The sequence below is a fragment of the Pseudoalteromonas sp. MMG005 genome (assembly GCF_018101015.1).
Classification (GTDB): Bacteria; Pseudomonadota; Gammaproteobacteria; order Enterobacterales; family Alteromonadaceae; genus Pseudoalteromonas; species Pseudoalteromonas aurantia.
The window spans coordinates 346029-435120 of sequence record NZ_JAGJEK010000001.1 but is presented as its reverse complement, the minus strand read 5'-3'; the positions used below and the strand labels follow the sequence as shown (position 1 = coordinate 435120).

The following is an 89092-nucleotide window of genomic DNA, read 5'->3' as shown; positions in this document are numbered from 1 at the left end:
AAGAAACCCGTTGCAGAGATGCGACGGGTTTTTTGCGTTTGGGGTTTGGGAAAAAGGGGCTTAGGAAGAAGAGATTTAAGAAAAAGGAATTAGCAAGCTTGCGTCAGGCCGTTATGAAAGGACAGTGAAAACCATGGACCCTGAAACCAGTTCAGGGAGACGGTAGTTTTATATTTAGAGACGGAGGTTTCTATTTAGAGGTGGGGTTTTGATGACGCCCACCTCGTTGTCTTCCTGACGTAGATCAGGATCCATTAAAGGTATAACGGCTTTATAATTACAGCAGAAGTCAGCAAGTTTTTATGACTGTGGCGTCAGTCCTGAATATTACGTTCTTTCAACTTTCTAGTGAGAGTATTTCGGCCCCAGCCAATTTTTAAAGCTGCATCTTGCTTGTGCCCGTTACATACAGCTAAGGCTGTTTTGATCAAACGGGTTTCTAGTTGTGCTTGCACATTTGGCCAGATATTTTCTTTTCCTTGGGTAAGCTCCTGATTTAACCAGCTTTGAAACGCATCTAGCCAGTCTCCATCTGATTCACTATGTGCTGAAGTGTGGGATAGTTCGTCGGGCAATTCTTGAGGATTAACCGTTTGACTGGGTGCCATAACGGTTAGCCAACGGCAAGTATTTTGTAATTGACGAACGTTTCCTGGCCAATGGTAAAGTTGCATAGCTTTTATTGAGTCTGCTGTTAGTGTCTTTGTTTCAACTTGTAACTCTTCAGCGCTGGCAGATAAAAAGTGATGTGCTAGGGCTTCAATATCTTCAGGCCTTTCTTTGAGTGCAGGTAGTCGCAGTCGAACTACATTAAGGCGATGGAATAAATCTTCACGAAACTGACCTTGTTTTACTAATTCTTCTAAGTTTTGGTGAGTTGCGGCAATAATTCGAACATCTACACTGACACTTTGGTGTCCGCCAACCCGATAAAACTCCCCATCGGCCAATACTCGCAGTAACCGAGTTTGCACATCTAATGGCATATCACCAATTTCATCTAAAAAAAGAGTTCCTTTGTTAGCTTGTTCAAATCGGCCTCGACGCATGCTGTCAGCACCTGTGAATGCTCCCTTTTCATGCCCGAATAGCTCGGACTCAACAAGATCTTGTGGGATAGCTGCCATATTCAGAGCTATGAAGGTATTATCTTTGCGCGGGCTATGGTTATGTAACGCGCCTGCGACAAGCTCTTTCCCTGTACCAGATTCACCATTTATTAATACACTCATACTTGACATAGAAAGCTTACCAATGGCTCTGAAGACTTCTTGCATGGCGGGGGCTTCGCCAATAATATCGGGGCTATCTTTCTCAGTTGGCGTACGTTTGGTTTTTTTTGCTTGTGAATTCGCTTGATAAGCCCGTTCAACAAGATCTGCGGCTTCATTTAAATCAAAAGGTTTGGCTAAATATTCAAAAGCCCCTTTTTGAAATGCATTGACAGCTGAGTCTAAGTCGGAGTGGGCTGTCATAATGATGACAGGTAAATTAGGATGACTTAAGCTTATCTCTTCTAGCAAAGCCATACCATCGAGACCGGGCATACGAACATCTGAGATTAAAACAGCAGGTTGGCTATATGATAAAGCGGTTAGAACATCTTGGCCATTGGAAAAGCATTCAGTCGTAAACCCTGCTCGTGATAATGCTTTATCGAGTACAAATCGAATGGATGCATCATCATCAACTAACCATACTGTTTTCATTTCTTGCTCCGTATACCGTTGGCGTCAGAACGGTAGATAAATATTAAATTCTGTGTGTCCAGTCCAGCTGTCATAATCAATCATGCCATTGTGCTGCTCTATCAAAGTTTGCGCGATGGATAATCCCAGTCCAGAACCTCCATCTTTATTTGTGGTCATGGGGAAAAATAATGTATCTTTTAGTTCAGGCGCAATGCCAGGGCCGTTATCCATGATTTTAATCAAAAGAGCTTTTTTAATTAGCTTTTCGCCACGTCGTAATCGATGCTTAATCCGTGTCGTTAGCGTTATGTTTCCACCTTGAGTTAGTGCTTGTAATGCGTTACGTACAATATTCAGCACAACCTGCTGAATTTTTGCTTGATCGATGTTTATGTCAGGAATACTTGGATCATAATCTTTAATTAACTTTATATTATGCTCGTTATCTAATGTGCTGAGTTTAATCACTGATTCTAAAGTTTGGTGAATATTACACGGCGCTTTATGCAGTAATTGATTAGGTCCGAGTAAACGGTCGACTAAATCGGTTAAACGGTCTGTTTGCTCGATAATTAATTCGGCACATTGGTCCCGCTCACTCTGACAACCTTCATACTGCAATAATTGCGCCGCTCCACGAATTCCACCGAGCGGGTTTTTAATTTCATGTGCTAACCCTCTTATTAATGTGCGCGCAGCGTGATATTGATGCATTTGGTTTGATGCTTGATCAAATCGCACTTCATCATCAATACGTCGGAATTCCATTAAAATATAAGTGGTATTTAATAGGTGTACTCGGCGAGCATGAAGATTTAAAGTCGCGGCTCTATTGTCGATAAACACCACGTCAACTCTATGCTGTTGGCAATCGACACCGTCTTTTAGTACATATTGATTGATTCTGGTTATATCTATGTGGTGATGGCTGAAGGTCGCGTGGAGTGATTGACCTATTAGCCTTTTAATACCTAATCCGAATAGTTCACTACTGCTTGTATTGGCATAGTGAACGATAAAGTTCTTATCGAGTAAAATAACGGACGTTGCTAAATTATGCCACAAGTCAGGGAGCAGTTGCTCATGGAGTTGTTCCATATTGGTTCACCTTAATTAGATATTGCACCAATGTAGTGCGATAGTAGCATAGCATTATTAGTGATTTTATTTCTAGGCAATACTCAAGGCGCTTAAATAGGTAACACTTTAATTATTTTATACTTTTTCTGTGTAGATAAAACGTGGTTGGATCACTTTGCGCGAGTGCTTTTCCCTGTTCATTGTAGAGCCTTAACAGTAGAGAGTGCTCCCCTCGAGGTACGTTATGTAAGACAAACGTTGTGCTTGTTTGCATAGGTCCTGTTGCTTTTCCATCTAACGTTAATTGCACTTTTAAACCATTGGAGAAGCTAGGCTGAATTTGCCCTGTAACATAGATGGTGCCAGTATTTTCTCTGAGTGTTTGCTCGTGGTTTGGTGAGGTAATACTTGCTGTATATTCAATCGCTTTTTGACTTGCTTGCGTATTGAGTATACTTGTATCAACAGCGGGCATTGTCATTGATTTATTTAACTGTATTTCTTGTGCGCCTTGCCGGGGTACATCAGAAAAGACCCAATTACCCTGCTCATCTTTCCAACGGTACACCTTTGAATCCGCTAAAACTGATGAACTAAACAATACAAAACACCCTAAAAATAAAAGCCGCATTTAGATCTTGCCTGATATCAAAAATATACTCTAATACTCTAGACTGTTGTGAATTACTTTTCCATAAAAAAGCCCGCTTTGCGGGCTTGAGAACACATATGATCTGAATACGTAATTACACGCTGTAGTACATTTCAAACTCAACAGGGTGAGTTGTCATGTTCAGTTTTTCCACTTCCTGTGACTTAAGTGCAATATAAGCATCAATTAAGTCATGAGTGAATACACCACCTTGTACTAAAAATTCACGATCAGCATCAAGACACGCTAGCGCTTCATCAAATGAGGCTGCCACGGTTGGAATTTCAGCAGCTTCCTCAGCTGGTAGGTCGTATAGATCTTTATCCATCGCATCACCAGGGTGGATTTTATTTTTAATCCCGTCAAGGCCTGCCATAAGCATTGCTGAGAATGCAAGATATGGATTAGCTGTTGGGTCTGGGAAACGAACTTCTATGCGTCGAGCGCGCTCTGAAGGGACGACTGGAATACGAATCGAAGCAGAACGGTTACGTGCTGAATATGCAAGCATGACCGGTGCTTCAAACCCAGGTACTAAACGTTTGTATGAGTTAGTTGACGCATTGGCAAATGCATTAATTGCTTTAGCATGCTTGATGATGCCGCCAATGTAATAAAGAGCATCTTCAGATAAACCGCCATATTTATCACCAGCAAATAAGTTTTTGCCGTCTTTAGCAAGTGATTGGTGACAGTGCATACCTGAACCATTATCACCAACAACAGGCTTAGGCATGAATGTTGCTGTTTTACCATATAAATGAGCCATGTTATGAATAACATACTTCATTTCTTGAATCTCATCAGCCTTTAACACCATGGTATTAAAGCGCGTCGCAATTTCATTTTGACCAGCGGTAGCTACTTCATGGTGGTGGGCTTCTACTACTTGACCCATTTCTTCCAGTACCAAACATGTCGCACTACGCCAATCTTGGAAATCATCAACTGGGGCAACAGGGAAGTAACCCCCTTTAACGCCTGGGCGGTGACCAGTATTACCATCTTCATATGCTTTATCTGAGTTCCAAGCTGCTTGTTTAGAATCAATCTTGTACATTGAGCCAGACATATCAGTTTTATACTTAACATCGTCAAAAACAAAGAACTCAGGCTCAGGCCCAAATAAAACCGTATCTGCAATGCCGGTTGAGCGCATATATTCTTCTGCTCGTTTTGCAACAGAGCGAGGATCACGTTCGTATCCTTGTAATGTTGCTGGCTCAACAACATCACAACGAACAATCATCGTTGTTTCTTCAGCAAATGGGTCAAGTTTAACAGAAGCTGCGTCAGGCATTAAAACCATGTCAGATTCGTTAATGCCTTTCCAGCCAGCTATAGACGAGCCATCAAACATTTTGCCATCTTCGAAGAAGTCTTCATCGGCTTGGTGATGAGGAATTGAAACGTGTTGCTCTTTACCTTTGGTATCTGTAAAACGTAAATCTACAAACTTAACGTCATTTTCTTTAATAAAATCTAAAACCGATTGTGACATGTGTCCTCCGACTCGATGGGTTATTATTTTGTGTAGCATTATATTGATGCGACTTGTCTTACCTTAAGCGTATTTCATGCCAAATATTTAAGGTGTTGATTTATCTTAATATAAATTAAATTTAAATTAGGCTTTATGTATTTTTGCACCATTTTGGTGCGGTGTTGTTTCGTAATGGTGCGTGCCAGCATGTAACGCGCTAGTATGGTGCGTAGTAAAATAAGCTTAGTATTATTTATTAGTAGTGCAATTTATAGACCTGAAAACCCTCTAAAAAATACAATGACTTGATAAAGTCATAAAATTTATGTTGGATAAACTTTCATCCATCGCCGTAATAAGGGATAATGTGCGCCGTTTAAATCCTATATTGGGACATCTCTGGCGCGCCAACATTTAGTGAAATCGCGTAGATCGACTAGGATCACTGAGATTCAACTTTCTCTGAGTAATTATATGAGCATCGAAAAGTTAAGAAATATTGCGATTATCGCACACGTTGACCACGGTAAAACAACCCTAGTTGATAAGTTGCTAGAGCAATCAGGCACACTAGAAACACGCGGCGGCAACGAAGAGCGTGTAATGGATTCAAATGATATCGAAAAAGAGCGCGGTATCACCATCCTTGCAAAAAATACTGCGATTGAGTGGAATGATTACCACATCAACATCGTAGATACTCCAGGACACGCCGATTTTGGTGGTGAAGTAGAACGTGTACTTTCAATGGTTGATTCAGTTCTTCTATTAGTAGATGCGCAAGAAGGTCCAATGCCGCAAACGCGTTTTGTAACGCAAAAAGCATTCGCATTAGGTCTTAAGCCAATCGTGGTAATTAACAAGATTGATAAGCCAGGTGCACGTCCTGATTGGGTTATGGATCAGGTATTTGATTTATTCGACAACCTTGGTGCAACGGACGAGCAGCTAGATTTCCAAGTTATTTATGCATCAGCAATCAATGGTTGGGCGACATTAGATCTTGATAATGAATCAGATAACATGCAACCAATGTTTGAAGCGATTGTAGAGCAAGTTGAAGCGCCAGATGCTGATCCAGCAGGTGACTTCCAAATGCAGATCTCTCAACTTGATTACAACTCATATATCGGTGTTATCGGTGTAGGCCGTATTAAACGCGGTTCTGTTAAGCCTAACCAGCAGGTTACAATTGTGGGTGCTGATGGTGCAACGCGTAATGGTAAAGTTGGCCAAGTAATGAGTTACTTAGGTCTTGACCGCCACGAAGCTGCTGAAGCACAAGCCGGCGACATCATTGCAATCACAGGTCTTGGTGAACTGAAAATTTCAGACACTATCTGTGACGTAAATGCAGTAGAAGCATTGACTCCGTTATCAGTTGATGAGCCGACAGTAACAATGACGTTCTCTGTAAACACTTCGCCGTTTGCTGGACAAGAAGGTAAGTTTGTTACTTCACGTAATATCCTTGAGCGTCTTGAAAATGAATTAGTTCACAACGTAGCACTACGTGTTGAAGAGACTGAAAACCCTGATAGCTTCCGCGTGTCTGGTCGTGGTGAATTACACCTAGGTATCTTGATTGAAAACATGCGTCGTGAAGGTTACGAGCTAGCTGTTTCTCGTCCAGAAGTAATTCTTCGTGAAGTGGATGGTCAGTTAGAAGAACCGTTTGAAACAGTAACAATTGATGTTCAAGATGAGCACCAAGGTTCAATTATGGAACAACTTGGTCTTCGTAAAGCAGAAATGACGGATATGGCTCCAGATGGTAAAGGCCGTGTGCGTATGGATTTCATGATGCCTTCACGTGGTTTAATCGGTTTCCAAACTGACTTTATGACGCTGACATCAGGTTCAGGCTTAATGTACCATACGTTTGACCACTATGGCCCATACAAAGGCGGTACTATTGGTAAGCGTAAGAATGGTGTATTAATTGCGAATGCAACAGGTAAAGCGCTAACTAACGCATTATTCAACCTTCAAGAACGTGGTAAGTTGTTTATTGGACACGGTGTAGAAGTCTACGAAGGTATGGTTATCGGTATTCATAGCCGTGATAACGACCTGACAGTTAACGCGCTTAAAGGTAAGCAGTTAACGAACGTTCGTGCATCAGGTACTGATGAAGCACAAACACTTGTACCACCTATCAGAATGTCTCTTGAGCAGGCGCTTGAGTTTATCGATGATGATGAGCTGGTAGAAGTTACACCTGAAAATATCCGTATTCGTAAAAAGTTATTGACTGAAAGTGAGCGTAAGCGTGCTGGTCGTCAACTTAAAGACTAATATCGAATAGAGATTTAAAAAATGCCGCTCTTATGAGCGGCATTTTTGTAGCAAATTATTTTCTAAAAAATAATATTTACATTTACCTTGGTAATTGGTGATATTCAGGAGCTAAGGTTGTATGGGTTAGAATAACCCATATGTCTCCGTTTCTTCTGGTTCATAGTCTTTGAGGTGTTCAGGTCTGAATATTGCGCTCGGGTCAATGACAACACTGTGTGTTTCTCCTCGTTTAATCAGTCCCCGCATCATTTTTTTCGTCTGTGCATCAATTTCAAAACCAATATTCGTTAGTTCACTCAATGATTTAATTTCATTTTCATTGCAATGAATATTATCCTCTACTTGGTCGACTAATAGACCTATGTGAGGTTTCTGGCCATCTTCGGTGGTAAACACAATGATAGGCTTATGATCTAGGGTTATTTGCTCTCTGGCCGACTCAAATAAGCGTATCAGCTTTGTGTAAGTTGTTGATTTCTCTTTTGATAGTAGTCGTTTTGCTTCTTCCTGTTGGCTGTTGTTTACTAGCGAAAATAGTTGCTCTGGAAGTGAATATAGTTGTGAATGTGGCTGTTCAAAACGCGATAAGATAGCTTTTAGATCATCGTTATCTGTTTGGAAGTGATAAAACCATTTACCAAACTCACTGTGCTTGGCATCGCGTGCGCCTTCAAAAGCTGCCCCATTAATAATACTGTGTTCAAGTGCTTGAAACCAAGATTTATGTTCTTGTTCATACTGTATAAGTAAATCAATTAGTGCACGATTAATATCTTGTGAAGATTGATTGTTAAGGATCAGGCCCAAGTCAAAAATAGGAGTGGGAGTCCCCATGTAATCTTTTACCCCTAAAAAGCTAGGGTTTCCATTCGGTAAAGAGGTTAGGTTCCCTTCATAACGTTCTGTGAGCAAAATATCCAATATTTTAAGAGATATGGTTTTTTGTCCAACTCGAAAGTTTATTAAATCCATGTTCGCCTCTAAAAAATTATAATTATGTTTTAAGAATAGAACATTATGATGAATATGAGCGGAAAACCGGTAATTTCTTTTCAGCAGATGTTAGGTTAAATAGTTCTTGTAAATCAGCATCATGTTCAAGCATTAAGGAGAGCTTATCTAATATGCATTGGTCGCTAAACGTAAGAGGGCATTGCGTTGCAGCTTTACTAAATAATAGTGCATTTAAATAGCCTTCAAAAAGCACATGATCAATCTTAACGTTAGGGTATGCTGCTGCGTGGGTACGGAATGTGTTACATAATCGTGCTGAACAATTATATGGATTGGGCACAACTTCAGTGATCATAAGCAGTTGAGATGACTTTATTCTGCTAAGTAGCTCTTTACTAGAAGCAAACGACACACTGGTGTAATCTGCTTTAACACCGCGTAATTGTGCCCTATTTATAAATTTTGCCAATGGCTTGTACGTTCCTATCAGCGCTACTGCGGTTGCTCTAGATGCTTTAATTTTACTGAGTGCTTTATCTACATTACTAGAGTTACGGCGAAAGCGAGTGATCACGGAAGGGGTTAAGCCTCTATCTGCGAGTACTTTTGTGAGGCTTTTCTCTAATGTAATACCAAATTCATCAGCTTGAATAAACAAAGCAATATTTTTGTGCTTTCTTTCATTCACTAAGTAGTTTATTTGCTCTTCGGCTTCATCAAAATAGCTAGGTCGTAAGTTGAATATTTTAAGCGTACGGTTGTTGCGTAAAAAGTCAGCGCCAGAGAAAGGCATCAATAGAGAAATTTTGCTGTGCTCTAGTAGTGGACGGATCGCTGAAATCGTCGGTGTGCCCATGAAGCTGAACAAAGCATCAACCTTTTTCTCATATATAAAATAGCGGGTGTTATTAACGGTGCGACTGGGCTCATAGCCATCATCTAATACAAGTAAGTCGACTTTGGCACCATTGATCCCTCCGTTTTTATTTAGCTGTTCAAAATAAATATTTGCGCCTACCTTGAGTTGACTACCAATAGCTTGAGCTGGACCGCTGAGTGCCGTAGACATGCCTAATTTTATATCTTTAGGCGGAGCTGCAAAACCATGAGGCTGTAATAACAAGTAGCAGAGTATTATTACACTAATTTTTAACAGAGATCCGTGCATAAAGTTCTTTCACCAAAGCTTGCAATGCAATATTAAATTGCTTTTTTGAGCGCAGCGATAGAGTATGCTGAACCCATTCCTTAGTATTATTTTGTAATAATAGACTAATCGCTAACTGTTGGGAAATGCGCGGTATGTCTGATAGTAGAGAGGGGCGTAATATGATCACTTGCCAAATAAGGGCAGTATATTGTTCGAGGTTTGAATTCTTATTCGCTATAAAATGTAATTGCGCTTTAAGTTCAGTTGGTAGGGGTTTGTTTGGCCATTCTGTAATTATACTGAGCACTAACGGTGAGGGTAACTCACAGTAGTGATTCATAAGCTGGTAAGACAGCATATTCTGAAAGTGGGCTTGTAATCGAATTTGTTCATGGCGTAACTGTGTTTGGCTCTTAATGACCATCGCAGAATACAGACCACTGGCTTTATCTTTTTTATAGCCTAGCTTGACGAGTGTATAGCCCCTATTCTGCCAAAACCTTAACAAAGGTTGATCACAACCAAAACTGCTACCAAAGTAATCAACTGTATGTTCGAGAGTTTGTTCGACAAACTGTAAAAGCTGACTCCCTAATTTTTTATTCTGTAAATGAGGGGCAATAGCGATACGTACGATCCGAGCACATTTAGCGCTTAAAAAAGGTGTCTGCCCCTGCACGTGAAATAACTGTTGAGCCAATAAATGCCCTTGTGGACGGCGGTGACCACAGCTAATTTGTTGTTGAATCGTATCATCTAAACCACCTTCTAAATTAACTAAGCATACACCAACAATGTGTTCATCATGTGCAATAGCAAACAGACGTTGGCTAGGGCTATCTAGCAATTGTCTAAAGTCGTTTACACTGGTTTGATAATGTGCGATGACTAAAAGGGCGAAAGTCTGTGCTAATAATTGCTCATTATGACTGAGCTGATGGGGGCTTAATTCAATAAACTGCACTGCATTGTGAAAAAAATGCGGGGATTCTATATATTGACTATCTAAAGCAAGTAATCGATTAATTGAGTGTTCTAAAGGGTCTCCTGAGTTGTAACGAATGGGTTGTGTGAGTGAAAGTTGTTGGTATTTTGGGTGCTTGCTAGCGAGGTATTGTGCAAATTTGAGGGTATAGCCTCTTCCATTGCCTTCATAGCCAGCTAAGGTGCTTGCGAAAATACAGCTTTCAGCCTGTTGCTCTATCTTCATTAAAGTAGGAACAGGTAAGGTAGCAGCTTCATCAATCAGTATGATGGTGTCATGTAAAGGCATGTTTTGGAGCAGTTGATCTGGCGGCATATAATGTAAGTTTGCAAGTTGTTTTTCATGACCAAAGTATTCGATCTTCTGCGCAATGGCTAAATGTTTAAAGCAGCTTTTTACCGCACGATATTGCACAGCACAAATGACAAACTGATGTTCTGGCATGTTGGCAACCAATAAGCCCAATGCAGAAGACTTCCCTCGTCCTCTGTCAGCACTGATCAAATAAGGCGTTGTATTTTTTTGTTGTAAGTGTTTATGCAGAGCAGACACTACCTGACTTTGTTGTAATGTATTTTGTGCAGAGGGAGTTTGCGCTGCAGGTATATTTAAGGTTGCGCCGTTGGTTTGTGATAATACGCTAATGGGGAGTGCGGGGATGAGTTGTTGCCAACGCTGTAAAAATAGACTGTTACTTGTGTCAGTACCGTACGATGACCATGTTTTTTGTGCTGGATCAGACCACGCATTTAGCTGCGTTAATTCAGGTAGAAGTAATACCAATACTCCACCAGCTTTAACTGTACCACTGACAGCAGCTAATTTGTTTGGAATGATGCCAGCATATCCATCATATAGGGCAACTGTAAACTCTTGACCTAAGATTTCGTGTAAATGCTCAGGCCAGCGTGCTGAGTGTAAATCCGAGTGCTTAGAAAGTAATAATTGGCTACCAGAAAAATGCGTGAACATGGCTTGGTATTGGGCAACGGCCCAATTGTGATCCCCACATAACAGTAACAACTGGCGATGCTTATTATACGCCAGTTGAGTAAGTAGTGGGGTTATATCACATGGCTTGAAGACGTGCATAAGCCGTCACTAACCATTTGCTGCCCACATCATCAAAATTGACCTGAATGCGTGATTGAGCGCCACTTCCTTCGTAATTTAATACTGTTCCAGCACCAAACTTGGCGTGTAAAACACGTTGACCTAGCGTATAACCACTGTCTTCAAAAACGGCATGTGTTACTGACGGGCTAAAGCGACCACTCGCCGCAGGACGCGAAACTTGAGTTTTTATACGAATTTCTTCGACACAATCATCGGGTAATTCACGTAAAAAACGAGACGGACTATGATGCTTTTCCTGTCCATACAATCTACGGCTCTCTGCGTGACTAATGTATAGTTTCTCCATTGCCCGTGTCATACCAACATAACAAAGCCGACGTTCTTCCTCTAATCTGCCTGATTCCTCATGACTTTGTTGGGACGGGAACATGCCTTCTTCTACCCCCACCATAAAAACCAGAGGGAACTCTAAACCTTTGGCTGAGTGTAATGTCATCATTTGCACTGCATCTTCATGTTCATCAGCTTGTCCTTCTCCTGACTCTAGTGATGTATAAGCTAAGAAGCCTTGCAAAGGTGAACTAAAGTCTTCATCGATAGGTAAATCATATTGACCACATGCACTGATTAATTCTTCCAAGTTTTCAACACGAGCTCGGCCTTTTTCGCCTTTTTCAGCTTGATACATCGCCAGTAAACCTGATTGTTCAATGGTTAATTGTGCCTGCTCAGCCAACTCTAATTCCGTAATACTATCGTCCAACTTCTCAACCACTTCTACAAAGCGACTAATTGCTGTTGCAGCTCTACCAGAAAGGTGTTTTTCTTCTAGGATTGCTTTCGCCGCGTACCATAAAGGCATTGACTCATTTCGAGCACAATCGCGGATGTGACTGAGTGTTTTATCGCCAATGCCTCGTGCTGGGGTATTAATAACCCGCTCAAATGCGGCATCATCCTGTCGATTGCTGATCAAGCGTAAATATGCAAGAGCATCTTTAATTTCTTGTCGTTCGAAAAAGCGCATGCCACCATAAATTCGGTATTTTAACCCTTCTTGTAATAATGCTTCTTCAAGTACCCGTGATTGAGCATTATTTCGATATAAAATGGCGCTGTGATCGAGTTTGTTACCTGCGTTTAGCCAGCTGCGGATTTTGCTTGCGACAAAGCGAGATTCATCGAGTTCATTAAAAGCGGCATAGACAGAAATAGGCTCACCTTCTGAGCCCTCAGTCCATAAACTTTTACCCATACGTTCAGCGTTATTCTCAATAAGTGCATTAGATGCTTTTAAAATAGTGGCAGTTGAGCGATAGTTCTGCTCTAGTCGAATCGTTTCGGCATTAAAGTCACCCACAAAGCAGGTAATATTCTCAATCTTAGCCCCTCGCCAGCCATAAATACTTTGATCGTCATCTCCTACTATCATCATCGTGTTTTCAGTCCCAGCAAGTAACTTAAGCCATTGGTACTGAATGCTATTGGTATCTTGGAATTCGTCAACTAGCATATAGCGAAAACGTTGCTGATAGTGGCGTAAGAGGGTGGGATGCTGTTGTAGCAATTCAAAACATCGTAATAGAATTTCGGCAAAATCGACTAAGCCAGCACGATCACATGCTTCTTGATACGCAGTATATACTTTAAGTAATAGCTGCTCATTGATATCGTAAGCCTGAATATCTTTAGGTCGAGTGCCTTCATCTTTACGTGCACTGATATACCATGCGATTTGCTTTGCAGGCCACTTTTTTTCGTCGATATTCATTGCTTTGAGCAGTCGACGGATCATACGAACTTGATCATCGGTGTCTAGTATTTGAAATGCTTCGGGCAAATTAGCATCACGGTAATGCGCTCGTAGGATGCGGTGTGATAATCCGTGAAAGGTTCCAATCCACATCCCGCCAACAGAAGACTTGATAGTTTCCTCTACACGGGAGCGCATTTCTTTGGCCGCTTTATTAGTAAATGTTACGGCAAATATACTGTAGGGAGATGCATGTTCGACTTGCATTAACCAAGCGATACGATGTACTAGTACTCGAGTCTTACCAGACCCCGCACCCGCCAACACCAGCATATTCTGTAGTGGTGCGGCAACAGCTTCTCGCTGTTTATCGTTTAAACCATCGATTAATTCAGAAACGTCCATCATCACGCCTGTTATAGAAAATGAAGGCAAAGTATACCTTTGTGTACTTCGCTTTCCCAGTTTTGTGGTGATGTTCCTTACGTCTTAATATTTAACAATTTGAAATTCAAAAGAAAATAAAAGTATAAATACTGTATAAGTAGCCAGTTACTTGGTGGGCAGAATCGCTTTTAAGCGATTTTGTACTTCTTGTACAAGTAAGTCGGGCTGGAATTTTGAAAGAAAAGCATTACATCCTACTTTTTCAACCATAGCTTGATTAAAGCTGCCGCTAAGAGATGTGTTAAGCACTACGTACAGATCTTTGAGGCGTGGGTCATTCCGAATCTCGTACGTTAATCTATATCCATCCATAACAGGCATTTCAGCATCAGTGATCACAGCGAGGAGCTCTTCATTTACATTAACACCGTCATCGGCCCATTTCGTCAATACGTCAAGTGCTTGTTGACCGTCAGTCGCAGGGATGATTTCGATGCCAAGTTGGGCAAGCGTATCTGCAACTTGTCTACGGGCTGTTGGGGAGTCGTCAGCATGAAGTATTTTACGGCCTTTAAAATCTTCAATAATCGTCTGATCTAACACATTATCGGAAATGCCAATGTCGTATTCTATGATTTCGGCCAATACTTTTTCAACGTCAATGATCTCTACAATATGCTCGATATCTTCTCGGACTACTTTTGTTAAAGCGGTTAAATAATGGTTTTTACCTACAGAACTGGGGGTTGGCATAATATCAGACCATGTAGTATTAACGATTTGATCTACCTTACCAACTAAAAACGCTTGTATAGAGCGGTTATATTCGGTGATAACAAGATTACAGTCTGCGCCTCGTTCACACTCAGGCATGCAAATCGCTAAGCGTAAATCTATGACGGGGATTGATTCGCCACGTATTGTTGTCACTCCACATACTTTAGGGTGCGCATTGGGAATAATGTTGAGGTGTGGTAATTTCACGACCTCTTTCACCTTAAATACATTCAGTGCAAACAAATGTCGACTGTGTAAGTGGAATAACAACAGCTCAAGCCGGTTTTCGCCAACTAATTGTGTTCTTTGATCCACCGAAGCCAATACACCTGCCATTCTTCAACCTATTATCTCGTGTTATTTCATATTTTAGTATACCCAAGTTATTGCAAATTACGAGTTTGTCTGTAAGTTTCTAAAGCTGAATTTAACGTTATTTTATTGTGTATAGTGATGGTAAGGTTTTCAAGAAAGTTGAAATAAAGTAGGGTAGATCTATATTTTCACGACACGCCTAATTATGATTATTTTTAAACGCTTAGTAGTATTATTACGCGCTCATGTTGACCGAGCTAGTTGGCGGTTATTGTGTTTAATTACCGCGCTGCATATGGGGTTAGTATGGGGGTTGTTACTGTTTGCAAATGAGCACACATTACTGCCAGCAAATGTATTTTTTTATTATTATATTGTAACAACTTCAACCGTTGGATATGGCGATTTTAGTGCCACAACTGATTTTGGCCGTTGGGTTGTGGCGTTGGTGCAAATTCCGTTTGGTTTAGGTTTATTTGGTGTTCTGCTTGGAAAAGCAGGGCAAATGGCAACATTTTGGATAAAACGAGCAATGACAGGCGATAAAGATTACTACCATTTGCGCAATCACATTATTATATTTGGTTGGCACCCAGTCAGAACAAAGAAAATCATTGACTATATTCTTGCAGATACAAAACGAGATAATCGGCGTATCGTTTTGGCTGTTACTGACAATATAGAGCATCCTTTATTGGGCTATCCAGAAGTTAATTTTGCGCGTTTGACTAGTTTCACAGAAAATGAGCAGTTGGCCAGAATTGCTATCAGCGATGCAGATAAAGTGATTATAGATGGGCAAGATGATGACCAAACTTTCACTACCTCTTTGAAATTAAGTCCTATAATCAAACCTGAAGCTCATATTAGCGCGCATTTTCAGGATGAAAGTAAAGTTGCTTTATTACGTTCTCACTGTCAGAACGTGGAGTGTTCGTCGGCTAAATCGGCTGAAATATTAGTGCGTGCCATGCAGGACCCCGGCTCTAGTCGTGTTCAAGAAGAGCTACTTTCGAGTCTACACGGTGATACACAATTTAGTTTACAGTTACCAGAAGGTGTTAATAGCTATCAGTTTGGCGCACTATTTCCCTATTTTAAGACACATCACAATGCAATTTTATTAGGCGTAGCACATGACCGAAACGGGCAAAATTTGGATTTAAATCCACCATTGGAATATAGGATTAATGCGGGTGATATTTTGCATTATATAGCCCCCAGTAGAGTACTTGTGAATGAGGTACAGTGGAATGACATATGACAGTGAGGAGTAGGAAATATTTGATTGTCTAGTACCGTTCGGTTTGATAGTAACCCGTCAGCGAAGTCTAAAGTATGAAGAAAGTGGTAGGTTCATCGGTTCATTGCTTTTTTCTTGGCTGGTCTTATTACTGTATTTTTCGATTGCACCCAATTTGGGGGGCGAGAGCGGAACGCAACACGTACCGGAATCTAGCGCGACGCTATTAATAATTGCCACTCACTGTCAGTGACGGGCATGATTGATAGTCGATTAGCCTTTTTGAGCGCGAGATCAGTAATGGCGTTGTTGGCTTTTATTTCGGCCAATGTAATGGGGGTTAAGTGTTGCTGATATTGAATGGTTACGCCTACCCACCGAGGCGCTTCGTGGGTGGCTTTCGCATCGTAATAATCGCTATTTATGTCGAATTGATGCGGGTCGGCTTCCGCAGCTTTGACGACGACGGCAATGCCCACAATGGCAGGTATTTTACAGCTAGAGTGATAAATGAATACTTGATCTCCGATTTGCACTCTATCTCGTAAAAAATTGCGCGCTTGATAATTTCTGATGCCCTCCCAAAATGTACGTTGTTGTGATGCACTTTTTAAGTCATCGATGGAGAATGTCTCCGGTTCAGTTTTAAATAACCAATATGCCATGACGAGGATCTCTTTCGTGTGTGAAGTCTTATTGTCGTAGATAAATGTGTCGTCATGCAATCATTAATCAATATGGTGTTCGTTAAATGCGCTTTGATAAGTAATTAGGGTAGGTATCGTTGTTATTTATAGTATTATTAGATCACGATAACTAAGCGGGCACGTACCATGAGTCAGATACTTGATAATTTATTGTCATTACTAAAATTAGAAGAAATTGAATTGGGTATTTATCGAGGTCAAAGTCAAGATTTAGGCTTTCCACAAGTTTTTGGTGGGCAAGTTATGGGACAGGCTTTGTCAGCGGCAAAATATACCTTGCCGGAAGCGCGATATGTAAACTCACTGCATTCATATTTTTTGCGACCTGGAGACCCAGCGAAACCTATTGTCTATGACGTTGAGACTATTCGGGATGGTAAAAGCTTTAGTACTCGTCGTGTAAGTGCGATTCAATATGGTAAACCGATATTTTATATGACAGCCTCATTTCAGGGAGATGAACCTGGGCTTTCTCATCAAAGTAATATGCCAAAGGTGCCAGCACCTGAAACATTAAAATCGTCATTAGAGTTTTATCAAGAAAATGCGCATTTGATACCGGAGCCGTTAAGACATAAATTTACTCGCGAAATGCCTCTAGAAATGAGGCCCGTAGATTTTCAAAACCCCTTTAAGCCACAAAAAACAACCCCAGAGCGTCATGTATGGTTTAAAGCCAATGGACCTATGCCAGATGATAGGCGGATCCATAATTACCTTTTAGCATACGCGTCTGATTTTGAATTTTTACCAACGGCACTTCAGCCTCATGGGTTATCATTTATGCACCCGAGTATGCAGGTTGCCACAGTTGATCATGCGATGTGGTTCCATCGACCATTTAGGTTAGATGACTGGATTTTATATAGTGTGGACAGCCCAAGTGCCAGCAACGGCCGAGGTTTAGTTAGAGGCCAGTTTTTTAACCGCAATGGAGAGCTGATTGCTTCTACGATGCAAGAAGGTGTTATGCGACAGCGGGGTTAATATCAAAAGAGGATTACTATGCGGTAACGAAGTAACCCCCTTTTGGTTATAAGGGCTAAAGGGTGTCGTTAATTGATTGCCAAATACTTGCTGGCAACAATGCGCGTAAATGAGATTTTAGCTCAGCGAGTTGCTGAGTAGCCTCAATACATTGCTGTTCAGAGACAGTAATATAGCCCTGAGTTTTAAGGCTTGAAATAAACGATACCAGCACTTTTTTATCAAAGAACTCAGGGCTTTTAATGCCGTGGAGCGTCCCTAAGCGTTTTGCAAGTACATCATTTTCAGATTCTAAAGTCGTACGTGTGATCCCTTGATTGGAATCGATTAAACTGACTGTGATTGCATAACGCTCGAGTGTTAAATGTATGACTTTCCCCAGCATCTCTAACTGTGCTATGGCATTACTTTGAGAGGCGACTTTGACAGAGTTACCGTCAAATTCAATGAGTCCACTGTTAGCAAAGGCGTTCAATATTTCAGCAATATACCCTGCACGCAATGGCGTTAAAAACCACTCTTTCGCAAAAAACGGATATAGCAATGCTAATTGCTGCTCACATTCTTGTATAGTGACTGTGCGGCAGTTAACTAATTGCTGAGCAATAATACTGGGCACGGCAAATACATGAATAATGTTATTGCGATAGTAATTAAAAAGAGTCCGTTCCTGCTCTTTAATTGTTACAATGTCCCCAAGCTCATCTTGTAATACGTCAAACTTGTTGAGTTGCAGGGCATGTTGAAGCAGCTGCTCAGCATTGCCTTCAGGTAAAGTAACTTGTGTGTTGTACTTAGCATCTCGATGTAAGTTTAGATAAAACTCTAGCTGAGAAAGTAACTTACGTTTACTTAATGCAAATTGGCTGTTGCTGAGTAAAATGGTGGCCAATAAATTAACTGCATTTAAAGCAGCGGCGCTATTGATATTAGTCATAATGTTGTCGGCCAAGCCGGCGACACGAGCATTTAACCATGTCGGCTTTTGCACATTGGTTGGGTGTATTGCGTTATGCCACCCTTGCTGATGCTCATTTAAATATTGATTTACATTAATTGGTTCACCAAAATTTAAATAACCACGACCATAGTTTTTCAGGTTTTTCATGGCTTTGAAGACAGCAAATACCGATTCGTTCTTTTTGTTACTCCCTGCTAATTCTTTAAGGTAGGTATTAATCTCCATGACATGCTCATAGCCAATATAAACAGGAACTATTGAAATCGGCCTGTCTATTCCTCGTAACATGGATTGAATTGTCATTGCTAACATACCTGTTTTGGGCGGAAGTAAGCGACCAGTGCGACTGCGACCTCCTTCAGTATAAAACTTAACAGAATAACCTTTAATGAAGAGTTGGCTTAAATATTCTTTGAATACGGCAGAGTAAAGTTTGTTACCAGCAAATGAGCGGCGTATAAAAAATGCCCCACAACGTCTAAATATGCCGCCTGCTGGAAAGAAATTTAAGTTAACGCCTGCTGCAATATGTGGAGGAACGAGTCCTTGATGATAGATCACGTATGTGAGTAATAGGTAATCCATGTGGCTGCGGTGGCAAGGTACATAAATAATCTCATGGCCTTTATCGGCTAAGTTATGGACGCGTTCTGCATATTTTATTTCAATTCCATTATAAAGTTTATTCCATAACCAGGTGAGAAGCCGTTCGCCAACTTTGACCATTGCATCTGAATAATTTGCTGCAATTTCTTCTAATAGGTTTTGAGCGTTTAAACGCGCTTCATCATGGGTTAACCCTTTACTTTTAGCTTCTTCTTCAATGGCCTTTTTGATACTGGGTGACGCGAGTAAAGAATTAAATAGCTGTTCCCGAGAGGGAAGTTTTGGACCTGTGGCTGCTAATTTTTGACGGCGAAAGTGTACTCGTGCTACACGAACAAGTTTATGTGGTAATTCATCGACATCGGCTTTGTCGTTGATAAGTTGGTTGAGCTCGATAGGTTGACTGAAGCGAACTAAGTTATCTCGGCCTGAAAATAGTAAAACAAAGCATTTTCGCAACCAGCTAGGCGTTAAAGAATGTGAAAATAACGTGCCTATACCCGGTTTCTCTTTTCCTGGGTTACGGCCCCACAGTATTGTGATTGGAATGATTTGGGCCTGACAATCAGGTGTAAGTTGTAAAGCTTCAAAAATATCTTTACCAATATCCAACGCATTACTGGGTTTCGCTTTTTTAGAAAACAGTGGCGTTGGATTTTGTAGCCCAATAAAACGAGGAATGGACTTTTCACCAATAGACTGTGTTTGTGTTGGGCGAGGCAGTGCTAGCTTTTTACAGACACGATCGAGTGCCGCAATGTCAGAACGAGCATTGAGTCGAGCAACATAAAATGTTGGAAGTTCAGGGTTTAATTCAAATTGTGCTACGGGGTTTTCGGGAAGTAGTTTAGTCCTCACTAATAATGCGTTAGCCCACTGTGAAAGTTGATTTAAACCTTGCGAGATAAGTCTCATAAAACACCACATTTAAAAATTTGTGATAGCATAGCAAGCTTTCACTGGACTGACCATTTCAGCTTGAATTGGAGATAATGCACTATATTAGATTAGTGTAAAAGTGCACATATAACAGGTGTAGTTAGTTTAAGCTTACTTTGAATGATTAAACAGAACATGAAATAAAACTTAGTATTGCTTGTTGCATTTATCGCCAATATCATTATAATGTGCGGACTTTCTACTGTTGCAGACAGTTAGAAAGCAAATAGAGCTTGGATTTCAAGCTAAAACAGGAACTCCGATTTGGAGTTCAATGGTAGAAATAAAGATCCCAACCGGCAAATAATTTATTATTTTGTTCTGGTGGTATTTTTATGCTCTTTTTAAATGCTCTTTTAATTGAGGTTGTTAAAGAATGTCAAATCAACGCATTCGTATTCGCCTAAAAGCTTTTGACCACCGTTTGATTGACCAATCAACGGCGGAAATCGTGGAAACAGCGAAACGCACTGGCGCTCAGGTACGTGGTCCAATCCCACTTCCAACTCGCTTTGAACGTTTTACAATATTGACTTCTCCGCACGTGAACAAAGATGCGCGAGATCAATATGAGATCCGCACCCATAAACGTCTGATCGACATCGTAGAACCAACTGACAAGACTGTAGACGCTCTAATGCGCCTAGACCTTGCTGCTGGTGTTGATGTTCAAATCAGCCTGGGTTAATCGGAAGATTAGAGAGGTTTTAGGAAAATGGCATTAGGTCTAGTCGGTCGTAAAGTGGGTATGACACGCATCTTCACTGAAGATGGTGTATCTATCCCTGTGACAGTTATTGAAGCAACGCCTAACCGTGTTACTCAGATCAAATCTGACGCAACAGATGGTTACAATGCGCTTCAAGTTACTGCAGGCGAGAAAAAAGCAAGCCGTGTAAACAAAGCAGATGCGGGTCATTTCGCAAAAGCTGGTGTTGAAGCGGGTCGTGGCCTGTGGGAATTCCGCCTAAATGGTGGTGAAGGCGATTTTGAAGTAGGTAATGAACTTACTGTTGAATTATTTACTGATATCAACAAAGTAGACGTTACCGGTTCTTCGAAAGGTAAAGGTTTCCAAGGTGGTGTTAAGCGCTGGAACTTCAGCATGCAAGACGCTACACACGGTAACTCTTTGTCTCACCGTGCTCCTGGTTCAATCGGTCAAAACCAATCACCTGGTAAGGTGTTTAAAGGTAAGAAAATGGCCGGTCATATGGGTGCTGAGCGTGTAACGACTCAGAATCTTGAACTAGTACGTGTTGACGCTGAACGTAATCTGCTTCTAGTTAAAGGTGCTGTACCTGGCGCTATTGGCGGCGACGTTATCGTTAAACCTGCTGTTAAAGCATAAGTCCTGGAGATTTAGTGATGGAATTAGCAATTAAAGGCGCTGGCGCGCTTGAAGTTTCCGAAGCTACTTTTGGACGTGAGTTTAACGAAGCATTGGTACACCAAGTAGTTGTTGCATATGCAGCAGGTGCTCGCCAAGGTACTCGTGCTCAGAAGACACGTTCTGAAGTTAGAGGCGGTGGTAAAAAACCATTCGCTCAAAAAGGTACTGGCCGTGCACGTGCTGGTACAATCCGCAGCCCAATCTGGCGCAGCGGTGGTGTAAGTTTTGCAGCTAAGCCGCAAGACCACAGCCAAAAAGTTAACCGTAAGATGTATCGCGGTGCAATCAAAAGCATTTTGTCTGAGCTTGTTCGTCAAGAGCGTTTAATCGTTGTTGAAAGTTTTGGTCTTGAAGCACCAAAAACAAAAGAATTAGTTTCTAAGCTTAAAGAACTTGAGCTTAAAGACGTGCTTATCGTGACTGAAGAAGTAGATGAGAATCTATTCCTATCTTCACGTAACCTTTATAAGGTTGACACTCGTGATGTAGCTGGCATCGACCCAGTAAGCCTAATCGCATTCGATAAGGTACTTATTACTGCAGGTGCTATTAAGCAACTTGAGGAGGCGCTAGCATGATCCGTGAAGAACGTCTTTTAAAAGTAATTCTTGCTCCACACATCTCTGAGAAAAGCACGATCGCTGCTGAAGAAAACAACACGATTGTTTTCAAAGTAGTAAACGATGCAACTAAAGCTGAAGTTAAAGCGGCAGTTGAGAAGCTTTTTGAAGTAGAAGTAACTGGTGTTCGCACTCTAAACGTTAAGGGTAAAACAAAACGTACAGGTCAACGTTTCGGTCGTCGTAGCGACTGGAAAAAAGCCTACGTTACTCTTAAAGAAGGTAGCGAGCTAGACTTTGTCGGCGGCGCCGAGTAATAAGGGGAGTTAGAATTATGGCACTTCAAAAGTGTAAACCAACTTCTGCGGGTCGTCGTCACGTCGTTAAAGTGGTTAACTCTGAGCTACACAAGGGTAAGCCATACGCACCGCTTTTAGAGAAAAACTCTAAATCAGGTGGTCGTAACAACAACGGTCGTATCACGGTTCGTCATATCGGTGGTGGTCATAAGCAACACTATCGTTTAATCGACTTCAAACGCACTAAAGATGGCATTCCAGCCACTGTTGAGCGTTTAGAGTATGATCCTAACCGTAGCGCAAACATCGCTCTTGTATTATATGCAGACGGTGAGCGTCGTTACATCATTGCACCTAAAGGCCTTAAAGCCGGTGATCAGATCCAGTCAGGTGTTGATGCACCTATCAAAGCTGGTAACACATTACCGATGCGTAACATGCCTGTAGGTTCGACTGTACACAACGTAGAGTTAAAACCTGGTAAGGGTGCGCAAATTGCACGCTCTGCTGGTGCATACGTTCAAATCCTAGCACGTGAAGGTCAATACGTGACTCTACGTCTTCGTTCAGGCGAAGTACGTAAAGTTGAGTCTGACTGTCGCGCTACCTTAGGTGAAGTAGGCAATGCTGAGCATATGCTTCGTTCACTAGGTAAAGCAGGTGCTAACCGCTGGCGTGGTATTCGTCCGACAGTTCGTGGTGTTGCCATGAACCCGGTTGATCACCCACACGGTGGTGGTGAAGGTCGTACTTCTGGTGGTCGTCACCCTGTGTCTCCATGGGGTAAGCCTACTAAAGGTGCTAAAACGCGCAAGAACAAGCGTACGGATAAACTAATAGTACGTCGTCGTACTAAGTAATAGTTGAGGAATTGCCATGCCACGTTCTCTCAAGAAGGGTCCATTTATAGACCTACACTTGCTGAAGAAGGTAGAGAAGGCGTTGGAAAGCGGTGACAAGAAGCCTATAAAGACTTGGAGCCGTCGTTCAATGATCATCCCTAACATGATCGGATTGACCATCGCTGTCCATAATGGTCGTCAGCACGTACCTGTATTCGTTACAGACGAAATGATCGGTCACAAACTAGGTGAGTTTGCACCTACTCGTACTTACCGCGGCCATGCTGCGGATAAGAAAGCGAAGAAGCGTTAATAGGGGAATATGATGGAAGCATTAGCTAAACACAAATTCGCCTCTGGTTCGGCGCAAAAAGCACGTCTAGTTGCAGATCAGATCCGCGGACTTCCGGTAGATCGCGCACTAGAAATCCTGGCATACAGCCCTAAAAAAGCGGCTGTATTGGTTAAGAAAGTACTTGAGTCTGCTATTGCTAACGCAGAGCATAACGAAGGTGCTGACATTGATGAGCTACGTGTAGCTACGGTTTTTGTGGACGATGGTCCTACAATGAAACGTATTATGCCACGTGCTAAAGGACGCGCAGACCGCATCCTTAAGCGTACAAGCCACATCACTGTTGTGGTTTCAGATAGCTAGGAGATATAAGTAATGGGACAAAAAGTTCATCCTACTGGTATTCGCCTAGGTATCTCTAAACCTTGGGTTTCTACCTGGTACGCGAGTACAAAAGATTTCTCTGCACAGCTTTTTGGCGATCACAAAGTACGTACATTCCTTACTAAGGAATTGAAAGCGGCTTCTGTGTCTAAAATCGTTATTGAGCGTCCAGCTAAATCTATCCGTGTAACAATTCACACAGCTCGTCCTGGTGTTGTTATCGGTAAGAAAGGCGAAGATGTTGAAAAACTTCGTCAAGCTGTAACTAAGATCGCTGGTGTTCCTGCTCAGATCAACATTTCTGAAGTACGTAAGCCAGAACTTGACGCACAATTAGTTGCTGACGGTATTGCATCTCAGTTAGAGCGTCGTGTTATGTTCCGTCGTGCTATGAAGCGCTCGGTACAAAACGCAATGCGCATTGGTGCTAAAGGTATCAAAGTTGAAGTAAGTGGTCGTCTAGGCGGCGCTGAAATCGCACGTTCTGAATGGTATCGTGAAGGTCGTGTACCTCTACATACTCTACGTGCTGATATCGACTACGCAACTTCTGAAGCTTTAACCACTTACGGCATCATCGGTGTTAAAGTTTGGATCTTCAAAGGCGAAGTAATTGGTGGTTTACCACTAGTTCAAGAGCAAGAGAAGCCAGCTAAACGTGCACCGAAGAAAGCCAAAAAAAGTGCTAAGTAAGGGGTAGCGATTAATGTTACAGCCAAAACGTACAAAATTCCGTAAAATGCATAAAGGTCGCAACCGCGGTCTTGCTACAAGCGGAAACAAAGTAAGCTTCGGTTCTTTCGGTTTGAAAGCAACTGGCCGTGGTCGTATGACTGCACGTCAAATTGAAGCAGCTCGTCGTGCTATGACACGTCACGTAAAGCGTCAAGGTAAAATCTGGATCCGTGTGTTCCCAGACAAGCCAATCACAAACAAACCGCTTGAAGTTCGTATGGGTAAAGGTAAAGGCTCTGTTGAGTACTGGGTTGCAGAAATCCAGCCAGGCAAAGTACTTTATGAGATGGAAGGTGTGCCAGAAGAGCTTGCTCGTGAAGCATTCAACCTTGCAGCTCGTAAATTACCTTTCAAAACAACATTTGTAACTCGGACGGTAATGTGATGAAAGCTAGCGAACTTAAAGACAAAAGCGTTGAAGAGCTTAATGCTGAACTTCTTGAGCTTCTTCGTGAGCAGTTTAACCTGCGCATGCAAACAAGCACTGGTCAGCTAGCTCAGACTCACGAGTTAAGAAAAGTACGTCGCAGTATTGCGCGTGTTAAAACGGTTATCAACCAGAAGGCAGGTGCATAATGACTGATAAAATCCGTACTCTTCAAGGTCGTGTGATCAGCGATAAGATGGAAAAGTCTATTGTTGTAGGTATCGAACGTCAGGTTAAGCACCCGATCTACGGTAAATACATCAAGCGTACAACTAAGTTGCACGTACATGACGAGAGCAATACAGCTAAAGCAGGCGACACAGTTACTATTCGTGAATGTGCTCCTATCTCTAAGAATAAATCTTGGACTTTAGTAGACGTTATTGCACGTCCTAAGCAAGCTTAATTTTAGTTTTAAACTAATTTAAGATTTGTCTTTGAAAGCCCCGGCCTTTGGCTGGGGCTTTTGTTTTTGTAGGCCCGTATAAATTCATCTATATTTTTACTAACCTCAGCATGCTGATATTGCTTAGCAATAGCCATTTCATTGTACTATTTCACGATACCCGCACAGTCGTTTATATCACTTCTATTTTACTCTGCTATGTATAGACTTGCGCTGTTATACGAATTACAGAGCGCGTTTTAGGCAACGTGCTTTTGCCATATGTGGTCGATGAAGATAGGTTTTCTGATGTAAAGTGATGTGTAATAACAAGTGTATTGAATTAATAAGCGTATATTGTAATTAAGAATGAGGTTAATGGGTTTAATTACTGCGGCGATACGGTTATTTCGGGTAGTAAGTTAAAGGATATCATCGGGTATAAAAACAAGAATAGGAAGCCCACGACGGGGCTTCATATTGACTATTCTTCATCAATGATAGGCACTTCTAACCCCATAGACTCCATAATTTGACGCACTTCTTCAGGTACTTTTTCTGGATTATCTTTTCGTAAATCTTCATCGTTTGGCAAAGGTTGCCCAGTAAATGCATGTAAAAATGCTTCACACAGTAGCTCGCTATTGGTTGCATGACGTAAATTATTAACTTGTCGGCGAGTACGCTCGTCAGTTAACACTTTCAATACATTCAACGGGATTGATACAGTGATCTTTTTTACTTGTTCAGACTTTTTACCGTGTTCTGCATACGGGTGAACATATTCACCATTCCATTTAGCCATAATGTTGTTGTTGCCTTTATTGTGTAGTGCCTATCCGACGGAACTATGTACTTACTGGTTGTCATTATATGACATTGTTTGTGATGGTCTAGGCAAAAGCCCCTTTACTTGCCATAGTAAGTGCTTCGTTCGATCGTATTCGCGATCATTTTTTTGAAGTGGCGAAATTTTATCGGTTTAAATAAGATAGTCAAATACTAAGTAAATAGCCATTTAGCAGTATAAATGTTTTGACTTCTAGTATTTATTAATCTAACCTTTTAGACGTCTAAACATCCAACTATCTAGGTGATGATATGAGTGAACGTAATAAATCAACCATCGCAGTACGCCATGGCATAGAAGCAGACAAGCACCATGGTGCGGTCGTACCGCCGTTATACCTATCAACTACGTACTCATTTGCAGATTTTGATACCAAACGAGATTATGATTATGGTCGCAGTGGTAACCCTAATCGAGATATTTTAGCTGAAACATTAGCTCAGCTAGAAGGCGGAGAAAGAGGCATTATTACCGCAACGGGTATGTCTGCTGTTCACTTAGTGACGCAACTATTAAATAGCGATGATACGTTGGTGATCCCCCATGACTGTTATGGCGGCAGTTATCGTTTATTCACATCATTGCAAAAGCGTGGCTTATTAAACCTTGTAGTACTTGATTTAACACAGTCTGAAAGCTATCAGCAAATTTTAGATATAAAGCCAAAAGTGGTATGGATTGAGACACCGAGCAACCCTATTCTTCGCCTGACAGACATAGAAGCTGTGGTGAAAACCGCTAAGCAAGCAGGTGCACTAGTTGCTGCAGATAACACTTTTTTGTCACCGGCATTACAAAACCCCATTAAGTTTGGTGTAGACATTGTGGTTCACTCAACCACTAAATATATTAATGGTCATTCAGACGTGGTCGGTGGTGCCGTGATCGCACGTACTGCGGAACTGGGTGAGGAGCTAGCATGGTGGGCAAATAACATTGGCATTACGGGCGCGCCCTTTGATAGCTATTTAACGCTTCGTGGCTTACGAACGCTGAATGTACGTTTAAAGCAGCATCAAGAAAATGCCTTGGCGATTGCCAAATACTTAGAGCAATCGGACTATGTGAGTCAAGTGTATTACCCTGGTTTAGAATCTCATCCACAACATGAATTGGCCAAAAAGCAGCAAGCTGGCTTCGGTGGCATGGTGAGCTTTGACATAAAAGGCGGGTTAAATGACTCTGCTGCATTCTTGACCTCTTTAAAAGAGTTTTCATTGGCGGAATCACTGGGTGGTGTAGAGAGCTTAATTTGTCATCCTGCGACCATGACGCATGCGGGTATGGATGCGACAGCTCGTCTTGAAGCGGGCGTAGGAGATACGCTGATTCGAATTTCTGTGGGTATTGAAGAACTAGATGACTTGGTGGCTGATCTAGAGCAAGCGTTTAAACGCACTACACCAGGTCAAAGCACAGGATCTGATGAGGCAAAAACTTTTAAATTAACACCGGCTCATACGGTTTTGTGGTAGAAAAATGACAAGAGTAGTACATAAATTCGGTGGCTCAAGCTTAAGCTCTGCGTCACGCTATCAAGCCGTTGCGCAAATAATACTTGGGCATTGTAAAAGTGGTGATTGTGTGGTGGTTTCTGCGGCGGGTAAAACCACAAACACGTTAGTGAAGCTTTGGCAAAGTTATCAACAGCAAGATCAACAAGCGTTTTCAGACGTATTGATTCAGTTGGAAAAGCACCAGAGTGAGCTGGTTGACGAGTTGTTCTCTGGCGATGTACACCGAGCACTCAAAGCGCAGCTAGACGCTGAGTTAGTTGCCATTACTCAATTAGCGCAACAATCAGAATTACAAGAATCTCCCTTACTAGCCCATGGTGAGCTATGGTCGGCTCGGTTATTAGCGCATTATCTAAATGAGCTTAAAGTAGCTGCACGCAGCATTGATGCCCGCCAATTGTTTACGTTGCATGATGCGCAATTGCTACACCAACAGAATAAAGCAACATGTTATGCCCAGTTGCAAGATGCAGTGGTCTATGTGGTTACCGGGTTTATTGCACAAGATTGTGATAAAAATACCGTCACATTAGGTCGTAATGGCAGTGACTATAGTGCTACGCTACTCGCCAGTTATATTGATGCCAGTGCCGTCTCAATCTGGACCGATACGCAGGGGGTGTATAGCACCGATCCACGCAAAGTGAGCAGTGCGCTTAAATACCCAAAGGTGTGCCGTGCTCAAGCAAATTTATTGGCAAGACTAGGTAATCCAGTGCTGCATGCTAAGACGCTCTCTCCTTTAAAGGGAAGTAACATCAAGCTACAAGTGCGCAGCAGTTATGAGCCTGAAGCGTCACCTACAGAAATAGTAAAAGAAGGGTATAGCAAAGCAAAACGCTTTATTACCACCTTTGAGAACCTTGATTTAGTACGCGTCGAAAACTTAGCGAAGGGTGAAGTACGTACGTTAAGTCAGCTTATTCAGCACAGTATTCATCATTTTATTGTTAATGGTGATGCGTATTTACTGTTGCCTGCAACATTCACGCATATTGTTGCACAGCAGCTCGCTGGGCGCATTAATATTGTAGAAAGCAACTTGCAAGGGTGTGCACTGGTTGCGTCTTCCTCAGAGCTCTCAGGGCTCAAGCAGCAAGCCGAGCAATTATTCCATGATCGTGAAGTGGTCGTTCGCTTTGCTCATCAAGACAGTGATTACGCTTTGTTCTTGACCGATCAGGCATTAGACAGTGATCTTTTGGCTGTATTGCACGATAAGCTTATCAATAAAGGTCGGGAGATTGCGGTAATTATTGCCGGCATTGGTAATGTCGGAGATGTATTTTTACAACAATGCGAGCAGCAAATTACCCGTTTGCAATCACAGTTTGATTTAAAGGTTGTTGGTTTACTGCGCTCAAAAGAGATGGTGTTTTCACCGAGCGGTATCGAGTTATCGGCATGGCAGACACAATGGAAAAATGAAGCGCAGAGTTACAACAGTAAGTCGCTTGTTGAACACATTTCAGAGTTAGATTATGAACATAAAGTGGTGATTGATATCACCGCAAGTGAAGCATTTAGTTTGCTGTATCCAGACTTTGTGGCAAGTGATTGTCACTTGATCAGCGCCAATAAATACGCAGGCACTGCCGACAGAGGTTGGTATCAGTTATTACGAGAGCAGCAACGTGAGCGTAATTTACATTGGCGTTATAACACCAGTGTTGGTGCGGGTTTGCCTATCAATTTTGCCTTGGCTGACTTACAAAATAGCGGTGATGTGATCACGTCAATTGAAGGGGTATTTTCAGGCACGCTTTCTTGGTTATGTAGCAGTTTTACTGTTGATCAAAAGTTTTCTGACTTGGTGCTTGCTGCACAAGAAATGGGGTATACCGAACCAGATCCCAGAGAAGACTTATCAGGTAGAGATATGCAACGAAAGTTGCTCATATTGGCGCGAGATTTAGGCTTAGAACTCGATGTTGATGACATTGCATTAGAACCTCTAATGCCGGTGCATTTAGCTGAAGGTAGTTGGGATGATTTTTTAGCGAAACGTGATGAATTAGACACATTTTATGCTGTGAAATACCAACAAGCAGATGATGAAGGTAAATCGCTCCGTTACACAGGGCAATTAATTATTAGCGACAGTGGTAAAGTGACTGCAAAAGTTGGAATTGCTTTTGCTGAGGCAGGCTCGGCGATTGCGAATTTAACACCGGGTGACAACATTTTCGTGATCAAAAGCGTGTGGTATGAACAAAACCCGCTTGTTATCCAAGGGCCTGGTGCAGGTAAAGAAGTCACCGCCGCAGGTATTCACTCAGATTTGTATTGGCTCACTCAGCAACTCAAATAATATTTGATGGTCTCAATAAATTCAAAGGTGATGCACTAAAGTTCATCGCCTTTAGCATAGCAGGATACTGCGCGCACGCGTTGTTCATAATTTGCATGTTAAGAACAGGATAGCGTGTATCCTTAAATAGCACATCGATTTAAAAATAAAACTTAAATACTATTTTTTTCGTGTTATTACCTACTAAATAATTGCTTAATATCAGCTCTTGGTCTAGCTTGTAAATTGTCAGTTAATGGATAACTGCAATTACCTATAAGGACATAGAAAATGAAACATAGCAAACTTCTCATTATTACATTTTGTTTTTTACTTTTATTATTTACTCACGATAGCAAAGCTGCGATTAATGTGACTTGTAATCCGTGCTCTTCGGCAGTGCAAATGCACACCAAAGCGGTGAGTAAAGTGAAAGAGATGACTGAGTATGACAGTGTTAGCTCTGAGTATAATGTGCATGTTATTAGTATTAAAAATGGCTTAGTTAAGTCGTTTAGAGTGACGTCTAGACCAGAGTTAGATCGTCGTGGTGAATTAGTCACTGTGGTGACCGGTCGATATACCGCAACTTCTTCAGATTTGCAGAACAGAGTGAATCAAGCGCATACGTATTTCAACAGTATAGAGGCGTCAACTACGGTGCCAGTCCCATCCTCTTCAGGGTTAGGGAGTGCATGGAGTTTGTCGCAAAATTTCAGTAACCACGATAAGTTAGATAGCTGGTATAAATCTGCTTATCCACTTACGTATTGGTCAGCACAATTAACATCAATCTTTGGTGGTGCAGTTGTTGGTCCGCTAAGTGGTCTTGAACTGAGGTTTAAGTTTGAAGATGGGTCTGTACTGATCATGACCACTGCGACAGCAGGTAGTGCCGTTTTGCAGTTAAATTATAAAGCCAACAGCGCTCGGGACATCAATGGTAACAAAATCCCCGATACTGGTTCGTCAATTCAGGGCCAATACTCGTTTAGCAGTAGTGCAGGATTACAGCGGTTTTTAGATAAGGCTGCTGAATACGGTATTGCAGTTACGGTGGTGTACAGCGAAGGTTGGATGGGGGGTAGTGGCGGAGGAAGTGTGACCATAGTGCCCATTTCCCCAGAATAATATACAAAGGTGTCACATGGAATTTTTAGAACTATTTAGAACAGGTGAATTGCACCCAATATTTTTAGTGGTGGTCGGCTCTGTAATTATTGCTTTGCCGTTTAATTTATTGATTGCGAAGTTAAAGGGTTTCAGGAAAAAGCCTGCAATAATTTCATCCTGTATTCCTATACTGAACATGTATGTATGTGTTGGTTATTTACTTGCGGCAATATTTTATCAAAGGCGAGATAAAAAAAGCCTATCTGAAGACGAGTAATGACAATAAGAAGCGCCATAAATAGGGCGCTTTTTTATATCGTGGGTCTATTTTCAGGGTAGAGCGTGGTATTTATAAAATATCGGTAAGCAGTATACCCACCCCAAATCGTTGAATGTCTGCGTTATAGTCAATCAAGCTTTCACCGTAGCCATTAAAGTATTGTGCGTAGCCTCGTAATTTTCCCCAGATAGGGAATGACCAGTCAATTTGTAGAGCGCCCCGATTGTCGCTGTTAAGGTTATTTCGCGCAGTAAAGCCAAATTCATGCTCTTTATATCTATACACCCCACTGAGCTCGAAGTAACCCATATATTTATGAATATCTGGATTGTCGTCTCCTTTGGCCGTTAGTACATCAGTTTTACGCTCTTCTGGCAGTCGATACCAAGGTTTGAAACTGAAGACAAAACCATTATTTTCCCATATGAAATTTGCATAAATACGGTTCCAAGAACGTGAGTTAGGTTGACTTCTACCATTAGATTGGTGAGAGATACCTAACACTATCGCCATTTCATCACCCCAAAGGACATTTTCATCATCTAGGAAGTTAACCCAGAATAGTTCTGGCTCATAATTGGTTTCACGAAACGGTGAAGAGATATCTTTGTTATAAAGCTGCCAGTAAGATTGTAAAGTGAAGCCCATATAAATGGCTTGGTCACTATCAGAAAAATCGCTATAAAGTGGTATTTTAAGAGACAGTTGATATTTCGCTTCAAAGTTATCAAGCGGCTCACCCGCTTCCGCATCAATATTCTTAAGACCATCGAAAGGGCGATTATTAGGGTTGCTTATGTAGGATACAGGCAAAATATAGTTACGGTGATGTGGTGTAAGTACATTACGGTTTTTTTCACCGACTCGCTCTCGCGCTACGCGCTTATCTAAAGAACTGAGCTGTCTTGCGGCATCCAGCTTAGCGCATCGAGTCCTCAGTTGCTCAATTGTTTGCTTTTTATCGCCACCAATAATTTCATTCAGAATGCATTGCTTAACTAGATCAATCTCATCGTTGTTTGCAGGTGTCTCAGCGAGAGTTGTAAATGAAAGCCCTGAAAGTAAAGTACCAAAAACAAGTGAACGCAGTTCCATAGTGTATTGTTTCATAGAATATTATTGAAGTGACAATTATACACCGCTTTATATTAAATGAGGATGAATAACTGCTGTTTAGGTTTGGGGTCAAATATGCTAGTTAGCGGATCTGAATGAAAAAAGGTTGGCGGCATCGCCGCCATTCCTTAGTAAGCAGGTTGATACCAGCTTACTCTCACGCAATATTGTGATTGAGCTATAGCTCAAAGTAATTAGTAAAGAACTTATACAACTCAGTTCCTTGGTTGACGCTTGCTGACGCAAAATGCAAGATAGCAATGGCATCTTTATCTAAAGTGATGCTGTGCAAAGGTTGCTCCGACAGGTAACGCTCCATGCGCAAAATATGAGCGATTGTGTCACCTGCTTTTATATGGCTGCCCAGTGCCGCTGTGTATTCAACCATGCCACCCATTGGTGCATAGTAGGCTAGGTAATCTTGCAGCATACAACCGTAGCGGACCATTGCTTGTGGTTTAAATGGCGAGTTTAGCAACGCTTCTTTATAGCTTAAGTAGCTGAGTAGACTTGCTGCATCTGCTTTGGCTTCGGTTAAGTCAATTTTTTCTTGAGAGCCAAGTTCAACAGTGAATGCTTCAACTAAAACAGGTATATCTCGCCCCTGTTTTTTATAGGCTTCACTCAATGCCCACCACGGACAAAAACTGGCTTCATCAAGTGCACCATCAAAGTCGTTGGGAATGAGCAGCACATGGGGAATATTAAAGTAACTGGCACTCGCCTTGGCATATTCTGGGCAATATAGATGTTTAGATGAAATAGGCCCAGTGTGTAAGTCCAGTACAATGTCGGCTTCATGGGCTAAGCGTTGTAGGTTTAAAGCTATGCGTTTACCGGTATTTATACTGTATGCTGGCCCATCAAGCATAGCTTGTGTCGCTTGTACTAAAGCTGCTGAGAACTGGTGTTTAATTTCGCTTAAGGAGCTGTCGAGATGTTCAGCAACAAAGGTATCCACTAATGGTAGATGACTTTGATACATGCGATTCCAATTGGTGCCTGTAATTGGGTCAAAGCGGCCTAGCGTAAATTCCCCAGACTTTTGGTTACATCCAATAGGATTGGCGTAAGGGACTAACGTAATATCACCAGCCAATGTCTGTTGTTGCAACTGTTCTAGTAATTGATAAATAACGGCATTGCCTTGCACTTCTGCACCATGCATATTGGCCTGAATATAGACGCGTGGGCCGGTGCCATTGCCTTTTAAACGATACACAGGAATCGTTAATGGTAGCCCGTTTGCTATTTCACCCACTTGAATATTTTCTTGCTTAATTGGGGTCATATTGGCTCCTTACCTTAAATAATCACTGGCATGCTGCATAGCTCTGACGTGGCATATTTTGCCGTGCTCAATCACATACTCAGCTGGTAATTCATGACATAAAAAGTAGGGCATACTTTCTGTAAAGCCATACGCGCCGCATTGGCTGAATACCAACCAGTCTTGCTCGTGTATATCTTTAGGTAACGTGTGATAGCCTAAATTATCTAAGGCTGTGCATAACGGGCCATGGAGCACATAGCTGCGAGATGCCGCGCTTGAATTACGTAGTAGTTCACAAGGGAATGCTTGGTTGGTCACTGCTGGACGCAACAGGTGATTAATACCACCCGACATAATAAGTTGATGCTCATCATAGTTTTGTTTTTGTTCAACGACAGGGTTGGCATAATGACCAAACTCTCCCACAGCATATCGACCAAGCTCCATCCACAGCTCTGTTACGCCAGCTGATGCCTTAATTTGTGCGAGTGCGTCAATCAAAGTTGGCCAAGTTAACTGAGCGTCATTTTCAGAGTAAGGGATCCCTAAGCCACCGCCTAAGTCTAATATGTCTAATTTGAAGCCCAAGTTATCGGCCAGAGCTTTTAGTGGCGGCACCATTTGCGTCCAAAGTTGCGCGAGCTTCTCAGTACTTAACATGTTGCCCCATTGGAAAATGTGCAGGCCAACAAAATTCAGGGCTTGGTATTTACTTATTTGCAACGAGTGCCATTGTTCAACGCCTAATCCAAAAGGTGTTAGGCTATCACCACCAAGTGGGTTTTTCTCACCTTCAGGCCAGCGCAGCTGTACTCTAAGTAAAATACGCAGTTGAATATCTAATTCTTCAGCAGCATCATTAAGCCACTTAACTTGATTATGGCTTTCTGCCACAAAGGTACGTACACCTTGTGACAGAAAGTGCTGGATCTGCCTTTTTGATTTGGCAGGTCCAGTATTGAGCACTCGGCTGGCATCGATACCTTGACGTAAAACTTGGTCAAGTTCACCGTTACTGGCCACATCAAAATCAAACCCCGCTTTATCTAAGGTTTGGATCACGTTAGATAAAGGATTAGCTTTAACTGCGTACCATAGCTTCACAACAGATTGCGCTGTGAGTGGTTTTAGGTGTGACAGTAAGCCATCTAAGTCATAAACAAAAAACGGAGTATGTTCTTGTTTAGTCAACTCAGTAATAGTTTGACGTAATGGTGTGCTCAAAAAAGTCATTATCGTAATACCTCTTCTAATTCTAAAGAAGCATCGCTTTGTTCATCACGATATTTGACGATAAGTGCACACGACATATTCAAGCCTTGCTCACGGCCCCACTTACTTGACGATGGTCGAGAGCCTGGAATAACAATGGCATTTTCTGGAATAGCTTCGCCTTTGTCTAGTTGACGCTCGTTGATACAGTCATAGACAGGGATCGTCGCTGATAAACGTACGCCGGGTGCCAAAACGGCCCCTTTTTTTACCACAACACCTTCAACAATCACACAGCCTGCACCGATAAATGCGTCGTCTTCAATAACGACAGGGCTTGCACCGATAGGCTCAAGTACACCACCAAGTTGGACTGCGGCACTTAAATGTACATTTTTACCTACTTGAGCACATGATCCTACTAATGCGTGGCTATCGACCATAGTACCTTCACCTATGTAGGCACCGATATTCACATATGCTGGTGGCATGATAATGGTACCCGATGCAACATGCGCACCACGGCGAACACTACTGCCACCAGGGACCATACGAACGCCTGCTTCAGCTGCAAACCCTTGTGGCGCTAAATTATGTTTATCAACAAAACCACCCGGGAATTCAATATTATTGCCATTTTTAAAAGCTTCTAAAATACCTTGCTTTACTTCGATATTAGCGTGCCAGTTGCCTTGTTCGTCTTGTGTCGCAGCACGTACACTGCCATTTTCTAAATTGTTTAATAGTTCTAACCAGCTCATAATAACTGCCTTAATTCCAAGATAAAATTGTGGTGTTTGCACGGTCAATTGCCTGAGTACACGGCAACTCTAGGTGCGTTAATGGAGGACGTAAATTAGGGGTACTAAGTTTGCCCTGTACATGCATTAATACTTTGACTGGAATGGGATTAGCCACTGAAAATAGGCTATTAACAGCATCAGTCCAAGTTGTAAACAAGTTAGGAAAAGTCCCCGCTAACGAGCGACGAACAAACTCAGCGGTTTGCTTTGGCCAGGCATTTGCGGCCACGGATACGAGTCCAGCAGCTCCGGCTTGAGCAAAATATGGCATGAGGCCGTCATCGCCACTAAAAATAGCGAGAGTTGGATTGGCTTTTCTGAAAGCTTCAAACACTCCAATATCACCGCTGGCCTCTTTGAGTGCCCATAAATTTTTATGGTGGGCTAGATTTTTGAGCACTTGGGGTTTGATGGATACCCCACTGCGTCCAGGTACGTTGTATAACATACAAGGTAAGTCAGTGGCGCTCAGCAGGGTGTCAAACCATTGTGTTTGGCCGACTACCCCAGGTTTTGTGTATAACGGAGAGCCAAGCAACAGTGCATGAATCGGCTGGGTATTACAAAACGCCACCCATTCGGACTGATCTTGCAAGTTCATACCGCCCACAGCCACCATAATAGGGACGTCTAATTGCATGTTGCAAACAGTCTCGACAATGCACTTATGCTCAGCAGAGCTTAAGGCCAGCCCTTCACCAGTACTGCCAAGCAGGAGAATACCGTTATTTGCTTGCGCTTGTTCATTCACAAGCGAATGTAAAGTGTCATAGTCAACTTGGTTATTCGCATCAAAAGGCGTAACTAAGGCTGTCCACAACGGATAGTTGGATAAATCGTATTGTGATTTCATCTCTACCGAACTTATATCTTGTTCGGGGTCTGGAGTGAGTCCAAACTTCGAACAGTTAAAATTCGAAGAGCAATGGACTTAAAAATGACAAGGCAAGTGGCCTTATTATTTTAAGACCAGAAGCTCTCCACCAAACATATGTGCGTTGTTAATATGATTAACGCTGCAATTGGTGACAGTCGCTGGGATTCAACCCAGTCGCCCGAAATGTATACTGAGCAAATAGTATATATTTCTCGGCGTTAGTTCCCCTCCTTGTGTGTCATGGGAGTTTGCTCTCCTCAACACAAGTACCTGAATAACGCACCTCTTCCAGCCCTAGGCCAACATATTACTCGGTGAGTTTACATTGACCCTCAAATAGGGTGAGCACGCATTGAAACACTTTAGCCATCTAGGTGTCAAGTGAGGTTATGTTAGTTTTCAATTTTTACACTACACTTTATGGGCAAATAGGGTGGATAAGTTAATATGCGTAATATCATTAAGTCTATGCGCAGCCGTTATTTTATCGCAGTGTTGGTAATGGGGGTGTTAGTCACATTGGCGGCTGCGGCGATGCAATATCTTTTACAGCAAAAACAAGAGGATGCGGAGCTTATTAATCGTGCTGGTATGCAACGTATGTTGGCACAGAAAATAGCGTTACACGTCAATCAAATTGTTTTTTATAAAAAAGAGCAAAGGCTCACCCAGACACTTTTTACAGAGTTGGATAAAAGTGTGCGCGTATTTTCGGCCAATCATCAGATGATCCTAGGTGAAAAAGAGGGGAAATATGTATTTTTGTCTGAAGCGTTAATGACATTATATTTTGATGCGCCGGCTAATTTGAATAAACGGAGCCTAGACTTTTTAGCGTTATATGACTCTAAAACCTTCAATGCAGAGGTGGCTATTAAGATGGCCAATGAAGCACAGGTATTACTATTTTATCAACAACAAGCTGTGCAACTTTTTGAGCAAGGTGCTAATCGTAAAGTGGCATTAACACGTTTGTTTGAATTTGTATTCTGGGTCAGTGCAATCGTTGTGCTTTGGTTAGAAGTGGTATTTATCTTTAAACCAATGGAGAAAAAGGTAAGGGATACAATCGATTCTCTTGAACTTCAAAAACAAGAAACGCAGCATGCCTTAACCATGAAAACGCACTTTCTTGCTCGTGCAAGTCATGAGTTAAGAACGCCTTTACAAGCTATTTTGGGTTTTTTAAACCTATACCGCCAAGATGGGGCGCAATCACAGCTGACACAAGTAGAGGTGTCGGCGAAGCAATTAGTTAACCAATTGAATGCAATTCAAGAGTTTAGTCGTTGGGAGCAAGGAGATATTCTGGTGTCGGTGGTGCCTGATGATCTTACTCAAACGCTGATGCAGGCGATTTCACCCCATGAATATGAAGCACAGCGGAAAAAGATAGCATTAGAGACCGAGTTTTCATTTTCTACATCATTGGTTATTGCTTGTGATCATGAACACCTGGCGTGGATCATTGGCCAATTAGTTGATAATGCGATTAAGTTCACCGAGCAAGGCAGTGTATTAATCGAGGTGTATTTAGATGAAACTCAGACTTACTTGCAGATCGCCGTAAAAGATACCGGGTGTGGTTTTTCTGGTGTTTCGCCGCTTTCAAGCAATGTGACAGAGACACACTTTCAAGGTTTGCAGCTAGGCTTGGTACGGTGTAAATGGTTGTTAGATGCCATGGGCGGAGACATAGAATTTGAAAAGGGGCTACCTAGCGGTACCGTGGTACGGGTAAAAACTCCTATTTATCTCGTGCACAGCCGACGAGAACAACATTGTCAACTAAGGCCTTTAACTGGTTTATTAGTGGAAGATAACCCATTAAATGCAAAGATAATTAAAAAAGTACTAGAGACATTTTCAATTACCGTGAAGCATGTTGAGCATGGATTGGCAGCTGTCGATGATTTGAGTACTCATCATTATGATGTGATTTTTATGGATTTAAATATGCCGGTGATGGATGGCTTTCAGGCCATTGAATATATTCGACAAACACTGGGATTATCTGAACCCATCATTGTTGTGACCGCAAATAATGAACCAGTAGAATTAAATCGAGCAAAAGCGTTGGGTGCTGACGTGACCATTCTGAAACCATTAAGGAAAGAGTCAGTACGCACAGCGCTTGAACATGTTGGGCTAATTCAATGACGTACTTTAATATTTCCAACCCCAACTTCAACCTCTAGGTTATATGCGCCTTTACCGTGATATATGGTCTCAGAGTGAATCACTTTTTTGTGATGCTGAGCTTTGTTGACTAACCCAATTAAGCTGGTGTTGCCTACAGCAGACTCTAAAGATACAGAGTTAAAATCAGATACGTAGGTATCAATGCGTACCTTGCCCACGCCAACCTCAACCTCTGCGGAATTGTCAAGGTCTGCAATATCAACATTGCCTACGCCTATTTCGATATCTAAGCGAAAGGCAGTTGGTACTTTTACGTGCCAATGTTGTTGCAAGTTTTCCTCATCAATTGACAGTGACAATTTATTTTGGTTGCGTTGGCTTTTTAATTTTATATCAGATAGGTTGTTGGTGTGTGGGTACCAATTGCCGTGTTGTTGCGATTTTAAAACAACTGATACTTCAATCTGTTCACCATCATAGGCGATCATTTCTAAGTTACCGACCGGTACGTCAATTTCCAGCACTTGGCTGTCTTCAATTGCAAAATGCTGTTTAATGATATGATTGTCAGCGGCGTTTGCCGTGTTGATGGCTGCTAAAAGCACTAAAAGTACAATCGTCTTCATGTTCTAAACCCCAATTTATGTATTTATAGGGTGTGACGTGAAATAAGCTGAAAAGGTTTAAATCAAAAGTTGGAGGCAGGCGCTTCACTATGCCAAATGTGGGAGCGTTCAGTACATTTGGCATAATAAAGGCGTGAGTCTTATTTTACTGAAATATTGGTAATGGCAAAACCGTGCTGTTGTAATTGCGCTATTAGGCCGTGTTTTTCTGGCAGGTGTAGGGCACCGACTGCGATAAATAAAGATTGTTTTGTCAGTTGCTTAGTTAACATATTTACCCAATTATTATTACGTTCAATGAGCATGACTTGCTCACTAAACCTTCCATAAGTACTGTCGTCAAAGCTTAAATTGTAGTATTTACTGAGTGTGGTCATATCACCTTGCTTCCAAGCGCGGATCAAATCTAAAAAGTAGTGCTCTATATCACCCATTTGTTTGAATGTTTCGGTTAACATACTGTCACCTTGTGCACTTAAGCGCTTAAACATGGCTAATTGTTGTTCCAGTGTTTCTAATTCAATGATGGGTTTTTGTTTCATGTTTGCATAGTTAAGCACCTGCTTATCAATGCCAAAATCATCTTTGAACCCTAATTTCTGGTATTCCATTTGTAATACTGTAACCATAACTGCCCAAGGTGCATATTGATTAAATACTGCAATATCGATTTCTTTTTCGGCTAGATACGTTTTTAATTGGGCGTAATTTTTTTTACTTAGTTGATTCTTTAAGGTGTTAGGTGGGGTGAGTAACATAAATGGTGCTGAGCGACGTTGTATTTCAAGGGGTGATAAGTTGTTAATATTGACTTCAACAATGACAGCACTGCTGGCATCAATCGCTGTAGTGACCATTTGATTAAGCCCCTTCATTGATTCATCACCTACATGTACAGTGCCCAATAAATAGGATGTGATCCCTGACTTTTCGATTTTGTATAACGCAGGTGTTGTATGCCCGTTGTGGCTAAATAGAAATAAAAAGCCGATGATGAAAATGACGATAAGGCGAGAAGTGTAGGTTGCCATGGTATTCCCTAGAATAGATTGTGATGTATCATCATAATCAAAATACCGAGTAGATCATAAAAGTTTCATATGATTTTTTTACAGGATGAAATGTGTTGTAAATAAAATATGAACACGTCAAAACAAAAAGAAATTGTAAAATTCAGGTTTTTTTATTCGAAACATTGCTTTGTGTGGATTGAAAAACCTTTGCAAAGTGTTTTTCATTGATATTAAGCATTGTTTTTATGGTTGACTTGGGTTGGGCTTCGGGTTACTAATAGAAAAAGAACAAGGCAAGTCGAGAAACAGCGATTTGTCGTTACGTAAATAATTTAATTTGGTGATATTCAGTATGCTAACAAAAGTACTAACTCTAGTCGTGATTATAAACGTGGTAATTATTATTACCGCGGGGGCGAGTTAGTGCTTTAAAAAGCATCAACGAGAAGCCCCCCGCACTGAAAAGTTCGGGGGGCTTCTTGGTTTTAGGGCTAAATTTCTTAGTGATAATTTGAACGATTGGGAATGGGGAAAATAATGACAGGCGCACAATTACTTATCGACTTACTTGCCAAACACGGCGTTCAAGAAGTCTTTGGTTATCCCGGAGGGGCAATTATGCCCATCTACGACGCCCTTTATGGTGCGCCTGTGAAGCATTATTTGACGCGTCATGAGCAAGGTGCAGGTTTTGCGGCGGTTGGTTATGCACGTAGTACAGGGAAGCTGGGAGTGTGTTTTGCGACATCAGGGCCTGGTGCCACCAATTTGATCACTGCATTGGCAGATGCAATGATGGATTCTGTACCTTTGCTTGCAATCACAGGCCAAGTGCCGACCGCAGCTATTGGCTCTGATGCTTTTCAAGAGATTGATGTTTTAGGTATGTCTTTATCATGCACGAAGCACAGTTATATGGTTGAGCGAGCTGAAGATTTAGCTGAAGTGCTACAAGAGGCTATGCATTTAGCCATGTCTGGTCGTCCGGGCCCAGTACTGGTGGATATTCCCAAAGATATCCAGCTAGCCTCGGCCCCTTTTCAGCCTTGGCTTGCGATGGAGGAGAAGTTACCAGAATTACTCAATAGTGAAGTACAAAAAGCGGAATTATTACTGTCTGAAGCTAAGCGTCCTATCGCCTATGTGGGTGGGGGTGTGCAAAGTGCTGGCGCGCAAGCCGAGTTGATGCAGTTTTTGAATAAAACTCAGATGCCAGCCGTCTCGACATTAAAGGCATTAGGAAGCGTTTTGCCTGAATATGAATACGATTTAGGTATGTTGGGTATGCATGGTGGTCAAGCTGCTAATATTGCGGTGCAAGAATGTGATTTGCTTGTATGTATCGGCGCGCGCTTTGACGATAGAGTGACCGGAAATCTAGCAAAATTTGCCGCTAAGGCAAAAGTTATTCATTTGGATATAGACCCTGCGGAAGTGGGTAAACGTAAGCCGGTAGCCGCTTCTTTGATAGCGGATCTTAAAGCCTCGATACCGGCACTTGGGTGCTTTGTCACTGATGAAGCATGGTTGAGGACAATAATACAGCTAAAGCAGCAACATGCTTGGCGTTATGACTACCCAGGTGAAAAAGTGTTTGCGCCGTATTTACTGAAAGAGCTCAGTAAGAAAATGCCAACTGATGGGGTGGTATGTTGTGACGTGGGTCAGCATCAAATGTGGGTTGCACAACATATGACGTTCAGTCACCCAAGCAATCACCTTAGCAGTGGTGGTGCCGGCACTATGGGCTTTGGCTTACCTGCGGCAATAGGTGCACAAATAGCGCGTCCACAGAATATGGTTGTGACCGTATCGGGTGATGGTTCTATCATGATGAACATTCAGGAACTTGCGACCATAAGACGCAATAATTTACCAGTGAAAATCGTTATTTTAGATAACCAACGTTTGGGTATGGTACGTCAGTGGCAGCAACTCTTTTTTGAAGGACGTTACAGTGAGACTAATTTATCTGATAACCCTGATTTTGTGCAATTAGCGGCTGTATTTGGTATTCCAGGTCAAACTATTACTCATGCAGATGAAGTGGATAGTGCGATAGATGCGTTAGTTAATTCAACAGGGCCCTATATTGTACATGCATGTATAGACGATAAAGAAAATGTTTGGCCTTTGGTACCACCAGGGGCTGCTAATGATGAAATGATGACGGAGAAAGCGCAATGAAACATCAACTAACAATCTCAGTTAAAAATCAAGGCATTGCTGTCGAGCGTTTTCTCCGAGTTGCACGTCACAGAGGGTTTCGTTTGACTCAGTTAGAGATGGAGGGCCATGACGAATTATTTCACGTCAAAATGACAGTCGACAGTGATAAGCCGATCTATCTATTAACATCACAACTGAGTAAGCTGGTTGAAGTGCATACGGTTGATTTGCACTCATTACAGCAACAGGCAATTTAAAATTAATTATTAAGAAAAGAACAAGGTATTACAAATGACTAAAACTTCGGAATTGATTTGGCATAACGGCGAAATGATCCCTTACGAGCAAGCAACAACTCACGTACTTAGCCATGCATTACATTATGGTAGCTCGGTGTTTGAGGGAATACGTGCCTATGATACGCCGAATGGCCCGGCGATTTTTCGTTTAACGGATCATATTCAACGGTTATACGATTCAGCAAAAATTTATCGTATGGAAATTCCATTTACTGCTGAGCAGATCATTCAGGCGTGTAAAGATGCAGTGCGCGAGAATGGTTTTAAAGATGCTTATATCCGACCTTTTGCTTTTTTAGGGAATGTTGGTTTAGGGTTAAATCCGAAATCGCATTTAGCTGATGTCACTGTTGCCGCGATGCAGTGGGGCGCATATTTAGGTGATGACAGTTTAGCTGATGGCGTTGATGTGTGTATTTCATCTTGGAATCGTTTAGCACCAAATACTATGCCGACAGCGGCAAAGGCTGGTGGTAATTATTTGTCTTCACAATTGATTTCAGGTGAAGCCAAGCGCAATGGCTATGTTGAAGGTATTGCCCTCGATGTCAATGGTTGTTTAAGTGAAGGCGCGGGTGAGAATCTATTTGTTATTAAAAAAGGGATACTTTACACACCACCAACAACGGCGTGTATTTTACCAGGCTTAACGCGAGATACACTCATGGAACTAGCCCGAGCTAGGGGCTATGAAGTACGTGAAGAGTCTATAGCACGTGAAGCATTGTATTTAGCTGATGAGTTCTTTATGACGGGCACAGCAGCTGAAGTTGTGCCAGTTCGCAGCGTTGACCAGATCCAGGTGGGTAATGGTAAACGTGGTCCAATTACTGAAGAGTTGCAAAAAGCGTATTTCGATTTAGTAAAAGGACAAAGTGACGACACAAATGGTTGGTTAGAGTACGTCAATCAATAGTGAGAATAGCGCTCAGCCACAGTAATGTGGCTGCATTGGGAATGAGGAAACGTCGTCGTTGTACATATAGTAACGGCGCACAACATTAAAGGGTTAAGCATGGCCAAGTTAAGAAGTAAAACCACCACCGAAGGCAGAAAACGCGCAGGCGCAAGGGCGCTTTGGCGTGCAACAGGCATGACAGACAGTGATTTTGAGAAGCCAATTGTTGCTGTCGTAAATTCTTACACGCAATTTGTTCCGGGCCATGTTCATCTCAATCAGCTCAGCGAATTGATGGCGGATACCATCCGTGATGCTGGGGGCGTCCCTCGCGAGTTTAATACCATAGCAATTGATGATGGTATCGCAATGGGCCATGGTGGCATGCTGTATTCTTTACCTTCGCGTGATTTAATTGCTGACTCAGTAGAATATATGGTGAATGCACATTGTGCTGATGCCATGGTGTGTATTTCAAATTGCGACAAAATTACACCAGGAATGCTGTTGGCTGCACTGCGTTTGAATATACCTGTGATTTTTGTGTCGGGTGGGCCAATGGAAGCCGGAAAAACCCGCTTGGCCGATATTGATATCAAATTGGATTTGGTTGATGCCATGGTTAAAGGCGCAGATCCAACCGTGAGTGATGAAGACTCAGAGCAAGTTGAACGCTCAGCGTGTCCAACGTGTGGATCATGTTCGGGCATGTTTACGGCAAATTCAATGAATTGTTTACTAGAAGCGCTTGGACTGGCATTGCCGGGCAATGGTACAACGTTAGCGACACATAAAGATCGTCAACAATTATATGAAGCGGCAGGTAAGCGTATAGTTGCTCTGTGCAATGATTATTATCAAAAAGATAATGAAGCCGTATTACCTCGAAATATCGCGAATAGAGCGGCCTTTATGAATGCGATGACCTTAGATATAGCAATGGGCGGGTCATCAAATACGGTATTACATTTATTGGCAGCGGCGCAAGAAGGTGGGGTTGATTTTGATATGAGCCATATCGATGAGCTCTCTCGCAAAACGCCATTTTTATGTAAAGTTGCGCCGGCAACTCAAGAATATCATATTGAAGATGTACACCGTGCTGGTGGCATGATGGGTATGTTGAATGAATTAGCCAAAGGTGATCGTTTAGATTTAACGGTAGGACATGTTGCAGGTGGCACTTTAGGTGATGTGATCACGCGCTGGGATGCAATGGATAGTAACAATGAAAAAGCACAACTATTTTTTCGAGCAGGCCCTGCCGGTATTCGAACCACGAAGGGGATGAGTCAAGCATATCGCTGGGATACGTTAGACACTGACCGTGAAAATGGTTGTATTCGTAGCATTGAACATGCGTTTCGACTCGATGGTGGTTTAGCGGTACTTTCTGGTAATTTAACACCTGATGGCTGTATTGTAAAAAGTGCCGGTGTTGTTGACGAGATGCTTGATTTTACAGGTCCAGCCGTTGTGTTTGAATCTCAAGACGATGCGGTTGATAGCATTTTGGCTGGTGAGATTAAAAAAGGGGATGTGATAGTCATTCGTTATGAAGGACCTAAGGGGGGGCCTGGGATGCAAGAAATGTTGTATCCGACAAGCTATTTAAAATCAATGGGTTTAGATAGAGACTGTGCATTATTAACCGATGGTCGCTTTTCAGGTGGCACGTCTGGTTTATCTATTGGCCATGCTTCCCCTGAAGCGGCCAGTGGCGGCGCGTTAGCTCTGGTTGAAAATGGTGATTTGATCCATATTGATATCCATAATCGAGGTATTCATTTATTACTTGACGAAACGCAAATGCAGGCTCGACGAGATAAGCAATTGGCACGTGGAAAAGATGCCTATAAACCATTGGATCGTCAACGAGTTGTGAGTCCTGCATTAAAAGCCTATGCGTTGTTAGCAACAAGTGCAGACAAAGGCGCTGTACGTGATTTAGCGAAGTTAGAGGAGTTAAGTTAACGATGGTTTCACAAGAGCTAGATTATTTTCGCGCTATTATTCAAGCTGATATGTCTCCACTAGTCAAGGTGACTGAATTAAGTGAAATGAGTGCACTCTCAGAACGTTTGGGGCAAAAAATCTGGCTCAAGCGTGAAGACCAACAACCGGTATACTCTTTTAAATTACGTGGTGCATATCACAAATTACAGCAATTACCTCTAGGTAGTCAGGTGGTTACAGCATCTGCTGGGAATCATGCCCAAGGTGTTGCATTAAGTGCCGCACACCTTGGACATCAAGCGTGTATTGTGATGCCAGTGACGACTCCTGAGATTAAGGTCAATGCAGTACGTAATTTAGGTGCGAAAGTGGTGTTACATGGTCATAATTTTGATGAAGCTCAAACGCATGCGCACATGCTAACAGAACAAGAACAAGCGGTATTTGTTCCCCCTTTTGATGATAAAGATGTGATTGTAGGGCAAGGCACTGTTGCGCGAGAGTTAATGCAGCAATTAAATGAATTAGATGCGGTATTTATTCCGGTTGGCGGCGGCGGCCTGTTGGCAGGTATGGCGGTATACATCAAGTCGTTACGCCCTGATATTAAAGTCATTGGAGTTGAAGCGCAGGAAAGTGCATGCTTAAAAGCCGCTTTGGAGGCAGGTAAGCCAGTGACTTTATCGGAGGTGGGGAGTTTTGCCGATGGTGTGGCGGTGAAACTGATCGGCACCGAAACATTTCGATTGGCACAACAGTTTTGTGATGAAGTTATCACTGTGAGTGCTGATGAGATTTGTGCCGCGGTACAAGATATCTTTATTGCGACACGCGCAATAGCTGAGCCTTCGGGTGCATTGTCCGTCGCCGGCATAAAAAAATGGAGCGAGCAAAGTAATCGTGCAGGGCTAACCTTAGCAGCTGTTTTATCTGGCGCGAATTTGAATTTTGACAGATTACGATATATTGCAGAAAGAACCGCATTAGGCGCTAAAAATGAAGCGTTATTTGGGGTGACTATTGCTGAAGAAAAAGGCAGCTTCAAACAGTTTTGTCATGATCTAGAGGGTCGTGCTATCACTGAGTTTAACTATCGGTATGCCGGTGAAGGAGAAGCGCAAATTTTTGTTGGTGTTGGATTACGCGGTGGACAAATTGAATTAGACGATCTTAAAGGGCGGCTTGAAAAGAAAGGTTATGCATTAGAAGATTTGTCAGATAATGAACTTGCTAAGCTGCATATACGTTACATGGTTGGTGGCAAGCCGCCTGTGTTATTGCAAGAGCGTTTATTGCGTTTCGAATTTCCTGAGTACCCTGGTGCATTGGCTCGTTTTTTAGATACATTGGGAGCGAATTGGAATATCACCTTGTTTCATTATAGAAACCATGGTGCCGCGGAGGGTAATGTACTGGCTGCTTTTGATATTGCACCGAATGCATATGAGCAGTTTGATAAACACCTCTCTCAACTTGGCTACTTGTATCAAGATGAGACGAATAACCCGTGTTTTAGCCAATATCTTCAAGCTTCGGTGGAAGAAGCACGTAAGGTCGGGTAATTTGCAAAAAAGCTTTGCTTTTCTATAGTTAAACTTCGAGTTTATTGGGAAGAGTAAAAGATGTATGGCGAAAGTTTGGTTTACTTTGTCGTTTATTATTTTTTTTTGGACATCAGGTGCTAACGGACTTGAGCCTGTTGTTCTGCAGCTGAAGTGGACCCATCAATTTCAGTTTGCTGGGTATTATATGGCAGCGGAGCAGGGGTTTTATAAAGAGGCGGGGTTGAAAGTGACCATTTTACCAGCCAACCCTAGTAACCCAGATACACATTTTAAAGTGCTTTCAGGTCAGGCTCAGTTTGGCGTTACTCATTCAGGCGTGTTAAAGGCCAAAATGGATGGTAAACCATTGGTTGCGTTAGCTGCTATATTTCAGTCATCACCTTACTGCTGGATGGTAAAAGAGAGTAGTAATATATATAAACCGGAAGACTTCTTAGGGAAAAAGGTCAGTCACCTAGGAAAAGAGGAAAGTGCAGAGCTTACTGTAATGCTCGAGCGTGTCGGTATTAACATTTCAGATTTGCCATTATACGCAGGATTAAATCCATTAGAGGATTTCAAGCGGGGAATGTTTGATGCAATTCAGGTTTACGTTACGAACGAGCCGTATAAAATGCTGCAGGAAGGCGTTAAGACACGACAAATTTGTCCTAAGCAATATGGGCTGAATGTGTATGGCGATATTCTTTTTACCAGTGAAAATATGCTGGCCCATAAGCCCGAGACGGTTGAGAAGTTTAAGCAGGCGAGTTTAAAAGGGTGGCGCTATGCATTACTGAATATGCAGCACAGCATAGAGGTGATCCATGAGAAGTATGCGCGGCATAAAACCAAAGAGCAGCTGAGCTTTGAAGCGGATGAGCTTGCGACTTATATTACTCATTCCGGAGGCGCTATTGGCAGCATGTCTGAAACACGTTGGCAATGGATCGCACAATTATACAACTTGGATTTGTCTCAGTGGCGGAAGATTAAATCCACTTTTTTATATCAACATAAGCATGATACTACCGACTCATCATGGTCTTGGATGTTAGTGTTAGCTTGTGTCTTGACCTTACTATCAATACCCATGTACGGTTATTTGATGTTATTTCATAAACGAAAATATCGCATACAACAATTATCCTATCATGATAAAAACACGCTAGAATAGCGTTTTATTTTGAAATGTATGTATTCATGTCTTTGCTTAATCAATTTCAACAACTCGATACGTGCTTATCCAACACACGAGATTACTGGCAACGTGTCGCATTTGATTATTTAACACTACCATTTACAGATGAGCTAAATCATTTTTTATTAAGCTTGGATGATAGTGAAGTGGCGGTATTAGATGCTGATCAAAATCGTTTATATGATGTGTTTTCTGAGTATATTCCACACCTGAGTGAGCTTGCTTCATTAACAGCATTACCGTACACGGAAAGGCCCCGAGAAAGCGTGCCTTTTTGGTTAAGCAATGGGATAAAAGGTCGTAAATTAATTCAGTTACAAGATTTCGTGAGCCATGTGCCTGAACAGCAATTACCTGTATTGGAGTGGTGTGCGGGCAAAGGGCACTTGGGAAGACTCATGGCACATTTAGGTGCGCCCGAAGTACATGCTATTGAGTTACAAGCTGGGCTATGTGAACAAGGTATCCACAGTGCCAAGCAACAAGCACTTAATGTCACCTTTAGCTGCGCAAATGTCTTAACCGACAATACGGTGCCGTATTTTAAAGCGCAGCAGCATGCAATAGCATTACATGCATGTGGTGCACTGCATCAGACCTTCATACGTCGTGCAGCAGCTGGGCACTGTCAAAAAATTAGCTTATCACCGTGTTGTTACCATTTATTTACTGAGCCAACATATCAACCAATGAGTGAGGAAGTAAAACACAGTAAATTAACTTTAAGCCACAGTGATATGAAATTAGCATTACAAGAAACGGTCACCGCACCAGATCGGATAGCCGTCGTTAGACGTAAAGAAGTGACGTGGCGTTTGGGGTTTGATGCATTACGCCGAGAATGTACTGATTCAGAGGTATATATAAGTGTTCCCTCGGTAAATAAAAGCATATTCTCAGGAGAGTTTTCCGATTTTTGCCAATGGGCTGCAATGCAAAAAAATATTAACTTACCAGCCGAAGTTAATTATGATGAATATTTACTTCAAGGCCAAAAACGCAAACGTATAACAGATAGAATTGAGCTGGTACGACATGTTTTTCGACGGGCATTGGAGATCTGGTTGGTCCTCGATAGGGGTTTATATTTACAATCAGCTGGGTATGATGTCACTCTTAGTGAGTTTTGTGAAAAGCAGCTCACACCAAGGAACATATTAATACACGCTACCCGAAAATAGAGGACTCCTGCGATGTGTACGCTCGAACACTTATTAGATAATAACCAACAATGGGCAGAGCGCGAACAAGCGCGAGATCCTGATTTTTTCAAAAAGTTACTTGGTCAACAAGAACCTGAATATTTATGGATCGGGTGTTCCGATTCTCGTGTACCGGCGAATGAAATTGTTGATTTAATGCCAGGTGAGCTTTTTGTGCACCGTAACGTTGCAAATGTGGTGGTACATACTGATCACAATTGCTTGTCGGTCATGCAGTATGCAGTTGAAGTACTAAAAGTAAAACACATTATGGTAGTCGGCCATTATGGCTGTGGTGGTGTACAAGCGGTATTGGATGAAGCGCGTTTTGGACTTATTGATAACTGGCTGCGTCATGTCTCAGATATAAAAGAAAAGCATCAACATATTATTGATAATATTGCGCAAGATAAGCAGTGTGACGCATTATGCGAGCTTAATGTTATTGATCAAGTTCGTAATGTTTGTCAAACCAACATTGTTCAAGATGCTTGGCGCAGAGGGCAAAGTTTAACGATTCATGGTTGGGTGTATGGACTAGCAGATGGATTATTGCATGAATTAAATGCCAGAGCTGGGAAACCAGAGCAAATAAATAGCCAATATGCTCTGGCTGTTACACAAGTAAAGGAACGTTACGCAAATTAATTTATTCTGCGTGTTTGTCGCTGTCTAGTTGTGCTTCTATTTCAGCGACTTTAGCTTCTAATTCGGCGAGCTTTTCACGTGTTCTGATGAGTACTTTACTCTGAATATCAAACTCTTCTCTACTGACAAAGTCCATCTCAGCAAGTTTATTTTGGATAGCTTGCTTCGTTTTTGATTCGAACGTATCTGCCAGATTTTTAACGCCTTGAGGCATGTTACTCGATATTTGTTTGGCAATTTCTTCAATTTTTGTTGGATTGATCATCTTTTTGGCCTATAAAAAGTTGCTTGTACGCATATTAGCAAATGTTCGTAAAACAACATAGCAAAGAGAAGTGTAGGGTGTACTTTACGATAAAGAAAAGAAACACCAAGAATAATATCGCTTGCCTCGTTAAGTAAGCGGCTCTTTTGTTGATTGGTTTAATTAACCTCAGCTCAGGCCAAGCGAATTTGCCCAATAAAGCTATTTTTCTCACTCTCGGCGTTGCTTTCATTTGTAATAGCCCGCTATTACTGCATAAAAGCGCCTTGATATTGAACAAAATATCATCATTGGATTGTACGTAAATTTGTTTTCAAAACATTTTCTATGCTAAAACCCTTATCCAAACCTGAGGTTAATTATAGAAAGGGCACATAGCTCATTTTATCACCTTCGTGAATTAATTGGTGGCTAGGCGCATGAGACGCTTTACGTTAAAATATGACTATTAATCGTATTTAAATAAGCACAGTAATGAAACTGAACCCAAAACAAGATGAAGCAGTAAAGTATATTAGTGGACCATGCTTGGTCTTGGCGGGGGCAGGCTCTGGGAAAACACGTGTTATTACGAATAAAATAGCCTATTTAGTACAAGAGTGTGAGTATCAGGCAAAAAATATAGCCGCTGTGACATTTACGAATAAAGCCGCTAAGGAAATGCGTGAGCGGGTACTGCAAACATTGGGTAAAAAAGAATCAAAAGGATTATGGGTCTCTACGTTCCACACACTTGGCTTAGAAGTGATAAAAAAAGAGCTTAAAACGTTAGGCTATAAGCCGGGCTTCTCATTATTGGATGATCAAGACACGAACCAACTATTGAGTGAGCTAACAGAGAAAGAGTTAGAAAAAGATAAAGATTTATTGAATTTGCTTAAAATGCAGATTGGTAATTGGAAGAACGAACTCATCTTACCACAACGGGCAATACAAGAAGCCCGGGAACCGCAAAAAGCGCTCTTTGCTCAGCTATATGCGCGATATCAAATTCAATTACGTGCCTATAATGCGCTAGATTTCGATGATTTAATCATGATCCCAACATTATTATTGGGGCAAAACTCGACGGTAAGAGAGCGATGGCAGAGTCGTTTTCGCTACTTACTGGTTGATGAATATCAAGATACCAATACTAGTCAATATCAATTAGTAAAGTTGTTAGTAGGTGAACGAGCTCGGTTTACTGTGGTAGGCGATGATGATCAATCTATTTATTCATGGCGAGGTGCTAAACCCCAAAATCTAGTGTTGTTATCGAAAGACTATCCTGGATTACGATTGATCAAGCTTGAGCAAAATTACCGTAGTGTGAAACGTGTTTTAAAAGCAGCAAATATTTTGATTGCGAATAACCCCCATGAGTTTGATAAAAAATTATTCAGCGAACTTGATATGGGAGAACCCATTCGTGTGATTGCGACCAGAGATGAGGAGCATGAAGCAGAAAGGGTTGTTGCTGAAATTATTTCTCATAAGTTTATGAAGCGAACAAGTTATCGTGACTATGCAATATTGTATCGTGGAAATCATCAAGCGCGGGTGTTTGAAAAATCACTGATGAGTAACAGGATCCCTTATAAAATAAGTGGTGGTATGTCATTTTTCTCACGTAGTGAGATAAAAGATATTATGGCGTATCTTAGGTTATTGGTTAATCAGGATGACGATAATGCATTTTTACGTGTGGTCAATACACCACGCAGAGAAATAGGGCCGGTGACCTTAGAGAAATTAGGCAGTCTAGCGAATGAACGCCATATTGGACTCTTTGCAGCGTGTTTTGAACAAGAGCTTACACATCGCTTGGCGGGACGCGGATACAATGCATTAATGGGGTTTGCGCGTTGGGTTGTGGAATTGTCAGATAGGGCTGTCCGTGGTGATACCTTAGAGGCGGTTAAAGACATGGTACGTGAGATCAACTATGAAGCCTATTTGTATGAGTCTTCACCGAGTGCCAAAGCCGCCGAGATGCGTATGAAAAATGTCTCTGAACTCTATAAATGGATCACTGACATGCTGACAGGGGATGCTGATAATCCACCTATGACTTTACCTGAAGTTGTGAGCAAATTGACATTACGAGATATGTTGGAACGTAATGAAGAAGAAGATGACAGTGATGCTGTGCAGTTATTAACTTTACACGCATCAAAGGGTCTCGAATACCCCCATGTGTTTATGGTGGGTATGGAAGAAGGGTTTCTACCGCATCAGACCAGTATCGATGAAGAAAATGTTGAAGAAGAAAGACGTTTGGCCTACGTGGGGATCACGCGTGCGCAAGAAACATTAACGCTCACTTATGCAAAGAATCGTCGGCAATTTGGGGATGTTTCAACACCGGAATTAAGTCGCTTCGTACTCGAGCTGCCACAAGATGATTTACACTATGAAGGTAAGAAAAAAACCGTGGCTTCGCAAAACGAGCGGATGGAACAAGGTCAAGCTAAGGTTGCTAATTTACGTGCGATGCTAAAACGTTAGTGTCTCTGATTCAGTCGGTATTGGTGGTGTTTGTCGCACATCAATAGCGGCTTTTTCAATATGATGTTGCTTACCAAAAAAGCGAGTTAAACCATGACTTTCAAGTAAACTTCTGAAGTTTAGTATGGCGGGTCCTTTTGCAATTACCTGCATATTTTGCAATTGTGTCACGGCAAGGATCCCCTTTAATTGTGCTTCATAACTGGTTTGCTGGAGAACCCTTTTACTAAAGGTCGAGCTAAGTAAAACATAGGTGAAATTGATTTGGCTTAATAAAGTGAGATCACACCGATCTTTGGCAAAATCATTGATCCCGATGATGTAACCTAAATGAGTTAACTCGCAGAGGTTGTCTTGTTGCTGATTGGAGGCATAACGAATTTCAGTTTCATCAAATATGAGGCATAAAGAATGGGTATGTTGTGCCAGTCGTTGGCATAGCTGAGCAAAGACTTGTTGATCCAATAAAATAGTAGAGCACGCAAAAAGTACATCTTGTTTGGTATCACGAGCAAGCTCTAATGCTTGAGTAAGCAGCAATAGTTCAATATCCACATGCTCTGCTTTTTCCGCTGCAAACTTTTTTAATATATCAAAACTGGTACTGCCTAATACAGGGTGTTCACCAAAAGCTTCAAGCATAGAAATATCATTATTTGAGAGACTTAAGTCAATTATATCAGTCCCTCTAAAATGGCTCGGTAATGCACTCAAATGGTGATACTCTGCCGTTTTATGGTTGCCAGTCGCAGCGGTTAATAATGGATGATAAAATTCATACCGACCACGACCTGCATTTTTAGCATAGTACATAGCGGCGTCAGCATCGCGAATAATTTCGTCAGTATTTTGGTAATGTTTATTACTGTATGTAATACCAATGCTTGCCCCACTCTGCATACATACACCTTTCATACAGAAAGGTTGTTGCATAACCTTAATGATACGCTTTGCAACGTCTTCCGCTTGCTGGCGATCACTTAAGTGATCTAATAAAATAACAAATTCATCACCCGCTAACCTTGCCAATAAGTCGTGTTCTCGAATGCACTCTAAAAATGCTTGTGCGACCCAAATCAAAAACTGATCACCGGCTTGGTGACCAAGTTCGTCATTGATCAATTTAAATTTATCAAGATCGATAAATAATACAGCGAAATTATGCTCAGGGTGACGCTGGAACTTTTGCAAGGTTTTTTCTAGTTGTGTTAAGAATAAACTGCGATTGGGTAAGCTGGTTAATGCATCGTGGTGCGCGTCGTGGTATAGCTGTTGCTCTATTTTTTTTCGCTCATCAATTTGCATTTGTAAATGTAAATTACTTTGCTGTAAGGCTTTGGTTTTTTCTGCAACACGGTGCTCTAATTGCAAGTGACTTGCTTTGAGCGCTTGATTAGCCAAATGAGTTTGTAGTACGGATGCAATTTGATTGGAAACAAATGAAATAAGTTCAATATCATCGTGGTTAAATTCATACTTATGATCATATGCCTGACAAGCAATTAAACCAATCACGCCATGTGCTGTTTTTAATGGGGCTCCCATCCAACTGGTAGCGAGTCTTTGCTGGTGATAATGACGAGTTCTAACCACAATACTACTATCAATTAAGGTTTTGGCTCTTTCAATATCAATTAGTTGGCTTTGCTCGGTACTTATTACCAGTTCACTGTAGCCTTTTGCAAATGGTCGAGGTTTGTAATGTGATACTTCGTCAACACAATATGGGAAGCTTAACCATCCGGTATTTTTGTCATAAAGGGCGATGAATAAGTTATCAGCAAAGGTAATAGAACGAATAATGTCATGAACTTGCTGATATACGTCGTCTATATCATTAAACTGTGTTGCAAGCTCAGATATTTTAAAGAGGATTTGTTGGCGTTCTAAAGCGCGTTTTCTTTGCTCGATTTCTTTATTCAATGCGTCATTACTTTGCATTAAAGCACGCGTACGAATTTTTACTTCGGACTCTAATAGCTCTCGCTTTTTCACTCGTTCAATAGCGGTTGCTAAATAAAGAGACATAACTTCAAGTAGTTCAATTTGTTGTTCGGTGTAGTGCTGGTCTTTTTGATAACTTTGCGAGACCATGACGCCGATAATCGTCTTGTCACGATAAATTGGCACACCAACCCAATGTTCTGCTGGACTGCCTAGTGCTCTGAATACCCCATCACGAGCTTGCTCTGTCATTTGAGACTGCGTCAGGTAGAGGGTTTTTCCTGTACGGAAAACATGGCCTGTGATCCCATCAGAAAAATGATGTGCTTCATGGAGAGGGACTGCGATGCCATCTTTTTCATCTACGAAATAAGATAATTCAAGCTCTTGGGAAAACTGATTTTGTAAAACAACATAAAAACTTTTACAGGGAAGGTGTTGGACTAAAATGTCATGAATTGCGGGGTACAACAATGTCAGCTCTGCAACCGTACTTGCTTGCTCAGATAATAAAATAAGAGCGTGCTGTAAGTGATTGTTTTGTTTGTGTTTTTTTAACAGGACCTCGAGTTTTTTATTTCTTCGAATGGTCTTGCGCAGTAGAGCTGCGGGATCTTCCAATGATTTAACCCAAAATTATTATTATTTGAACAATTATTAATCGTATATTTTCATTTTTATCAACAGGGGTCAAGCCAATCTTTATGATAAATACGAAAGGGGGTCGCTTATTCAGAGTTTTGCCGAAGATCTGACGTTCTTCGGCAAATGGGCGTTACTTTGCTGTCATAAAGTCGATCGCTGCTGTAATTTCATCATCAGAGCAATCCATGCAAGTCCCGCGTGGTGGCATAGCATTGAAGCCATTAATTGCATGATCAATTAATACCTCACGACCTTTGGCTAAACGGGTAGTCCAGTCGTCTGGCGTTTTAGGCGCACCTAGTGCACCAGTGCCATGACAAGCAAAACATGATGCTTGATATACTTGCTCACCAGAGCGAGGGCCGCTAGGGATTACTTCAGCAGGCGCCGCACCAGCTAAATAAACAGAGCCTACAGGTGCTAAACGTTTTTTAATTGCCTCTTCAGTCAAAGCATTGTCGTAAGGTTGCGCTATTGCCGCTGTAGATAGCAATAAAAGAGCCGCTGAAAGTTTTTTCATTTGTCTTGCCCACTTCGGTTGTGACGTGATCAATCACGATAGATGACGGAATTTTTAGCAATTATAACGTCACCTACTCATTTATAAAACGTAAACTTACTTATATCATCACAAAAAGGTTATTTTCTTGCGTTGTCGCAAAGAAGCAGGTGATTCATGCTATTGAATTTACGCAATGCGTTATGCCATATCAATAAGTTGCGTTATGGCTTTTGCAATCCCCTCTGAGGCTTCGGAGATTGAATTAGCCAACATGTAAGCGGGTGTGCATATGACTTTTTGTTGTAGGTCAATAACAATATCGTTGGCTGCACAGTCAACGTGCTTGGCTCCAAGTTGCTCTGTTGCGAGTGCAGTGTCAGGATCGTTACCGATGGTTGTGAGCGTCCCTTGTGGATGAATATGACCAATTAGTGCTGGGGCAATACATAAATAGGCAATGGGCTTATTTTGTTGACTAAATTCTTGGCAGGCTGCTTTAAAAATATCTAATATTGTAGAGTTCGCGCCCGAGAAAGCAAAGTCACTGAGGTTTTTAGCAACACCAAAACCTCCAGGTACTACGAGCGCATCAAAGTGTGAGGCATTTAATGTCGCGAGATCATGAATATTGCCACGTGCTATGCGCGCTGCTTCAATTAGGATGTTACGTGAGCCCTGTTGTGTTTCCCCATTGAGGTGATTGATGACGTGGTGCTGGTTTAAATTAGGTGCAAAACATTCATACTCGGCACCTAGTTGTTCTATATGTAGCATTGTCAGTACAGTTTCGTGGATTTCAGCACCATCGAAGACGCCACAACCACTTAAGATGATCGCAATTTTTTTCATGAAATGTTCTCGTTTAGTCAAGTATTAAAGGCTATATACTTGGAGTAGTGTAGCGACTAGCAAAAATATTATAAAGGATCTTCTGTGATCTTAGATCGTTTATGGTAGTATACCCTCCCGCTCGAAAATAGTAGCTTGATTTTTGAACGGAGTGTTCTAATATTTTTGCAGCGTAAAAATGTTTTTCCACATTTCTTAATTTTAATATATTAAAAAATAACATAGATTTTTTTATAAATATCAGACATTTAAACTATTCCGAGGGCATTTATCTTTATGTCAGCTGCGATTTTCTGTGTTTATCTACAAACTTATCCACAGATTGTTCCCCTAATTAGAGTACATTTACCTGTGTAATACTCCTCGTCTTATGGTTAGTCGTATGGCATGCTTACGATGTTTTTATTGAAGCTCATTTAGGATCCCCCTTATTATGTCTCAGATCCCAGAAAATCCTTTGATCTTGGTTGATGGTTCTTCTTATCTTTTCCGTGCGTATCATTCGCCTCCACATTTAACAAACTCAAAAGGGGAGGCCACAGGTGCTATTTACGGTGTTATCAATATGCTTAAGAGCTTATTGAAACAATACAAACCAAGCCATATGGTGGTGGTATTCGATGCGAAAGGGCCGACATTTAGAAATGAAATGTACAGCGAATATAAAGCGAATCGTCCACCAATGCCCGATGACTTACGCACACAAATAGAGCCTATTCACGAGATTATTAAGGCAATGGGTTTGCCGCTCGTTTGTATTAGTGGTGTTGAAGCTGACGATGTTATTGGTACATTTGCGAAGATCGCATCAGAGCAAGAGCGTGCAGTGCTAATTAGCACTGGCGATAAAGATATGGCTCAACTTGTTGATAAACATGTCACGTTAATTAATACCATGACGGATACGATCTTAGATCCTCAAGGTGTGGTTGATAAGTTTGGTGTTGCACCTGAACTCATTATCGATTATTTGGCGCTCATGGGAGATAAAGTAGACAATATTCCAGGGGTCCCTGGTGTTGGAGAAAAAACGGCATTAGCCATGTTGCAGGGCTTAGGGGCCATTGACAACTTATACGCTAATTTAGACAAGATTGCCGGCTTAGGTTTTCGCGGTTCGAAGACAATGGCGAAAAAATTGGAAGAGCACAAATCTCAACTAGAGTTGTCTTATGAGTTGGCTACAATCAAGTTAGACGTTGAAGTCGAGCAAGACTTAGATACGTTTGCTGTTACTGAAACAAATAAAGATAGGCTTATTGAGCTCTTTGCGGAGTGTGAGTTTAAACGCTGGCTTGCTGATTTATTAGATGGCAATGAAGCGGCAAAAGTAAATCAAGCAGTATCAGAACCGACAGTACCGACTGTAGAAGCAAACTATGAAACTATTTTGACCCAAGCGCAGTTAGATACGTGGTTAAAAAAGTTAGAAAATGCTGATTTAATTGCTTTTGATACAGAAACAACCAGTTTAGATTACATGCAAGCTGATTTAGTTGGGATGAGTTTTGCGGTAGAACCTGGTGAAGCTGCTTACTTGCCTATTGCGCATGATTATATGGGGGCTCCAGAGCAGTTAGACAAATCTCTCGTGTTTGAAAAAATGGGGAAAGTTCTTGCTGATCACTCAATCAAAAAAGTAGGTCAGAATCTCAAATACGATAAAAGCGTGCTAGCACGTGCTGGCTTAGTATTAAATGGGATTGCATTTGATACTATGCTTGAGTCTTATGTACTTAATAGTGTTGGCACGCGCCATGATATGGATTCTCTGGCATTAAAGTATCTAGGCCACAAAAATATTAGTTTTGAAGAGATTGCGGGCAAAGGCAAATCACAACTCACGTTTAACCAAATTGAGTTGGAAAAAGCCGCACCTTATGCTGCGGAAGATGCTGATATTACTTTACGCTTACACTTACATTTATGGCCATTACTGGAAGAACACGCATCGTTGCTATCTGTGTTTAATGACATTGAGTTACCTTTGCTGAAGGTACTATCAGAGGTTGAGCGCACAGGTGTTAGTATTAATAGTGATATGTTGGCACGCCAGAGTGTTGAAATTGCAGAGCGATTAACCGATATTGAAAAATCGGCTTTTGAACTCGCAGGTGAAGAGTTCAATTTAAGTTCTCCTAAGCAACTGCAAGCAATTCTCTTTGAAAAGCAAGGGTTACCAATAATTAAGAAAACTCCCAAAGGGGCACCTTCGACGGCTGAAGAAGTATTACAAGAATTAGCACATGATTACCCGCTTCCAAAGTTAATTATTGAACATCGAGGGCTAGCGAAGTTAAAGTCAACTTATACAGATAAATTGCCTAAATTGGTGAACTCGGATACTGGCCGTGTTCATACATCTTATCACCAAGCGGTAACTGCAACGGGGCGTCTCAGCTCAAGTGATCCAAATTTGCAGAATATTCCTATTAGAACCGAGTCTGGTCGTCGTATTAGGCAAGCATTTATTACCGACTCTAATAAGGTTATTTTAGCAGCCGATTACAGCCAAATTGAATTACGAATTATGGCTCACTTGTCACAAGACAAGGGGTTATTGAGCGCTTTTGAGCAAGGAAAAGATGTGCACAGTGCCACAGCATCAGAAGTGTTTTCAGTTGAGTTGGAAGACGTCACAGCTGATATGCGCCGGAAAGCTAAAGCAGTGAATTTCGGTTTAATTTATGGAATGAGTGCATTTGGCTTGGCTCGCCAGCTTGATATTCCACGCCATGAAGCACAGCATTATATGGATAAGTATTTTGAACGATTCCCTGGTGTGCTTGAATATATGGAACGTACACGTGAGGAAGCCGCAGATAAAGGGTATGTAGAAACCCTATTTGGCCGCCGCTTGCACTTGCCTGATATTAATGCGCGCAATGGAGCACGTCGAAAAGCCGCGGAGCGTGCTGCGATAAATGCACCCATGCAAGGTACTGCAGCAGACATCATTAAAAAAGCAATGCTAGATGTACATAATTGGCTACAAACACAATCAACAGATGATGTTCAATTATTAATGCAAGTACACGATGAACTGGTGTTTGAAGTTGCCACAGATAAGGTTGATGAGTTTAGTGCCGTGATCTGCTCCTTGATGTCTGAGGCGGTATCGTTAGACGTTCCACTTATTGTTGAAGCCGATTATGGTGAAAACTGGGAACAAGCACATTAAATCAAGCACGTTATAAAAAAACCCGATAGTAACTAAGTTACTTATCGGGTTTTTTATAAGGCTATATCCAGTTTCGCTTATTGGAAAACAACATTCTCACTATTTGGTAACGCTTGGAATTCCGTCGCAAGCTTTTCACAATCTATGATAATGGCACTTTCTAAACGCTCTTCTGCGCGCCATCTTTGTTTATCCATTTTGAAGATGTCTTTTTTAGAGTATTTTTTTCGACTCTCGTGTGTGGGCATATCCTTAACTTCTTCATACATTTGATATATTCCCGGATATATATCCGATAATACAATCTCTTTGTCGAAACTATACTGAGAGATGAGTACCCAAATCCTCAAACAGCCTTCGGAATACTCACATTGTTTCTCTTTCATTGCTCGGGCAATAAGGTTAATGCTATCCGCGAGATTTGCGTTACGTTTTTCTCGAGCTTTTTGTAGCTTGGCTTGCTGCTCTATTTGCTTTGAAGCAATTTTTGCTTTTTGGACTTTCAATTGCCAAAGCAGTTTACCGGCGTAAAATGATAAACTCGCAACAATAATTACTCCAAGGGCGATTAGAAGTACCCAAGTTATTGACATTACTTGTCCTCATCATCAGCTAGCCACTCATCAGCTAAATCATTACTGACAAACGATGACATAGGATCATCAGCTATGACATCTTGCTCTTCGAATTCGTCGTCAATGCCTAAGATTTCGCATAGCTCTTGATGGCGAGCAATTGCACGATTAAAATATTTTGCATCTTTACCAGTAAGCAGCTCACCACGTTCATGTCGGTCTAATAAAGCCATTAAACGTTCGTCATCTTCTAATTGGCTTAGCTCTTGTTCTGGGGTTAAGGTTGCTTTTACTTTCTTTAGCTCTACTTGAGGCGACAAATGACGCTGCAGTTTAGGTTCTACGACTGGAACTGTTTGTTCAGAGATCAACGCAATCGGCTTTTTACTTCCTACGCGCTTATCTTTGTTCTGTTGGTTGCCAGATACGGGAGTGTCTATTTTTGCATCTTGGGCATTACGCGAACCAGGCTTAGCCCCTTTGTGCTTTTTGGTGCGCTGCTCTTTAATTGCACGCAGCTCACGTAGTTTATCTTTGCTTAATCGTGGTGTGCCGTTACTAGGCGCTACTTTTCGATTTTTTTTCTCTCTAGTCATGATAGTTCTTCACTCAACGCGTGTTGCGTTATTGGTTTGGTAAGGATAATGACGTCATTGCCAATAAATTCGAGTTTGCAGTTAAACTGCAAAGCGATATATTCAAATGTTTTACGGCTAAAAAATGAAATATGTGTTTGATCATTTTTATAATGCCAGTTAGTGAAACGTTCAGCATTAATAACCAGTTTAGTCATTATAACAAGGGGTGCCTCAGGCTTTAATAAGCTGAATAATTGCGTTAGTACAGTTTGGGGATGAGCAAGGTGCTCAATAACCTCTGTACATGTAATAAAGTCGTATTTATCACGAAGTACCGTAATATCGTTTGCATAGTATAGGTCATATATAGCCATGCTATGTCCTGCATCTGACAATACTTTAGCGAGCAGAGGGCCAGGGCCACAGCCAAAGTCCAGACCACTGCTAGGCACTCTCAGCCTAAGAAGCAGAGGGTCACTCACTCGCGATAAAAATTGTTTATAGCCTAAGTCTTCAAGTGAGTTTTCATGACTGTCATAAATTGCCTTTTCTTGCGTGGGAGTGAGATGTTGGTGTTTGTCAACAAATACTAAATCGCACTGTTGGCATTGCCAATAATCACGGCGCTTATCGCTATGATAGAAGTTAATATCGACAGAACCACACAGGTTGCAATGAGAGACTGATTGCACGAGAAACTCTTAGGAAATAAATTAGGGCGGGTATTATAACAGCAATAAAACAATGCATAAATAAAAAGACGGTAGAGATCACTCTCTACCGCCTGCTAATCTGAGCGTCACAATTCGGACACTTCTCCCTTCGACTTTTTAAGTCTTTGTTATTTTTATTATGTTGTCATCCATTTTGTTTTTATTTTTACTTCCGTGCTTCTTTCCATATTGTTTTTATTATTAAACTTCCATGCATTTATTATTATCGGTCTTCTCTGACTCTTTATTGTTATTTCCTTTATGATGATACCCATTCGATATCAAACATGTCACCTACGCTTCCCTATCGACTTGTCCCTTTTATTGTTTTGCCTTGGCGACAGCAATTAATCTACGCTTTATTGAATTAGTTACAACTAATTAATAACAAAATTCTTACGGAGTGTTGAGTGAGTAAATTTAAAGTTCTTTTATTACATATATTTAATGTTTTTTTATAGATTAAAATAAGTTAAAGCGCACAAAGTGATATGGTCAATGTCTTACAGTGGATTTGAGATATATCGCAATCAGTGAATATAAAAAAAGGCAGCGTGATGCTACCTTTTTTTTACGTATGATAATTTTTTATCAGTACTTTATAATTTTCTATACAACTTTAGTCGTTACCTACTAATGTAAACCACTTAAATATTTGGATAATACTTCAATGTCTGTGTCAGTTAGCTTTTTCGCAATATCACCCATCATGCCATTCATGTCATTGTTACGACTACCATCACGGAATTTCTCAAGTTGAGCTTTGATATATTCTGGATGTTGGAATGATATTTTAGGGAACTTTGCTAATGATGTTCCATTACCTCGAGGACCATGACACGCGGCACATGACGGAATGCCTCGTTCAGCGTCACCGGCGCGGTATAATTTTTGCCCAACGGTTACAACATCTTCAGGCGTAGTTCCTGCATTCATATTTAAAGTTGAGAAGTAAGCTGCTAAGTCTTTCATATCCTGATCTGATAATGGCATAGCCATACCACTCATGACCGGCTCCATACGACCTTCACTACCACCTGATGTCATACCAAGCTTAAATTCCTTCAATTGCTTGTAGATATAATCGGCATGCTGCCCGGCAATTTTTGGATAAATATTAACAGGCGCATTGCCATCTGGGCCGTGACACGCTGCACACGTTGCAGACTTTGCTTTACCCGCTTCGGCGTCGCCATCAAATGCTGTTGCGTTGCTTGCTGACAACGTACCAAGCAACACTGTTAAAGTTAATGCTATTTTTTTCATGGTAAATTCTCTGTTTCCGACCCTGTAATCTAAAACCCAGGCGACGCGAAAAAGGTACTTTTCGTGCTGCTTGAGTGAACAAACTCTATCTTTACATTGCAATTTTTACATTCTACACGATATTGAATTCTCTGGCACGTTTTCTGCTCATATTAGACCTATAAATTATGAGGTTTTGACTTAGATTAAGTTTGTAATGTGCAAAATTCACCTTTTTATCTAGATTTGATCGTCATTGTTTGCTTTTGCACGGCGAGTATCTGATATAAACTATAGCGGTCATTGCTATTAGTTTTTTGTAGGAGAGCTTGTGCTCAAATCCCGTATTAAGTATAACACTGCTAGTTTTATTACCAGCGCCCCTGATATTTCTAAATTACCCACCGACGAAGGGATCGAAGTGGCGTTTGCAGGCCGCTCGAATGCAGGTAAATCCAGTGCATTAAATGCATTAACTGACCAGAAACTTGCGCGAACAAGTAAAACGCCCGGTCGTACGCAGTTAATAAATACTTTTGAACTTGATGCACAAAAGCGCCTCATAGATTTACCAGGATATGGGTTTGCTAAAGTGCCTATTGAAATGAAGAAAAAATGGCAACGTTCATTAGGTGAGTATTTACAAAAGCGTAAGAGCTTGAAAGGCTTGGTCGTGCTAATGGACATTCGTCACCCATTGAAAGATTTAGACATGGATCTGATCAATTGGGCAGTTGATAGTAAAATTCCAATTTTGGCCTTGCTGACTAAAGCAGATAAATTGAAACAAGGTAAACGTAAAGCTGAAGTGCTCCAAGTACGTAGGACCTTATCTGAATTGAATGCAGATATTACTGTTCATGCGTTTTCTTCTTTGAAGGGGATAGGTTTGAATGAGTTAGGATGGAAACTAGATGATTGGTATTTGGGGCCGTTTGTAAAAGAAGAAACAGCCGAGCCGCAAGAGTAGATCGTTATTAGCATAAATAATAGCGATTATTGGCTGAGTTGAGATAAGCCCCTTTGCTATCTTGCTCAGCTATATCAGCCCATTGATAATAAACAGAGCGCTGTATGCGAGCGGTCAGTCCGTTAGGCAGACAGAGATAAGGGACTACTTGCCCACAGTATAACTTTGTGATTAATGGAAACTGCTCACAAATGGGCCATTGTCTTCCGAGATTATCCTCACATACTATAACCGATTGCGTTCCTAGCTGATAAGTGGTCCAAGTTTTGATTAAAAAAGGTACGTCAGCGACCTGTATTTGACACTTTTCTGATGGGGTAATGAGTGTATATATACCTTGACTGTAATTTAATACAGATGCAAAGAGCTTCATCATTTCTAGGCGAGTAATTTCACTGCCTTGATGGAACCAGCGCCCTTGGTTATCGATCGACATATCAATTAACCCACAAGGGGCAGTTCGCCATAGTTGGGTTGGGGCATGCGGTGTTACTAACACCGCAATCAGTTCATTAAGACTTTTCATTGAATGTAAGGCTGAATGTAACTGGTACCGTGGTCGCAATAGTATCAAGACCCGCTATTTTTCTTAAAGCTTCAATACCAGACGTCAAACCATAGGAGGTTGAGTTGATTAAAATGGCGCGTAATGGGGCAATATGTAGCTGGGTATTGTACTTGTTAACGACTAAATCCATTCTTATGTTTTGCTTATGGCCATGCAGCTCTAGAGAAGCATTTACACCTTTTATTATTTGAGTGCCATTTTTTAAGCTTGAAAGTTGCTCTGATACGTTTGCTGAGACTTTTCCGCTTGGAAAATTGGTAACATTAAACAACATTGATTGCATACGTTGATTACGAATGGGGATCATAGACTCCACACTGCTCAAGTCAATCTCAAGCTGTAATTGTCCTTGCGCATCAATTTGTCCATGTAGTTTTTTAAAATGGTGATTTTCAGCAATGTGTGTTTTCTTTATAGATGTAAAGCTTAAATCACTATTTTGATTATCTAATTGCCATGCCGCGAATACGTTAGTAGACATGAAAGCTATAGCGAATATAAGAGGTTTTAGCACGATGAAGCCTTATTTTTTAAGCAGTAAAGGCTCATAATATCATGTGAAGGTGGAGAGAGTATGAAACGCCATAAAATAAGTACTAATTATGCTTGTTGTAATTAAAAAGGCTAGCAAGAAAAACACGGCCCACTAAAGCAGTGAGCCGTTATAGCAATCTGGGGAGAAGCTATCAATACGGTGTATCCTCTTACGAGAGATACATCATCAACAGGATGTCCTACAGGATGAGGACGCGCGCACTTTATCAAATAGATTGTTAGAAATAAATGGTTTTAGCAAAAATTGGGCCAAATTGATATTTTATATACATTTCATTGTATATTTTAACTGTTTCTTTACTTGGTACTGGGCTGCAGAGCACGGGCTATAAGCCTTTTTACGTATCACCTTAACTTGTAAATTAAAGGTACTCAGTGTTTGAATGTGCATGGAAGATCGGTAGAGGCTTATAAAAAGTTGTTACATCCACAAGAATAATGCTTTAAAATACTGGTTCTTTAAACGCCTGTTATTTCAGATGGGTGAATATCAGATGGGTGAATAGTAGTACTTTCCAATGGTTACGTTTTATAAATATACAGTGAACTGGTGTTAGTTCGAATTACGATACTAACAAAAAGGTAGTCTGTTATTTACAAGGTATTGAAAACCTTTGATAGGGACTAATCATGAGTCATGTTTTCTTTTTCGTTTTGCTATCAGTGAGTATGTTAAAAATTATTTTAAATGAAAGAGTGATGATTGAATGCTGTTGATGATTGATAATTATGATTCATTTACTTACAACTTAGTACAGTATTTTCAGCGATTAAATCAAGACGTACTGGTTAAAAGAAATGATGAGCTAACACTCGCACAGATCCGAGCATTAAACCCAGAGCATATTGTACTTTCTCCTGGACCCTGTTCGCCTAACGAAGCCGGTATTTCATTATCAATAGTTGAACAGCTACAAGGAGTTTATCCTATTTTAGGGATATGCTTAGGCCATCAAAGTATTGCACAAGCGCTGGGGGCGAAAGTAATACGAGCGCGGCAGGTTATGCACGGTAAAACAAGCGTTATTCGACACAATAATGGCGGGGCATTTTTAGGACTGCCAGAGCGTTTTAGCGTATGTAGGTACCATTCTTTAGTTGTTGACAAGCATTCAATTCCCGATGCATTGAATATTACCGCTTGGACTGTCGATGAGCACCAGCAAATAGATGAAATTATGGGGCTATGCCACAATGAGTTAGCCTTAGAAGGCGTGCAATTTCACCCTGAAGCGGTTTTAACCGAGCAAGGTCTAGCATTACTTGATAACTTTCTCCGACGCTTCTAACCTATAACTGTATCATGCTAAAGGGCGAAAATACTTAGATATGGCTGAAAATACCAAGCAGATTAGGATAGCTCAAGCTTTGGCGGAACGAGCTCACGATTTACTCATAAGTCACAATTTTGCTCAGCAACAAATTGGGTACATTCATACGCTTGAAATAAACTATGGTGAGAAAATTGCGCAACGTACTATGCTGGAAGTTGAAATAGCCGCAGCCGCCAAACGACAGCAAACAAGTACTAGCCACCATAAGTATATTGCGAAAGCGAGTATTCACTTACATCAAATAATAGAGTCCTCAATAGAAACTCAATTAGAAGATCTGGATAACATTTATCACGAAGTAATAGGTATTCAAGACTCAGTGCCCACTATATTGGACTTGTTGGCAGTTAAGTCTGCATCAATTGGTCGCTTAGAGCCCTTAGTGAATGATTTACCTTGGTTGGGTCGTGATCTTGTCTCTTTAGTGAACTTACCGCAATATCGAAAACAAAACACAAAAGGGACATCTATCAAGGTGGATACCCCCGCCTTGGCTTTACGGTATTTAGGGCTCGAAAATTTGCAAATGGTGATCCCCACATTTGCTATGCGCCATTGGATGCCACATTCCACAGAGCCTTTTTCCTTACTAAAGCGTAAATTAAGAGATATGAGTATGTCGACAGCGATTGCTGCTAAAGAGTTGGCACCATTATATGGTGTTAAAGAGCAGCATGCTTTTACGCTTGGAATGTTAGTTGATGTGGGAAAAATAGCGTTGACCCGTTTGTATTTACATACATTTGAAAAGGTATGGCAAGATAAAGTTCAAATAGCCCGAGATAAGAGCCATAAGGATCTTCACACGGCATTGTTAGAATTAGGGCCAGATCCACTTTTTCTAAGACATTTATTGTTAGAGCGTTCTGCAACTTTGTCTCGTACTTTAGTAGAGAAAATGGCGTTTCGGTATTTGCCTTTTAATGCCGTAATGGAAGAGTTTAGCGCGGGCTATTTACCGACGGAGACTCAACATGTCACAGACCCTTTGCCATTGACTGAAGTGGTCAGGAAAGCACATGGTTACTCGCAATACTTATCATTAAAGGACAGTCAACTGATCGAACCAGACGAAGCGGAGGTGTGGTTTATGCATTTAGGATTGTCGCAAGACGAACAAAAAAAACTGGCAAAATGCGCGTTCCAAAGCCTTCAGCTGACAATTTAGTAGAAATTAGATAAATTTTTTTACGACTATTCATTCAAGTTGAGCTTTTACTCATTTTGAATGGCGACTTGATAGCTTATAGGATCTCCTTACTTTCCTGTAGATAGTTATTCACTCACTATGAAAATTTACCCCGATCCCTTGATTAGTAAGGGCTGTGAGTAAGTCTTATATGAGACTTTTGCTTATTTTTCTGGAATAATAACCGAATGAATTTTGCACCATGTGGTAATTTTTGTGCACTGAGTCTATAAAGGTTCTTGCTTTTTATTCCACATCATAACGTGCTGTACTCAACCAAATGAGGAAAATAAATGACTATTAATCGCGAACTATTCGATCAAGTAATGGTACCGAACTACGCACCTTCAGCTATTATTCCAGTGAAGGGTGAAGGCTCTCGAGTGTGGGATCAAGATGGACGAGAGTTTATTGATTTCGCAGGCGGTATTGCGGTGAATTGTTTAGGCCATTGTCATCCCGCTTTGGTTAGTGCGCTTAAAGAACAAGGCGAAAAGATTTGGCACTTATCGAATGTAATGACAAATGAACCGTCACTACGTTTAGCGAAAAAGTTAGTTGATGCCACATTTGCAGACAAAGTATATTTTGCCAACTCTGGTGCAGAAGCAAATGAAGCGGCATTAAAGTTAGCACGCCGTTTCGCGCTAGATAACTACGGCGAGCAAAAATCACAAATTATCTCATTTAATAAAGGCTTCCATGGCCGTACATTCTTCACTGTTACGGTGGGTGGTCAAGCGGCATATTCAGATGGTTTTGGTCCGAAGCCAGGCGATATTGCTCATTGCGACTACAATGATTTAGCTGCGTTTGAAGCACTTATTTCAGATAATACTTGTGCAGTTATGATGGAACCACTGCAAGGTGAAGGTGGTATTGTCTCTCCTGAAGCTGACTTTGTGAAAGGCGTACGCGAGTTATGTACTAAGCACAATGCGTTATTGATTTTCGATGAAGTTCAAACAGGTGTTGGCCGTACAGGTGATTTGTACGCATATCAAGGGTTAAATATTACGCCTGATATTTTAACAACGGCTAAAGCGCTAGGCGGTGGCTTTCCAATTGGTGCAATGATCACGACAACAGATATCGCAAAGCACCTTAAGATTGGTACGCATGGTTCAACATACGGTGGTAACCCACTAGCATGTGCTGTTGCAGAAGCCGCGTTTGACACGGTAAATACTGACGAGGTACTTACCGGAGTTAAGGCTAAAGAAGCGTTGTTCCGTGAGTTACTAACTGCAATTAATGATAAATATAGCGTATTCAGTGAAATTCGTGGTAAAGGTCTATTGTTAGGTGGTGTTGTTGCTGAGCAATACAAAGGTCGTGCTAAAGAGTTTTTAGTCGCTGCAACGCAAGAAGGTGTAATGTCGTTAGTTGCCGGTGCTGATGTGGTACGTTTCACACCATCACTTGTTATTCCTGAAGCGGATATTCGCGAAGGTATGGCGCGCTTTGAAAAAGCGGTAGCTAATGTTGTGGCTAACAACGCTTAATTCTTATTAGGGCCGAGCTTTCTTGGCCCTAATCTACCATCACGTGTTTTTATTTGAGGAGTAAGCGGGCTCATGATGATCCTTCGCCCAATCCAAAAAAGCGACTATCCAGCGCTTTTAAACATTGCTCATGAATCTGGGCATGGTTTTACTTCGTTACCGATTAACGAAGAGCTTTTACAAAACAAGATTGCACGCTCAGAAGCGTCTTTCAAAAAAGAAACAGATGTTCCGTTTGACGAAGGGTATTTGTTTGTACTTGAAGACAGTGAAACGGGTGAAGTTGTAGGGACTAGCGCAATTGAAGCTGCGGTTGGTCTTGATGATGCATTTTATCATTATCACTTGAGCAAAGTGATACACTCTTCGCGTACACTCGATGTTTATAAAGCAGTGGATATTCTTACGCTATGTAATGACTACACAGGTGCAACTGAACTGTGTACTTTGTTTCTCAAAGATGGTTATCGCAAAGGCTTGAATGGTAAATTACTGTCGAAATCACGCTTTATGTTTATTAAACAACACCAGCAACGTTTTGCAGATACCGTTATTGCAGAAATGCGTGGTGTATCAGACGACACAGGTCAGAGTCCATTTTGGCAGTGGCTAGAAGAGCATTTCTTCTCAATGGATTTTCCTACGGCAGATTACCTAACAGGTATTGGCCAAAAGGTCTTTATTGCTGAGTTAATGCCGAAGTACCCGATTTATGTTAATTTGCTCACAGAAGCAGCGCAAGACGTGATTGGAAAAGTACACGATAATACACGTCCTGCCATAGAGTTGTTGAAAAGTGAAGGTTTTACTTTTAATGGCTATGTCGATATTTTCGACGCGGGACCCACTGTAGAAGCGAAAGTAGACAATATTCGTACAGTTCGCGGGGCACAGAGTAAAACAGTGAAAATTGGTGATAACAGCGGTGGTTTCCCTGTGATGATTGCAAATGATAAACTTGTTGGGTATCGCGCGACAGTTGCAGATCTTCATTTTGATAGCAACAGCAATGAAGTTATCATTGGCAGTGAAATTGCGACGGCACTAAATATCGTGGATGGTGACTCGGTCAGCATCTCAACACTCTAATTTGTAGGGACTAATTATGACAACACATCCTGCTCAATTGATAAATGGCGAATGGGCTATAGGCCAAGGTACTGAATTTAATTCAGTTAATCCAGCGAATAATGACGTGATTTGGCGTGCAAATGCGGCATCTGCTGAACAAGTAGACTCAGCCGTTAACGCTGCTCGTCAGGCATTCTTTAGCTGGAGTGATTTGGAGTTCTCTGAGCGTTTAGCAATCGTTAAACGTTTTGCTGAAGTGCTAAAGGCCAATAGTGAAGAGCTTGCCATTGCGATTGCAAAAGAAACCGGTAAACCACTTTGGGAGACGCGTACTGAAGCGGGTGCTATGGTGGGGAAAATAGCAATTTCTGAAAAAGCGTATCAAGAAAGAACGGGGACAGTTGAAAATGCAATGCCGGTAGGGCGTGCGGTGATTCGCCATAAAGCACATGGGGTCGTAGCTGTATTTGGTCCTTATAACTTCCCAGGTCACTTACCAAATGGTCATATCGTGCCAGCTCTGTTGGCTGGTAATACGGTTATCTTCAAACCATCAGAATTAACGCCACAGGTTGCAGAGCTAACATTAAAGTATTGGGTAGAAGCAGGCTTGCCAGCAGGTGTGATTAACCTAGTACAAGGTGAAGTTGAAACCGGCAAAGCGTTAGCGTCTCATAAAGGGATTGATGGTTTGTTCTTTACTGGCTCTTCACGTACAGGTCATATTTTACATGAGCAGTACGCAGGTCAGCCGGGTAAGATTTTGGCGTTGGAAATGGGTGGGAATAACCCACTTATCGTTAAAGGTGCCACTGATACAAAAGCAGTGGTACATGACATTATTCAATCTGCATTTATCTCTAGTGGCCAACGCTGTACTTGTGCACGAAAGCTATTTTTACCAACAGGTGCTCAAGGCGATGAAATTCTGGCACACCTTATTCGCGCGACGAAAGCGATTAAAGTGGGTCACTTTGATGATGCCGAACAGCCGTTCATGGGATCAATGATCTCTTCACAAGCTGCTGCGGGTATGGTTGCTGCACAACAACAGCTCCTTGATTTGGGTGCTGAGGCTTTGATTGAGTTGACGCATACGGATGGAACTGGTTTTGTAACACCGGGTATTTTAGAGTGTTCAAACGTTGCTAATTTCCCTGATGATGAGCATTTTGGTCCATTATTGAAAGTGTTCCGTTTTGATGATTTCGATGCGGCAATTGAAAAAGCGAACGATACAAGCTTTGGTTTATCAGCAGGTCTATTGAGCGATAGCGAAGCCGATTATGACTATTTCTTACGCCGTATTCGAGCTGGTATTGTGAATTGGAACCGCCCAATTACTGGCGCGTCGAGTGCTGCGCCTTTCGGTGGGATTGGGGCATCGGGTAATCATAGAGCGAGTGCTTATTATGCCGCTGATTACTGCGCGTATCCAGTCGCTTCAGTGGAGCTTGAAAAAGTGACATTACCAGGCGCATTAAGTCCAGGTCTAAATATCGATTAAAGGTACTGGTAAGCTTGGTTCTCGGGATAAACTCCCGTATTATCCAAGTCTTTAGAATGATAAAAAGCAGCTCTGGCTGCTTTTTTCTATTTGTCGAGGCTACAAAAGTAGCAATAGGGTTTACTTTCTGCTTAAATCAATAGGAGATATCTTTGATACAATCAGGTGGGCAAAGTATGGTGTTAGATAAGCAAGGATATGACGAGTTAGTCATGTATTTAACGCAAAATTTAACCTTGTTTGAAAAGCCAGGTGAGATAAAGCCTGGTGCGCCAAAAGTGATGGAGTTAATCGAAGATGTGATAGCTGAAAATGTCATTCGCATTTGCGAACAACATACAGAGCTCACAACAGAACAACGTAGCTTGATTGTGCGTGAGGTCGATGGCATTGTATATGACTTACAAGAAGTGCTTTCAAGTGTGACAGATCAACATGTCACGGTAGAGCAAAACGCATTTATTGAAGAATTTGCTGGCTTGGTTAAGAACTTATTTGATTCAGCAGTTTAAGCTAAGTAGACACTGCGATAAAGGCAGTCAATGATTTTTATAACACCGCCTTAAGGCGGTGTTATAGTTTATAAAGAGGTAGTAGCATGCAAGCAAATGTAAAATGGGTAGAAGGCGACACGTTTATTGGTCGTTCAGAGTCAGGACATGCAGTAGTATTTGATACCGGTGCAGATGGCACAGCACCAAGCCCGATGGAAATGGTACTGATGTCTGCTGGTTGCTGCTCTTCTGTTGATGTGGTGAGTATTTTAAAAAAAGCAAAACAACAAATTGAAAACGTTGAAGTAAAACTTACCAGCGAACGCGCAGAGTCAGCACCTAGAGTATTCACCAAAATGAATCTACACTTTGTTGTGACTGGTACTGATGTGTCAGAAAAGCACTTAGCAAGAGCCGTTCAATTGTCAGCTGAAAAGTATTGTTCTGTGGCGTTAATGCTTGATAAATCAGTAGAAATTACGCATAGTCATGAAGTCGTAGCTGGTGGTGTAAAATAACCCTTTTTCATAGTCTAATTTTCGTATAAAATCCGCGAACTTTTCGTTCTGCATCGCAGATTTACAGTTTAAAGGTTGTCTATCGTGAACAAGCCCTTTGATAAAATTAAACTCCATGGCTTTAACAACTTAACTAAGAGTTTAAGCTTCAGTATTTACGATATTTGCTATGCTAAAACAGAGCAACAGCGTAAAGAGTATCTAGAATATATTGATGAGCAGTACAGTGCTGATCGACTAACGGATATTTTAAAAGACGTAGTGGATATTATTGGCGCTAATGTATTGAACATTGCGCGTCAAGATTACGATCCTCAAGGGGCAAGTGTGACGATATTAGTATCAGAAGAACCTGTTGAACAGCAGACTTTTGATAGTAATGAAACGCCAGGACCATTGCCTGAATCTGTGGTGGCGCATTTAGATAAAAGCCACATCTGTGTGCATACTTATCCTGAAGCGCACCCGAATGACGGCATATGTACTTTTAGAGCGGATATTGAAGTGTCAACCTGTGGTGTAATTTCGCCACTGAAAGCACTTAACTTCTTAATTCATTCGCTAGAGTCTGATGTGGTTACGATTGATTACCGTGTACGAGGCTTCACGAGAGATATTAGTGGAGTAAAGCATTACATTGATCATGCGATTCATTCGATTCAAAATTACATGAGCGAAGATACAAAAGAAGCCTATCAAATGTTAGATGTGAATGTGTATCAAGAGAACTTATTTCACACAAAAATGATGCTAAAAGAAACGGACCTTAATACGTACTTATTCGGTATTACGACAGATGATTTGAGTAGCGATGAGGAAGAAGAGATCCGCACGCGTTTGAATCGTGAAATTCAAGAAGTGTTTTATGGGCGTAATTTACCTGACGTCGAGTAAATACGGTTACTGGGTAATACAAAAAAGCGCTCGATGATTGAGCGCTTTTTTGTTAGATGAGCTGTCTAATTTATAATTGATAGCTCAATGTTAGTCCGGCAACTCGTGGTTCTCCATACTGCACAAAGGTTTCAGTGTCATAATCTTTTAATGCATTATTACCAAACCTAAACCCTCTCACAGGCACATCACGGTTTGCTAAATTACGCCCCCATGCTGTCAGTGTCCAGTTTTCGCCATAGTAACTAATACTTGCATTGATTAGGTTTTGGTTGTCCGATTGTGCGTTATGGCTATTTGAATAGTAATAATCATCTTTTCCTTCAATGCCAATTTGTGCTTCTAAGTTATCACTTAGGAAGTAGTTGGCCCGTATAGCATATTGATACCTTGGTGCTTGTGCTTGCTCTCGACCATCTTGGTTTATGCCGCTTTGAGTAATGAAGTCTTCAATTTTTGTATCTAGATAGCCGGCACTATAGGTAAAACTTAATCGGTCAGTATATTGAAAGTTGCCTTCTAATTCTAAGCCGTAGTTACGGCCCTTACTTGCGTTAGCTATATAGCCCGCAAACTGCTGATCTTGTACCTGGAAGACTTTTAGCTGCATATCTTCTCGGTGCATGTAGAATGCACTTAAACTTAGCGTGTGACGTTGATCTTGTGATTGTCCTTTTACGCCAAACTCGGCATTCCACAGATATTCAGGTGCAAACGTATGATTTTCGGTTGGTACACTTAGGCCTTCGTCATTCGCTTTAGCGAGAGCTTCGCCATTGATACCGCCTATTTTGTAACTGCGAGATAGGCTGGTGTAAATCATTGTGCGAGGTACAACTTGATACTCTAATGCGAGTTTTGTGCCCCACATGGTGTCGTCAGTTTTATCTATGATCTGATTGTTATCAAAGTAGTCCGTGCTGTATCGCTCAGCACGTACACCAGTGATGAGATCAAGGTTTTCTGCTAAGCGTGTTATTTTTTGTCCGTATAACGCGATTTGGCTGACACTATTATTAGAATTGAAGTCAGGGTCATTATAGGTGTACTCGCGTGTAAGCTCTACGTCACGACGCTGTGCGAACAACCCAGTTACCCAATCACTGCCTTTACCCGATAATCTGAATTCTAATGTACCGCGTTGATGATCGCGAGCGTAACTGTCTTTTGATTTATAGCTATATGGATGAAGGCCTGGTGCGCATAATACTGATTGTTTCGGGTCATTACATACCCAATCTTCGTCATAGCTATAGAGTGTATCAGCGTTTAAATGCGTGGTGGTCATGTCTAAATTAAACAGTTCGCTGCCGCTATATTTAGCACTAAGTGCGATGGCATTACTTTTTTGGTTATCTTTTCCTGGTTCATCGGCAACACTATTGCGACTGTTGTCTAAGGTAAAACCATCGTAGCCATTATCAATATCTATGTTATGTGCAGTAATGTGTGTTTCTAGTGTATTGCTCCACACGGTGTGTAGCTTTAATCGTGCTACTTGTTCATCTTGTTGATTAGTTGGTTTGTCTAGATAGAGCCCGTCTACGTATCCATCAGAACGTTTTTTAAAAAAGCTCACTCGGGCTGATGTATCTTCGGTAATGCCTGTGCCCGCAGCGATACCAGCTTCTTTGCCACTATAATTACTGATACCAAGCTTTAAATTAAGTGCATTACTTGATGTGGGGGCAGTTGACTGCATATCGATCATGCCAGCCATAGCATCAGCACCAAATCGAGTCCCTTGTGGTCCACGGTAAATCGCCACTTGTTCAACATCAAATAATAAGGCGCTACCGCCTAAGCCTGAATAATTAATACCATCAATTTGCATGCCTACACTTGGGTGGATTGGGTCAACAAATTGTGAACGTAAGCCGATGCCACGTATTTGGATAAAGCGGCCACGAGATGCTCCAGCGGTGAAATTAACATTTGCAGCACTGTTTAAAATTTCATCTAAGTATGAAGCGCCTCTGGTTTTATACGCTTGTTGGTCAAATACAGATGCACTGGCACTGAGTGTGAGTAAACTTTCTTTATGAAAATCTCCTATGACTTCAATTTGTTCAATGTTCTTGTCATCAGCGATAACAGAAGGTGAAATTAAGGGTAAAAGTGCAGCAGCAAGGCATGAGAGTTTTAGCTTTATCATATTTTTGAATGGTTCCATTTGAGTTGGCAACATTTTAGCAAAAGCAGGACAACTTAGAATCATTATCATCTAGAAATATGGTATAAAAACATTCAATTTTTGTTTTCAGGAAGTGTTTGTGCCTTTTTCAGTAGATTTTAAAGTAAGAGATTATGAATGTGACTTACAAGGGATAGTAAACAACAGTGTATATTTTAACTATTTAGAGCATGCAAGGCATGAATTTTTATTGTTTAAAGGGCTGGACTTTGTCGAGTTAGCAAAACGGAAAATTAACTTGGTAGTGATCCGATCTGAAGTCGATTATAAAAGTTCATTGAGGCCTGGAGATGCTTTTTTTGTCGAAGTCGAGGCTGTCAGAGTAAGCAAACTTAAATCGCAATTTATCCAGCGGCTAGTGAGAAAGGCAGATGCCAAAGTGATGTTAGATGCGGTGATTACATGGACATCAGTGAATGCTCGAGGAAAGCCGTACCTAGAGAAGGAAATTGAATGTGTTTTCAGTTGATTTTTGTTTTTTTTGTCCATAAAAAGTATGGTTTTCACAATTGAATATGAATAACAATGTATACTAGCTTTAATTCAGTTTTATTTGGTTTGCCATGAAAATCAGCATGTTTTTATGCGCGTTGGGCGCTTTTTTAGTTGGTTGTTCGTCAACAGGGAAGGTAAGCAATGAGCAACTAAAATATACACAATGGCAACTTACTCATATAGGTAAGGAAGTGATCTTAGACTCGGCTATTTCATTACAGTTTATAGAAGCAATGCAAGTGAACGGCTTTACTGGGTGTAATCGATTCTTTGGTGCTGGTCGCATAGAAAGTGAGCAATTGTTTGTAAGTAATATAGGGATGACTAGAAAGTTTTGCGAAGGGTCAATTAATGAAACGGAACAAATGCTGCTGAACATGCTGGAAATTGGTGTACCGACGAAAATAGAAAATGGAGATTTAATATTAAATGGTCAGCCACGCTTAAAATTTAAATCTATCGTTGCAGGTTAATCCGTTCTTAAGTAGACTCGTCTCTAATTCGTTACTTGTCGGAGTGCCCATTGGGCTGAGATCGCATTCGTGCGGGATCCGTGAACCTGATCAGGCTAACACCTGCGTAGGGAACAAGCTGCCTGTATTGCAAGCATAAAGTTTGTAGGCTGCCATAAATTATGACACTGTTGAAGTGACATAATTTAGATCTTCTGAGGGCCACCTCATCTCGCTCCTTTATTGGAGTTCTGACAAGACACCTTAAATAATAATGAGGCAAGTCATGTCAAATAATAGTAGCAAACCGTCCCGTCGTGAAACTCGAGCAGCAGCATCTGAGTATATTTATAACTTAACCGGACAACCTTTCCCCAGTTCTCATAAAGTATATGTTGATGGCAGCGCAGCTGGTGTACGTGTTGGTATGCGTGAAATCATTCAATCAGACAGCTTTGTAGGAGGGACAGAAGAAGATCCCATCTATGAGAAAAATGAACCTATTCGTGTTTATGATACATCGGGCCCGTATACCGACCCTGACTTTGAATTGAATGTTCGTGAAGGTCTTCCTAAATTTAGGCAAGCTTGGATTGATGCGCGTGAGGATACACAGTGGTTAGACTCTGTTACTTCTCAGTTTTCTCAACAGCGTATGGCTGATGAAGGACTTGATCACCTTCGTTTTGAGCATTTACCAAAAATCCGTTGCGCAAAGCCGGGTAAGAATGTCACGCAGATGTATTATGCACGCCAAGGTATTGTAACACCTGAAATGGAATACGTAGCAATACGCGAAAACATGGGCCGTGCGAAACTACGAGAAGAGATTTTGGCTGAGCAGCATAAGGGTAACTCTTTTGGTGCCTCTATTCCGGAATTTATTACTCCAGAGTTTGTCCGTGATGAAATTGCCCGCGGCCGTGCTATTTTACCTAACAACATCAACCACCCTGAGTCAGAACCCATGATTGTTGGCCGTAACTTTTTAGTAAAAGTTAATGCGAACATAGGTAATTCTTCGGTGACTTCATCAATTGAAGAAGAGGTAGAGAAGTTAGTTTGGTCTACCCGCTGGGGGGCAGATACCGTTATGGATCTATCGACTGGACGTTACATTCACGAAACTCGGGAATGGGTTGTACGCAACTCACCAGTACCAATTGGTACTGTACCTATTTACCAAGCGTTGGAAAAAGTGAATGGCGTTGCTGAAGATCTGACGTGGGAAATTTTCCGCGATACCTTAATAGAGCAAGCTGAGCAAGGCGTAGATTACTTCACTATTCATGCGGGTGTATTGTTACGTTATGTGCCAATGACGGCAAAGCGTGTGACTGGAATTGTATCGCGTGGTGGCTCAATTATGGCGAAGTGGTGTTTAGCGCACCATAAAGAAAACTTCTTATACACGCACTTTGAAGATATTTGTGAAATTATGCAGCAGTACGATGTGTGTTTCTCTTTAGGTGATGGCTTGCGTCCAGGTTCTATTGCTGATGCTAATGATGAAGCACAGTTTTCTGAACTACGTACGTTGGGTGAGCTCACTAAGTTGGCTTGGAAACATGACGTACAGGTGTTCATTGAAGGGCCTGGTCATGTGCCAATGCACATGATAGAAGAGAATATGAAGGAGCAGTTAGAGCATTGTCATGAAGCCCCTTTTTATACCTTAGGTCCATTGACGACTGATATTGCCCCTGGCTATGACCATTTTACTTCAGGAATTGGTGCCGCACAAATCGCATGGTATGGCTGTGCGATGTTGTGTTATGTGACGCCAAAAGAGCACCTTGGCTTACCGAACAAAGAAGACGTAAAAGAAGGCTTGATCACTTATAAAATTGCAGCACATGCTGCTGATTTGGCCAAAGGTCACCCCGGCGCACAGGTACGTGATAATGCACTGTCAAAAGCGCGCTTTGAATTCCGCTGGCACGATCAGTTTAACCTAGGGTTAGACCCTGACCGAGCTCGCCAATACCATGATGAAACTTTGCCGCAAGAGTCCGGAAAAGTGGCACACTTCTGTTCTATGTGTGGGCCTAAGTTTTGCTCAATGAAAATCACTCAAGAAGTACGTGATTACGCAAAAGATTTAGAAGCCCGTGGTATTGATCCGAATAATGTAGGTGATGCCATTGAAATCAAAATGGTCGATGTGGAAGCTGAAATGAAAGCAAAGTCAGATGAATTTAAAAGCACGGGTTCTGAAATTTATCACAAAGCTGTCTAATACAATACGCTTGATCTGAGGGCGTTTTCCTCACTTTTATCTAATGGCAAGTTATATAGTGTGAAATACGTGATGTAACTTGTCTTGGGTACACCACTGTCACGTGTGAATAGGGCGTTATGATGGGCAAACCAAAAGTTGCGATTTTAGGGTTTGGGCTGGTAGGGCGTGTGGCTGCGCTAATGTTACATGAAAAGTGTCATGTTAGTGTCTACGAAGCCAGCGATGAACATGCCAGTAGTAGTGCTGGTGCATTAGCTGCTGCGATGTTGGCGCCATTGGCTGAGTCAGTCATTTGTGAAACTGATTTGGCAGAGCTAGGTCTTAAATCAATGGCAATGTGGCCAAGTTTGTTAGCGAAGTTACCTGAACCGGTATTTTTTCAGCAAATGGGCACATTAATCGTTGCTCATGCGCAAGATAAAGGCGATCTAAATAGCTTTTCCCAGCGTTTAAAACCCTTAAAAGGTCAGGAAGCACAAGTATTAAACAGCGCATATATTAATGAACTTGAGCCTGAATTGGCAGGGCGGTTTCATCAAGGATTGTATTTACCATGTGAAGGGCAACTAGATAACTTGGCATTTTATCGGGCTAGTTTTTCCTATTTGCAAAAGGAAGGCGTGCAATTTCAGTTTAATCGTCACATCACGCTCAGGACGGCTACAACCGAGTTTATGACTGTCGATGGCCAGTATTTTGATAGGATCATTGATTGTCGAGGACTTGGTGCACAAAATGAATCGGCAGATTTACGCGGTGTTAGAGGGGAGGTTGCACGAGTGCATGCACCAGAGGTTGAACTCAATCGACCTGTGAGATTAATGCATCCCCGCTATCCAATTTATATTGCGCCTAAGCCAAATAATGAGTTTGTGATAGGGGCAACTGAGATTGAATCGCAAGATAATGGCCCTATTACTGTACGTTCAACGCTAGAGTTGCTGTCAGCCGCCTATACCGTACACAGTGGCTTTTCTGAAGCACGAGTGATAGCTATTAATGCTGGTTTAAGGCCTGCGTTTAGTGATAATAGGCCGCGTGTTGAACACTGTGGGAATGTGATACGTATTAACGGGTTGTATCGTCATGGTTATTTACTTGCACCGGCTTTGGTGTCTGAAGCACTTAGTAAAGGGTTGTTATGAAAGTAGTTTTTAATGGCGAAACGACACAGTTGAACACGCCAAATTTACGTGAATTCATTTTGGCTAAAGGGGCGAAAGAACCTTTTGCCGTGGCGGTCAATGGCGAATTTGTGCCACGTAGCCACTGTGCTGAAATGGTGCTTAAAGCAGGGGATAGCATTGATTTACTGTCCCCTATTCAAGGCGGATAGATTATGCGTGAGAACATCCCGTTAACTATTTATGGAGAGACATTCTCTAATCGTTTGCTGATAGGCTCTGCGCTGTATCCATCACCAAAAATTATGCAAGAATCAATTGTAGCGACCAGTTCGGAAATAGTGACTGTGTCATTGCGTCGACAAAATTCAGTGGCTGCTGGTGAGGATTTTTGGCAGTTAATTAAAGACACAGGATTGAAAGTACTGCCCAATACCGCGGGTTGTCACAGTGTAAAAGAAGTGGTAACGCTGGCAAAAATGTGTCGAGAAGTGTTTGTAACCGATTGGATAAAATTAGAACTGATTGGGGATGAATATAATCTGCAGCCAGATCCAATTGCCTTGTTAGAGGCTACTGAAATATTATTAAACGATGGGTTTAAAGTATTACCTTATTGCACCGATGATTTGGTCTTGTGTCAACGTTTAGCGGCATTAGGCTGTGAGGTGCTGATGCCTTGGGGAGCACCCATCGGCACAGGCAAAGGGTTACTGAATCCTTATAACCTAAAAACCATTCGAGAGCGCTTACCTGATATGACATTGATAGTCGATGCAGGTCTTGGTTTGCCCTCTCACGCTTGCCAAGCGTTAGAAATGGGGTACGATGCGGTGTTATTGAATTCTGCGATTGCAGGGGCTGGTTGCCCTGTTTCTATGGCGAGCGCTTTTTCTCACGCGGTCAGTGCAGGGCGTGCTGCTTACCTAGCACAAGCGATGCCGGAAAAAGAGGTTGCAGCCCCTTCAACGCCGACCATGGGTATGCCTTTTTGGCATCAATAATGATGACGTGAAGAACCATGATAGAAACGAATGAGAACAATTTTAAGGAGCCTTAATGGCGGATGTTGTATGGAGTATAGCTGGGTCTGATTCTGGCGGAGGCGCTGGTATTCAAGCTGATATTAAGGCAATGCAAAGTTTTAATGTGCATGCTTGTACTGTGATAACGGCGTTGACGGCACAAAATAGTTTAGGGGTTGAAGCGCTCAATGCTATGTCAACAGATGTCATTGAATCTCAGCTCCAAGCGCTTATTCACGATATGCCAGCCAAAGTGATTAAAATTGGCATGTTGGCAAACGTGCAGCAAATCCAGTTGGTTGCTGAACATTTGAGTCACTATAAACGAACATGGGCAGAGCCTCCGGTAATTGTGTATGACCCAGTTGCAATAGCAACCAGTGGGGATTTATTAACAGAAGAAGATACGGTGGATGCCCTGAAAACCCACCTGCTGCCTTTAGTTGACGTGATCACACCGAACACCCATGAAACACAGCTGCTCACTGGGGTATATTTAATTGGTCCTAGTGCTGTGAAAGAAGCCGCCCAGAAACTCCAAGCATTCGGTGCTAAGTCTGTTGTGATTAAAGGCGGACATTGGGACTTCCCTAAAGGGTACTGTGTCGATTTTGCTTTGTCAGATGAGCAAGAGGAGTATTGGTTGGGGAATGAAGCGGTTGTTACACCGCATACCCATGGTACTGGATGCAGTCTCGCGTCTGCTATTGCAGCCTGCTTGGCCAAAGGCTACCCACTTAAAGACGCGTTTATTTTGGGCAAAGCCTATATCAACAAGGGGCTGCATTTTGGTAGGCGCTATGGTGAAGGAATAGGGCCTGTGGCTCATACGTCTTTTCCAGAAGAATTACAGTATTTTCCGCAAGTAATAGAAGCTGGTAGCTGGCTAGGTGATGAACTTGAGTTGGAAACACCCTCTGAATTTAACTTTTCAGCGGGGTTTGCCAGTACGGGAGGGGAGTTAGGCTTATATGCTGTCGTTGATACGGTGGATTGGGTCGAAAAGTGTTTGGCTGCGGGTGTACCAACAGTACAGTTACGCGTTAAAGACGCTCAGTCGCCGACCTTAGAACAGGATATTGAAACGGCGATTGCCTTAGGCGAAAAATATCAAGGGCGTGTCTTTATTAATGATCATTGGCAGTTAGCTATTCAGCACGGCGCATATGGTGTGCATTTAGGTCAAGAGGACTTAGACAAAGCCAATTTAGCTGCCATTCAGGGCGCTGGGTTGTGTTTAGGTGTATCAACGCACGGCTTTTATGAAATGGTTCGTGCGCATAACTATAGGCCAAGCTATTTAGCGTTTGGCGCTATTTACCCGACAACGACTAAAGATATGACGGGCCAAATTCAAGGCTTAGAAAAGTTACAGCACTTTGTACCACTGATGCGTGATACATATCCAACGGTTGCGATTGGTGGGATAGATTTAACGCGTGCTACACAAGTTGCAGAGACTGGAGTGGGTAGTGTCGCTGTGGTAAGAGCAATTACTGAAGCAGATGACTATGAAACGGCTATCTCGCAATTACAAGTTATGATCAATGGTTGAACCTAGCAAAGGCGCACGCTCTTCTTTGAACGATGAACCTCTGGTATTAACAGAGAAAGAGCAGATCCGTTATAGCCGACATTTACTGCTCAGTGAAGTAGGGATGCAAGGGCAGTTAAAATTAAAAAATGCACATGTCTGTGTTGTCGGCTGTGGTGGGCTAGGGAGTCCTGCCCTACTGTATTTGGCCGCTGCGGGCATTGGTAAATTGACGTTTATTGATGACGATGAAGTGGATTTATCTAATTTACAGCGGCAAATTTTATACAAGATAAATCACTTAGGGCAGAGAAAAGCAAAAGCCGCGAGTAAAGTGTTGGCCAGTTTGAATAACCAAATTGATTTGCAGCCCGTTCATGTACGCATTGATAGGCATAATATCATGCAGCATTTAAGTTCAGCAGATATTGTGCTTGATTGTAGTGACAATTATCAAACTCGTTATTTGTTGAATCACTTTTGCCAAACACAAAAAGGCGTATTAATCTCGGGGGCGGCAATTGGGACGCATGGGCAAGTCATGTGTTTTGATTTTAGGCAACCATCGCCGTGCTACGCGTGTATATTTCCGCAAAGTGATGAGGAAGCAGCGCTTAATTGTGATAATTTTGGTGTATTAGGGCCATTGCTGGGTATGATAGGGTCGATGCAAGCGCTTTCTGCCGTGAATGTGTTGTTGGGACATGTTTCAGGTAGCAGTATGCGTCAAGTGGATGGGATGAGCCTCTCTGTACGAGAGTTTAAGCTGCATACGGATCCTGAGTGCCATCATTGTAGGCATATATAATCAGTGATAATACTAGAATACAAAAAAGCCTGCGTTATGCAGGCTTTTCGCTGAGGCCGAATTTACACTTTTTGCGCAAATGGCGTGCCCATACGAGTGGTTTTTTCAGGTAACTCACCTTCTAAGAAGTCAGCTTCATTTGCACCCCAAGCTAAAATAACCGTTGAACCTAATTTAAAGCGGCCCATTTCTTCACCTTTTTTCAAACGAACCGCATTTGTGCCGTTATCAGGGTAATCCCAGCTAAATACGTCTTTACCAGCTGGTGGCGTGACAGTTCCTGCCCAAATAGTTTCGATGCTGGCCACTATCGTAGCACCAACGAGCACCATCGCTAATGGGCCCATAGCTGTGTCAAAAATAGCCACAACGCGTTCATTTCGCGCAAATAAATTTGGCACATTTTGTGCGGTGAGTGGGTTAACCGAAAACAAGTCACCAGGTACGTAGATCATACGTTTTAAGGTGCCATCAACTGGCATGTGAATTCTGTGGTAATCTTTCGGTGCTAGGTAAATACAAGCAAATTTCCCCCCTAAGAAAGGCGAGACATCGTCTTCTTTCCCGCCCAGCAAGGTTTGCAGACTATAATCATGCCCTTTTGCTTGGATAATTTGTCCGTCAACCACGTCACCTAACTGGCTAATGGCACCGTCAACTGGGTGTGCAATGATATGCTCATCTTCTGCTAGTGGGCGGATCCCAGATTTTAAAGGTCGAGTAAAAAACTCATTGAAGGTTTTATAATGTGCCGGATTTTCATATAAAGCTTCACTCATATTAATTTTGTATTGCTTAATAAAAAGCTTTATTAATTGTGTAGTCAATGCACCTGCTTGTGCTGCTGCAAGTTTGCCTACAAGGCGTGATATCGCATGCTTAGGCATGGCGTATTGCATGGCAATTTTAAATTTATCCAAGTTCACTTTACGATTCCTACAAAATTTTTGCTGATTCTAACATACTTTCACTGCGTGATTATACGCGGGGAGCCCTTGCTCCGGCGCGGCCATCGGCCATAGATTCAAGTATGCGGTGGTAGCTATCAAAACGTAATTGACTGATCTGTCCTGCTGTAACTGCTTCAATTAACAAACAGCCTGGATCGTTTAAATGTTTACAATCTCTAAAGCGGCATCCGCCGATAAATTCTCTAAACTCTTTAAAACAAAAGGTTACGCGTTCAACGTCAAGGTGCCATAAGCCAAACTCTCGAATTCCTGGTGAGTCAATCAGGTTGCCGCCAGATGGAAGGTGATGTAAGCGAGAGACGGTAGTCGTATGTTGGCCTAGTCCACTGTTTTCAGAAACCTGTTTAGTTAGAATATCAGCGTTAGGTAGAACAGTATTTACTAAAGTCGACTTACCAACACCGGATTGGCCAACAAAAATGCTGTTTTTATCAACGAGCTGCTGCTTTAGTTCTTCAATACCTTGTTTCGACTTATTACTGACGAGTAAAACTTTGTACCCTAGATCTCGGTAAATATTGAGCACATCTTCGATGAGTTGCAACCCTTCCTCATCAAGCAAATCAATTTTATTGAGTACTAAAATGGGTTCAATACCCATATCTTCACACGCGACAAGGTATCGATCGATAATTTGTGGTGTAAACTCAGGCAGGACTGCAGAGACCATGAGTATTTGGTCGATGTTTGCTGCGACAACTTTGATCCCATCGTAAAAGTCGGGGCGAGTGAGCTGGCTACGGCGTTCTTCTGTTGCTTCAATCACGCCAGCTAAATCACCTTCACTGACTTTTGCGCGGCGGAATATCACTTCGTCGCCGCACACTAAGTTCGAGACTGTACGGCGAATATTACAACGCAATACTTCCCCGTTAATAGTTTCAATATCGGCATGTTGACCAAAACGGCTAAGTACCACTGCATTTTCAGTCGGGCCTAAGTTGTCGGCCTGCCATGCGGTCTCTGTTATGTCTGCTTTTTGCTGTTTAGCTTTGTGCAAACGTTTTTGATGGTTGGCACTGATCCGTCTGGATTGGCCTTTACTGAGTTTCTTTTGTTTTGCCATGTTCACTTTGATCTTTCGTTCAATAAAAGGAAATTTGTTTAAATTTGCCTATTAATGTACTGTTTGTTTTGTGAGCCGCATGTAATTGGTCTATAACTCAATTAAATGCCCCGCTTTTTAAAAAAAAGCTTTAGGTCAACTGATGAAGCTAATATGATATATGTTATTGCACTGGATCTAAAGGAAAGTACCGCTAAGGTAGTTTATGTCTTTGAATGAATCAAATTTGATTTGGCTTGATCTCGAAATGACGGGGTTAGAACCAAAAACAGATAAAATACTAGAAATAGCCACAGTAATCACTGATGGTGATTTAAATATATTGGCCGAAGGGCCAGTAATCGCCATTCATCAAAGTGATGAACTTCTTGATGGTATGGATGAGTGGTGTACTAATCAGCACGGCCGTTCAGGGTTAACTGCGCGTTGTAAAGCGAGTCAGTTTTCTGAAGAAGATGCGATTAAACAAACATTAGACTTTTTGAAAGCATGGGTGCCACCAGCGAAGTCACCTATGTGTGGGAACTCCATAGGCCAAGATCGTCGTTTTTTGAATAAATATATGCCAGAACTAGAGGCTTATTTCCATTACCGTAATTTGGATGTGAGTACGGTAAAAGAATTAGCAAGACGTTGGAAGCCTGAATTGTTGAAAGATGTGACCAAAAAAAGTTCACACCTTGCTTTGGATGACATCAAAGATTCTATTATGGAATTGAAGGTGTATCAGCAAAAATTCTTTAATCTGTAAAAAAACGCTTGCAAAGCTTTTTTTATCTTGTAGAATCCTGCCCCGCTTAAGACGAGAAGCCTAGTGGGGTTTTTCTTACCAATCTTAAGTTGTAAGTTTTAGTGCGGCACTAGCTCAGTTGGTAGAGCGCGACCTTGCCAAGGTCGAGGTCACGAGTTCGAGCCTCGTGTGCCGCTCCAAATTAAAATTTACTCATTGCGATGCGGCACTAGCTCAGTTGGTAGAGCGCGACCTTGCCAAGGTCGAGGTCACGAGTTCGAGCCTCGTGTGCCGCTCCAATTTCAAATTTTATCTGACTTTTTCAGATCTACGATGCGGCACTAGCTCAGTTGGTAGAGCGCGACCTTGCCAAGGTCGAGGTCACGAGTTCGAGCCTCGTGTGCCGCTCCAAACTTCCTTGCATTATTTTCTCTTTCTATAAATTGTTAATTTCCTAAAAAATCCTGTTGCGTATTTTTCAAACTACGCGTAAAATACGCGCTCATTTCGGCTATCATATTTAGTTCCTTGCCTTACCCCGACTGGCCGAAACGGGACAAGGCTATATTAACCGTAAGGAATATCCATGCGTCATTACGAAATCGTATTCATGGTTCACCCAGATCAAAGTGAGCAAGTACCTGGTATGATCGAGCGTTATACTGGTTCTATCACTGAAGCTGGTGGCACTATTCACCGTCTTGAAGACTGGGGCCGTCGTCAATTGGCATACCCAATCGAAAAGCTTCATAAAGCACACTATGTTCTTATGAACGTTGAAGCAACAACTGAAGTAATCAGCGAGCTTGAAACTTCTTTCCGCTACAACGATGCAGTACTTCGTAACTTAGTTATGCGTACTAAAACTGCTGTAACTGAAGCATCTCCTCTTGTAAGAGAAGAGAAAAAAGAAGCAGCTACTGCTTAATCGTTATTGACTCTGGATATTGACTGAGGGTTTGCGGTGCAACAACAGGCTGACCTGTATACAAATCAATATGTGCTTTCGGGCATGATTTGTAAAACACCCAAATTTAGTCAAAGTCCTGCTGGTATTCCACATTGCATTTTTGTTCTTGAACATAAATCAATGCAAGTTGAAGCAGAGCTTAACCGTAATAGTTATGTTCGACTTCAAGTGGTTGCAAGTGGGGAAACATTCCAGGATCAAACTCAGCATTTATACGTTGGGCAAGCAATACAGGTACGCGGTTTTTTAAACCGACACGAAAGCCGAAACGGTTTGAGTCAACTTGTATTACATGCACAACATATTGAAAGAATTAATTGAGGAATTACTCATGGCACGTTATTTCAGACGTCGTAAGTTCTGCCGTTTTAAAGCGGAAGGCGTACAACAAATCGATTATAAAGATCTAGCTACTCTTAGAAACTATGTAACAGAAAGTGGCAAAATCGTACCTAGCCGTATTACAGGTACAAGCGCTAAATACCAGCGCCAGCTAGCAACTGCTATCAAGCGTGCTCGCTACTTAGCCCTTCTTCCATACACTGACTTACATAAGTAAGCAGCTGATTAACAGTTTTTAAAAGGTGTAGAGACATGCAAGTTATTCTACTAGACAAGATCGCTAACCTAGGTGGCCTAGGTGACCAGGTTGCAGTTAAATCTGGCTTCGCACGTAACTTCTTATTCCCGAAAGGTAGAGCAGTTCCTGCGACTAAAGCAAATATCGAAACTTTCGAAGCACGTCGTGCTGAATTAGAAGCGAAAATCGCTGAAGGGTTAGTGGCTGCTCAAGCACGCGCTGACAAACTAGAAGCATTAGCAGAAGTTACTTTAGTATCTAAAGCTGGTGACGAAGGTAAGCTATTCGGTTCTATCGGTACTCGCGACATCGCTGAAGCGATTTCGGCTGTTGGTGTTGAAGTTGCTAAATCAGAAGTTCGTCTACCTCTTGGTACTATCCGTGAGACTGGCGAATTTGACGTTGCAATCGCAGTACACTCAGACGTAACCGCTACTATTAAAGTAATCGTTATTGCTGAAGCTTAATACTTATTAAGCAAAGCCGTGCACGCCTGTGTACGGCTTTTTAATGACTTCCCCTCTGAAAAATAAAAACAATTCATATTTTCAGTGTAAAAATCGGTTGATATAACAACAATAAGATTAATACACAGGATGTACATAACCAACCACCCAAGTTCATAAAGTCGTATTTTTTGTTCACGATGTTGATGTCTATTTGAACAAGAACTGATTTTTAAATAGTCGCTGTATGTGATAATTTGGTTAATAAATAAGTATTAACTATTTGTAACTCAGTCTATACTATCTGTCCCTGTAATTGGTTTTATGACAGCGTTATCATTTGTTTTTGGAGTTTTTGTGCAATTACGTTTATCAAAAGGGTTTACCTTAACTGAGTTACTTATCTCAGTATTGATAGTGGCTGTGCTTGGTAGTTTAGCTATGCCATCTTATTTTGAATATGTGC

General features: G+C 41.6%; 84 protein-coding genes, 3 tRNA genes and 2 riboswitches (1 of these 89 running past the window's edge). Of the genes, 55 read left to right on the top strand and 32 right to left on the bottom strand.

The genetic code is table 11. The features are described from left to right. Positions 1 to 314: 314 nt before the first annotated feature. The 4 genes from glnG to glnA form a co-directional block, all read right to left on the bottom strand. Positions 315 to 1709: a nitrogen regulation protein NR(I) gene (glnG, locus tag J8M01_RS02060; protein WP_211056819.1), complete on the bottom strand. Its 1395-nt coding sequence runs from the start codon at positions 1707 to 1709 to the stop codon at positions 315 to 317. 24 nt (positions 1710 to 1733) lie between these two features. Further along, positions 1734 to 2789, bottom strand: coding sequence for a nitrogen regulation protein NR(II) (glnL, locus tag J8M01_RS02055; protein ID WP_192508958.1), 1056 nt, complete (start codon positions 2787 to 2789; stop codon positions 1734 to 1736). A gap of 112 nt (positions 2790 to 2901) precedes the next feature. Beyond that, positions 2902 to 3402 (bottom strand): DUF4124 domain-containing protein, encoded by a 501-nt coding sequence (locus J8M01_RS02050; protein WP_211056818.1) that lies wholly within the window; start codon positions 3400 to 3402, stop codon positions 2902 to 2904. A gap of 115 nt (positions 3403 to 3517) precedes the next feature. Further along, positions 3518 to 4924 (bottom strand): glutamate--ammonia ligase, encoded by a 1407-nt coding sequence (gene glnA / locus J8M01_RS02045; RefSeq protein ID WP_192508956.1) that lies wholly within the window; start codon positions 4922 to 4924, stop codon positions 3518 to 3520. Between the two features lie 456 nt (positions 4925 to 5380). On the opposite strand from glnA, the gene typA reads away from it, so the two are divergent. After that, positions 5381 to 7204, top strand: a complete 1824-nt coding sequence (gene typA / locus J8M01_RS02040) for a translational GTPase TypA (protein WP_211048697.1) — start codon at positions 5381 to 5383, stop codon at positions 7202 to 7204. Positions 7205 to 7330: 126 nt separating this feature from the next. On the opposite strand, the gene J8M01_RS02035 is transcribed toward typA, so the two are convergent. The 5 genes from J8M01_RS02035 to J8M01_RS02015 all read right to left on the bottom strand — a co-directional run bounded on the left by J8M01_RS02035 (position 7331) and on the right by J8M01_RS02015 (position 14626). Next, positions 7331 to 8179, bottom strand: a complete 849-nt coding sequence (locus tag J8M01_RS02035) for a CZB domain-containing protein (protein WP_192508955.1) — start codon at positions 8177 to 8179, stop codon at positions 7331 to 7333. A 43-nt stretch (positions 8180 to 8222) separates the two neighbouring features. Then, complete coding sequence (locus tag J8M01_RS02030) at positions 8223 to 9230, bottom strand: ABC transporter substrate-binding protein (RefSeq protein ID WP_247670934.1); 1008 nt, start codon at positions 9228 to 9230, stop codon at positions 8223 to 8225. Positions 9231 to 9303: 73 nt separating this feature from the next. Further along, positions 9304 to 11388 (bottom strand): GNAT family N-acetyltransferase, encoded by a 2085-nt coding sequence (locus J8M01_RS02025; RefSeq protein ID WP_211056816.1) that lies wholly within the window; start codon positions 11386 to 11388, stop codon positions 9304 to 9306. Then, the gene (uvrD, locus tag J8M01_RS02020) at positions 11366 to 13531 is read right to left on the bottom strand and encodes a DNA helicase II (protein ID WP_211056831.1); all 2166 of its coding nucleotides are present in this window, start codon (positions 13529 to 13531) and stop codon (positions 11366 to 11368) included. Before uvrD ends, J8M01_RS02025 begins: the two co-directional genes overlap by 23 nt. Positions 13532 to 13678: 147 nt before the next feature. Further along, positions 13679 to 14626, bottom strand: coding sequence for a chemotaxis protein CheV (locus J8M01_RS02015; protein ID WP_211056815.1), 948 nt, complete (start codon positions 14624 to 14626; stop codon positions 13679 to 13681). A gap of 181 nt (positions 14627 to 14807) precedes the next feature. On the opposite strand from J8M01_RS02015, the gene J8M01_RS02010 reads away from it, so the two are divergent. Then, positions 14808 to 15869: a potassium channel family protein gene (locus J8M01_RS02010; protein WP_211056830.1), complete on the top strand. Its 1062-nt coding sequence runs from the start codon at positions 14808 to 14810 to the stop codon at positions 15867 to 15869. Positions 15870 to 16060: 191 nt separating this feature from the next. On the opposite strand, the gene J8M01_RS02005 is transcribed toward J8M01_RS02010, so the two are convergent. Then, positions 16061 to 16513, bottom strand: a complete 453-nt coding sequence (locus tag J8M01_RS02005) for an EVE domain-containing protein (protein WP_211056814.1) — start codon at positions 16511 to 16513, stop codon at positions 16061 to 16063. Positions 16514 to 16681: 168 nt separating this feature from the next. Between J8M01_RS02005 and tesB the strand changes: the two genes are divergently transcribed. Next, positions 16682 to 17542 carry an acyl-CoA thioesterase II gene (gene tesB / locus J8M01_RS02000; RefSeq protein ID WP_192508950.1) on the top strand — a complete coding sequence of 287 codons (861 nt, stop codon included), beginning with the start codon at positions 16682 to 16684 and terminating at the stop codon, positions 17540 to 17542. A 55-nt stretch (positions 17543 to 17597) separates the two neighbouring features. Here tesB and plsB read toward each other — a convergent pair whose 3' ends face one another. Next, entirely contained in the window at positions 17598 to 20024 is a 2427-nt protein-coding gene (plsB, locus tag J8M01_RS01995) for a glycerol-3-phosphate 1-O-acyltransferase PlsB (RefSeq protein WP_211056813.1), read from the bottom strand. A 400-nt stretch (positions 20025 to 20424) separates the two neighbouring features. Here plsB and rpsJ point away from each other — a divergent pair, with 400 nt between their 5' ends. Genes rpsJ through rpsQ form a run of 11 tightly spaced genes read left to right on the top strand, consistent with a single transcriptional unit; the run spans position 20425 to position 25389 of the window. Then, positions 20425 to 20736 (top strand): 30S ribosomal protein S10, encoded by a 312-nt coding sequence (gene rpsJ, locus J8M01_RS01990; protein WP_010367096.1) that lies wholly within the window; start codon positions 20425 to 20427, stop codon positions 20734 to 20736. 27 nt (positions 20737 to 20763) lie between these two features. Then, a complete protein-coding gene (rplC, locus tag J8M01_RS01985; protein WP_010367093.1) occupies positions 20764 to 21399 on the top strand; it encodes a 50S ribosomal protein L3 in 636 nt (211 codons plus the stop codon). Between the two features lie 17 nt (positions 21400 to 21416). After that, positions 21417 to 22019: a 50S ribosomal protein L4 gene (gene rplD / locus J8M01_RS01980; protein ID WP_010367090.1), complete on the top strand. Its 603-nt coding sequence runs from the start codon at positions 21417 to 21419 to the stop codon at positions 22017 to 22019. Further along, the gene (gene rplW, locus J8M01_RS01975; protein WP_010367088.1) at positions 22016 to 22318 is read left to right on the top strand and encodes a 50S ribosomal protein L23; all 303 of its coding nucleotides are present in this window, start codon (positions 22016 to 22018) and stop codon (positions 22316 to 22318) included. The genes rplD and rplW overlap by 4 nt, the downstream gene beginning before the upstream one ends. Before the next feature lie 17 nt (positions 22319 to 22335). Further along, complete coding sequence (gene rplB / locus J8M01_RS01970; RefSeq protein ID WP_010367086.1) at positions 22336 to 23160, top strand: 50S ribosomal protein L2; 825 nt, start codon at positions 22336 to 22338, stop codon at positions 23158 to 23160. 16 nt (positions 23161 to 23176) lie between these two features. After that, complete coding sequence (rpsS, locus tag J8M01_RS01965; protein WP_010367084.1) at positions 23177 to 23455, top strand: 30S ribosomal protein S19; 279 nt, start codon at positions 23177 to 23179, stop codon at positions 23453 to 23455. 12 nt (positions 23456 to 23467) lie between these two features. Beyond that, the gene (gene rplV, locus J8M01_RS01960) at positions 23468 to 23800 is read left to right on the top strand and encodes a 50S ribosomal protein L22 (RefSeq protein ID WP_192508981.1); all 333 of its coding nucleotides are present in this window, start codon (positions 23468 to 23470) and stop codon (positions 23798 to 23800) included. A 12-nt stretch (positions 23801 to 23812) separates the two neighbouring features. After that, the gene (rpsC, locus tag J8M01_RS01955; RefSeq protein ID WP_192508948.1) at positions 23813 to 24514 is read left to right on the top strand and encodes a 30S ribosomal protein S3; all 702 of its coding nucleotides are present in this window, start codon (positions 23813 to 23815) and stop codon (positions 24512 to 24514) included. 13 nt (positions 24515 to 24527) lie between these two features. Then, complete coding sequence (gene rplP, locus J8M01_RS01950; RefSeq protein WP_010367077.1) at positions 24528 to 24941, top strand: 50S ribosomal protein L16; 414 nt, start codon at positions 24528 to 24530, stop codon at positions 24939 to 24941. Then, on the top strand, positions 24941 to 25132 hold the full coding sequence (gene rpmC, locus J8M01_RS01945; RefSeq protein WP_010367076.1) for a 50S ribosomal protein L29: 192 nt from the start codon (positions 24941 to 24943) through the stop codon (positions 25130 to 25132). Before rplP ends, rpmC begins: the two co-directional genes overlap by 1 nt. Continuing rightward, positions 25132 to 25389: a 30S ribosomal protein S17 gene (rpsQ, locus tag J8M01_RS01940; RefSeq protein ID WP_010367075.1), complete on the top strand. Its 258-nt coding sequence runs from the start codon at positions 25132 to 25134 to the stop codon at positions 25387 to 25389. The genes rpmC and rpsQ overlap by 1 nt, the downstream gene beginning before the upstream one ends. Positions 25390 to 25852: 463 nt before the next feature. Here rpsQ and metJ read toward each other — a convergent pair whose 3' ends face one another. Beyond that, positions 25853 to 26173 (bottom strand): met regulon transcriptional regulator MetJ, encoded by a 321-nt coding sequence (gene metJ / locus J8M01_RS01935; protein ID WP_192508946.1) that lies wholly within the window; start codon positions 26171 to 26173, stop codon positions 25853 to 25855. Between the two features lie 296 nt (positions 26174 to 26469). On the opposite strand from metJ, the gene metB reads away from it, so the two are divergent. The 4 genes from metB (at position 26470) to J8M01_RS01915 (ending at position 31415) form a co-directional block, all read left to right on the top strand. After that, positions 26470 to 27693, top strand: a complete 1224-nt coding sequence (gene metB / locus J8M01_RS01930; protein ID WP_211056812.1) for a cystathionine gamma-synthase — start codon at positions 26470 to 26472, stop codon at positions 27691 to 27693. A 4-nt stretch (positions 27694 to 27697) separates the two neighbouring features. Next, positions 27698 to 30046 carry a bifunctional aspartate kinase/homoserine dehydrogenase II gene (gene metL, locus J8M01_RS01925; protein ID WP_211056811.1) on the top strand — a complete coding sequence of 783 codons (2349 nt, stop codon included), beginning with the start codon at positions 27698 to 27700 and terminating at the stop codon, positions 30044 to 30046. A 270-nt stretch (positions 30047 to 30316) separates the two neighbouring features. After that, positions 30317 to 31156 carry a hypothetical protein gene (locus J8M01_RS01920; protein ID WP_211056810.1) on the top strand — a complete coding sequence of 280 codons (840 nt, stop codon included), beginning with the start codon at positions 30317 to 30319 and terminating at the stop codon, positions 31154 to 31156. A gap of 16 nt (positions 31157 to 31172) precedes the next feature. Continuing rightward, positions 31173 to 31415 carry a hypothetical protein gene (locus J8M01_RS01915; protein WP_211048719.1) on the top strand — a complete coding sequence of 81 codons (243 nt, stop codon included), beginning with the start codon at positions 31173 to 31175 and terminating at the stop codon, positions 31413 to 31415. Between the two features lie 72 nt (positions 31416 to 31487). Here the strand turns inward: J8M01_RS01915 and J8M01_RS01910 are convergent, their stop codons facing one another. The 5 genes from J8M01_RS01910 to dapA all read right to left on the bottom strand — a co-directional run bounded on the left by J8M01_RS01910 (position 31488) and on the right by dapA (position 36675). Beyond that, on the bottom strand, positions 31488 to 32513 hold the full coding sequence (locus tag J8M01_RS01910; protein WP_211056829.1) for a phospholipase A: 1026 nt from the start codon (positions 32511 to 32513) through the stop codon (positions 31488 to 31490). A gap of 199 nt (positions 32514 to 32712) precedes the next feature. Beyond that, positions 32713 to 33825 carry a succinylglutamate desuccinylase/aspartoacylase family protein gene (locus J8M01_RS01905; RefSeq protein ID WP_211056809.1) on the bottom strand — a complete coding sequence of 371 codons (1113 nt, stop codon included), beginning with the start codon at positions 33823 to 33825 and terminating at the stop codon, positions 32713 to 32715. 9 nt (positions 33826 to 33834) lie between these two features. Further along, positions 33835 to 35040 carry a PLP-dependent decarboxylase gene (locus J8M01_RS01900; RefSeq protein WP_211056808.1) on the bottom strand — a complete coding sequence of 402 codons (1206 nt, stop codon included), beginning with the start codon at positions 35038 to 35040 and terminating at the stop codon, positions 33835 to 33837. After that, positions 35040 to 35780: a 2,3,4,5-tetrahydropyridine-2,6-dicarboxylate N-succinyltransferase gene (locus J8M01_RS01895; protein WP_192508939.1), complete on the bottom strand. Its 741-nt coding sequence runs from the start codon at positions 35778 to 35780 to the stop codon at positions 35040 to 35042. The genes J8M01_RS01900 and J8M01_RS01895 overlap by 1 nt, the downstream gene beginning before the upstream one ends. Positions 35781 to 35790: 10 nt before the next feature. Further along, positions 35791 to 36675 carry a 4-hydroxy-tetrahydrodipicolinate synthase gene (gene dapA, locus J8M01_RS01890; protein WP_210995783.1) on the bottom strand — a complete coding sequence of 295 codons (885 nt, stop codon included), beginning with the start codon at positions 36673 to 36675 and terminating at the stop codon, positions 35791 to 35793. Positions 36676 to 36787: 112 nt separating this feature from the next. Next, positions 36788 to 36995: riboswitch (Lysine riboswitch) on the bottom strand. A 151-nt stretch (positions 36996 to 37146) separates the two neighbouring features. On the opposite strand from dapA, the gene J8M01_RS01885 reads away from it, so the two are divergent. Then, positions 37147 to 38859 (top strand): response regulator, encoded by a 1713-nt coding sequence (locus J8M01_RS01885; RefSeq protein WP_211056807.1) that lies wholly within the window; start codon positions 37147 to 37149, stop codon positions 38857 to 38859. Here J8M01_RS01885 and J8M01_RS01880 read toward each other — a convergent pair. Together J8M01_RS01880 and J8M01_RS01875 are read right to left on the bottom strand one after the other, a co-directional pair. Then, on the bottom strand, positions 38853 to 39467 hold the full coding sequence (locus tag J8M01_RS01880; RefSeq protein WP_211056806.1) for a hypothetical protein: 615 nt from the start codon (positions 39465 to 39467) through the stop codon (positions 38853 to 38855). The two genes, J8M01_RS01885 and J8M01_RS01880, sit on opposite strands and share 7 nt — an antisense overlap. Before the next feature lie 140 nt (positions 39468 to 39607). Beyond that, positions 39608 to 40498, bottom strand: a complete 891-nt coding sequence (locus J8M01_RS01875) for a TraB/GumN family protein (RefSeq protein ID WP_211056805.1) — start codon at positions 40496 to 40498, stop codon at positions 39608 to 39610. Between the two features lie 519 nt (positions 40499 to 41017). On the opposite strand from J8M01_RS01875, the gene ilvG reads away from it, so the two are divergent. The 8 genes from ilvG (at position 41018) to can (ending at position 50397) form a co-directional block, all read left to right on the top strand. Beyond that, the gene (gene ilvG, locus J8M01_RS01870) at positions 41018 to 42667 is read left to right on the top strand and encodes an acetolactate synthase 2 catalytic subunit (protein ID WP_210995779.1); all 1650 of its coding nucleotides are present in this window, start codon (positions 41018 to 41020) and stop codon (positions 42665 to 42667) included. Beyond that, positions 42664 to 42906 carry an acetolactate synthase 2 small subunit gene (gene ilvM, locus J8M01_RS01865; RefSeq protein WP_192508933.1) on the top strand — a complete coding sequence of 81 codons (243 nt, stop codon included), beginning with the start codon at positions 42664 to 42666 and terminating at the stop codon, positions 42904 to 42906. The genes ilvG and ilvM overlap by 4 nt, the downstream gene beginning before the upstream one ends. Positions 42907 to 42940: 34 nt before the next feature. Continuing rightward, positions 42941 to 43864, top strand: coding sequence for a branched-chain amino acid transaminase (locus tag J8M01_RS01860; RefSeq protein ID WP_192508932.1), 924 nt, complete (start codon positions 42941 to 42943; stop codon positions 43862 to 43864). A gap of 99 nt (positions 43865 to 43963) precedes the next feature. Continuing rightward, the gene (gene ilvD / locus J8M01_RS01855; RefSeq protein ID WP_210995778.1) at positions 43964 to 45820 is read left to right on the top strand and encodes a dihydroxy-acid dehydratase; all 1857 of its coding nucleotides are present in this window, start codon (positions 43964 to 43966) and stop codon (positions 45818 to 45820) included. Positions 45821 to 45822: 2 nt separating this feature from the next. Next, complete coding sequence (gene ilvA / locus J8M01_RS01850; protein ID WP_192508930.1) at positions 45823 to 47364, top strand: threonine ammonia-lyase, biosynthetic; 1542 nt, start codon at positions 45823 to 45825, stop codon at positions 47362 to 47364. Positions 47365 to 47428: 64 nt separating this feature from the next. Then, a complete protein-coding gene (locus tag J8M01_RS01845; protein ID WP_211048736.1) occupies positions 47429 to 48523 on the top strand; it encodes an ABC transporter substrate-binding protein in 1095 nt (364 codons plus the stop codon). A gap of 26 nt (positions 48524 to 48549) precedes the next feature. Continuing rightward, entirely contained in the window at positions 48550 to 49728 is a 1179-nt protein-coding gene (locus J8M01_RS01840) for a methyltransferase (protein ID WP_192508928.1), read from the top strand. Between the two features lie 12 nt (positions 49729 to 49740). Next, the gene (can, locus tag J8M01_RS01835; protein WP_211056804.1) at positions 49741 to 50397 is read left to right on the top strand and encodes a carbonate dehydratase; all 657 of its coding nucleotides are present in this window, start codon (positions 49741 to 49743) and stop codon (positions 50395 to 50397) included. Between the two features lies 1 nt (position 50398). On the opposite strand, the gene J8M01_RS01830 is transcribed toward can, so the two are convergent. After that, entirely contained in the window at positions 50399 to 50662 is a 264-nt protein-coding gene (locus J8M01_RS01830; protein WP_211056803.1) for an accessory factor UbiK family protein, read from the bottom strand. Positions 50663 to 51136: 474 nt separating this feature from the next. On the opposite strand from J8M01_RS01830, the gene rep reads away from it, so the two are divergent. Then, the gene (gene rep / locus J8M01_RS01825; RefSeq protein ID WP_211056802.1) at positions 51137 to 53152 is read left to right on the top strand and encodes a DNA helicase Rep; all 2016 of its coding nucleotides are present in this window, start codon (positions 51137 to 51139) and stop codon (positions 53150 to 53152) included. Here rep and J8M01_RS01820 read toward each other — a convergent pair. From J8M01_RS01820 to elbB, 3 genes are all read right to left on the bottom strand, one after another. Then, positions 53141 to 55717, bottom strand: coding sequence for a diguanylate cyclase (locus J8M01_RS01820; protein ID WP_192508924.1), 2577 nt, complete (start codon positions 55715 to 55717; stop codon positions 53141 to 53143). The genes rep and J8M01_RS01820 overlap by 12 nt on opposite strands. A 154-nt stretch (positions 55718 to 55871) precedes the next feature. Next, a complete protein-coding gene (locus tag J8M01_RS01815) occupies positions 55872 to 56261 on the bottom strand; it encodes a cytochrome c5 family protein (RefSeq protein WP_210995772.1) in 390 nt (129 codons plus the stop codon). Positions 56262 to 56441: 180 nt separating this feature from the next. Next, a complete protein-coding gene (gene elbB / locus J8M01_RS01810; protein ID WP_211056801.1) occupies positions 56442 to 57092 on the bottom strand; it encodes an isoprenoid biosynthesis glyoxalase ElbB in 651 nt (216 codons plus the stop codon). A gap of 433 nt (positions 57093 to 57525) precedes the next feature. Here elbB and polA point away from each other — a divergent pair, with 433 nt between their 5' ends. Beyond that, positions 57526 to 60273, top strand: a complete 2748-nt coding sequence (gene polA, locus J8M01_RS01805; protein WP_211056800.1) for a DNA polymerase I — start codon at positions 57526 to 57528, stop codon at positions 60271 to 60273. A gap of 77 nt (positions 60274 to 60350) precedes the next feature. Here the strand turns inward: polA and J8M01_RS01800 are convergent, their stop codons facing one another. From J8M01_RS01800 to J8M01_RS01785, 4 genes are all read right to left on the bottom strand, one after another. Beyond that, the gene (locus J8M01_RS01800) at positions 60351 to 60866 is read right to left on the bottom strand and encodes a DUF2489 domain-containing protein (protein WP_192508920.1); all 516 of its coding nucleotides are present in this window, start codon (positions 60864 to 60866) and stop codon (positions 60351 to 60353) included. Further along, entirely contained in the window at positions 60866 to 61444 is a 579-nt protein-coding gene (yihI, locus tag J8M01_RS01795) for a Der GTPase-activating protein YihI (protein ID WP_192508919.1), read from the bottom strand. Before yihI ends, J8M01_RS01800 begins: the two co-directional genes overlap by 1 nt. After that, positions 61441 to 62118: a class I SAM-dependent methyltransferase gene (locus J8M01_RS01790; protein ID WP_211056799.1), complete on the bottom strand. Its 678-nt coding sequence runs from the start codon at positions 62116 to 62118 to the stop codon at positions 61441 to 61443. The genes yihI and J8M01_RS01790 overlap by 4 nt, the downstream gene beginning before the upstream one ends. A 654-nt stretch (positions 62119 to 62772) precedes the next feature. Further along, entirely contained in the window at positions 62773 to 63405 is a 633-nt protein-coding gene (locus J8M01_RS01785) for a c-type cytochrome (protein WP_211056798.1), read from the bottom strand. Between the two features lie 310 nt (positions 63406 to 63715). Between J8M01_RS01785 and yihA the strand changes: the two genes are divergently transcribed. After that, a complete protein-coding gene (gene yihA / locus J8M01_RS01780; RefSeq protein WP_192508916.1) occupies positions 63716 to 64354 on the top strand; it encodes a ribosome biogenesis GTP-binding protein YihA/YsxC in 639 nt (212 codons plus the stop codon). A gap of 7 nt (positions 64355 to 64361) precedes the next feature. Here yihA and J8M01_RS01775 read toward each other — a convergent pair whose 3' ends face one another. Beyond that, entirely contained in the window at positions 64362 to 64880 is a 519-nt protein-coding gene (locus J8M01_RS01775; protein WP_192508915.1) for a DUF1285 domain-containing protein, read from the bottom strand. Then, positions 64867 to 65403: a YceI family protein gene (locus tag J8M01_RS01770; RefSeq protein ID WP_247670932.1), complete on the bottom strand. Its 537-nt coding sequence runs from the start codon at positions 65401 to 65403 to the stop codon at positions 64867 to 64869. Before J8M01_RS01770 ends, J8M01_RS01775 begins: the two co-directional genes overlap by 14 nt. Before the next feature lie 781 nt (positions 65404 to 66184). Here J8M01_RS01770 and J8M01_RS01765 point away from each other — a divergent pair. The 8 genes from J8M01_RS01765 to speD all read left to right on the top strand — a co-directional run bounded on the left by J8M01_RS01765 (position 66185) and on the right by speD (position 73989). Beyond that, positions 66185 to 66766 (top strand): aminodeoxychorismate/anthranilate synthase component II, encoded by a 582-nt coding sequence (locus J8M01_RS01765; protein WP_211056796.1) that lies wholly within the window; start codon positions 66185 to 66187, stop codon positions 66764 to 66766. A gap of 40 nt (positions 66767 to 66806) precedes the next feature. Further along, entirely contained in the window at positions 66807 to 67979 is a 1173-nt protein-coding gene (locus tag J8M01_RS01760; protein ID WP_211056795.1) for an HDOD domain-containing protein, read from the top strand. Positions 67980 to 68293: 314 nt separating this feature from the next. Next, a complete protein-coding gene (locus J8M01_RS01755) occupies positions 68294 to 69505 on the top strand; it encodes an aspartate aminotransferase family protein (protein ID WP_211056794.1) in 1212 nt (403 codons plus the stop codon). A 72-nt stretch (positions 69506 to 69577) separates the two neighbouring features. After that, positions 69578 to 70594 carry an arginine N-succinyltransferase gene (gene astA, locus J8M01_RS01750; RefSeq protein WP_192508910.1) on the top strand — a complete coding sequence of 339 codons (1017 nt, stop codon included), beginning with the start codon at positions 69578 to 69580 and terminating at the stop codon, positions 70592 to 70594. A 16-nt stretch (positions 70595 to 70610) separates the two neighbouring features. Beyond that, complete coding sequence (gene astD, locus J8M01_RS01745; protein WP_211056793.1) at positions 70611 to 72083, top strand: succinylglutamate-semialdehyde dehydrogenase; 1473 nt, start codon at positions 70611 to 70613, stop codon at positions 72081 to 72083. 176 nt (positions 72084 to 72259) lie between these two features. Then, entirely contained in the window at positions 72260 to 72595 is a 336-nt protein-coding gene (locus J8M01_RS01740) for a DUF3802 family protein (protein WP_192508979.1), read from the top strand. Positions 72596 to 72681: 86 nt separating this feature from the next. Further along, positions 72682 to 73095: an OsmC family protein gene (locus J8M01_RS01735; protein ID WP_211056792.1), complete on the top strand. Its 414-nt coding sequence runs from the start codon at positions 72682 to 72684 to the stop codon at positions 73093 to 73095. An 84-nt stretch (positions 73096 to 73179) separates the two neighbouring features. Continuing rightward, positions 73180 to 73989 carry an adenosylmethionine decarboxylase gene (speD, locus tag J8M01_RS01730; protein ID WP_192508907.1) on the top strand — a complete coding sequence of 270 codons (810 nt, stop codon included), beginning with the start codon at positions 73180 to 73182 and terminating at the stop codon, positions 73987 to 73989. A gap of 70 nt (positions 73990 to 74059) precedes the next feature. On the opposite strand, the gene J8M01_RS01725 is transcribed toward speD, so the two are convergent. Further along, the gene (locus J8M01_RS01725; protein WP_211056791.1) at positions 74060 to 76162 is read right to left on the bottom strand and encodes a TonB-dependent receptor; all 2103 of its coding nucleotides are present in this window, start codon (positions 76160 to 76162) and stop codon (positions 74060 to 74062) included. A gap of 100 nt (positions 76163 to 76262) precedes the next feature. Between J8M01_RS01725 and J8M01_RS01720 the strand changes: the two genes are divergently transcribed. The 8 genes from J8M01_RS01720 to J8M01_RS01685 all read left to right on the top strand — a co-directional run bounded on the left by J8M01_RS01720 (position 76263) and on the right by J8M01_RS01685 (position 83863). Beyond that, complete coding sequence (locus tag J8M01_RS01720; protein WP_210995760.1) at positions 76263 to 76652, top strand: acyl-CoA thioesterase; 390 nt, start codon at positions 76263 to 76265, stop codon at positions 76650 to 76652. Between the two features lie 94 nt (positions 76653 to 76746). Further along, positions 76747 to 77151, top strand: a complete 405-nt coding sequence (locus J8M01_RS01715) for an META domain-containing protein (protein ID WP_210995759.1) — start codon at positions 76747 to 76749, stop codon at positions 77149 to 77151. A 29-nt stretch (positions 77152 to 77180) separates the two neighbouring features. After that, positions 77181 to 77281, top strand: a riboswitch (TPP riboswitch). A gap of 135 nt (positions 77282 to 77416) precedes the next feature. Next, positions 77417 to 79369 carry a phosphomethylpyrimidine synthase ThiC gene (gene thiC / locus J8M01_RS01710; protein ID WP_247670931.1) on the top strand — a complete coding sequence of 651 codons (1953 nt, stop codon included), beginning with the start codon at positions 77417 to 77419 and terminating at the stop codon, positions 79367 to 79369. Positions 79370 to 79488: 119 nt separating this feature from the next. Continuing rightward, positions 79489 to 80517, top strand: coding sequence for an FAD-dependent oxidoreductase (locus J8M01_RS01705; protein WP_211056790.1), 1029 nt, complete (start codon positions 79489 to 79491; stop codon positions 80515 to 80517). Beyond that, entirely contained in the window at positions 80514 to 80708 is a 195-nt protein-coding gene (gene thiS, locus J8M01_RS01700; RefSeq protein WP_210995757.1) for a sulfur carrier protein ThiS, read from the top strand. The genes J8M01_RS01705 and thiS overlap by 4 nt, the downstream gene beginning before the upstream one ends. Before the next feature lie 3 nt (positions 80709 to 80711). Continuing rightward, positions 80712 to 81500 carry a thiazole synthase gene (locus J8M01_RS01695; protein WP_211056789.1) on the top strand — a complete coding sequence of 263 codons (789 nt, stop codon included), beginning with the start codon at positions 80712 to 80714 and terminating at the stop codon, positions 81498 to 81500. A 55-nt stretch (positions 81501 to 81555) separates the two neighbouring features. Continuing rightward, positions 81556 to 83076, top strand: coding sequence for a thiamine phosphate synthase (gene thiE / locus J8M01_RS01690; protein WP_211056788.1), 1521 nt, complete (start codon positions 81556 to 81558; stop codon positions 83074 to 83076). Beyond that, positions 83069 to 83863 (top strand): HesA/MoeB/ThiF family protein, encoded by a 795-nt coding sequence (locus tag J8M01_RS01685; RefSeq protein ID WP_211056787.1) that lies wholly within the window; start codon positions 83069 to 83071, stop codon positions 83861 to 83863. The genes thiE and J8M01_RS01685 overlap by 8 nt, the downstream gene beginning before the upstream one ends. A 62-nt stretch (positions 83864 to 83925) precedes the next feature. Here J8M01_RS01685 and asd read toward each other — a convergent pair whose 3' ends face one another. Then, positions 83926 to 84789 (bottom strand): archaetidylserine decarboxylase, encoded by an 864-nt coding sequence (gene asd / locus J8M01_RS01680; protein WP_211056786.1) that lies wholly within the window; start codon positions 84787 to 84789, stop codon positions 83926 to 83928. 52 nt (positions 84790 to 84841) lie between these two features. Then, a complete protein-coding gene (gene rsgA / locus J8M01_RS01675) occupies positions 84842 to 85900 on the bottom strand; it encodes a small ribosomal subunit biogenesis GTPase RsgA (protein ID WP_211056785.1) in 1059 nt (352 codons plus the stop codon). A 205-nt stretch (positions 85901 to 86105) separates the two neighbouring features. Here rsgA and orn point away from each other — a divergent pair, with 205 nt between their 5' ends. From orn to J8M01_RS01630, 9 genes are all read left to right on the top strand, one after another. After that, complete coding sequence (orn, locus tag J8M01_RS01670) at positions 86106 to 86651, top strand: oligoribonuclease (RefSeq protein WP_192508896.1); 546 nt, start codon at positions 86106 to 86108, stop codon at positions 86649 to 86651. A gap of 103 nt (positions 86652 to 86754) precedes the next feature. Further along, positions 86755 to 86830 (top strand) — tRNA-Gly (locus tag J8M01_RS01665). 23 nt (positions 86831 to 86853) lie between these two features. Next, positions 86854 to 86929, top strand: a tRNA-Gly gene (locus J8M01_RS01660). 36 nt (positions 86930 to 86965) lie between these two features. Continuing rightward, positions 86966 to 87041: transfer RNA gene (locus tag J8M01_RS01655), tRNA-Gly, on the top strand. Positions 87042 to 87216: 175 nt separating this feature from the next. Beyond that, entirely contained in the window at positions 87217 to 87558 is a 342-nt protein-coding gene (rpsF, locus tag J8M01_RS01650) for a 30S ribosomal protein S6 (protein ID WP_138591187.1), read from the top strand. A 36-nt stretch (positions 87559 to 87594) separates the two neighbouring features. Next, positions 87595 to 87921 (top strand): primosomal replication protein N, encoded by a 327-nt coding sequence (priB, locus tag J8M01_RS01645; RefSeq protein ID WP_192508895.1) that lies wholly within the window; start codon positions 87595 to 87597, stop codon positions 87919 to 87921. 10 nt (positions 87922 to 87931) lie between these two features. Next, positions 87932 to 88159: a 30S ribosomal protein S18 gene (gene rpsR, locus J8M01_RS01640; RefSeq protein WP_002962753.1), complete on the top strand. Its 228-nt coding sequence runs from the start codon at positions 87932 to 87934 to the stop codon at positions 88157 to 88159. A 35-nt stretch (positions 88160 to 88194) separates the two neighbouring features. Continuing rightward, on the top strand, positions 88195 to 88647 hold the full coding sequence (gene rplI / locus J8M01_RS01635; protein WP_192508894.1) for a 50S ribosomal protein L9: 453 nt from the start codon (positions 88195 to 88197) through the stop codon (positions 88645 to 88647). Positions 88648 to 88983: 336 nt separating this feature from the next. Next, on the top strand, positions 88984 to 89092 hold the start of the coding sequence (locus tag J8M01_RS01630; protein WP_312037099.1) for a type IV pilin protein. It continues 305 nt past the right edge of the window; the window shows 109 of its 414 coding nt (coding positions 1-109); the start codon lies at positions 88984 to 88986; its stop codon lies off the right edge, out of view.

What these genes read in the sequence shown, in the direction of transcription:
- thiC (WP_247670931.1), top strand. Translation starts at nt 77,417, where the DNA reads ATGTCAAATAATAGTAGCAAACCGTCCCGTCGTGAAACTCGAGCAGCA.
- J8M01_RS01800 (WP_192508920.1), bottom strand. Translation starts at nt 60,866, where the DNA reads ATGTCAATAACTTGGGTACTTCTAATCGCCCTTGGAGTAATTATTGTT.
- rplP (WP_010367077.1), top strand. Translation starts at nt 24,528, where the DNA reads ATGTTACAGCCAAAACGTACAAAATTCCGTAAAATGCATAAAGGTCGC.
- rsgA (WP_211056785.1), bottom strand. Translation starts at nt 85,900, where the DNA reads ATGGCAAAACAAAAGAAACTCAGTAAAGGCCAATCCAGACGGATCAGT.
- J8M01_RS01880 (WP_211056806.1), bottom strand. Translation starts at nt 39,467, where the DNA reads ATGAAGACGATTGTACTTTTAGTGCTTTTAGCAGCCATCAACACGGCA.
- J8M01_RS01715 (WP_210995759.1), top strand. Translation starts at nt 76,747, where the DNA reads ATGAAAATCAGCATGTTTTTATGCGCGTTGGGCGCTTTTTTAGTTGGT.
- J8M01_RS01875 (WP_211056805.1), bottom strand. Translation starts at nt 40,498, where the DNA reads ATGGCAACCTACACTTCTCGCCTTATCGTCATTTTCATCATCGGCTTT.
- metL (WP_211056811.1), top strand. Translation starts at nt 27,698, where the DNA reads ATGACAAGAGTAGTACATAAATTCGGTGGCTCAAGCTTAAGCTCTGCG.
- glnG (WP_211056819.1), bottom strand. Translation starts at nt 1,709, where the DNA reads ATGAAAACAGTATGGTTAGTTGATGATGATGCATCCATTCGATTTGTA.
- uvrD (WP_211056831.1), bottom strand. Translation starts at nt 13,531, where the DNA reads ATGGACGTTTCTGAATTAATCGATGGTTTAAACGATAAACAGCGAGAA.
- J8M01_RS01740 (WP_192508979.1), top strand. Translation starts at nt 72,260, where the DNA reads ATGGTGTTAGATAAGCAAGGATATGACGAGTTAGTCATGTATTTAACG.
- J8M01_RS01765 (WP_211056796.1), top strand. Translation starts at nt 66,185, where the DNA reads ATGCTGTTGATGATTGATAATTATGATTCATTTACTTACAACTTAGTA.
- J8M01_RS01920 (WP_211056810.1), top strand. Translation starts at nt 30,317, where the DNA reads ATGAAACATAGCAAACTTCTCATTATTACATTTTGTTTTTTACTTTTA.
- dapA (WP_210995783.1), bottom strand. Translation starts at nt 36,675, where the DNA reads ATGAAATCACAATACGATTTATCCAACTATCCGTTGTGGACAGCCTTA.
- rplI (WP_192508894.1), top strand. Translation starts at nt 88,195, where the DNA reads ATGCAAGTTATTCTACTAGACAAGATCGCTAACCTAGGTGGCCTAGGT.
- J8M01_RS01770 (WP_247670932.1), bottom strand. Translation starts at nt 65,403, where the DNA reads ATGTCTACTAACGTATTCGCGGCATGGCAATTAGATAATCAAAATAGT.
- typA (WP_211048697.1), top strand. Translation starts at nt 5,381, where the DNA reads ATGAGCATCGAAAAGTTAAGAAATATTGCGATTATCGCACACGTTGAC.
- glnL (WP_192508958.1), bottom strand. Translation starts at nt 2,789, where the DNA reads ATGGAACAACTCCATGAGCAACTGCTCCCTGACTTGTGGCATAATTTA.
- ilvG (WP_210995779.1), top strand. Translation starts at nt 41,018, where the DNA reads ATGACAGGCGCACAATTACTTATCGACTTACTTGCCAAACACGGCGTT.
- J8M01_RS01915 (WP_211048719.1), top strand. Translation starts at nt 31,173, where the DNA reads ATGGAATTTTTAGAACTATTTAGAACAGGTGAATTGCACCCAATATTT.
- yihI (WP_192508919.1), bottom strand. Translation starts at nt 61,444, where the DNA reads ATGACTAGAGAGAAAAAAAATCGAAAAGTAGCGCCTAGTAACGGCACA.
- J8M01_RS01695 (WP_211056789.1), top strand. Translation starts at nt 80,712, where the DNA reads ATGCGTGAGAACATCCCGTTAACTATTTATGGAGAGACATTCTCTAAT.
- J8M01_RS02025 (WP_211056816.1), bottom strand. Translation starts at nt 11,388, where the DNA reads ATGCACGTCTTCAAGCCATGTGATATAACCCCACTACTTACTCAACTG.
- J8M01_RS01755 (WP_211056794.1), top strand. Translation starts at nt 68,294, where the DNA reads ATGACTATTAATCGCGAACTATTCGATCAAGTAATGGTACCGAACTAC.
- rep (WP_211056802.1), top strand. Translation starts at nt 51,137, where the DNA reads ATGAAACTGAACCCAAAACAAGATGAAGCAGTAAAGTATATTAGTGGA.
- J8M01_RS01885 (WP_211056807.1), top strand. Translation starts at nt 37,147, where the DNA reads ATGCGTAATATCATTAAGTCTATGCGCAGCCGTTATTTTATCGCAGTG.
- can (WP_211056804.1), top strand. Translation starts at nt 49,741, where the DNA reads ATGTGTACGCTCGAACACTTATTAGATAATAACCAACAATGGGCAGAG.
- glnA (WP_192508956.1), bottom strand. Translation starts at nt 4,924, where the DNA reads ATGTCACAATCGGTTTTAGATTTTATTAAAGAAAATGACGTTAAGTTT.
- J8M01_RS02035 (WP_192508955.1), bottom strand. Translation starts at nt 8,179, where the DNA reads ATGGATTTAATAAACTTTCGAGTTGGACAAAAAACCATATCTCTTAAA.
- ilvA (WP_192508930.1), top strand. Translation starts at nt 45,823, where the DNA reads ATGGTTTCACAAGAGCTAGATTATTTTCGCGCTATTATTCAAGCTGAT.
- metJ (WP_192508946.1), bottom strand. Translation starts at nt 26,173, where the DNA reads ATGGCTAAATGGAATGGTGAATATGTTCACCCGTATGCAGAACACGGT.
- rplW (WP_010367088.1), top strand. Translation starts at nt 22,016, where the DNA reads ATGATCCGTGAAGAACGTCTTTTAAAAGTAATTCTTGCTCCACACATC.
- J8M01_RS01860 (WP_192508932.1), top strand. Translation starts at nt 42,941, where the DNA reads ATGACTAAAACTTCGGAATTGATTTGGCATAACGGCGAAATGATCCCT.
- plsB (WP_211056813.1), bottom strand. Translation starts at nt 20,024, where the DNA reads ATGAGACTTATCTCGCAAGGTTTAAATCAACTTTCACAGTGGGCTAAC.
- J8M01_RS01785 (WP_211056798.1), bottom strand. Translation starts at nt 63,405, where the DNA reads ATGAAAAAAATAGCATTAACTTTAACAGTGTTGCTTGGTACGTTGTCA.
- J8M01_RS01775 (WP_192508915.1), bottom strand. Translation starts at nt 64,880, where the DNA reads ATGAAAAGTCTTAATGAACTGATTGCGGTGTTAGTAACACCGCATGCC.
- ilvM (WP_192508933.1), top strand. Translation starts at nt 42,664, where the DNA reads ATGAAACATCAACTAACAATCTCAGTTAAAAATCAAGGCATTGCTGTC.
- rpsJ (WP_010367096.1), top strand. Translation starts at nt 20,425, where the DNA reads ATGTCAAATCAACGCATTCGTATTCGCCTAAAAGCTTTTGACCACCGT.
- J8M01_RS01910 (WP_211056829.1), bottom strand. Translation starts at nt 32,513, where the DNA reads ATGGAACTGCGTTCACTTGTTTTTGGTACTTTACTTTCAGGGCTTTCA.
- elbB (WP_211056801.1), bottom strand. Translation starts at nt 57,092, where the DNA reads ATGAAAAAAATTGCGATCATCTTAAGTGGTTGTGGCGTCTTCGATGGT.
- J8M01_RS01685 (WP_211056787.1), top strand. Translation starts at nt 83,069, where the DNA reads ATGGTTGAACCTAGCAAAGGCGCACGCTCTTCTTTGAACGATGAACCT.
- astD (WP_211056793.1), top strand. Translation starts at nt 70,611, where the DNA reads ATGACAACACATCCTGCTCAATTGATAAATGGCGAATGGGCTATAGGC.
- J8M01_RS01725 (WP_211056791.1), bottom strand. Translation starts at nt 76,162, where the DNA reads ATGGAACCATTCAAAAATATGATAAAGCTAAAACTCTCATGCCTTGCT.
- rpsR (WP_002962753.1), top strand. Translation starts at nt 87,932, where the DNA reads ATGGCACGTTATTTCAGACGTCGTAAGTTCTGCCGTTTTAAAGCGGAA.
- ilvD (WP_210995778.1), top strand. Translation starts at nt 43,964, where the DNA reads ATGGCCAAGTTAAGAAGTAAAACCACCACCGAAGGCAGAAAACGCGCA.
- J8M01_RS01760 (WP_211056795.1), top strand. Translation starts at nt 66,807, where the DNA reads ATGGCTGAAAATACCAAGCAGATTAGGATAGCTCAAGCTTTGGCGGAA.
- J8M01_RS01905 (WP_211056809.1), bottom strand. Translation starts at nt 33,825, where the DNA reads ATGACCCCAATTAAGCAAGAAAATATTCAAGTGGGTGAAATAGCAAAC.
- rplB (WP_010367086.1), top strand. Translation starts at nt 22,336, where the DNA reads ATGGCACTTCAAAAGTGTAAACCAACTTCTGCGGGTCGTCGTCACGTC.
- thiE (WP_211056788.1), top strand. Translation starts at nt 81,556, where the DNA reads ATGGCGGATGTTGTATGGAGTATAGCTGGGTCTGATTCTGGCGGAGGC.
- J8M01_RS02005 (WP_211056814.1), bottom strand. Translation starts at nt 16,513, where the DNA reads ATGGCATATTGGTTATTTAAAACTGAACCGGAGACATTCTCCATCGAT.
- rplD (WP_010367090.1), top strand. Translation starts at nt 21,417, where the DNA reads ATGGAATTAGCAATTAAAGGCGCTGGCGCGCTTGAAGTTTCCGAAGCT.
- rpmC (WP_010367076.1), top strand. Translation starts at nt 24,941, where the DNA reads ATGAAAGCTAGCGAACTTAAAGACAAAAGCGTTGAAGAGCTTAATGCT.
- rplV (WP_192508981.1), top strand. Translation starts at nt 23,468, where the DNA reads ATGGAAGCATTAGCTAAACACAAATTCGCCTCTGGTTCGGCGCAAAAA.
- rpsC (WP_192508948.1), top strand. Translation starts at nt 23,813, where the DNA reads ATGGGACAAAAAGTTCATCCTACTGGTATTCGCCTAGGTATCTCTAAA.
- rpsS (WP_010367084.1), top strand. Translation starts at nt 23,177, where the DNA reads ATGCCACGTTCTCTCAAGAAGGGTCCATTTATAGACCTACACTTGCTG.
- rplC (WP_010367093.1), top strand. Translation starts at nt 20,764, where the DNA reads ATGGCATTAGGTCTAGTCGGTCGTAAAGTGGGTATGACACGCATCTTC.
- J8M01_RS01845 (WP_211048736.1), top strand. Translation starts at nt 47,429, where the DNA reads ATGGCGAAAGTTTGGTTTACTTTGTCGTTTATTATTTTTTTTTGGACA.
- J8M01_RS01735 (WP_211056792.1), top strand. Translation starts at nt 72,682, where the DNA reads ATGCAAGCAAATGTAAAATGGGTAGAAGGCGACACGTTTATTGGTCGT.
- rpsQ (WP_010367075.1), top strand. Translation starts at nt 25,132, where the DNA reads ATGACTGATAAAATCCGTACTCTTCAAGGTCGTGTGATCAGCGATAAG.
- J8M01_RS02030 (WP_247670934.1), bottom strand. Translation starts at nt 9,230, where the DNA reads ATGTCTACGGCACTCAGCGGTCCAGCTCAAGCTATTGGTAGTCAACTC.
- J8M01_RS01815 (WP_210995772.1), bottom strand. Translation starts at nt 56,261, where the DNA reads ATGAAAAAACTTTCAGCGGCTCTTTTATTGCTATCTACAGCGGCAATA.
- J8M01_RS01830 (WP_211056803.1), bottom strand. Translation starts at nt 50,662, where the DNA reads ATGATCAATCCAACAAAAATTGAAGAAATTGCCAAACAAATATCGAGT.
- J8M01_RS02050 (WP_211056818.1), bottom strand. Translation starts at nt 3,402, where the DNA reads ATGCGGCTTTTATTTTTAGGGTGTTTTGTATTGTTTAGTTCATCAGTT.
- thiS (WP_210995757.1), top strand. Translation starts at nt 80,514, where the DNA reads ATGAAAGTAGTTTTTAATGGCGAAACGACACAGTTGAACACGCCAAAT.
- orn (WP_192508896.1), top strand. Translation starts at nt 86,106, where the DNA reads ATGTCTTTGAATGAATCAAATTTGATTTGGCTTGATCTCGAAATGACG.
- polA (WP_211056800.1), top strand. Translation starts at nt 57,526, where the DNA reads ATGTCTCAGATCCCAGAAAATCCTTTGATCTTGGTTGATGGTTCTTCT.
- astA (WP_192508910.1), top strand. Translation starts at nt 69,578, where the DNA reads ATGATGATCCTTCGCCCAATCCAAAAAAGCGACTATCCAGCGCTTTTA.
- J8M01_RS02015 (WP_211056815.1), bottom strand. Translation starts at nt 14,626, where the DNA reads ATGGCAGGTGTATTGGCTTCGGTGGATCAAAGAACACAATTAGTTGGC.
- J8M01_RS01895 (WP_192508939.1), bottom strand. Translation starts at nt 35,780, where the DNA reads ATGAGCTGGTTAGAACTATTAAACAATTTAGAAAATGGCAGTGTACGT.
- tesB (WP_192508950.1), top strand. Translation starts at nt 16,682, where the DNA reads ATGAGTCAGATACTTGATAATTTATTGTCATTACTAAAATTAGAAGAA.
- metB (WP_211056812.1), top strand. Translation starts at nt 26,470, where the DNA reads ATGAGTGAACGTAATAAATCAACCATCGCAGTACGCCATGGCATAGAA.
- rpsF (WP_138591187.1), top strand. Translation starts at nt 87,217, where the DNA reads ATGCGTCATTACGAAATCGTATTCATGGTTCACCCAGATCAAAGTGAG.
- J8M01_RS01705 (WP_211056790.1), top strand. Translation starts at nt 79,489, where the DNA reads ATGATGGGCAAACCAAAAGTTGCGATTTTAGGGTTTGGGCTGGTAGGG.
- J8M01_RS01840 (WP_192508928.1), top strand. Translation starts at nt 48,550, where the DNA reads ATGTCTTTGCTTAATCAATTTCAACAACTCGATACGTGCTTATCCAAC.
- J8M01_RS01900 (WP_211056808.1), bottom strand. Translation starts at nt 35,040, where the DNA reads ATGACTTTTTTGAGCACACCATTACGTCAAACTATTACTGAGTTGACT.